Source organism: Cohnella rhizoplanae, assembly GCF_948329515.1.
Classification (GTDB): domain Bacteria; phylum Bacillota; class Bacilli; order Paenibacillales; family Paenibacillaceae; genus Cohnella; species Cohnella rhizoplanae.
Genome location: NZ_CAOJCN010000011.1, coordinates 1 through 115343, shown reverse-complemented (window position 1 = coordinate 115343; position 115343 = coordinate 1). Strand labels below are relative to the sequence as shown.

Here is a 115343-nt window from a genome sequence, read left to right as displayed (position 1 = left end):
CGGAATGCTCATGACGCCGAATTGGGAAGCCAGCTCGGGCTGCTCGTCGACGTTGACCTTGGCGATCGTCGCCGTGCCTTGCAGCTCGGTCGACAGCTCTTCTACGATCGGGAGCTGCATCTTGCAAGGGCCGCACCAAGGCGCCCAGAAATCAAGCAGAGACACGCCATCGCTTACGGTCTCGTTAAAGTTGTCCTTCGTTACGACTACGGCCATCGTAATCCACTCCTTCAAGGGTTGTATGAATCCTGTCTATCGTTCTTCTATGATGATCGGCGCCCGAGCGCGAAGCTCCGGCCCGCTCCATCCTGCGACCGTCCCCGCCGACCGCGCGCGGAGCATACAACGAACCTTACCCGGCGCTAAGTCTTCTGACACGCCTTGATCCGGGACAGCATCTGGCCGATCGTGATCCCCTGGAAGTAGCTCTCGAGCTGCTTCTCGGCGCCGCAGAACACGGAATTCATGACTTCCTGCATATTGGAACCGACCATGCAGTCCATGTCCGGATTGCCGCTGCACCAGTTCGGCGTGATCGCGCCGGCCGCCATCGTCCGGTAGATATCCGCCAGCGTCATATCCGAAGGATCGATGCAAAGCCTGTAGCCGCCGCCCGAGCCTTCGCGCGTCGTCACGTAGCCGTTCTTCCGCAGAAAACCGAGTACCTTGCGCACCCGCGCCGGATGCGTGCAAACATTGGCCGCGATCTCTTCGCTGGAGGCCATGCCGTCAGGCTTGTGCGCGAGCAGGACGAGACTGTGTACGGCAATAATAAATTCGCTGTTCAATGCGGCGCCCCCTTCCCCGGCGGGTTACTGTAATATTAACAGTTACAGTTGAGCCTGTCAAGGGGCAGCCGGGTCCATGCTTTAGCATGCCGCCGGGGCGCCGAGGGTATTCCGCTCAACTCCCTTGGACAAGATCCGGATCCATCCCGAACCGGCGGTCCTCGTTCAGGCCGTCGATCCGCGCCATGTCCGCCGGAGACAGCGCAAAGTCGAACACGTCCGCGTTCTCCCGGATCCGGCCGGCCTGCACGGACTTGGGAATGACGACAATATCCTGCTGCAGGTGCCAGCGGATCACGATCTGCGCCGGCGTCTTGCCGTACGCCTCCGCAAGATCGGCCAGCAGCGGATGGTCGAGCCGCCCTTGCATGAGCGGACGCCACGCCTCGGGCTGAATGCCCTCGCGCCGCAGGAATTCCAGCAGCGGCTTCTGCGTCAGCAACGGGTGCAGCTCCACCTGATTGACCATCGGCTTGATCCGGCAGACGCCCATCAGGTCCTCGAGATGATGGATCTTGAAGTTGCTGACGCCGATGGCGCGCACTTCTCCGTCTTCGTACAGGCGTTCCAACGCCCGATAGGTATCCTTGTACTTGCCGGGCACGGGCCAGTGCACCAGATACAAGTCGACCGGGCCGATGCCGAGCCGTTCCTTGCTCCTGGCGAAGGCGCGCAGCGTCTCGTCGTAGCCCTGCTCGTCGTTCCACACCTTCGAGGTGACGAACAGCTTGTCCCGGGCGATACCGGATGCTCGGATCGCGCGGCCCACGTCCGCCTCGTTGCCGTAGAGGGAGGCGGTATCGATCGCCCGATAGCCCGCCGCGAGCGCCGCCCCGACCGCATTTTCCGTCTCCGCGCCCGACTTTGCCCGCCATACGCCCAGTCCAAGTCGCGGCATGCGCTCTCCGTTCAGCAGTTCTACCGCGGACGCCTTGGTCCATCCCATCCGGCCCCACTCCCTCTCGCTTGTCTTAAGACATGTTACCATGGATGACGGCGGGCCGCACGTTGATCGGGGCCGTCAGTTCTGGCATACTCAAGGTGGCGGAGCCGTCTGCGGCGCGCTGAATATTATCCTACTTTAGACAAGGAGCTTAAGCTCATGCATATCAGCATTTATTCCGACATGGTCTGCCCCTGGTGCAGGATCGGCAAAAAGAACGTCATGGACGCGATCGCCCAGTGGACCGCCGAATCCGGCGAAGAAGTTACCGTCAGCTACCATGCTTTTCTACTCGATCCCTCCGTGCCGGCCGAAGGCCTGCCGTTCCGCGCCTCCATGGCCCACAAGATGGGCGGGGAGCACCGCATCGAGGAAATGCTGCAGCGCGTGACCGAGGCTGGAGCCGCGGTCGGGGTTCCTTTCCGGTTCGACCGGGTGACCCGCATGCCGAATACGGTGCTCGCGCATCGCCTGACCGCGATCCTGCCCGCGGACCGGCGCGAGGCTTGGATCGATGCCGTCATGATGGCGTACTTCGAGTACGGCAGGGATATCGCGAAGCGCGAGGTGCTGCTGGAGATCGCGGCCGACCTGGGCTTCGAGACCTTCCCGCTCGAGTCGGCGCTGGACCATGGACGCGGCGCCGAGGAGGTGCAGGCGGATCTGGACCATGCTACGTCCATGGGCATCTCGGGCGTGCCCTTCTTCGTCCTGAACGACAAATACGGCCTGTCCGGCGCTTATCCGGCAGCCGAGTTCGTCAAGGCGTTCGGGAAGATCGCGGAGCAGAGCGGCGTGTAAAAAGAGGGCGGCAGCGCGATGCGCAGGCCGCCTTTTGTATGCCTTCGCGATGTGTCCTTGGCGGCGCGCGACACTCCCAGGCCCATCGCCTTCACTACGAGAGGCGATCCGCCTCTGCGGCCCGCTCCCAGCTCCATCGCCTTCACTACGAGAGGCGATCCGCCTTTGCGGCCCGCTCCCGGCTCCATCGCCTTCACTACGAGAGGCGATCCGCCTCTGCGGCCCGCTCCCAGGCCCATCGCCTTCACTACGAGAGGCGATCCGCCTCTGCTGCCCGCTCCCAGGCCCATCGCCTTCACTACGAGAGGCGATCCGCCTCTACGGCCCGCTCCCGGCTCCATCGCCTTCACTACGAGAGGCGATCCGCCTCTGCGGCCCGCTCCCGGCGCCATCGCCTTCACTACAGGAGGCGATCCGCCCCTTGCAACACAAACAAGGCTGCCCGCGGCCGCGTTCCCGCGACTTCTCGGACAACCTCGCTCCTCCGACGTCTTTGCGAACATCCAGTCCAACGAATTTTCGAGCAGCCCGTCACTCGTCTTTGCGAATATCCCGTCTAACAACATTCCGTACATCCGTCACCCGACCCGACTTTCCGAACATCCGCCCCCGGACCTTCCGGCACCCCGATAACCGACCGCCGCACGCGCCTTACCCCGCCAGCTGCACGTCCACGTTTACGGTCAGCGTCTGCTGCCCCGTTCCCCGGTACACGCCCTTGACCGGCACGATGTCCAGGTAGTCGCGTCCATGCGCCAGCTTCACATAGCGCCAGTCCACGAGCCCGTTGTTGGTCGGATCGAATCCCACCCAGCCCATACCCGGCACGTACACCTCCACCCAGGCATGCGAGGCCTGTTCGAAGTCCGCGTTGCGCCCCTGCAGGTCGCCGACGAAGTGGTAGCCGCTCACGTATCGCGCGGGTATGCCGCGCATCCTGCAGATCGCGAGCAGCAGATGGGCAAAGTCCTGGCAGACGCCCGAGCCGATGCCGATCATCTCGTCGGCCGTCGTGTGGACCGCCGTTGACAGCGGGTTGTATTCGAAGTCGCCGAAGACGCGCCCCGAAGCGCATTGAACGAAGTCGAACACGCCCGTCTCCCCGGCGCCGCAGACGGCCGCCTCCGCATACCGCGCGACGACTGGATGAAACGTCGCGAACGGCGTAGGCAGCAGGTATTCCGCGTTGGCGTCCCGGAACGCGTCGCTGCGCAGACGTGCCCACGATTCGGAAGGTTCGGTCTCGGGCTTGCGCTTCATCTCGGAATCGCGGGTTACGACCGTGGACTGCGACTTGATGATCAACTCGCGGTGAGGATGGTTCGCCGTGAAGGCATGGACCCGGTTGCCGAAGTAATCCTCGTAGGACATCAAGGAGACGTTGGGCTCGATGACGAGACGATGCTGGTAGCAGGCCTGACGCTCGTCGGTCCGCGGCGCGAGCCGCAACTCATTGACACTGTCCGTCACCGGCGCCGCGTACCGGTAGGTCGTGACGTGCGTAATTTCCAGCTTCATGCCGTGACCTCCCGTCCAGGGAAAAAAAACATCTTCGCCATCGATTCCCCGAGCTGCCTGTTCGTCGCGAGCAGCTGCCGCAGGACGGCATCCAGCGACTCCGCGTTGATCTCCGGACGCTCCAGCCAGCCGAGCTCGGACCGCGCCTTGTCGGCCGTCCGGATGATCCGCTCGACGCCCGACCCCGATCGGCCGGTGCCTTCCCGCAGCGCCTTGACGTGATCGGAAAAGTACGCCAGCGCATAATGGACGGAACGGGGAAACGTCTCCTGAGCCAGCAGAAACGCGGCCACCTCCTCCGTGCTCAACTCCTCGATGCCCAGCCGACGGTACGCCTCGTATCCGCCGACGGACTTAAGCACGGCCATGAGATACGCGTACGAGGAACGGCCCGTCTCCGTCGTATATCGCAGCACCGATTGAAGCAGCCGCACGATATTCTCGGATCGCTCCAGGTAGCGACCGCTCTCCATCATGCTGTACGCGTCGTCGCGCAGCGCGATCGACACCGCGGTTCCCTGAAATGCCGCCAGTCCTTCCTTGATCCGCCGGTAGAACCGGTGCGGCGAGTCGCCCAATACTTCCGCGGTATCGCAGTTTTTGAGCCACAGATAGAAGCCGTTGAGCAGATTCCACAGCTCGGAGGGCAGGCGGTCCCGGATCTTTCGCAGATTGTCGCGCGCCTGGCCGACGCATACGACCAGCGAGTTCGCCTGAGTCGCATCCAGCGTCAGGAAATGGATGACGCTCCGCTCGTCGTATTCGGGATATTTCTCCTCGTAGGCGGACAGGTCGCCGATCGCGCCGACGATGCGGCGCCAGACTTGCTCGTCGGGCCCCTTCTCATCCTCCCGCAGATGATAATACACGTCGATGAGCCGCGCGTGATTCTCCGCCCTCTCCGTATAGCGTCCGATCCAGAACAACGACTCCGCGATGCGGTCCAGCATAGGTTACCCTCCTCGTCAGGATCAAGCTAATACCCATGTATCCTTGCAGCCGCCGCCTTGGGACGAATTGACGACCAGCGAGCCTTCCTTCATGGCGACGCGCGTCAACCCGCCGGGCAGCACGTGTACGTCCTTGCCGTTCATGAGCGCGAACACGCGGAGATCGATATGCCGAGAGACGAGCCGGCCATCCTGGCATACGGGCGCCGTAGACAGCTTAATCGTCGGCTGCGCGATATAGTTGTCGGGGTCTGCGATAATCTTCTGCGCGAAGGCCGCGCGCTCCCCCTCGGTCGACGACGGACCGATCAGCATGCCGTATCCGCCGGAGAGCGACGTTTCCTTGACGACCATCTCATCCAGCCGCTGCAGCACGTATTCCCGTTCCTCGGGGCGGCTCATCAGATAGGTGGGCACGTTGGAGAGGATCGGCGTCTCATTCAAGTAATAGCGGATCATGTCCGGGACGAAGGTGTAGATCGCCTTGTCGTCGGCGACGCCCGTGCCCGGCGCGTTCGCGATCGCGATGTTGCCGAAGCGGTAAGCGTTCATGAGCCCTGCCACGCCCAGCATCGAATCCGGCCTGAACGCGAGCGGGTCCAGGTAATCGTCGTCGATCCTCCTGTACAGGACGTCGATCCTGCGTTTGCCGCGGGAACCGCGCATATAGATCTTATGATCCTCGCAGACGAGGTCGCGTCCCTCCACGAGCTCGATGCCCATCTGCTGCGCGAGAAACGCATGCTCGAAGTAAGCCGAGTTAAAGCTGCCGGGCGTGAGCAGCGCGATCAGCGGATCGCTCTTGTCGGTCTGCGCCATGGCCCGCAAGGAGGAACGGAAGGCGTCCAGCGTGCGGTCGATGCCTCGAATGGCGTGCGAAAAGTACATTTCCGGGAAGTCGTGGGTCATGATCGAGCGGCTCTTAAAAATGTAGGAGAAGCCCGAGGGCGAGCGAAGATTGTCCTCCAGCACGAAGTAGTCGCCCTTCTCGTCGCGGATGAGGTCGATGCCGGATGCCGTCACGTAGGTGCCGCCGGGCACGGAGAGCCGCATCATCTCGCCTCTGAAGTAGCGGTTGCCGAGCACCATGCGGCGGGGAATCAGCCCGTCCTGGAAGATGTGCTGCTCGTGGTACACGTCCTGGAGAAAAGCGTTCAGGGCGCGCACGCGCTGCGAGACGCCGCGCTCGATCGTATCCCACTCGGCGCCGGGAATGATGCGGGGCACGAGATCGAACGGAATCGTGCGCTCGAGCGCCTCCGTCTGACCGGGCTGCGACAAGGTAAAGGTGATTCCCTCTTCCATGAGCCGCTGGTTCATCTGACGCTGTCTGGCCGCTCGTTCGTCGAGGCTGAGGCGGGAGAGGATCGCCTGGACTTTTTCATAATGCGCCCTGACCTGCGTCCCCTCGAACATCTCGTCGTAAAACTTGGAAGCGGGAGGCGACAGCGAGGTGATCGCGTTCCATAATTCCATGCGTGCGGCCCTCTCCGCGCGGGTTCGCGGAGGAGAAGAGCCTTTCCTCCCTTCGGGCGGGAATCCGGGCGGGGGCGATAGACATCCTCTGTCCGGGTCGGCAACCGTTGTTAAATGAATTCTATTCCTCCGCTTCTTTTATGTCAATAATGTTTACATAAAATAAACAAAATTCACGTATAATATGACGTATACATTCCGTTATACGTTATAATTGAGGGCTTTTCTACAAAATCATGGGGTCAGCGGACAGCTGGAGGGGCCAATAGCCGAACAAAGGGTGTATGAATGATCGCGCGTGTTAACCTGATTTTCGAGGTAACTCGGGCTGCGAAGGTTCGTCCAAGGCGAGTTAGCTTGGTTCTCGAGGTAATTCAGGCTTCAGGGGGCTGACGGATCCCGAGTTAGCTTGTTTTTCGAGGTATCTCGGGCTGCGAAGGTTGATCGAAGGCGAGTTAGCTTGTATATCGAGGTAATTCGGGCTTCAGAGGTTGATCGAAGGCGAGTTAGCGTGTTTCTCGAGGTAATTCGGACTGCTGAGATCCGGTCGACGGCGAGTTAGCTTGTTTTTCGAGGTAATTCGCAACCCTCCCCCCTCTCGCCTGCATTAGGTTTCCTCCGCCGCGCTATGTTAAAATATCGGAACAATGCCCGGCAAAAGGAGTTATCCAGTTGACCTCTAAAGGGAATGCAGGGCTGCTGTCCATCTGGATCAGCCTGGTCAGCAATATCGCGCTCACGATCATGAAGATCATCGTGGGCCTTCTCTTCGCGAGTCCCGTGCTCGTGGCGGACGGCATCCACAACGCCGGCGACATCATCGCGACCGTGGCGGCGCTGACGTCCTCCATGGTATCCAAGAAGCCGGCGGACGAAGATCACCCGTACGGCCACGGCAAGGCGGAGGTCGTCGCCTCCGCGCTCGTGGCCATTATCCTGGCGATCGCCGCGCTCTGGATCGGTTACCATGCCGTGCAGACGCTCCGCGAACCGCCGGAGAGCGAGAGCCTGCTGCCGCTGGCCGCCGCCGTCGTGTCGCTCGTCTGGAAGCAGGCGCTGTACGTCTACACGATCCGGGTCGGACGCGCCGTGAACAGCAAGAGCGTGCTCGCCACCGCTTACGATCACCTCGCCGACGTATACGCCTCGTTGGCCGCGGTCATCGGCATCGGGCTCGCCTATATCGGCGAGCGCCTCGACTGGCCCTGGGCCGCATACGGCGATCCCGTCGCAGGCATCATCGTGTCGCTGCTCGTGCTTAAACTCGCCTACGAGATGGGCACCGACGCGATCGACATCTTGATGGAGCGCAATGTCGCCCCAGGCAAGCTCGCGCAGTACGAGAAGGTGATCGCGGGCGAGAACGAGATCAAGCGCATCGACCGCGTCCGCGCCCGCGAGCACGGACACTACATCATCGTCGACGTGCGCGTCGGCATCCCGAGCCACTATACGATCCAGCAAGGGCACGATATCGGCCGCGCGCTCAAGCGCCGCATCATGGACAGCGACCCCGACGTCGTCGAGGTGCTCGTGCATATGAATCCGTGGAACGAGGGCGAGTAGCGAACTCGGCCGGCCAACCCGGCCCTGTCGCTCGCCAACCCGCCGGCAAACAAAAAAAGGTGACCTCCGAAGCGGACAGCCCGCTCCAAAGGTCACCTTTTTAATGCGTCAATGCGATACCATGTTGTACTTCATGATCCAGATGGAGCCGGCGACGATCGTCAGGACGATGACGAGTCCGAGCAGGAGCACCATCAGGTTGTAGCGCGGCTTCTTCTCTTCCTTGAGGTGCATGAAGAAGAACAGCTGGACGACGAACTGCAGGACGGCCGTCACGAGCAGGACGACGTCGGCGGCGTTGCCGGTCACGATATCGTTCAGCACGAGGATCAGCGGGATCGCCGTCAGGACGAGCGAGAGGACGAACCCGAGCACGTAGGACTTCATCGAACCATGGGACTCGTGCGCGTCGCCGCCGTGCGGGGCGTGCGTGTCATGATGCTGCGCCATTTACCTCACCCCCATCATGTACACGATCGTAAAGACAAAGATCCACACGACGTCGAGAAAGTGCCAGTAAAGGCTGATGTTGCTGATCTTGCGCTTGGTCACCGGCGTGATGCCGCGCTTCGCGACCTGAAGCATGAGCGCGACCATCCAGATCAAACCGATGGAGACGTGGAGTCCGTGGGTGCCGACGAGCGTGTAGAAGGCGGACAGGAACGCGCTGGTCGAGATCTTGGCGCCCTCGTCGATCATCTTCAGGAACTCGGTGACTTCGAGCGTAATAAAGGATGCGCCCAGCAGCGCGGTGACGATCAGCCAGCCGATCAGACCCTTCTTGTCGCCCCGGTTCATGGACAGAACGGCGAGGCCGCTCGTGAAGGAGCTGGTCAGCAGGATAAACGTCTCGGCGATGACGCCGGGCATCTCGAACAGGTCGGCGCCCGATGGGCCGCCCGCCGTATTGTTTACGAGGACGGCGTACGTGGCGAACAGCGTGCCGAAGATAATGCAGTCGGTAATGATAAATATCCAGAAGCCCATCATCCGCAGCGCTTCAAGGTCGTGGTGGCCGTCATGGCCGTGACCGTGATCGTGCGAAGATTGGCTGGTCGCGACATGCGCCATTAGACAACCCTCCCCGCTTTGGCTTCGGTCTTCTTAATCTCGTCGACCGTTACGTAATAATCCGTGTCGTAGTTAAACGAATGATACAGCATGGTGCCTGCGATCCCGATCGCGCCCGGTATAATCAGCCACAGCCAGTCGAAGACGAAGCCGAAGCCGAGGATGAACCAGAAGACCGACATGACGATCGGCGTGCCCGAATTCTTAGGCATGTGGATCGGCTCGTACTTGGGCGGCGGATCTTGAATGCCCTGCGCGGCCAGCTCCTTGCGGCGCCACCAGTCGTCTCTGCCTTCGACCTTCGGCGTGATCGCGAAGTTGTAGAACGGCGCCGGCGAAGGGATGGACCACTCGAGCGTGCGGCCGCCCCACGGATCGCCTTTGACCCGCTTCATAAACTTGATGCTGTGCAGAATCTGCCACACTTGGAACAGGAAGCCGATCCCCATCAGGAAGCCGCCGATCGTGGAGACGAAGTTCCAGCTCCACCAGCCGGTGTCCCAGCTGTACGAGCTGACGCGGCGCGTCATGCCCATGAGGCCTAGCACGTACTGCGGCATGAAGCAAACATAGAAGCCGATGTTCCACAGCCAGAACGCCCAGCGTCCGAGCTTCTCGTTGAGCTTGAAGCCGAACACCTTCGGCCACCAGTAGTACAGACCCGCGAAGTAACCGAATACGACGCCGCCGATGAGTACCTGATGGAAGTGCGCGATCAGGAAGTAGCTGTTGTGGAACTGGAAGTCCGCCGGCGCGACCGACAGCATGACGCCGGTCATGCCGCCTACGACGAAGCAAGGAATGAAGGCCATCGTCCAGAGCATCGGAAGCTCGAACGTAATTTTCCCTTTATACATCGTAAACAGCCAGTTAAAAATCTTGACGCCGGTCGGTATCGCGATGATCATCGTCGTGACCGCGAAGAACGCGTTGACGTTGGCGCCCGAGCCCATCGTGAAGAAGTGGTGAGCCCAGGTGAAGAACGAGAATACGCTGATGCTCATCAGCGCGAACACCATGGAGCCGTAGCCGAACAGCCGCTTCTTGGAGAAGGTGGCGACGATCTCCGAGAATATGCCGAATGCCGGCAGTACGACGATATAAACTTCGGGGTGACCCCACATCCAGATGAGGTTGATGTACATCATCGGGTTGCCGCCCATGTCGAGCGTGAAGAAGTGAGCGCCGAAGTATCGGTCGATGAAGAGCAGCGCCAGCGTCACCGTCAGGATCGGGAACGCCAGAATGATCGTCAGACAGCTCGAGAGGACCGACCAGGTGAACATCGGCATCTTCATGAGCTTCATGCCAGGCGCGCGCATCTTCAGAATCGTGACGATAAAGTTAATGCCGGTCATCAGCGAGCCGATACCCGAGATCTGAATCCCCCAGATGTAGAAGTCCTGCCCGACGCCCGGACTGAACATCTTCTCCGAGAGCGGCGGATAAGCCAGCCATCCGGCCTCCGGCGAGCCGCCGATGACGAACGAAACGTTGAACAGCATCGCGCCCATGAAGAACAGCCAGAAGCTGAGGGAGTTGAGCAGCGGAAACGCGACGTCGCGCGCGCCGATCTGCAGCGGCACGACCAGGTTGAACAGGCCGAACATCAGCGGCATCGCCATGAACAAGATCATGATGACGCCGTGCGTGGTGAAAATATCGTTATAGTGATCGGGCTTCAGAAACTCCATGCTGTCGGGCAGCGCCAGCTGCGTCCGCATGAGCAAGGCGTCGACGCCCCCGCGGAACAGCATCAGCAGCGAAGCGATGACGTACATGATGCCGATCCGCTTGTGATCGACGGTCGTCAGCCATTCGCGCCACAGCCAGCCCCAGCGCTTGAACGCCGTGAGCGCAACGACGATGGCGACCATCGTCAGTCCGATCGCGACGTCGGCGCCGTAGATGAGCGGGTCCCCTGTCACGAAGAAATCGGATAGCTTGGTAATCTTCAATCGGGTCCCCTCCTTAATGTTGATGCGCGGCGCCTTGATCGTCCGCGCCGGACATGTCCATATCGCCCATGTCCATCTCGCTCATATCCATATCGCCCATATCGTGGCCTTCGTGATTTTCAGTGACGGAAGTCTCTTCCTTGGATGCATCCGCGTCGCTGCCGCCGTGGTGATGGCCGGATTCGCCTGCCACGACGTACTTGTTCACGATGCCGTCGAACAGACCGTTCGGGAAGGCGGAGAAGGACCGTACCAAGGATGTATCCGGCTTCGCCAGCTCGTCGTAGCCCTCCTTGCTCATCGCGGGGTACGATTGTTTCACGTCCGCTACCCACTTGTCGAAGTCGGCTCGGGACGTCGCCTTGGCGTTAAACGTCATCTTGCCGAAGTATTCGCCGCTGAAGTTCGCGCCCGTGCCGAAGTAATCGCCCGGTTCGTCCGCGATCAGATGCAGCTTCATCGCCATGCCCGACATCGTATAGATCTGGCCGCCGAGCTGCGGGATCCAGAACGAGTTCATCGGCGCGTCTGCGGTCAACTGAAACTGTACCGGCACCTTTTCAGGGAACTGGATGTAATTGACCGTAGCGATGCCTTGCTCCGGATAGAGGAAGAGCCACTTCCAGTCCAGCGCCACGACCTGGATCGTGATCGGCTTCTCGTCGGATGCGATCGCCTTGGACGGCTCCAGCTTGTAGCTGTATTGCACCGTGACGATGGCGATCAGCAGGATGATCAGGATCGGCACGCCCCACCAGATGGCTTCCAGCTTCGTGCTGTGATCCCACTCCGGCTGGTACGCTTCTTTCTTTTTGCTCTTCGCCCGGTATTTCCAAGCGATCCAGAACGTCAAGATCAGGACAGGCACGATAATAATGAGGCAAAGCCCCGTCGTGATATAAATCAGGTCAAGCTGCTGCTTGCCGATCTCTCCTTTGGGATCGAGGACGACTACGTCGCCGCAGCCGGACAGCAGGAACGTCATCAGCGCCAGCGGCAGGAGCGCCGCCGCCCGCATGAACCACCCTTTGTACTTCATTTGCTCACACTCCTTGATTGCGGCTTGGCGCCGTGGCCCGCGGTCCCTCTCGTCAGAGTTCCGCGCTATGTCCTTAACATATCAAATACCGGAGGCCACGGCGCTGCTGTTAACAAATGCGTCAATGTTTGTTTGATATTTAGCAATAAATTGTTCACCAATTCGACCTTTGTTCAAACAATCGCAACAAAAAAACTGCCTAACGCGGAGAAGTCTCTCTGCGCAGGCAGTCTTTGGCTGAATCGGTTGTTCCGGCGGCGCCGGGTTAAGCGAGATCTTCGACCTGGTCCAGGCCTTCGGGCTCGAGATCCGACTTCTTCATCATCAGCGGAGCGGCTACGCCGAACAGCAGGATCTGCAGTCCGCCTACGAGGAAGCCGATGCCGATCATCAGTCCCAAGTTGCCGTCGTTAAATTCGTTCATATTCAAAGCGCTGCAGATTACGCCAAATGCAATAATAACCGCCGCGGTCCATTTCAACGCGATCGTCATGTCTTTTCTCACTTGTGAACAGCTCCCTTCGGTGGAAACGCTATCTGTGAACATTCTATCACAGAATTGTGACAAAATATAGTCCGAATCTGCCTAAACTCCATAGCCGATCCGCGCTGTCCGTGCTCGATTCAACTGTCAAGGCTGCATGTGAGCCCTATTGTTTGTTACCCGGGGTGATCGGCCTCCAAACGAAAGCAAGCCGCGCAAGCGTCCAACTGCTATAATCTTCCTAGACCTAAGGCGGAGACGCATTCCAACCGCCGTCCGTTACCGCAGCTCCCGTCACCGTCCTATAATGAAGCGGCAGGCAAGGAATTATTCAGGCTAAGCCATCGGCATAGAAACGAGGAATGAACATGAACGAGAACAAATCGGCCGGGCCGCTCGCGACCGCGATGCTGGCATTGATCGGCATCGTCGCGATCCCGCTGTGGCTCGCGTTATGGGCTGCGCTGTCAGCCCTGGCGGCGGCCAATGTCGCCCTGATCGCCGCGCCGCTCGCCGTGCTCGCGGACTGGGCGCTCTACGGCTACGGCTACCCGGCCAAGATGTACGCCAGCTTGGCAGCTACCGGCGTCGGCATGCTCGCAGCCCTCGGCACGGTCGCGGCATTCAAGACCGGCATCCGCCTGACGGCCGGCGCATTGGACTGGACGAACCGGATTCGGAAAGGTAGGGCTATATAATATGAAGAAAGTATCTTGGATTACGATCGCAATCGGCCTGATCTTGATCGGTCTCGGCGGCGCGGCTTATTACAAATTCCACTTCGCGGACCCGCTCGAGACGCATTCGCAAGCATGGACGTTCGGCGAGGGAGAGCTGAGGCAACTCACGATTAACGGAGAAGCCAAGAGCTTGAACGTGCGGTTCGTGCCCAGTACGGACGGCCGGAATTCGGTCACGCTGAACGGAAGAGAGGAACAGGAGGTCATCGACCGGCTGTCCGACGTCACGGTGCGCGACGGCAAGCTGGAGCTGAACCTCAACACCAAGTTCAAGTGGTTCAACATGGACCTCGACTTCAGCAGCCGCAAGCAGGAGATCGTCGTCGCGTTGAGCGGCGCCGGACGGCTGGATGCCGTCACGGTGAAGTCGGATTCGGGCTCGGTGAGCGTGGACGGATCCAAGGCGCGGACGGTCGAGATCAGCTCCGACTCGGGGGCGCTGAGGGCGTCGAACATCGAAGCCGGAACGCTCGAGCTCAAGGCCGACTCGGGATCGGTGAGACTGAGCGGCATCGCGGCCGAGCAGGTGACGGTAAAAACGGATTCCGGCAGCGTGCAAGGCGACGGTATGAAGGGGGACGCAAGCGTGTCGACGGACTCGGGCTCGATCAAGCTGGCCGCTCTTACCGGCGCGGCCGCGATCGACTCCGATTCGGGCAGCGTCCGGCTGCAGAAGCAGGATACGTCGTCGTCGAGCGTCAAGACGGACTCCGGCAGCGTGCGCGTCGAGCTGACCGCGGCCTTCGCGGGCCAGTACGACCTCCGGTCGGACTCGGGCTCGATCCACGCGCCGGACTCGCCGGGACAGTCGACCGATGTGCTGAAGGTGCGCACGGACAGCGGCAGTATCCGGGTGGAAACGTCGGAGTAAGCGCTAAAAAGGCCCAATGCCTCTCGTAGAGATGGCGTTGGGCCTTTTTTTGGCGTAAGCGGGGGAATCGCCTCTTGTGGTGAAGGCGATTGGCCTGGGCGCGCGCTCGATGGACGCATCGCCTCTCGTAGTGAAGGCGATGGGCGTCAGCGGGCGCCCGTTGGGCGCAACGCCTCTCGTAGTGAAGGCGATTGGCCTGAGCGGGCGCCCGTTTGGCGCAACGCCTCTCGTAGTGAAGGCCATCGGCCGCCTTCAGGCCGGATACGGCTGCGACGGCGAGGACGCCAGCGCCTCTTCGGTGATCTTGCGGATGTCCACGGGCGACATCGACTCCTCGCTTACCAGGTCCGGCAGGATGCTGTCGAAGAAGTAGTCCACGCACTTGAGCGGGATGCGCCGGATGCTGAGCAGCGCGTGCCTGTACATCGAGACGAACTCTTTTTCCGTATTGCCCCGCTGCAGCTCGGAGAACGCCTCGTACACCTGGTCCAGCTTGTCTGCCGCCTCCAGAATCAGGCCTTCTATCGACTGGTCCTTGCCCTCCCGCAGCTGCTCCTGGAAGATCGCCTTGAACTCGCGCGGGATATGCTCTTCGATAAAGTTATGGATCATGCCCTCCTCGACGCGCTGCAGCAGCGTGCGCAGCTGCATGGAGGAATGCTTGACGGGCGTCTTGATATCGCCAATAAAGATTTCGCCGTAATCGTGGCTGCTCGTGATCCGGTACAGCTTTTTCCAATCGATCGTCGCGCCCTGCTGCTCCTCGATATCCGCGAACGTCTTGGCGTACTGGACGACCTTCCACGAATGCGCGGCGACGCTATGCTCTTCGAACTTGAACTTGCCGGGACAGCGAATGATCCGGTCGAGCACGTCCAGCGACCTGAAGTAGGCGTGTATCCCCATGTCGGGCTCTCCTTTAGATAGCGAATGTCCGGCTGTTCGTAAAAAAGAGCGAGCCGCAGCCCCATTGTAGCTTGCCGATGTAAAGCCAGGATTATCAGAAGGTAAAGCGGCGATCTTATCTGCCCGCGTCCGCCAGTCCGCTGACGAGCGAATCGTACAGCAGCAGCAGGTCCTTGGAGGGGCGGATGCCCAGCTCCCGGTTCAGCAGCTTGACGTAGTCGGTGTACTGGGCGGTGAGCGCCTTCTTATTGCCCTCTCGCGCATACAGCTTCATCAAATGCCGAATCGTCGTCTCGGCGAGCGGATCGCGGGCGTGCAGCTTGAGCAGGAGCTTAGACGCCGTCCCCGTCTCCCCCGTCTCCGCGAGCCTCTCCGCCAGCAGCAGGACGTAGGCGCCGTAGGCCTTGGCGAGCCGTTCCGTCTCATAGGTCGCCCATACATAAGACTTGTTGCCGAAAAGATCCCCCGTGTACAGACGCTCGGCGCCGAGCGCGGCCTCCGCATCGAAGCCGTCCGCCCCGTTCCATGCCGCGATCCGCCGCTCGAACGTCTCGTAATCGACGGAGGCCCCCGGCAGCTCGAGCGCATAGCCGTCGTTCTCCGAGCGTACGGCCTCCCGCAGCCCGATCGGCTCGAGCGACTTGCGCAGCTGGTAGACGGCCGTGTTCAAGTATTTTTCCGCGTTGCCGGGCGTCATGCCGCCGAATATATCCTCGATCAGCCGGGAGCGGGCGATCCTTTTCCCGCGGTTCATGAGCAGGTAGGCGAACAGCTCGGCGCTCTTGTTCGAGATCCACTTGACGCGGCCCAGGTCGCCGCCGACCGAAAAGTCGCCGAGCGTCGTTACGGAGATCGGACGGGCCGTGCGTTCCGCGGCGTCCGGGAGCGCGGCTGCCTTGCCCGCGCCAGCGGTCAGCGCGCGATGAACCGTGCGCTCGAGCCGCTCCTGCGATACCGGCTTCACCAGGTAGTCCACCGCCGACAGCTCGAACGCGCGCAGCGCGAACTCCTTGTGGGACGTCACGAAGACGATCCGGGCCCGGCTGCCGGCATTCTCCATGCGGGCTGCGAACTCGAGCCCGTTCTCGCCCGGCATCGAGATGTCCACGAACGCGAGTCCGATCTCCTCCCCGCCGAGCAGGCAATCCGCCGCCGACTCCGTATCCGTGAACACCCCCGCGATCCGCACCTCGGCAAACTTGGCCAGCATCCTCCGCATGATGAGATGCATGACCGGCTCGTCGTCAACCAATATAACGTTCATGCCCGGTCGCCTCCGTTCCGTCTAGCTCTGCCGTCTCGCCGGCCTCCGCCGCCGCAGGCAGCGTGAATACGAACGTCGTTCCCTTGCCGGGGGCGCTGTCGAACGCAAGACTCCCGCCGTGCAGCCGCAGGAACTCGCGCGTCAGCACCAATCCGAACCGCATCTCTCCGCCCTCCCGGTCGAATCCCCGCGCCTTCACGAACAGCTCCTCCTGGCGGAGCAGCCGGGACGTCTCCTCGTCGATGCCCGCGCCGTCATCCCGGACGCGGACGCGTACCCGATCCCCTGCCCGCTCCGCGAGAACCTCGATCGCGCCGTCCATGCCCGTGAACTTGACCGCGTTGGACAGCAGATTGCGGAAAACGAGGTCGAGCATCTCCTTGTCGGCCAGCACCGAGAGCGCGCCGTCGACGTCGCAGGACAGCGCGATGCGCTTCATGCCCGCTCTCGGACCCGCCGCGGACAGCGCCTGCCGGACGACCTGGCCGAGATTCCAGGCCGTGGGGCGAAACGCGACCTGACCGTTCTGGCTCCGGTACCAGTCGAGCAGATTGTCCACCAGCCGGAACGTGCCGCGCAGCTGCCCCTTGATCTCCCGGTACACGTCGGCATGGGCCGGATCGTCGGCAGCCGGCTCCTCCTCCAGCAGCTCCGTGAGACTGACGAGCAGCGCGATCGGGTCCCGGATGTCATGGGCCATCACGGTGAAAAGCTTATCCTTAAATGCGTTCAGCTCGGACAGCTGGCGGGCGCTCTCGCGCAGCCTCTCCTCGTTCTCCTTGAGCTCGGTGACGTCGCTGAGCATGAGCAGCTTGCCTATGGGCGACATCCCCCGGTCGTAGAGAAAGGACAGGCTGCAAATATAATGCCTCGCGCGGCCGCCTCCGTCCGCATGGACGAGCGGGAAGCGGTCCTCTCTGCCGTCGGCCGCGGCGATGCGGCCCAGCAGCTCGCGGCCATCGGGCCAGATGTCCCGCGCATGGGCCGGAGACCGGCCGGCTCCGCGCAGCGCGGGGAAGATATGCTCGGCCGCCGCGTTGCTGCTGACGATCCGATCCTCGTGGTCCAGCAACACCGCTCCGTCCCGGATCGTATCGAACACCTTGGCGAGCGCGAGCGGCGTCAGCCGCAGCAGGTTGAACTTGAAGATGCCCCAGGCGTAGACGAGGCCTGAGACGGCGAAGCCGAAGGGGGTAAAGTCGAAGCGCACGCCGAAAAAGAACGCCGCGTTGCAAAGCGCCGGAGCGGCCGCGCCTATAATGAGGATGAGGATCTGTCGCCGCGAATCCCGCTGCGAGCGCCAGTACATCGGGAAGAACAAGAGCAGGCCCGCCGCAAGGATACCGTAATTGTACATGGCATGGACGGCGTACCAGGGGCCCTTGACGGTCGAATACGGCGGCAAGCCGCCGTCCGTATTCAAGACATAGGCCTCGTACACCAGACCATGCCAGCCATTGGTGAGATGGAGCAGGAAGGTCGCGACGGGCACGATCATGAGCCAGCCGACGAGCCGTCTCGACACGGCCCCAGCCGTCCCCGTGGACTGGATCGCCAGCAGCAGCCAGCATGCCGTCACGAACGGAATGCCCAGGTACTCGATCTGCAGGGAGAGTTTGACGCCGCGCAGCGTCCCGCTCATCAGCTCGAACGCGTAGCCCGCTGCGTAGAACGATGCCGCGAGCATTGTGCCGATCATCGTGCGCGCGACCTGCAGATGGCGCTTCTGATAGGCGAGACAAGCGATGAGCAGCATGAGCGCCGTCGCGGCGAACAGCAACGCCGGCATCCATTGTCCGACTGCCATGCTTTTGCGCCTCCTTTGCCCGCAGGCGCTTGGTATACCATCCTTTCGACAAAATCGCGCATAATTCCTCTAAAAACAAAAAGAGAACCGCAGCCGCTGAGGCTCGGTTCTCGGTTCGCGACCGAATCAGTTCAATGGAGCGGACTGGTGGCCTTCGCCCCATTCCTTGAGCATCAGGATGACCGGCTCCAGCGTGCGGCCGTACTCGGTGAGACGGTAACCGATCTTCGGCGGGGTCTCCTGATAGACGACGCGCTGCACGAGGCCTTCGCGCTCGAGATCGCGGAGCTGCAGCACCAGCATCCGCTGGGTGATCCCGGGGATCATGCGGCGCAGTTGGTTGAAGCGCGCCTCCTGCTTGATCAGTTGATAGAGAATGACGCCTTTCCACTTGCCTCCGATGACGCTCATCGCCGTTCCGACGGGGTTGCTTGCCGTATCGTTCGCTTCGAATTTGATCGTTTGCAGCATAGGGGGTGCCTCCTTATTTCGGTGCTCGACGATTCGCATATTCTTTCGCATATTCTTTTTATATCATTTGTTACTGAACAAATTCTGAAAAACCCCGGACGGATGCGGAGATTGGCTTTGTTGCATACTATTGACAACGATTCGGACCAAGGGAGGCGGCCGCGCCATGCTCAAAAGGCTCATCCGCGCCTGGATTCTGCGCGCGGCATCCGGGCGCCCTTCGCGACCGTCGTCCCGCGGCTTCGGCGGACCGGCCGCGCCGCGCGACCTAGCCGCCGCTCCGTCGGACGCGCTCGCCAGTATCCGTCAAGCGTTCAAGCACGCGGAGGACCTCGTATGCCAGCCGATCTTGGCGGGCGGAGTCGCGTGCACGCTCGTCTACTTCCAGACGATCGTGGACGAGAAGACGCTGCTCGAGCATCTGATCCGGCCGCTTCAAGACCAGGCAGGCGCCGCAGATCCGCGCGAGCTGCTCGACGGCTTGCTGCAAGGCGGCCTGGTCTCCGTGCAGGCGTCGCGATGCCGGGACGCGGACCAGGCCGTGAGCGCCATATTGGAAGGACAAGCCGCGCTGCTCATCGACGGCGGCCGCCAAGGCATCTGCTTGTTTCCCATCACCAAGTATAGCTCCCGCGCCGTCGTTGAATCGCAGCACGAGACGGTCATCGTCGGTCCGCAGGAAGCGTTTGTAGAAAATATCAAGACCAACCTCTCGCTCGTCCGCCATAAGCTCAAGCATCCGGACTTCAAGGTGGAGAAGCAAACGTTCGGGCGGTTCACCAAGACCGATACCTACTTGATTTATATCGAAGGACTCTGCAATGCGGACGTGCTGCGGGAAATGAAACAAAAGCTAGCCGCCATAGACCCCAGCAGCGTGCTCGGGGCCAGTTATATCGCGGAGCGGATCCAGGGTCCGCCCATCACGCCTTTCCCGAGGATTCAGTATTCGGAGCGCCCCGATACGCTCGTCTCCTCGCTGATGGAAGGAAGGATCGGACTCATGGTCGACGGCACGCCGCAGACGCTGATCGTACCCGTCACCTTTTTCTCGCTCATGCAGTCGGCGGAAGACTATTATCAGAACTATCTAGCGTCGACATGGATTCGCTGGATCCGGCTGTTCTTCGTCGTCATGTCCTTCCTCGTGCCCTCGGTGTACGTGGCAGTCACGACGTTCCATCCGGAGATCGTCCCCGCCAACCTGCTGCAGACCATCACTGCCGCCCGGGAGAATATCCCTTTCCCCGCTCTGGCGGAGGTTCTGATCATGGAACTGATCTTCGAGGGACTGCGGGAAGCCGGCATCCGCATCCCGCGGCCGCTGGGCCAGACCGTGTCGATCATCGGGGCGATCGTCATCGGACAGGCTACCGTAGAGGCCGGGATCGTATCGGCGCCGACCGTCATCGTCGTGTCCGTCACGGGCATCGCATCCTTCGTCATTCCGCACTTCGAGCTCGGGCTGGCGTTTCGGCTGCTCCGGTTCCCGCTGCTCATCCTGGGCGGCCTGCTCGGCATGGCCGGGCTCGTGACCGGATTGTTCATTCTCTTCTGGCATCTGGTATCGCTGTCTTCGTTCGGCGTGCCGTACATGCACCCGGTCGCGCCTTTGTCTCTGCGGGATTGGAAGGACACGTTCATACGGATCAACTGGTCGCGCATGAAGCCGCGTCCCGAAGCTTATCGAGATGAAGAAGCCGCGGAAAGGCTGCCCAGCGGCCATGAATAGAGTCTTCGGGTGGACGGCGGCCGCGCTGCTAGCGCTTCCAGTCTCGGGCTGCTGGTCCAAGCTCGAACTGAACGACCGCAGCTTCATCACGAGCGCATACGTGGATGTGGGCGAACGCCCGGGCGAGGTCACGCTGACGATCGGCTCGCCGCTGCCCAACCGGCTTATATCAACAGGCGGCGGTACGGACTCGTCAGGCAACGAGGGCCAGGCCTTCACCTCGGATACCCAATCCGCTGCCACGATCCCGGAAGCGCTGGCGGAAATCCAGAAGGACCTGACGCGCAAGCTCACCTGGGGACAGATCCGCGCCGTCATCGTAAGCGAGGAATATGCGAGCCAAAACGGCTTGCAGGAGGTGCTGGAATGGATCTCGCGGAACCCGTCCTTTCCGCTGCGGACGTATTTCTTCGTGTCCGAAGGGCAGGCTAGGAAGATCATGGAACTGACGCCTGTGTACGAGAGGAGCCCCTCCGAGGTGCTGCGCAAATTCGGCAACCGCAGGTTCATCCCGCCGGTCACGGTCAAAGACCTCGCGGTGGTCAGCGCTGCCGGTGTCGGCATCGCCGTTCCGGTGCTCCGAACCGGCAAAAAGCCGCTTGTCAGCGAAAAAGGCAAGGAAAGCAACTGGGTCGGCATTTCGGGCGGAGCCATGATTCAGGACATGCGCATGAAGGGCCGGCTTGAAATGCGAGAAAGCAAGGTGGTCGGTTGGACGAAAGGCCGAATCAATGAACCGATGTACGACTTGCTGTCCGAAACCGGGAAGTTTCATTTCAGGTTAAATCACCTCAAGGCAAAGATATCGCCCAGCATCTTATCCCACGGCGACATCGTATGCCGGGTGCAGCTCCGCGCCGAAGCCACGCTGGAATACGCGATGAGCGACGAGGACATCTCCAGGTCCGCCGAACTGCATAAGCTGGAACGCGAAATGAACGCTTCAATCGTCTCCGACCTGAAGAGCGCGCTGGATAAATCCCAGTCGATCGGAGCGGATATTCTGGCGCTCGGCCGGCAGCTGGAATGGAGGTATCCCCGCCAGTGGGCGCGCATGAAGGATAAATGGCCGCAAGCATACGGCGATGAGGTCCGCTTCAAGGTGCAAGCCAACGTTCGCGTGACCCATATGGACGCGGAACACAAACCGATGTGGTCGATTCAGGAGGCGGGGGCGCCGTGAAGACCGCGTGGCTGATCATGGCCGGCGTCGCGGCCATCGAACTGTACAGACTCCGCCAAGGCAACAAACGCACCCGCTACATGGCGCTTACGGTATGGCTGCTGTGCATCGGATATGTGGGGATCGCGGCCTTCGGGGAGTGGCTTCCGCTGCCGGTCTTGATCATACGCGGCTTGCTGGGCTGGACCCACCCGCTCTTCCGGTCAAGCTGAGCAGATGCCGCGCCCTCCGGTCTAGGCAAGGAGAATAAGAACGATGAAACCTCTTAAATTCGCTCACCTGCGGCGGATGTTCGCACTGCAGCTGATCGCGGCGCCGCTCGTATTCCTGCTCAGCCCGCTGTACGCGCAGGGGGGATACTTAGGTTGGCTTGCCCTTCCCTGCGGCGGCCTCCTCAGTCTGGGCGTCGCCTACTTCTCCGTCCGCGTGGCCTATGCCTTCAAGGGCCGCGAGTGGGCCGAATACGGCGCGGGCATCGTGGGGCGGTGGCCTCACTATGCTTTTACGGCGTTCATGCTGGTGTATTGCCTGCAGATCGCTACGATGTGCGCCAGCACGTATGCCGAACTGTTCATCTCGGTCTATCTGGAGGGAACCCCCACGCCGGTCATCCTGGGGTGCTTCCTATTGTGCGCGGGGTTGGCCGCCCGCTCCGGCATCCGTTCGATCGCGCTGCTCAGCGACGGCTTTTTCCTGTCCGTGTTCGGCACACTCCTGCCCGTGCTGTACGTGCTGCTCAGCAAGATGGATTACGGCATGACGATCGCGCTCTTCACCCACTGGTCGGCATCCAAGCTGGCCATGTCTTCGTTTTTTACAGCCGGCTGGCTGAACGATATGTCTATATTTTTTTTGCTCGCGCCCTTTTTTGAATCAGAGCCCAAGCCCATGCGCAAGATGGCATCCGTGCAAGCGCTCGTCGTCGCCGTCTTGATCGCCTATTGGCTGGCCAGCCTGCTGTTATTCGGACCGAAGCTCGCCGGAAATATGTACTACCCGCTGCTCCAGGCCGTCCGCTTCATCTCCTTTGGCGAGGTGTTGGAGAATCTCGATCCGTTCCTGGTCGGGATCTGGTCCGCGACGCTGCTCATTAAGACGGCCGTCCTGCTGTTCGTAGCTAGCCGGATCGTTATGCGCCTTACCGGCATGCGTACGCATAGGCCGTTGACATTCGCCGTCGCGGCGGTGGTCTTTGCCTGCGCTTACCAGATCAGCCGTTTTCCGACCGAGTTCCTCGAACTCGTGATGCTGCCGTCGTTCCAGATCTTCACCTGGTTCGTCTTCCTCACGCCCGCCATTTATTGGACAGTCGCGAAGATCAGGCGCATGAAGGGCGTATGAAATCGGTCGGGCGCCTGATGCCGCGGGACGGAAAATAAGCCCTTGCTGCCGTCGTGAAGAGGCATGCAAGGGCTTATCCACTTTTCGGCCGGCTCGCGTTATTCCCGCTCCAGCCCGAGCTTGCCGAGCGCCTCGGCCGCGCGCGCCCGGGCTTCGAGCACGGAGTCCGCGGCGGCGAGCGCTACGGCCATGCGCCGTCCCGGCTTGGTCACCGGCTTGCCGAAGACGCGCAGCTGCGTATCCGGCACCGCGAGCGCCTCGGCGGCGCCGGAGAGACGGTAGTCGTTCCATTCCTCGATCGCCTTGAGCGGACGGCTCGCGCCCGGGGACACGAGCTTGATCTCCGGCACCGGCAGGCCGAGGATGGCCCGCACGTGGAGCGCGAACTCCGACAGGTTCTGGCTGACCAGCGTGACGAGGCCCGTATCGTGAGGACGCGGGGATACTTCGCTGAAGTACACCTTGTCTTCGGCGAGGAACAGCTCGACGCCGAACAGTCCTACGCCGCCGAGCGAATCCGTGATTGCGAGCGCGATGCGCCGCGACTCCTCGAGCTGCGCGGCGGTCATCTCGTGCGGCTGCCACGACTCGATGTAGTCGCCGCTCTGCTGGATATGGCCGATCGGCGGGCAGAACTGCGTGCCCTGCGCGGTCCGGACGGTCAGCAGCGTGATCTCCGATTCGAACCGGATGAATTCTTCGACGATGACCCGGCCCTGCTGAACCCGACCGCCCTCCATGGCGATCCGCCAGCTCTGCGACAGCTCGTCCTCCGAGCGGCAGACGCTCTGGCCCTTGCCCGAGGAGCTCATGAGCGGCTTGACGACGCAGGGGAAGCCCATCGCCCGGGCGGCCTCGGCGAACTCGTCGTACGTGTCGGCAAACCGGTACTGCGCCGTCGGCAGGCCGAGCGTCTCCGCGGCCAGGCGGCGGATGCCCTCGCGGTCCATCGTCAGCTGCGCGGCGCGGGCGGTCGGGATGACCGTGAAGCCTTCTTCCTCGAGCTTGACGAGCTCCGCCGTCGCGATCGCCTCGATCTCCGGCACGATCAGGTCGGGACGCTCGCGCAGGATCAGCTCGCGGAGCGCCTGCCTGTCCAGCATGTCGATCACATAGCTGCGGTCGGCCACGTGCATGGCGGGCGCGCCCTCGTACCGGTCGACGGCGACGGTCTCCACGCCCAGGCGCTGCGCCTCCAAAATGACCTCCTTGCCCAGTTCGCCCGAACCGAGCATCAGCAGCTTTTTCGTATGGAACATGTTCTTCATCCAGCTCCTCGCACCCTCAGATGTGCCCATTATACAACAAATCCGGAGGCAGGATAACGCGTGCGGGTCAGGTTGCGGGAGGTCTCAGGCTTCCTCGAACTTGCGCAGCACGATGACCGCGTTGTGGCCGCCGAAGCCGAAGGAGTTCGACAGGCCGATCCGCAGCGCCTGGCCCCGGCGCGCCTCGTTCGGCACGTAGTCCAGATCGCACGCGGGGTCCTGCCGCTCGAGATTGATCGTCGGCGGGATGATGCCCTCGCGCAGCGTCTGCACGAGCGCGATCGCCTGCGCGCCCCCGGAGGCGCCCAGCATGTGGCCGGTCATCGACTTGTTGGCCGTCACCGGAACCCGGGAGGCGCCATCGCCGAATACTTGCTTGATCGCCAGCGTCTCCGTGGCGTCTCCGAGCTCGGTGCTCGTGGCGTGCGCGCTGACGACGTCCACGTCCGCCGGCGCGATGCCGGCGCTGCGCAGCGCGGCGCGCATCGCCTGGATCGCCCCCCGTCCCTCGGGGTGGGTGGCGACCTGGTGGTAGGCGTCCGAGCTCGCGCCGTAGCCGATCACCTCGGCCAGCGGCCGCGCGCCGCGCGCCAGGGCGTGCTCGAGCGACTCGAGCACGACGATGCCCGCGCCCTCGGCGAGCACGAACCCGTCGCGGTCCGCGTCGAACGGACGGCTCGCGCGGGCCGGCGCCTCGTTGCGGCGGGACAGCGCAGTCGCGTTGGCGAAGCTCGCGATCGAGATCTCGGTCACGGCGGCTTCGGCGCCGCCCGCGATGACGACGTCCGCCTCGCCGTCGCGGATGAGCCGGAACGCCTCGCCGATCGCCGTGTTGCCGATCGAGCAGGCGGTCACGGGCGACATCGTCGGGCCGTACGTGCCGTAGCGGATGCTGATCTGCGCGGCCGCCATGTTCGAGATCATCATCGGCACGAGCAGCGGGCTGACCCGGTCGGGTCCCCGTTCGCGCAGCAGCGTCTCGTTGTCGCTAAGCGTTCTTAGTCCGCCGGTGCCCGAGCCTACGTATACCGCAACCCGCTCGCGGTCCGTCTTTTCCATGTCCAATCCAGCCTGGCTGACGGCCTGATCCGCCGCCGCGATCGCGAATTGGGTGAAGCGGTCCATCCGCCTCGCCTCCTTGCGCCCGAACATCGTCTCCGCGTCGAAGTCCTGCACGAGCCCCGCGATTCGCGTCTTGTGCCCGGATACGTCCATATGCTCGATCGCCCGGACCCCCGAGCGCCCTTCGACCAGCCCATTCCAAAAAGAAGTCACGTCCGCGCCAAGCGGCGATACGACGCCCATTCCCGTGATGACCGCTCTTGCCATGCCGATCTCCCCCATCCTGTGTGCGTTGCGATAGACCTATCATTCCACAGATGGATATCCTAGTACAAGTTATAGGTTATACTGGTATAAAGAGCACTAGAATAGGACTTGGCGGGGCTGAGACGGGCTGAGACGGGCTGAGACGGGCTGAGACGGGCTGAGACGGGCTGAGATAGGCTGAGATAGGCTGAGATAGGCTGAGACGGGCTCAGGCCGGCTGGGACGGGGCTGTTAGGCAAGGTTAAGGCAAGTAGGCGAGGCTGGAACAAAGAATGACAGGGAGGACACAACAGGATGAATAAGCAGACGCGATTGCAGGCGTTGTCCGTATTCCTGAAAGCGCAGCGGGCGAAGCTGTCGCCGGGGGAAGTCGGGCTGCCGGAGATCGGCAGGCGGCGGACGCCGGGGCTGCGGCGGGAAGAGGTGGCGCAGCTGGCGGGGGTGAGCAGCACTTGGTACACCTGGCTGGAGCAGGGCCGCGACATCCAGGCGTCGCATGCCGTGCTCGAGTGCGTAGCCGAGGCGCTGCGGCTGACGGCCGACGAGCGCAGGTACTTCTACTCGCTGGCCGAAGGCAGCGGGAATTCGGCCGGCACGGCCGATTACTGCCGCGAAGCCGCGCCGGTCATGACGCCCTCGCTGTCGCGGATCGTGGACGAGCTGCGCCAGTGCCCGACGATCGTGTCGGACAGGCGCTGCCAGATCGTGGGCTGGAACGAGGCTGCCGCCCGCGTCTTCGCGGATTTTGGCCGGATCGCGCCGGAGGACCGCAACATGATACGGCTCGTGTTCACGCGCAAGGAGTTCCGCAGGCTCGCCGTCAATTGGGAGTCGTTCGCCAGCGGCTTCCTCGCGATCTTCCGGGCGTATTACGGGCAGTACGTGGAGGACGAGTGGTACGAGGCGTTTCTGGCGGAAATGAAGGGCGCCCATCCCGACTTCGAGCGCCTCTGGAACGACAGCCGCGTCAGCAGCGCGCCCGAGGTCGCCCTCGAATTCAGGCATGCCAAAGCGGGCAAGATGCTGTTCCACCTCACCTCGCTCCAGGCGCACGGCAGCGCCGATCTTCGCTTGAGCGTCTACGCGCCGGCCGCCGACTCGCGTACCGAGGAGAAGCTGCGGAAGCTGCTGGACGCGTAGCGGCTCACCGTGAATGGCGGCAGCCGCTGACCGCATCCCTCGAACAAGCAAGAAGGCTGTAAGCGCAAATTCCGCGCCTACAGCCTCCGCACACGCGCCTCGCGCCACCGCAAGCGCAAATTCTGCGCCTACAGCCTCCGCACACGCGCCTCGCACCGCTGCAAGCGCACATTCTGCGCCTACAGCCTTCACGCACGCGCCTCGCGCCACCGCAAGCGCATATTCCGCGCTTACAGCCTCCACGCACGCGCCTTGCGCCACTGCAAGCGCATATTCTGCGCCTACAGCCTCCACGCACGCATCTCGCGCCACTGTAAGCGCATATTCTGCGCCTACAGCCTCCACGCACGCATCTCGCGCCACCGCAAGCGCATATTCTGCGCCTGCAGCCTTCACGCACGCGCCTCGCGCCGCTGCAAGCGCACATTCTGCGCCTACAGCCTACACGCACGCGCCTCGCGCCGCCGCAAGCGCATATTCTGCGCCTGCAGCCTCACGCATGCCGCTTCACCTTAGCCGATCGTGTACATCCGGCTCGTCTCTTCCCAGATCTCGCCGGGCGACAGGGCTAAGAGTCCCGCCTGCTCCTTCTCCTCCGGCGACAGCTCGATGTTGGGCGCGTTGACCAGGTTGACCTGAGGCTCCGGGCAGAAGTAGCCGCCCTTGGCGCCGTCGTTCCAGATCATCCATTGCTTGTAGCCCGTGCCGACGTCGTAGACGAGTTTGACGCCCGCGCGCGCGTCGGTGAGCTCCATGCGGTTGCGTCCGTTCTGCGGCACGGCGGTATAGTGATGGTCCAGCGACTCGAAAAACGGCGATTGCGTGCCGTCGCGCATCCGCGCCTCGGCTTCCGTAAGCGGCAGCTTGCGCTTGGTCGGCAGCATCCTGCCGTCCGCGCCCATCTCCCAGCGTTCGCCGACCGTCAGCTTGAACGTACAGTCGGCCGGCGTGCTGCCCGGCACGAACGGCGCGTTGACCGCCGTATGGAAGGCCAGCAGGCACGGCATCGTGCCCTTGCCGTCGTTGCGCACGCTGACGCGCTGATGCAATCCGTCGCCGCCGAGCGTATATTCCAGGCGGACGGTAAACGCGAACGGAAACCGCGCGTACACCTCGTCGCCTTCGGACACCGTCACGCTGAAGATCGCGCGTGCGCCGAGCGCATCGGCGCTGAAGCCCTCGACCTTCCAAGGAATGTTATAGAGGAAGCCGTGCAGATGGTTGTTGCGGTCGGTCTCGTTGACGGGCAGCTCAAGCACGCGGCCCTCCCACGGGAACTTGCCGTCCTCGAAGCGGTTCGGCGGGAAAAGCACCGGAATGCCGTGAACCATAGGGCTCTTCGTGAACGCTTGCATCTCATCGGCTGCAGGCTCGCGGAGGAAGGCATAGCCCCTCTCCGTGTCGCGGAACGCGATCAGATTCGCGCCGATCTCCGGCAGCACCGCCGCCTCGTATGGACCCGCTTTTAACCAGACCGCCTTCAAACCCTCGTACTGACCTTCGTAAGCTTGCGCATTCGCTGCCATCGTATCCTCCTAGGCTTCTCTCATGACTTGTACGTACATTTGCCTCTAGCATATCATACACCCCGCAGCGTGGAACAGACGCAGGAAATTGAACCATGGGCGACGCCAGGCTGACTTCCGTATAGCGAGGGCACCCCGTTTTATGGTCTTAGCCGATTGCTGCCTTACCCCTCGGCGGCCATTTTCTTTTCCGACTGCGATTCGTTATGATTTTTAGAGAAGGACGATTCCGACAGGAGGTATGGAAGAATGGAATATACAGAACTTGGACGCACCGGCCTGGAGGTGTCCCGGCTGTGCCTGGGATGCATGAGCTACGGCGAGTCCGGCCGAGGGACGCACCCTTGGACGCTCGACGAGGAGCGCAGCCGTCCCTTTATCCGCAAGGCGCTGGAGCTCGGCATCAACTTCTTCGATACGGCCAACGTGTATTCGGACGGGACGAGCGAGGAGATTGTAGGCCGGGCGCTCAAGGCGCTTGCGCGGCGGGACGAGGTCGTCATCGCGACCAAGGTGCACGGCCGGATGCGCCCCGGACCGAACGGAGCGGGCCTCTCGCGCAAGGCGATCCTGAGCGAGGTCGACCACAGCCTGCGCAGACTGGGCACCGACTATATCGATCTGTACCAGATTCATCGCTGGGATCCGCATACGCCGATCGAAGAGACGATGGAGGCGCTGCACGACGTCGTTAAAGCGGGCAAGGCTCGTTATATCGGCGCTTCCTCTATGTATGCGTGGCAGTTTCTTCAGGCGCAGCATACTGCGGAGCGAGGGGGCTGGACGAAGTTCGTCAGCATGCAGAATCACGTGAACCTGCTGTACCGCGAGGAGGAGCGGGAGATGCTGCCGTTGTGCGAGGCGCTGGGCGTCGGCGTCATCCCGTGGAGTCCGCTGGCGCGGGGCCGGCTGACGCGCGATTGGGACGAGACGAGCGAGCGGTCCGAGTCGGATGCCTTCGGCAAGACGCTGTACCGGTCGTCGGTCGAGTCGGACCGGGCGATCGTGGCGCGCGTGGCGGAGATCGCGGCCGCACGCGGCGTGCCGCGGGCGCAGGTCGCGCTGGCCTGGGTGGCGCAGAAGAACGTCGTGACGGCGCCGATCGTCGGCGCCACCAAGCCGCATCACCTGGACGACGCAGTCGCCGCGCTGTCGCTTGGTCTGACGGCGGAGGAGATCGGGTCGCTGGAGGCGCCTTACGTGCCGCATCCGGTGCAGGGATTCTAAGCTCTCGCTAAAGCTCTCGAACCTTTGCAGGCAGGCGCCGCCCGCCATCGGCGATAGGAACGCAAGCTCCGATCGCCGAGGCTGGCCGCGCCTCTTACAATTGGGCCTGGACGGCCTGCTGCACCGCCAACTGTCGATCTAGGTCCACACTTCAACCGCAGACAGCCGGCAGCGCCGCCAATTGTTGACCTACGTTCACACTTCGGTCCTGGACCGCGGGCTGCGCCGCCAACTGTGGATCTAGGTTCACGCTTCAACGCAGACAGCCGGCAGCGCCGCCAATTGTTGACCTACGTTCACACTTCGGCCCCGAACCGCTGGCTGCGCCGCCAACTGTGGATCTAGGTTCACGCTTCAACCGCAGACAGCTGGCAGCGCCGCCAGTGCGGCGGCACTTTACCGCCGCTGCCTGGCCGCGACCGTTCCGATGGCGTTCTTCATCGCCGTGCCCGCGCGGTCCCACGTCAGCCGGGCCGCGTCCAGACGTGCCTGGCGCCCTTTTTGCCGGCACAGTCCCGGATTCAGATAAGCCTTGCGCATCTGCCTGATCAGACTCGCCTCGTCCGCCTCCGCCCACCTTTGTCCCCGTCCGTTGAACAAAGCCCGGAACGGGCGGGCGATGGCGGAAGGTCTGTTCATTCCCTCGGCTGGATGCCTTAACCGATATCCGACCTTAAACGCGTTGCGCTCCGTCAAAAAGTCCATATGGCCGCCCCATCCCGTCGCGATCACGGGCGTGCCGCTCGCCATCGATTCCAAAAAAGGCAGTCCGACGCCTTCTCCTCTCGTGGGCAAAACGAAAACATCACCTAGCGTATATATGCCCCGCAAACTGTATTCGTCCATTCGATGCGCCAGCACCGTGACCGGCGGCGTGCTTTTTCGCAGTCCCAGCTTCTGTCTTAACCTGCGAATCCGGGCTTCGATCCATGGTTTGTTTTCATATGGCGCATAGCCGTTGGTCTTGAGGACGAGATGAACTTTGTCGCCAGCCGAAAATGCCTTCCAGTAGGCCTTCAGCAGCGTTTCCGGATTTTTGCGGTGCTGAAACCCGAATACGGACACAAAAACGAATTTCCCGGCCGTACCTTTCACCTTCAAGGGGCGATTGCCTGGTCGGAAGAAGGACGTATTCACCCCATGCGGAACGATAAAAATCGGCGACGTCACGCCGCTGGCCCGAAAAGCTTCCTTATTCTGCCTCGAGGGCACCATTATCGCGTCGAATCGATTGATATCCCGCATCCAGCTGCGGGGGATCCGGGTCGTCTCCCAGACGGCGTTCAGGATGACGCGATCATAGCGCCGCTTCTCCTGGGACAACCGGATTCGGTCGGGAGGATAATGCCAAACGAGGACCCGCAAACCGGCGCCTGCGCGCATACCGTCATGATCGACCGATACTCGCACCCCCTGCCTCCTCAAGGCGCGGACATAATTCCTGCTCGCGATCCCAAGACCGCTGCCGCGCCGAACCGGCCCCTTCCAGACGACACTGTACGCTCCCATCCTCACCCCTCCTGTTCTCAGCCTCTCGCGTGATGAAGAGCTATTTTATTCCCGCCGTTTCTTCAAGGCTACTCCGCCTTTCCATATGATCAAGCTGCACAAGCCCGATTTCCATTTGGAACCTCGGGGACGAGCCTTTATAATGAAAGACGCGATGTTAAAAACGGATTCGCGACCCGCTCCGGTGGACGCAACCGCTTTTATCGGAAGACGGTTCTGCGCAGCCGCGGGCACGTCCGCCCTGGCGAACCGGCAACTCATAGCCTTTAGGAGGAGAATTAGCCATGGAATTCCGCATTGAACGCGACACGATGGGCGAGATCAAGGTACCTTCGGATGCCATGTGGGGCGCGCAGACCGAGCGCAGCCGCCAGCACTTCAAGATCGGCACGGAACGGATGCCCAAGGAACTGATCACGGCGTTCGCCCAGCTCAAGAAGGCGGCGGCGCAGGTCAACCACAAGCTGGGCAAGCTCGACGCCGATAAGAAGGACGCCATCGTCGCCGCGGCCGACGAGATCGTGGCCGGCGAATGGGATGCAGAGTTCCCGCTCGTCGTGTGGCAGACGGGTAGCGGCACGCAGTCCAACATGAACGTCAACGAAGTCATCGCGCGGCGCGCCAACCAGCTGCTCGAGGCGAAGGGCGTCGACAAGCGCGTCCACCCGAACGACGACGTCAACAAGTCCCAGAGCTCCAACGACACGTTCCCGACCGCGATGCACGTCGCGAGCCTGGTCGCCGTCGAGGAGGTTCTGCTGCCGGCCCTCGGCGAGCTGAAGGCGACGCTTGCGGCCAAGGCCGAAGCATTCATGGACATCGTCAAGATCGGCCGCACGCATCTGCAGGACGCGACGCCGATCACGCTCGGCCAGGAGATCAGCGGCTGGCACGCCATGCTGGAGAAGACCGAGCAGATGATCAAGAGCAGCTCGCAGACGCTGACGGAGCTCGCGATCGGCGGCACGGCGGTCGGCACCGGCATCAACGCGCACCCGGCGTTCGGCGACAGCGTCGCCCAGGCGCTGAGCGAGGCTACCGGGGGCAAAGGCTTCGTGAGCGCGCCGAACAAGTTCCACGCGCTGACGAGCCACGATCAGACCGTCTTCGCGCACGGCGCGCTGAAGGCGCTCGCCGCCGATCTGATGAAGATCGCCAACGACGTGCGCTGGCTCGCGAGCGGTCCGCGCAGCGGCATCGGCGAGATCACGATTCCGGAAAACGAGCCGGGCAGCTCCATCATGCCGGGCAAGGTCAACCCGACCCAGGCCGAAGCGATCACGATGATCGCCTGCCAGGTCATGGGCAACGACGCGACGATCGGCTTCGCCGCCTCCCAGGGCAACTTCGAGCTGAACGTGTTCAAGCCGGTCATCCTGAACGCGTTCCTCCAGTCGGTCCGCCTGCTCGCGGACGGCATGCGCTCCTTCAACGAGCACTGCGCCGTGGGCATCGAGCCGAACCGCGAAGTGCTGAGCCGCAACCTGGAGCAGTCGCTCATGCTCGTCACCGCGCTCAACCCGTACATCGGCTACGAGAACGCGGCCAAGATCGCCAAGCTGGCGCACAAGGAAGGCCTCACGCTTCGCGAAGCCGCCCTCCAGACCGGCCTGCTGACGGACGAGCAGTTCACCGAGTACGTGAAGCCGGAAGACATGATTCACCCGAAGGAATAGCACAGGCACAGCCGCTCCCGGCCGTCATCGACGGTCAGGAGCGGCTTTTTAATTTGCCTAAAGACTCATGCACAATTCCTGCGCACCATCGCGCCATGACCGCACTCTTCTCGTCCAGCTGCGGACAGCGCATCCGTTATTTCCGTTTTATCGGCGGAATATAGACGGTCCGCGGACACAGAATCCTCTCTTACTCCGAAACTGGCGATTAAAGCGGCGATTTAGCGGAATAACGGAACCGAGGTCCCTCCCCTCCTCCAATCAGCTTTTTTGCGAAATAGCGGATTTAAAGTCCGAATCGCGGATCAGGTCCCGCCTTGGCACCCGCCCATACAGACGAAAAAGAAGCCCCGTCGCCGGAGCTTCTTTTTCACGCATAGGCGCGCATCAGCGCAACAGCCGCTCAGCAGCCTCACTCACGCCTCGTGAGTCGCCCGGCCATCGGCTGGCGCGCCGCCGACGGCGGTCGGCGACCGCCGTCCCATGAACGGCCACCAGTTGGCCTCGCCGAAGGTGCGCACCATGACCGGCACGAACAGCGGCAGCAGGATGACCGCGTACAGGAACAGTCCGCACAGCACCATCGTCGCGATCTGCAGCAGTGACATGACGCCCGACGGCAGCATCGCCGCGAACGTGCCGCCCAGGATGAGCGCGGCGGACAGGATAACGGTGCCCATATTCCGCATCGCCTTCAGGATCGCTTCCTGCGGCGGCAGGTCCCGGTACTCGCGGAACCGGTCCATCAGGAAGATGCTGTAGTCGACCCCGAGCGCGATCAGCAGCACGAAGCCGAAGAACGGCACGGTCCAGCTCGTGCCCGAATGTCCGAGCATGCGCACGAAGATCAACTCGGTGATCGCGAGCGAGGTGTAGTACGTCCCGAGCAGCGAGATCACCAGATAGATGGGGATCACGATCGACCGGAACATGAAGATCAGAATGAGTCCGATGCCGATCAGCATGAGCACGACGGTGCGCGAGTAGTCCGCCGACGAGATCTCGTTCAGATCGTTGTTCCCGCTGGTGACGCCGCCGATCTCATGCCTCGAGCCGGCATCGTAATCCGCGCCCTTCAGCCCGCGGTCGGTCGCCTGCTGGAGCGGCTCGATCAGCTTCATCGTCTCGAGCTCGTACGGGTTGCCCGAGAAAATAACGTCGAACGTGACGATCTTGCGGTCCTTCGACGCGTACACGTCCAGCGCCTGCTGGAAGTCCGCGCTCCGGATCGCGTCAGCCGGGATGAACCAGCCGCTCAGGTCGCTGTCGGCCGCCGAGGACAGCTCGCCGATGTAATCCTGCGCGGACTTAAGCCCTCCGGTCACCTGGTCCAGCCCGCTCACGCTCTTGTCCAGACCGCTGGTCAACTCGCCCAACTGGTCGTTCAGCTGCGCGAAGCCCTGGCCCAGCTGCTGCTGGCCGTCCGCCAGCTTGTCGAGACCGCCGGCCACGCCCGGCAGCCGACCGATGATCTGCCCCTGCCCGTCGGCTGCCCGATCGAGGCCGCTCTGCAGCGAGGCGATGCCGGACGCCAGCTTCGCCAGCCCTGCCGACAGCTGCGCCTGGCCGTCCGCCGCTTGCGACAACCCCGCGTTCGCTTGCTTCAATCCCGCGGTCGCGCCGTCCAGCTTGGCGTTCAGCTGCGCCAGCCTGCCCGCCAGCTGCGACGCGTTCGACCGCAGCTCGCCGACCGACGCTACCGCGCGCTGATAATCCGCGTCGGACGCCAGCTCCGGATACTTGTCGCCGAGGCCGCCCAGGCCCGCGCCAAGATCGGAGAGACCGTCCGCCAGCGCCTTCTGCTTGGCGGCGATGTCGCCGTATCCCGCGCCGAGCTGGTCGAGCCCGCCGGCCAGCTGCTTGTAGCTCGCTTCCAGCTTGCGGCTCGCGGCCAGCAGCTGATCCGCGCTTCGCTTCGCCTGCGCCGCGCCCTGCCGCAGCTCGCCCGCGCCCGCCGTGCCGCTCCGCAGCCCCCGCTGCACGGCCGCAAGCCCGCTCTCCAGCTGCGCGATGCCGCTCCTCAGCGACGCCGTGCCGTCCGCGAGCTCGTCTGCGCCGGCCGCGGCTCCGCTCAGCTTGGCGGCATTCTCGCTAAGCGCCTTGCTGGCGTCGGCCAGCCCCTTGGACACCTGGCCGATGCCCTCGGCCCCCTGGTCCAGTCCGCTGCCGAGCGTATCGACCTGCTGTGTCACACGGAAGTCCCGCGGCGCCTCGCCCGTCGGCCGGGTCGCGCTCCGCACCGCCTTCACGCCTTCTACGCCGGCCAGCTCGCGGCTGACCCGCTCGATCATCGCGAGCCCTTCCGACGTGTCGATCGCCTTGTCGGTCTTGAGCACGACGGTCGTCGTCAGCGACTCGCCCGGCCCGAAGCTGTCGGCAATCAGGTTGAAGCCTTTGACCGACTCGTACCGGTCGCCGATCTCGTCGAGCGAGTTGAAGGAGATCGAGCCTTTGTAAATCGACAGGAACGGCGCGAGCACGATCGCCAGCAAGAGCAGCGACCAGAGCGGCCGCTTCAGCGAGAAGCTGCCCATCGCGCCCCAGAAGCCGCTAGGCTTGTGCTCGAGCGAGCCCCGCGTCGGCCAGAAGATCGACTTGCCGAGGACGGCCATGAAGAACGGCACCAGCGTTACCAGCGCGATGAGCAGCACGGCGACGCCCACGGCGACCGCGACGGCCGACTGGTACAGGCTGAACGCGGAGAAGCCGATGCAGGCAAAGCCGACGAGCACGGCAAGGCCGGCGTACATGACCGTTTTCCCCGCCGTCCGGTACGTCGTCAATATGGCCCCGACCTTATCCCCGCCGTTGTGCGCGAGCTCTTCCTTGAACCGGCTGATGAGCAGGATGCAGTAGTCGGTGCCGATGCCGAACATGACCGCGACCATGAAGATCTGCGTGAAGTTCGACAGCGGAAAATCGAGATATTCGACCAAATAAGAAACGACCGATTGCGCCGCGATATAGCTGATCCCGACGGTCACGAGCGGAATGAACGGCGCGATGGCCGACCGGAACACGAGGAACAGGATCGCCAGAATGAAGATGACGGTGATGTATTCCGTCTTGTGAAGCCCCTCTTGAGAGCTCACGACGACATCCTCCTGAATGATCCAGTTGCCCGTGTAATAGTGGTCGACCTTGACGTCCGCGATCGCGTCCGCGAGACCTTCCCGGACTTCGGACAACTCCCGGCCGCCGGTATTCACCGAGAGCAGCGCCAGCACGGTCTTGCCGTCCTCGGACACCATCTGATCCTTGAGTTCCGCGGTATCGAAGTGCGTCGTGACCGAGGCGATGCCGAGCCGTTCCTTCTCGGCCTTCAGGTTGTCGATGCCCGCTTTGATCTCCGACATCTGCGAGTCGGTCAGCGCGGCGTCGCTATGGAACACGAGCACCGTGGAGCTGCCGCTGCCGCCTTCTCCGTCGCCCGCGCGCTGCGCGTCCCGCTCGTACAGCAGTTCGCTCGCCTTCGAGGACGTGTTCCCGTCCGGCACGGTGATCTGTCCCTTCTCGCGCACCAGGTCCGCCATGTTCGGCGCGGTGAGCACGAGGCCGGCCACGACGGCGAGCCAGAGGACGAGTACCGCCCACCTGAATTTAACGATGGTCTTCATGAATCATTGCCGCTCCTCTCCTCGGAAGCCTGGCCGCCTTGCACGATGACGCGCGCCAGCTTCTCGTAGGTCTCTATGAATTGATCCGCTTCCCCTTCGTCGAACGCCGACACGTACGCGCCGAGCAGCGACCCGATCCGTCCGTCCAGCTCGGCGACGACGCGCCTGCCTTCCTCCGTGAGCCGCAGATAGGTCACCCGCCGGTCCTTGTCGTCCGGGCTGCGCTCGATCAGCCGCTTGTCGACCAGCCGCGACACGATCGCCGTGATCGAGCTCTTGCCCACGCAGAAGACGTCGGCCAGCTCCGTCGACGTGCAATGGTCGCGCGTCCCGACGTATTCGATGACGGTGAACTGGTCCAGCGTCAGATCGCCGGGCATCTCGTCCCGCAGCAGCGCCGTCATTTTCCGGTTCACGGTGAACATGGCGGCCTTGTAGCGCTCGATGAGGCCGTTAAGCTTCGGTCCGTCCAGCAGTGGTATCACCCCTCTAATGATTTGATTATCGAATTGTTCTATTATCGAACTATATCAAAAGCGTCCTTCCATCGTCAACAACGTTCGATTCTATTATCGTCGTCCTTATCCGGCTGCCGTTCGACCGCGAATTACCAAATTGTTTTTCGTTACGGAAGAGGAAGTTTCATCTAAAATATTCTCTATGGCGACGAATAGGCTAAAAGTATTATTTATTAAATCGTTTATTGTACATATGGTCTAATGTAACTTTTATTTCGACAATCTTAAGTATAAATAGCCATTTTTTCATCAATATTTAACGCAAGTTTGTTAGAATATGTCGAATGTCATAAAGATGAGTCCGAATGCCGTCGCAAACACGGGGCACGCGTGGTAATGATTGAAAGAAACCCTGCGACTCATAGTGTCAGGACAGGAGCGATGCGGCGAAATGAACATTCGATTCATCGCGATCTTCGGCTTATGCGCGGCGATCCTGGCCGGATGCGGACAAGGCGGAGGCGCGGCGCCGGCTGCAGGAGGACCGGAGGACGGCTCTAACAGCCCCTTCCCGCACAACCGGTACGGCGCCTCCGCGGCTTACGCCGAAGAGCGTGCCGCGCTAGAGGACTTCATCGCGCGCCGCATGACGGGACGGAACGGCGTCTATACGAATCTGATCGATACCGCGCAGGACGGCAACGCCGCGAGCGGCCACGAAGTCCTGAGCGAATCGGCCGGGCTCATGATGCGGTACGACGCGCTGAGCGGACGAGCCGCGCATTTCGCGGAGACATGGGGGCGGGCCAAGGCCGCGTTCGATATGACCGCGGCGTTCAGTTACCGCTACAGCCCGCTGTCGGACCGGCGCTATCCCGTCAACGCGGCCGTCGACGATCTGCGCCTGATCCGCGCCTTGTACGAGGCGGGAGCGGCATTCAAGGACGCCGCCTACACGTCGGAGGCCGACCGGTACGGACAGCGATTCTATGCCCATAACGCGAAGGACGGACGGCTCTACGATTTTTACGACGAGACCTACAAGACGACCAACGATTTTCTCACCCTGTGCTATATCGATCTCAAGACGCTCGGCATGCTGAAGCTGCCCGGCGACGAGCAAGAGCGGCTGCTCGAAAGCGTCCGGCGCACGGCCGAAGGCGGCTATCTCGGCGACGCGTTCCCTTTTTACGAGACGCGCTACGACTACGGCACGGGCGCGTACGCGTCTCCCCAGGGCATCCGGACCGTGGAATCGCTCGTGACGATCCTGCACCTGGCCGAGGTCGGGCTGGAGCGTCCCGCGAGCGTCGCGTACATCAAAAAGCAGGTGAAAGCCGGGACGCTGTACGGAACCTACAGCCCTGCCGGGGAGCCGAAGGACGATGTCCGCTCGACCGCGATCTACGCGCTGGCCGCGATGATCGGTTCCGCCGCGGACGATCGGGAGCTGTATGAACAGGCGATCGCGCGCATGAACGAATGGCGGACGACGGGGACCGGCGGACCGCTGGACGGCGGCTTCGGAGACCCCGCGACGGGCCAGGCTTACTCGTTCGACAATCTGACGGCCCTGCTGGCTTACGCCTATTAAGAGAACGGATGCCCCCGCAGCCGGAAGGAAGGAGACGCGCACATGAGCCACCCGGATATCGCCGGCAGACAGGGCTTTGCCGCATGGTTGCATAGAGCCCTCGGCAGGGCGTCCCGCTACGCCTCTCCCTCGCTCCTTGCCGCCGCGGCGGTGCTGGCCATATCGGCGGCCGCTTTGTTTGTCGAGCCCTACATCGGCATGGCCGACAACGGCGACTACTTCCGCATCCTTTACAGCAACGGCATTTACTTCAATGCGCCAGACTACGCAGGCCAGTACTTCGGTTATTTCGTCAAGCACTACGGCATTTTTCAGTATTACAACGAGAACGGCGCGACGCTCTCTTCGTCTCAATCGCTGTTCGTCCGCTTGGCGCTGCGGCTTAACGTCTGGTTTGCGGACGCCCGCACGTTCGACATCCGCTTCCAAGCCGCCATCTACTTGGCCCTCTATACGGCCGCGGTCTATTTGCTGGTCGAGGCGCTGACCTGGAAGGCGCCCGCCAAGCGCGGTTACGCCATCGCGGGGCTCTCGGTATTCATCTTCGGGGACACGGCCTATACGGCGTACTTCAACTCCTTTTACAGCGAAGCCTTGATGCTGATCATGTCGACGTTCGTGCTGGCCTCCGGCCTGCTGATCTACCGCCGGCGGTTCAACGATTATGCCATGCTCGCCGTATTCGTGGCGGGTTCGCTCCTGCTCGTCACGAGCAAGCAGCAGAACGCGCCGCTCGGCATTCTCATCGCCCTGTTCGGCATCGGCGTGCTGCTGGCGCGAAAGGACCGTCCGTACAGGCTCAGCGCGACCGGCGGCTTGGCGATGCTGCTCCTGGTCAGCATCGCCTCGTACGCGCTCATCCCGCAGGAGTTCGTCAACATCAACAAATACCATGCGGTGACCCGGGGCGTGCTGCCGGATGCGAGCGATCCCGAACAGTCGCTCGAGAGCATGGGCATCGACGGACAATACGCCCTGCTCAGCGGCACGATCTACTACGAGCCGTACACGACGATCGACGTCAATTCCGACAAGATGCTGACCGAGTTCTACGGCAAATTCGGCTTCGGCAAGGTGCTGGCCTATTACGCGGCGCATCCGGACCAGGCGGGGCGGATGCTGAACCTCGCCGCCAAGGACGCGTTCACGACGCGGCCGGAGGCGATGGGCAACTACGAAAAGCGGGAGGGCCGGGCCTTCGGCGCGCAGACGCAGTTCTTCTCCCTGTACAGCACGCTCAAGAAAATGCTGACGCCGAAAACGTTCGGGTTTATCTTCCTGTGGACGATCATCGTCCTCGGTCTTTATACGCCCTCGTTCGTCTCCGCCATCCGGACCAAGAACCCGAGGCAGGCGGTCAGGCTGCCCCTGCTGCTCATGATGATCCTCCTCGGCCTCGCCGGGATCGCCGTCTCGATCGTCGGCGCGGGGGACGCCGACTTGGCCAAGCATGAGTTCATGTTCACGGTCGTCTTCGACCTCGTGACCTTCATGACGGTATCCGACGCCATGCTGGGACGCCTCTGGCGCAATGTGCCGCTGCGCGCGGACTCCGCTTCTGCGGCGGCGACCGCCGCCTAAGCCACCAACCAAGCGAGGAGGAAGGCCTATGCGAAAAAGATTCGGCACGCTTGGCGCCGCGACGATGATCGTCCTGGCGTTTATGCTGGCGTGCTCGCCCGTCTCCGTCCGGCCTGTCTCCGCCGCGGCCGCTCCCGCTCCGACCGGCGATACGGTACTGCTGCTCTACGACAGCCTGGCGTTATCGACGGAGCGGGAAGGCAACGTCGAGACGCTGGAGCGGCTGCTGGCCGCCTACGGCGTCCCGGTCGCCGCGTTGTCCTTCGACCGTTATGCCGAGGGGATGCTGAAGTCTTACCGTCGCGTCGCCGTCGTGCGCAACGCGCCCGACCTCTCCATCGCGAACGCCGCGCTTGTATCGGATCTGGCGTCCTACGGCGGAGACTACCTGCAGGTCGGCGGCCGGGAGCTCCCTGACCGCGTGCGGGCCAGGCTCAATCTGACGCTGGATGCCGCCCCGCTGGACACGGTACGTCTCGAGGCCGGGGATTACGGCCAGACCCTGTCGGCCGTCGCCGACCTGGACGAGATCGCCGGGGCTTCGGGCGATGCCAAGACCTACGGCACGCTGACGTTCGAGAGCGACGGAACCCGCTCGCCCTATGCCGTATCCGCGGGGGGATACGCCTACGCGTCCTATCTGTCCGGCGGCAGCCTCGCCGAGCTGGCGCTCGCGTACGTTCTGAAGGACTGGCTGCGCATCACGGGCGACTTCAACGCCTACGTGCTGATCAAGGAGATCTATCCTTTCTCCGATCTCGAGTTGCTCAAGACGCTCGCCGACCGGCTGTACGAGGCCGGCGTCCCCTTCGCGGCCAGCGTGAAGCCCGTCTTCTACAACACGGACTACCCGGCGATGCAGCGCTATATACAGGCCTTGCAGTACTTGCAGGCCCGCAACGGCAGCATCCTGGTCGACGCGCCGGCCGTCGCCGCCACCTCGACGGTCGGCGACGGCTCGCTTCGCGGCAAGATGAGCGGCTTTATCGAGCTGCTCGCCGCCAGCGGCATCGCGCCGCTCGGCATGGGCGCCGGCCTGTTCTGGACGTACGACGAGGTTTACGTCTCGCAGGGCATGTCCTTTTTCGATACGGTTTTCCTCGGGCCTAACGCGGACGGGCAGCGCGTCCGGCGGACCGGGGCATCGGCGACCTTCGCCTTCTCGCCTTACGTCATGCCGTTCGCGCAGCTCCAAGACTTCGAACGGCGCGGCGTCGCCCCGAGGACGCCGCTACCGCTGAACCTCGCGTTCTCCTTCGACCTGTTCCCCGACGCAGCCGCGCTGGAGGACGCCGTCGGCGCGATCTCCCGCAGCTGGATCCCCTTCGCCGATCTGAAAAACGGGACGCACGCGGTACATACGGACCGGCTGACCATCGAATCTTCGGGCGGCGGACTCGTGATCGACGGCCAGCCCCTGGATATCGGCAAACAGGAACGGGCGGTAGAAGAGGACTATGCCTACACCGCGGAGGCAAGGACCAGTTTTACCAAGCTGTTCGGCATTCAGAACCAGATTCTGATGGTGATCATCGGGACGTCCCTTGCCGTGTTCGGCCTGTTCCTGTTCATCGGTTACCGCCGTTACAAACGAAAATACATCTATCCGGGAGGCCGCCATGACGCCCTTTGACATCCTCATGCTCATCTCGGTCATCTGCATCTGGTCGCTGCTGCTCGTCAACGTCGCGCTGATCGTCGCCGGCTATCTCTTTTATCTGGAGACCGACCGCCAGCCCGTGCCCGCGCTGCCGGATCTGCCACCGTTCGTCTCGATCATGGTGCCGGCCCACAACGAGGGCATGGTCATCGTCAAAACGGTGGAATCGCTGCTCGCGCTGAATTATCCGCAAGACCGGTACGAGATCATCGTCATCAACGACAACTCCTCGGACAACAGCAGCGAGCTGCTCTCCGGCCTGCAGCGCCGGTACGCGGGCAGGAACCTGATCGTCATCAACACCGACAAGGTGACGGGCGGCAAGGGGAAATCCAATGCGCTCAACATCGGATTCGCGCAGAGCAAGGGCGAGCTGATCGCGATCTACGACGCGGACAATACGCCCGAGAAGACCGCGCTGACCTATCTCGTCGCCGAGCTGATGGCGGATGCCAAGCTCGGGGCGGTCATCGGCAAGTTCCGCACCCGCAACCGGGACGCGAGCCTGCTCACGCGCTTCATCAACATCGAGACGCTCTCGTTTCAGTGGATGGCCCAGGCGGGCAGGTGGAAGCTGTTCAAGCTCTGCACGATTCCGGGTACCAACTTTATTATGCGGAGGCATATCGTCGAGGAGATCGGAGGCTGGGACGTCAAGGCGATCGCCGAGGACACGGAGATCAGCTTCCGGATCTACATGATGGGCTACCGGATCAAGTTCCAACCCAAGTCGGTCACCTGGGAGCAGGAGCCCCAGACGGTCAAGGTATGGTTCAAGCAGCGGTCGCGTTGGGCGAAAGGCAACGTGTACGTCATCGTGAAAAACTTCCCGCTGCTTTTCAACCGTTCGGCGGCCCGGATTCGTTTCGACCTTCTATACTTCGTCGCCATCTACTTTTTGCTGGTCACATCGCTCATCGTATCCGACCTGCTGCTCGTCCTGCACGCGCTCGGCTACGTGAAGACGACCATCGCCGGGTTCAGTTCGTTTCTGTGGATGCTGGCGATCACGCTCTTCGTCGTCGGCACGTACATTACGCTGATCACGGAGAAGGGCGAAATGAAGTTATCGAATCTGTGGCTCATCATGCTGATGTACGTCACTTATTGCCAGATGTGGATGGTCGTCGCCGCGTACGGTCTCTACAACTACTTCAAGGATCAGATCTTCAAGCGCGAGGTGAAATGGTACAAAACCGAAAGATTCTAAGCGAGGGGGAAGCCGTGTGAAAAAATGCCTCATGCTCTTCATGCTGCTGTGCCTCGCCGCCGCTGCCGTCGCTCCCTATGCGGCCCGCGCAGCGGAGCCAAGCTCGAATCCGGGCGCTACGTCGTACGTGACGCCGATCTCCGATACGGACACGACGCTGGACGGCAGCGTTTCCTACAAGCAGCAGTTTTTCCAGGTGCCCGCCTATTGGAAGGTCGGACAGGTCAAGGTCGCCCTGGACTATAAAGCCTCGCCGCTGGCGCAGGACAAGCTCTCCAGCGTCACGGTCAGCGTCAACGGGACCGCGGTCACGTCGTTCCGCCCGGTCGCGAGCGAGAGCGCCAGGCAGCGGATGGTCGTGGAGGTCCCCGTCTCGGCATTGATCGAAGGAACCAATACGCTCGCGATCCAGGGTCATATCGTGTCCGGGGACGAGCAGGTACAGATCTGCACGCCCGAGTACTACGCGGACAAGTGGTTTCAGATCTACAAGAGCTCCAGCATCATCGTCGGCTATACGCCGAAGCCGCTCGCGAGCGCCATCGCCGACTTCGCCGCGCGGTTCGCGGGATTGGACACGGCGGCCGAGCAGGACCGCGCGATCGCCGTCCCCCGAGATGCCGATCCTCGGGAGCTCGAAGCGGCCGTCTATGCGCTGTCGGGATTCGCCAAATCCAGCGGTACCGGGGGGAAGGGCATTCCCCTGCTGGCCTACGGGCTGGATGACGGCGACATCGCGGGCAAGAAGCTGGTCGTTGCCGTCGCCCTGCGCGACCGGCTCCCCGCCGCCCTCCGAAGTCTCGTGCCGGATGCCGGGCTCGGCGACAAAGCCGTCATCCGTCTGGTCGACGCGAACGGACAGCCGACGCTCGTCGTCACCTCCGACAATGCCGGGCTGCTCATCAAGGCAGGCAGGCTGATCGGCAACGCCGCCTTGCTCGAGCAGCTCTCCGGCCCCGTCAAGGAAGTGACGGAGCGCACGGAAGTGGCCTCGCCCGTCCCGGATGTGACCAAGATCGTGAAGCTGACCGACGTCGGCGATCAAATCACCGGCGCCTACCATCGGACCAAGGATTACTTCGTCACGCTGCCGGCCAACCGGTCGGTCGCCGAGGCCAGCAAGCTTAGCCTGCGGTTCCGTTACGCCAAGAACCTGGACTTCGACCGGTCCCTGATCACCGTCCTCGTAGGCGGCAAGCCGATCGGCAGCAAGAAGCTGACCGAAGCGCTCGCGGACGGGGACAGCATCAACCTGACCATTCCGAAAAACCTGAATCTGTCGGGCAACTTCACCGTTACCGCAGCGTTCGACCTCGAGTTGAAAAACGCCTCCTGCATGCTGCCGCAGGATCAGATGCCGTGGGCGTTTATCGACGCCGATACGGTTCTGCAGCTAAATACGAAGGACCGCACCGAGCTGCTGTTCAACAACTATCCGTACCCGTTCCTCCGGGACGGCATCTACAACCAGGTCGGCGTCGTGCTGCCCGAGGCGCGCGATGCCGATACGTACCGGACGATCGGCAACTTGTTCAATCTGCTCGGTCAATACGCGGCGGGCAACGCGGGCGAAGTCCGCTTCTTCGGACCGGACGCCTCCGCGGACGCGCTCAAGGACCGCAATGTCATCGCGATCGGCTCCTATGCGGACAATCCGGTCATCCGCAAGGCGAACGACAGCCTGTACTTCAAGTACGATGCCGAGGGCACCGGATTCGTATCGAACGAAAAGATGAGCATCGACGAGGATTACGGCAAACGGATCGGCTCGCTCCAGCTGATCGCGTCTCCCTACGAGCCGGGCCACGGACTGCTGGCGGTCACCGGCGCCGATTCCCGTTACGCCTATCTGGCATCCAAGCTCATCGCGGATGAGTCGACGATGTGGAAGGTGTACGGCGACGGCGCCGTGACGGATATGGACGGCAATATCCACGCCTATCGCTTCAAGCTGGAAGCTGCGCCGGACCAGCCGTCCGCCGTCGAGGACATCCTGGAACGCGAGGACGTGCTCGCCTTCACGGCGGCGGCCGTATCGGTCCTGCTGCTCGTCCTGCTGTCCCTGATTCTGTTGATCCGCAAGCACCGCCGGAAAAGGAGAGATGAAAAATGAGACGCAGCCAGAGCAGCCTCATATCGGACGGCGCCTATTTGCTTCTGTTTATCTTCTCCTTCGTAGCCATCGTCTACATGGCGGGAGATCCGGACCGCTATATGTACAACATCATTTTCCTGAACGCCGCCTTCTTGATCGCGATCATCACCTACTTCACGAACGTTACGGCGGGTTTGATCCTGAACATCCTGTTCATCTTCGGATACGGCACCTTTACGCTGTACAGGACGGTCGTCGAGGGCGCCGCGGTCAGCGCGCAGAATTATGTCTGGCTGGTGCTGACCCCGCTGCTGACGCTCATCACCTGGATGATCACGATGGCCAACAAGCGGCTGCAGGAGGACAACGAGCGGCTGCGGCAGCTCAACCAGTCGCTCGCGACCGTGGACGAGCATACCGACCTGAAGAACAATCTGTCGTTCCAGAAGGACGCGACGGTGTTCATGGCCCTCTCCCAACGCTATAAGATGCCGCTCACTCTGCTGATCGTCAGCGTAAAATATTGGGACGAGATCAAGCGGATGATCAGCCGGGATCAGATGACCCAGACGATCTATACCGTAAGCCAGCTCAGCCAGACCAGCATCCGGACCAACGATTCGCTGTACATGCTGAACGCCGACAATCCGACCTGGGGCATGCTGCTGTTCACGGACCGCGAAGGCGCGAACGTCGTGGTCGACCGGCTCCGCCAGCGCGCCCGGGAGTTGAACGAGACGGAGGGCGGCTCCCGGTTCAAGGTGGAGCTGATCCTGAAGATCGGCGCCGTCGAATACAGTCCGGAGGAGACGCCTACGCCGCTCGAGTTCATCGTCCAGGCGCGCAAGCAGCTCGAGTACGACGTCTAGGCTTCCTGCGAGGAAGGCAGGCGGACGGTCTCGGGGCCCAGATTGCGCGCGAGGAAGGCGAGCACCTCTCCCTTGTACGCCTCGGGATCCGTCGTATACGCGGTCCCGTGCTGCGCGCCGGGTACGATCAGCAGCGGCTTGTCCACAGGCGCCGCGGCTTCGTGCAGCTCGTGGACCATCGCCGTCGGCACGAAGCTGTCGCTCCCCCCGTGGATGAACAGGATCGGCTTCTCCGCCTTGGATACCTGCCGCAGAACGGAGCCTTCGCCGAAGAAGTAGCCCGCTCTGATGCGGCAGACGAGACTCGTCAGGGGCACCAGCGGCCACGGCGGCAGCTTGTACATCCGCTTCAGCTGATAGGTCAGAATGTCCTTCACCGAGCTGTACGCGCAATCGGACACGATGCATTTCACTTGGGGAGGCAGCGGCTCCCCGCTCGTCATGAGCACGGTCGCGCCGCCCATCGAGATGCCGTGCAGCACGATCTGCGCGTCGGGACCGACCCGGCGCACGAGCTCGTCGATCCAGCGCGCGTAGTCCTTGCGTTCGTGCCAGCCGAAGCCGATATAACGCCCTTCGCTGTGGCCGTGGCCGCGGGCGTCGGGCATGAGGACGTGGTATCCCGCCGCATGGTACTCGCGGGCGAAGGCGGCCATGTCCTCTCCCTGACCGGAGTAACCGTGCGCCAGGACGACGGCGCGGTGCGTCGGCACGTCCGCCTGCAGATAATGCCCGCGCAGCTTAAGCCCGTCGAAGGACGCGATCTGGACCAGCTCGAACGGCTGGCTGCCATACCAGGCAGCCGCCGAATGCCAGCTGGACGTTTCGTTCTCGGGCAGGCTGGGGTCTGCGCCGAGGAAGGCTTTGCTGTTGCGCGCGATGGCCACCCTGTATAGATACAGGCAGACGGACACCAGCGCCAGCGCCAGCAGGATCAGGACGGCGGCGACGACGGACCATAGGACGACGGCATTCATCGGGCACAGGCCTCATTTCCGGTTAGGATTAGTCTGGATGGATTAGAAAAAGCCTCGCGCTCCGGGGAGACGAGGCAACGTGGAATCGTTGGCGGCCCGCGCGGTCGCAGGCCGATCCGGCCGCAACGGCCGCATCATGCGGATCATAGCTATAAATTGCGCCGCGGCGGGCGGAATCATGCATGGTATATTGATCGTTCACGATCGATTAGGAATGATTAGGAATCGATCAGGACTTGATCAGGACTCGATCCAGCGCGTCTTGTCCGCGCCGGAGACCCGGTTCGCGGCCGGCGGCGTCATGTCGGGATAACCGATATATATGAATCCCACGATCTCTTCCGCGTGCGCCAAGTCGAATGCCTTGACCATCTCCGTGTGGCCCAGGCCGTCGCCCGTGCGCCATACGGCGGCCAATCCCGCGCCATGCGCGGCCAGCAGCAGATTCTGCACGGCGGCGTGCGCTGCCGCACGCTCTTCCCACAGCACCGCGCGCGGGTGATCCGCGGCCGGCGAGCTGATCGCCGCGATGACCACCGGCGCGCGCAGCGCCTTGGCCTCCTCGCGGGAGAGCCTGTCCGCGCGGTCCTGCTCGGCCATATCGCCCAGCGTCGGCTCCGTCATCGCGGCGTATGCGCGGCCCAGCGCGCGCCGGCCCTCGCCGGTCATGACGACGAACCGCCACGGCTCCGTCTTGTGATGGCTCGGCGCCCAGACCGCCGCTTCGATCAGTTGCTCGATCAGCTCGCGCGCGACCGGCTCGTCCTTTACTTTGCCGATGCTTCGGCGCCCTTTAATCGCTTCCAGCAGTTCCATATCGGTTCAAGCGCTCCTTTGCATGCGTGCGTTTTTTGTCCAACTACGATCATAACCCGCGTAGCCCTTGGCTTTCAAATCCGATCGGGAATCGGAGCCGTCTCGCAGCCGCTTCAATTACAAATAACGGAAAAGAGTTCCGCTATCGCCCCCGCACTATATCCGGCGCAATAGCGGAAAAAAGTTCTCTTATTGCCGCAGCACGGCCGCTTCGGCCTATCATAACGGAAAAATGTTCCTCTATCGCCTCCGGTCGGCCTCTTCCGTCTCGCCTAACGGAAAAAAGTTCCGCTATTGGTCTTCCAGGCGCCTCGAACGCCATCTCCTTATCTACCGATCTCCCTCAGCGGGAGCCTGTAATCGAGTGGCCGGCGGCAGTCTAATAAGTGTACCGAGCAGCGCCCGTCCTTTTATTGTAAAATGAGTGAAGACCCGTGGAGTACGTAACGATCGGAGCGGAGTCGGGAGGCTGGAAATATGACCATACCGAATCAACCGTCCGCGCTGTCCAAGGAAGAGCTGGAGGGCCTGCTCGGCGCGGGCCCCAAGCATACGGACGGCGCTCATCATCCTACTAGAGCCAATCAGGGAGCGCACGCTCCGAATCCGCGGCAAACGACCGACTCGGAAGTGAAGGCCGCTGCCGGCGAAGAAGATACCGCCGAAGCCAGCCAGGCGACGGCGACCGGACAAGCCTCCGCGGCAGCCGGCCAGCAGGCCGACGACCTGCAGATGGTGCTCGGGCATTGGGAGCGCACGGTCGGGAGCTTGCAGCAGGAGCTGATCGAGCTGCGAAGCCGCGTCGCGCGCCTGGAGCAGCAGCTCGACGAAGCGCCCGCTCATCAGGCGGCTTCGCGCGCCGCGACTGCGGGCAAGCCCGCTCCAGCGGCCGCTCCCGCCCAGCCGGACGAGGAGCCGCCCGTACTGTCGCGCGTGCGCACCTACCGCTCCAAGCGCGGTTGGTTCTAGAACGGTCGCGCCGCGGCACCCTTTACGTCGCCGTCAGCGCGCTCCTCGCCGCCAGGATATACTTGGCCTGGTCCAGCGGATTCACGCCGGACCGCCGGCGCTCGGCCTGCACGCCCTCCGGCGCCTCCTGGTACCCGGCGAACGCGGCCGACAGCACGCCCCGTCCCTTGGTCATCGAGCCCAGTCTCGCCGGGAAGTCCAGCGAGTCGGCCACGGGCAAGAGCCCTTGGATCTCCATCCGCTCCCCCGCGGGCTCAGGCGCGACGAATACAGCCCGCATCAGCATGAGCTCATTCATCAGCTTGCCTGCGAACGCCTCCGGCACCGACAGCCTGAACCGGAGCACCGGCTCGAGCAGCCGCGTCCCGACGCGCGCCAGCCCGTCCATGATGCCCATCGGCGTCGCGATGACGAAGTCGAGCGGGTGCGTATGCCATACATGATGTTCTCCCTCGACCAGCGTGACCTTGATATCCGTGACCTCCCAGCCCAGCAAGCCCTGACGCAGCGCCTCCGGCACGCGCCGGGCCACCTCGTTCTGATAGCTGTCGAGCAGACGCTCGCCGCGCACTTTCGATTCATAGACGACCCCGCTCCCCCGGGGAAGCGGCTCCAGCAGGAAACGCAGGATCGCCCAGCAAGGCTTGGGCGCCAAGTACGCCACGTATCCCTCGCCCGCGGCCGCAGGCGTTTCCTTATAAATAACCGACGGCGGCCCAAAATCGACCGTCAGGCCAAAGCGGCTCTGCAGCACGCTGGCCAGCACCTCCGTCTGAATCGGCCCCATCACCTTCAGATGCAGCTCGCGCTCGTCCTGCATCCATTGGAGCGCGAGCGCCGGATCCTCGTCCGCCAGCTCCTGACAGGCGGCGACCACGGCCGGATACTGGGCCTCGTCGCGCCAGAACGCCTGCACCGTCAGCAGCGGCACGGCCAGCTGCGGCCCGCCAGGCACGCCGGACGGAGAGCCAACGATATCCCCGATCCGGGCGCGGCTCCACCCGCACACCGCCGCGATATCTCCGGCCTCGAGCAGGCCGACGTCCTCCCAGCGCTTGCCGTCCGCCTTGCGAATCTGCGTAATCTTGTCGCCGGTTCCCTCCGCCCCGCCAGGGATGACGTCGCGGTTCGCGATCTTCCCGCCGTAGAGCCGCACATAAGCGATGCGCCCCATGACGGGATCGCGCTCGAGCTTGAACACGATCCCGGAGACTTCACCCGCGGGATCGCCGGCAGGGGCCGGCAGCAGATCGACGATGGCGTCCATCAGCTCGCGCACGCCGATGCCCCGGGCGGAAGCCCCGAACAGCACCGGGAACAGCTCTCCCCCAAGCGCGCCGCGAACGATCTCCGCCTTCACCTCGTCCGCAGGGAGACTTCCCTCCTCCAGATAACGCAGCAGCAGCGTTTCGTCCCGGTCCGCCGCGGCCTCGGACGCCATCTGCCCGAAGGCCGAGGCCCATTCGGAGGCTTCCCTGTCCGGCGTGTCCGCGCTCAGCAGATCGACCGTGCCCTCGTACCCGTCCTCCGCCCCGACCGGCGCCTGCACGGGGACCGCCGCCGGCGAGAGCAGCCGCTTGATCTGGCCGAGGACGCCTAACGGGTCCGCGCCGACGCGGTCCATCTTGTTGACGTACAGGACCGTCGGAATATTCAATTCTCGCAGCGCCTGCCACACCACCTCGGTCTGCGCCTGGACGCCCTCCGCGGCCGACACGATCAGGATCGCGCCGTCCATCGCCCGCAGCGAGCGCTCCACCTCCGCCAGGAAATCGACGTGCCCCGGGGTATCGACCAGATTCACGCTCGCGCCGCGCCATTCGAACCGCGTCACGGCCGCGCGTACCGAGATGCCCCGCGCCCGCTCGATGTCCAGCGAATCGGTCTGCGCGGTCCCCTCGTCCACGCTGCCCGCCGTCCGTATGCGGCCGCTCGCGTACAGCATCTGTTCGGTCGTCGTGGTCTTGCCCGCGTCGACATGCGCGAATATGCCGACATTGCGGCGGCCGGGAACCTGCGTCTGTATAGCTGTTGCTGTCATGTCGTGCATCTCCTCCGCCTGTCTCTTCTCCCTCCATTGTAACGCATGCGCCAAGCGCGCGGCCTAACAAGGATGGAATCCGCCATGGAAGGGCAATATTAGTACACATTTCCCGCGAAGGAGCCTGCGCGCATGAAGTCCGTGTTGTCCATCTATCTTCGCGACCTGCGCCGCGTCATCGCGAATCCCGCCGCAGCCGTCATCGTCGCGGGACTCGTCTTTCTCCCCTCTCTCTACGCCTGGTTCAACATCGAAGCATCGTGGGACCCCTATGCCCAGACGGGCGGGATCGCCATCGCGGTTGCCAACGACGACAAAGGGACGACGATCCGCGGCAAGCCGGTCAATATCGGCAAAGAGATCTCGGCGAGCCTGGCCGCGAGCCGCAGCGTCGGATGGACCTTCGTTAACCGCGACGAGGCGATGCGGGGCGTGAAGCACGGCGATTACTACGCGGCGATCGTCATCCCGGACAACTTCTCGGCGAGCCTGGCCACGATCTTGGAGGCCGATCCCTCGCCGGCGACGCTGGATTATTACGTGAACGAGAAAATCAACGCGATCGCGCCCAAGATCACCTCCAAAGGCGCCAGCGGCGTCGTACAGGAGGTGAGCCGGAGCTTCGTGGAGACCGCGAGCGGGATCGTATTCGGCATCTTTAACGAGGTGGGGAGCGAGCTCGCGGCCAGCCTGCCATCCATCGAAAGGGTAAAGTCGCTTATCTTCCGGCTGGAGACGGCCTTCCCCGAGATCGAGGCGGCGGTGGATACGGCGCAGCGCGACGTCGGCACGGCGAGCGGCATCGTAGCCAAGGCGCAGCAGCGGCTGCCGGACGTGGCGGCGCTCGCGAAGGACGGTCAGGCGCTGGCGGAGAAAACGGGCGGCCTGCTGGAGCGGGGCCGCGCGTCGCTGGCCGGGATGGGGCCGCAGATCAAGCAGGACCTGCTGAATCTGCGGCAGGTCGCCGGAGCGGCTCGCTCGGCGACCGCGCTGCTGCAGGCGGCCGACCCCGATAGGGGCGCCGTCCGCGCCGCGGCCGCAGGAGCGGCGTCCCGCTTAAGGGCAGGCGCCGAGGTCGCCGGGCGGCTGGCCGATCTGTTCGCGCGCCTCGACGCGGTCGCGGGGACGACGAGGCTCGCGCCGCAGGCGGAACGCGCCGATAAGGCGCAGTCCAACCTGCGGGAGCAGGCGAAGCTGCTCGACGGCATCGCGGAGGCGGCATCGCGGGGCGAGCAGCCGGCAGAGGACGCGGTCGCGAGGCTGAATCAGCTAGCGGGCGACGCAGAGCGCGCGCTGGGCGACCTGCTCGCCCGCTACGACGGCGAGATCGCGCCCGGCATCGACGCTGCGCTCGCCAAGGCGGCCAACGCGGCAGAGACGGCGCAAAGCGCGCTCGCCGCCGCCTCTGCGGACCTGCCCGACGTGAAGCGCATCTTGACGGACGCGGCGGCGGGGCTAGGCACCGGAGGCCGCGAGCTGGCCAAGGCGAAGGCCGAGCTGCCGGCGGCGAAGCGCAAGATCGGGGAGATCGCGGGCCAGATTCGGGCGTTCGAGCGGGAGAACAACCTGGCGGAGATCATCCGGCTCCTGCGCCATGACGCGCAAAAAGAGAGCGCCTTTTTCGCCGCGCCCGTCGTATTGAAGGAAAATAAGCTGTACCCGATCCCGAATTACGGGTCGGCGATGTCTCCTTTTTTCACCACCCTGTCGCTCTGGGTCGGCGCCGTTCTGCTCGTGTCGGTCCTGTCCGTGGAAGTGGACGAGCCGGGCCTGTCGTACCGCAGCTGGCAGGTTTACTTCGGGAGGTACTTGACGCTCGGGACGCTCGCCGTGCTGCAATCGCTGTGCGTCACGCTCGGCGACATCCATCTGCTCGGCGCCTACGTCGCGCGGCCGGGATGGTTCGTGCTGTTCGGCATGCTGCTGTCGGCGGTGTTCATGCTGATCGTCTACACGCTCGTCTCCGTATTCGGCAACGTCGGGAAGGCGATGGCGATCGTCATGCTCGTGCTGCAGCTCGGCGGGGCGGGCGGGACGTTTCCCGTGCAGATGGCGCCGGCCTTTTTCCAGAAAATCCATCCGTATCTGCCGTTCACCTATGCGATCTCCATGATGCGCGAAGCCGTGGGCGGGATTCTGTGGGACATCGTGCGGATCTCGTCCATGTACATGATCGTGTACGCCGGGGCGGCGCTCGCGCTCGGGCTCGCCCTGAAGCGGCCGATCAACCGCCTGACCGCCGGGTCCGTGCGCAAGGCCAAGGAGAGCAGGCTCATCCACTGAGCCTGTTCAGCTTCGCCGTCTGCCGGTGAACAGCAGCAGCAAGAAGGACAGGCCGATCACGGCGGCGGTCCAGGCCCAAGCCATCTTGGCGTGTCCGGTATCCACGGCCACGTAGATCGCGGTAGGCAACGTTTGCGTGCGGCCGGGGATGTTGCCCGCGATCATCAGGGTCGCGCCGAACTCCCCGACTCCCCGCGCGAACGCCAGCACGAACGCGGTCAGAAAAGAATGGGCCGCGAGCGGCAGCGTCACGTACGCGAACACCTGCAGCTCGCCGGCCCCTGCCGCGCGCGCCGCTTCCTCGACCTCGCGGTCGACGGAGGCGAATCCCGCCTTCATCGTCTGGTAGACGAGCGGAAAAGCGACGACGGCCGCCGCGATCACCGCGGCCCACCAGGAGAAGATCACCGGCGCGCCGGCGATCCATTCGATGACCCGGCCGGCGTAGCTGCGCCGGCCGAGCGCGACCAGCAGGAGGAAGCCGACGACCGTCGGCGGCAGCACGAGCGGCAGGAGGAACGCCGTCTCGGCCAGCAGCCTGCCTCGGAACGCCCGCCGGGATACGACCCGCGCCGCCCAGGTGCCGAGCGCCAACGCCAGGACGCTCGCCAGCAGGGCGACTTGCAGCGATAGGCGGATCGGCGGCCAGAACGCTTGCCAGTCCATGCGATCCGCCCCCTATTCGGCCGCGGCGGCCGTAAAGCCGTACTTGGCGAACACGGCCATCGCCTCGGGGGAGCGCAGATAACCGTAGAAGTCCCGAGCTGCTTCGGCGTGCTCGGTTGCCTTGACGATGGCCGCGGGATAGATGATCGGCTCGTACAGCGCCGGGTCCACCGCGAACGCCACGGTGGACTTATCGGACGTCAGCGCGTCCGATTGGTACACGAAGCCCGCGTCGGCATTGGCGGTCTCGACGTACTGCAGCACCTGGCGGACGTCCTTGCCCTGCACCAGCTTGGCCTGAAGACCGTCCCACAGGCCGGAGGCCGTCAGCGCCTCCTTGGCATAGCCGCCCGCCGGCACGCTCTCGGGAATGCCGATGCCGATCTTCTTGATCTTCGCGTTCGACAGATCCGCGAGATCCGCCACCTCCGCCGGATGCTGCCTATCGTCCGTCTCATCCGGCTTGGGCACGACCACGACCAGCTCGTTTCTGAGCAGGTCGCTTTGCTCCAGGAGCAGGCCTTTATCCGCGAGGGCCTTCATATTCTTGGCGGCGGCGGACAGGAACAAGTCGACGGGCGCGCCCTGCTCGATCTGCTGCTGCAGCGCGCCGGACGCGCCGAAGTTGAAGCTGAGCTTCGCCCCGGGATGCGCGCGCTCATACGCATGGCCGAGCTCGCCCAGCGCGTCGGTCAGGCTGGCCGCAGCGGAGATCGTGAGCTCTGAGGCGGCATGATTGTTCGCGCCTCCGCATGCCGACAGCAAGAGCGAGACGGCCAGACTGCCGAACAATACGGCATTCCATCTGACGATTCTGATCGTATGGATCATAGCAAGACGCCACTCCCGTGCATTCTATTTATATCTATTTATAATTAAATATCATTATATGGAACGATCGGCTGGCTGTAAATTCATTCTCGAGACTCGCTGCGGCGCCCTTATGCTACAATAGTAGTCAATTATGGACCTTCGCATGAGGAGCTTGCCCGGATATGACCGACAGTATCTCGTACACGACCGAGGAGATCGCCCGTCTGCTCAAGATATCCAAGCTGACCGTCTACGATCTCATCAAAAAGGGCGAGCTGCCGTCCTACCGCGTGGGCAAGCAGATGCGCGTCGACGCGGCCGACCTGGAGGCCTACAAGCTGCGGATGCGCTCGCCCGCCGCGCCTTCCGCAGCCGGCTCCCTGGTCATCACGGGCCAGGACATCAGCCTGGAACTGCTCGCCAAGCACCTGGAGGGAGCGCCCGGCGCCGGCGGGTTGCGGCCGCTGCGGGCGTACGCGGGGAGCCTGGACAGCCTCGTCGCGATGTACCGGGGCGAGGCGGACATCGTCAGCACCCATCTCTACGACGGCGATTCCGGCCGATACAACCTCCCCTACATCCGGCGGATTCTGATCGGCGCGCCCTATATGGTCATCCATCTGCTCGGACGGATGGCCGGCCTGTACGTTCGGGAGGGCAATCCGCTCGGGCTCTCGGGCTGGTGCGATCTCGGGCGTCCGGGACTACGGCTCGCGAACCGCGAGCGAGGCGCCGGCGCGCGCGTGTTGCTCGAGGAGCAGCTGCGGGTACGGGGCATCCGCGCGGGCGCGATCGCCGGATATGACGAGACGCTGACCAGCCATATGGCCGTAGCCGCGCGGATCGCGGCCGGGGATGCGGACTTCGGCGTCGGCATCGAGAAGGCGGCCGCGCTGGTCGGACGCATTGAGTTTATCCCGCTTATTCAGGAGAGCTACGACCTCGTCGTGCTCAAGACGCCGGCCAACCTCTCCTGGATCGAGGCGCTGCTCGGCACGCTGCGCTCCGAACCTTTCAAGCGGGAGCTTGCCGCCCTCTCCGGCTACGATCTGTCGCGCACGGGCGAGATTATTCACGACGCGTGAGCTTGAATGCGGTGCAAAAAAGGAGCAGCGATCCATGGAGCGCACGAGGAACGTGGCGGTATTGATCTACGAGGGCGTCGATACGCTCGATATGGCCGGCCCGTATGACGTATTTGCGGTCTCGAGCCGCTGGGGACGAGACTTGAACGTCTACACGGTCGCCGAATATGCCAATGCAGTCACGACGGTAAGCGGCGTATCGGTGCGGCCCCGCCACGCGGCAGCCGACTGTCCCGCGCCGGATATCCTCGTCGTGCCCGGCGGCCTGGGCGCCCGGAAGGAGATCCATAACGAAGCGCTCGTCCGCTGGATACGCGATACGGCCGAGACGGCCGAGCTCGTCCTGTCCGTCTGCACGGGCGCGCTGTTGCTGGCCAAGGCAGGCCTGCTAGAAGGGCTGCGGATCACGACGAACCGGCGGGCCATGGACCTGCTCGAGGAGATTGCGCCTGCGAGCGCGGAGATCGCGAGGGACGTCCGCTACGTCGACAACGGAAAATTCGTCCTGTCCGGCGGCGTCACGACGGGAATGGACGCGGCGCTGCACATCGTATCGCGCTTATTCGGAGAGGAGAGAGCGCGGGAGTCCGCTTCCATGCTGGAATACGCGTGGCAGCCGGAAGGATCGCAAGGGGAGAATGCCGGGGGCGAGCATGCGGCTCGTCACGCCGGGGCGACAACTTGGCAGGACAACCTTATAATAAGACGCGCTACCATTGAGGATGTCCCTGAGCTGCAAAAGCTTTACGCCGAAGCCGCGGAGTGGATCCGAGATCGCAAGGGGTTCCGGCAGTGGAGCCCGGATGCGTTCACGCCAGCTTGGATCGAGGCGTTCATGCGCGAGCAGGAAGTCTATGCGGCCGATCTGGACGGCCAATTGGCCGGGGGCTTCTCCATCAACTGGCATCCCGAGGCGTTCTGGGAACAACGGCATCGGGAGGACGCCGCTTACGTGCACAAGCTCGCCGTTTCCAGGGAGTTCGGCGGACGCGGCATAGGCAGCCTGCTGCTTCGCGAGGCGGAGCGGATCCTTGCCCGGAGAGACAAGTCTTGGTTGAGGCTCGATTGCATGGCCGATAATCCACCGTTGAACGCCTACTATATGCGTCTTGGCATGCGCTATTGCGGCCGTTATGACGGGCAAGGCTGGAGCGCCAGCCTCTACGAGCGGCAAATTCGATTGGAGCGCTGATCTTTTTACATTTCCCTCCGTGAATCTCCTCCTTCTGCGCCATCCCCGAACACCCGGCTCTGCGCCGATCGTTTATATAGCTGCCCGTTTTCCGAATTCCATTAAAAAAAGAACCCGCGTCGCCGCGGGTCCAGGTTCTTGCTATGTCAAAGGGGGGGTTGAGACCATCATATCCCCTTCGGCTTAACTTCTCATGAGCGCAAGCTGAAGCTCCGCTTAAAAAACGCGCGCCGAAAACAAAGGTCAGCTCTTCTTGCGGACCTTCAGGCCCTCGTACAGGCTCAACGTCATGTCGGACGCCTGAATTTGCAGCTCGTCGAGCCTGCGCCCCATCTCCCCGTACACGCGGTACACCTCGTCGTGCTTGCCGCTTCCCGCGTACCCTTTCATGAGGATGCGGTATGCCTCCTCGTTGTAAGGCGAGTGCTGCAGCAGCCTGCGTCCCGCGGCGATCATGCGCCCGAAGTCGCCCTCGCCCTCGTACAGCTGGGCCAGTCTCAGCAGCTGCGCTTCGATCGCCGTCTCGGTATGGCGGATCTCGTCGTCCGCCCATTGATAATCCTCGCTGCGGAACAGGCGGCCGCTATACAGGTTCACGGTTCGCTCCAGCCGCTCCGCGTTGACGCTGCCGGGCGGCAGGAGTCCCGCCGCGGCCTCGACGAATTCACGGTAGTCCGAACGTTCCAGCGGCGCGCTGAGCGAGTACTTCTCGTCCTCGTAGACGACGGCGTCCTCCAAGCCGAGATGGCGCAGGTCCCGGCGCAGGTAGCTCACGCATGTGTGCAGGTATACCTTGGCCTTCTGGTAGTGCTCGTCGGGCCACAGCTCGTCCAGCAGCACGTCGCGGTGGATCCGGCTGCCGTAGTGGACGGCCAGATACGCGAACAGCTCCTTCTCCTTGGAGGTCCGCCACTTGAGCCGCCCCCTTCCCTCTACGGACACCTGCACCTCGCCGAGCAGCTGGACCTGCGGCTCCGCGGACGTCTCGCTCGCGGCCGCCGTCCGGACGACCGCCGCCTCCCGGTCCTCGGTCCGCCGGTGCGCGACCGCGCGCTTGACGCGCCCGACGGTACGGTTGAGCCGATCGACCTCCAGCGGCTTCAGCAGGTAATCCAGCGCGTCGTTCTCGAACGCGGACACGGCATACCGGTCGTACGCCGTCACGAATACGATCTGCGTAGCGGATACCGAAGAGCCCAGTCGCTCGGCCACCTCCAGCCCGTTCATGCCCGGCATCTCGATATCCAGGAACGCCACGTCCGGCTTCAGCAGCCCGACCTGCTCGAGCGCGTCGATGCCGTTGCCGCAGCGCCCGATGACCTTCACTTCGCCGGTCTGGTGAAGCAGCAGCTCCAATAGACTGAGCGCATGCTCTTCATCGTCGGCCAGCAGTGCGGTAATCATCGTCATTTCCTCCTTTCTTTATTTTGGTTTTCTATAAAATCGCGCTATAATCGCTCACTATGATTGCTCTCTATCGTCATGAATCGGCATCCGGATCGTAATCCGCGTCCCTACGCCCGGCGTACTCTCGATCAGCGGCGAGCTGCCGTTGAGATGAGCGAGGCGCTTGGCGATGTTGGCGAAGCCGACGCCGTCCGACGCGCCGTCCGCGTTATCCATCAGATCGCGCACCTGCCGCTCGGCCATGCCGACGCCGTTGTCTTCTACGACGATCTCGACCTCGGCGCCTCGCCGCTGCACGGACAGCAGCACCCGGCCTCCGCTGAGCTTCTTGGCGACGCCGTGACGAATCGCGTTCTCTACGAGCGGTTGGATCGTCAGCGGCATCACCTTGAACGACATCAGCCGCTCGTCCACGTCCATGTCGACGGCGAGCCGGTTGCCGAATCTCTCCTTCTCGATATCCACGTAAGCCCGGACGAGCTCGATCTCCCGATACAGCAGGACGCTTTCTTCTTTGTGATCCTCGTGGAAAATAATGCGCAAGTATTTGCTCAGCACGGCCAGCAGCTCGCCGGCGCGCGGACCGTCGGTGTAGCAGAGCGACATGATCGTCCCGAGCGCGTTGTACAGGAAGTGCGGCTTGATCTGCGACTGCAAGAAGGCCATCTCGCTCGCCGTCGCTTCCTTCGCGAGCCGCTTCATCGCCAGCTGAGTCCGGATCCGCACCCGGACCTCCGAGGCGTCGAGCGGCTTGGATATGAAGTCGTTGCCGCCGGCGGCCAATCCGGCCTCCACGTCCGCCGGCGTCGTGCGCGCCGTCACGAACAGCAGCGGAAGCTCGATCGGCGTGAACTTCTTGCGGATGTTCCGGCTGATCTCGTAGCTGCCGCCCCCGTGCAGCAGCACGTCCAGCAGGACGATATCCGGCCGGCTGCCGTCCTCCAGCCGCTCCATCGCTTCTTCGCCGGAACGGGCGGTCAGCACGCGGTAGCCCTCGCTGATCAGCAGGTTCACCATGAGCTCCAGGTGAAGCGGTTCTTCTTCCACGACGAGCACCGAGTAGACGCCGCTCCCCGGCCCGCCGGCCCCTGGTCCCGGCTGCGTGCGCTCCTCGATCTCCCGCAGGATGAAGCCGTTCCTGTCGACATTGGGAGCCTTGGACATCGGCAGGGCGATCTCGAAAACGACGCTGCCGCGCTCCTGCTCGCCGGGCAGCACGCGCATCTCGCCCCCCATGAGACGCGTGAGCTCGACCGCGGCCGTCAGATTGGCGCCGTACAGGCCGGGCTGGCGCGACTTGGAGTCCGCCATGATGCCGGCTCCCCAGACGATCGCCTCGACCCGGAGCACCGACATGTCGTCCCGCCGGTGTCCCGTCACGTGAATGGCCGTCAGATCGTCGAACTTCATGCTGTAATCGAGCAGATTGGCCAGCACTTGCATGAGCCGGTTCTCGTCGGCCGTCGCGTAGCGGCTCTCCGGATCGAGACGGTGCTCGAGCCGCACCGACTTCTCTCTGGCGAGAAATCCGTTGACCTCGAAGGCGATCGCCACGCAGGCGACGAGATCCACCGGCTGCAGCGCGACCTCCAGGTGGCCGTCCTTGATCCGGGTGAGGTCGATGATGTCGTTGACCAGATTGGACATCCGGTACGCGGTATTGCGGATGATCTGGAGTTTCTCCCGGCTGCCGACGCGCCTGTCCCGCTGCAGCTGTGCGGAGCTGTCGAGCAGCGATTGGGACAGGTTCATGATCCCTTGCAGCGGCGTATTGAGCTCGTAGGACGTACGCAGCAGGAACTCGTCCTTGAGCTGGTTGGCAGCCTGCAGCTCCGCCGTGAGCTTGACCATCGATTGATACGTCGAGAAATAATTCTGGGCGAGCATCGCCACGATAAAAATGACGAAGGCAAGGCCGAGCGCGTCGGAGAGAATCGAAGGCAGGAACGTGCCGTCGCCCTGGTTCAAGAAGGCGGAGCTGATCAACATCAGCAGCAGCGACACCAGCGCCAGCAGGTACATTTGGATATCCCGCTTGGAATTGCCCTGCGCTTCCGGCCTGAGATAACGCGCCAGCATGAACACGACCAGCGCCGCCAGCAGCAGCATGAACACGAGCATCACCGGCTCGAGCGCCGGGACGTACATACGGTAAGGAACCCCGACGACAATCAGGCAGAATAAGACGATCGCGCCGGCCGGGTAGAGCAGCACGCGCCTGGCAAGCCCCGTGGCGTAGGTGAACGCGGTGAAGACGTACAGAAACGGAATGGCGAGCAATATCGACAGGTCTTTGATTTTCCACATGACCTCGAAGGGCATGCCGGACAGCAGCTGAAACAGCATACGCTGTCCGTTCATCACGATCAGCACGGCAAAGCAGAGGAAGAACAAGCCGAACGACAGGAACGGAAGATGACGCTGGAAAAAGAAATAAAGCGCGAGCGAGAAGATGCCGAACAAGAGCATGATGATCGCGCCCGACCATTCGAACATCGTCTGGCCCGCGCGGGACAGCTGGATGTCGTCGGAGAGACCGAAGCGCAGCGGCAGCGCGATGCCCCCGGTCGGATAATCGTAATTCGCCACCTGGATCAGCAGCTCGACCCGGTCGCCCGGGTCTACGAACGAGACGGTATACGGGAAGTTGCCCGGCTCGTAACCGGCCGCCCGGGACGTGCCGGGCGAACCCGAGGATGCCAGCTCCCGGCCGTTGACGAACAAGCGGTCCGAGAACCGGATGACCTGCTTGTGGATCGCCAGCGTCATCTCCGTCGGCTGAATCCGGATCGACAAGCGGTAGGTCGCATACCCGTATCCCTTCATGTCCTCCCCGTTCCAGACCGACGGGACGCGGATATAGCGCTTGCCCGCCGGCTGCTTGCCGCCCGCGAAGTCCGCAGGCGTCAGCAGCCGGCCGGGGTAGAACTCCCACTCGCCGTTCAATCTGACCGTACCGTCGGATCGGAGATCCCAGGCGGATAGATCGAGCGTACCGCGCTCCGCCTGCGGCCCCGCCCGACCCGTTTGTTTCATCCAGAACATCGCCGCGCCCAGGAGGAGGATGCCTACCGCCAGGCCGATGAGAAACCGGTCGAGCCCGCCCTTTTTATTCTTGATGTCTAGCTCTGCCACGTATCTCACCGCGCCTGCCCGGAATTTAATCACTTGTTTAACACTATGATCATTGTCGAATTATAATCTATTGTAATTCCGATCGACTATTATAGGTAGCCCCCCTTGTAGAGACCTCTGCCGCCCCCGGGGCCCTCCGGGAACGCGCATACGCCGTCCTACCTCTACTATTGTGCACCATGGCGCTTAACACCCGCTTAACCGTTCCGGCTGCACACAAAAAGGACGAAGCCGCGTAACGCCGCTTCGTCCTTCGATGTCGATGCAAGACCTCTTACAGGCCCTCGCCGTTCCAATACGTAATCTCTTCGAGCGGCAGGCGCGCCGTCGGCCTGCTCGGCCCTGCGGCACGGCCGATCGCGATGAGCATGACCGGCACGAGATGGTCCGGGATGCCGAACTCTTCGACCAGCCGCGCGGCGTCGAATCCGCCCATCGGGACCGTATCGAAGCCGCGCGACTTGGCCGACAGCATGATTTGCATGCTGACGAGACCTCCGTCGACGAGCGCGATCTGCGTCTGTTTTTCCTGACTCAGGCCGCCGTAGATCTTCACGGTACGCTCTGCATATTGATCGGCAAAGTCGCGCGGCATCAGGCCTTTTTCAACCGCTATATCATTGATTCGTCCGATGCGCTTGAAGCCCTCGCGATCCGCCAGCACCGCGACGACCGCGGAGGCATCCACGACCTGCTGCTGGTTGTTCGCGATCGGCAGCAGCTTTTTGCGAAGCTCCTTGTCGTGGAACACGAAGAAGCGCCAGGATTGCGTGTTGCTGCTCGACGGCGCCAGCGAAGCTTCCGCCAGAATCTCCTTCAGCTCGGCTTCGGAGATCGTCCAGTTCGGATCGTACTGCCGCACGGAATGGCGTTCCCGGACGACGCTGGCATAGTCGGTGATGCGCGCGATGGTTTCGCTCATGGAATTTCCCTCCAAATATATATGATCTATGTCTATTGTCAGCACAGTTAACGTCGCGAGTCGGTCAGTTCGGTGTCGGGACGGCCTATAACTGTGCTCGTTCAGTCACAGTATACGTTCGCCAGGCCCGAACTGTCAACATGCGAATTACAGTTCGCCTTTTCAGCGATTGGCCGGGCCGGCCCCCACATCGTCCACCATCACTTTGCCGGGACCGCCGTCCATCACGAAAACGATCCGCTTGATCGCGCCGGGATCGAACGACGGATTCGCCCGGCTCCAGGCGTCCAAGGGCAGACGGTAGGTTTGGAAGACCGGCTCGTATGCTTCCTTGTACTTGCCGTCGTCGACGAGAGGCTCCAGACGTCCGAGTCGGGTGACAGAGGCGCGGAATAGAGGCTTCGGCGATGCGAAATCGGAAAGCGGCAGCTCGGCATAGACGCCGCGTGCGTCCGAGAGACCGATGCGGATGCCCCCTGCGGCCGAGTCCCCGTCCCATCCGGGCAGATCCCGCGACAGATCGGCCAGCGCAAAAGAGAGCACCGTTGGATTTTCGGCGGAAGCGCCCGTCGCCGCGGCACGATCCCAAGTCATCGCATACTTGCCTTCGGACGCCCACTGCAAGACAAGCCCCTGCGTACCCTTGCCGTGCCGCTGGCGGTCCTGCGCCTCCTCGACGCCGGCGGACACGGCCTGCGCATCACCGGTCAAGCCTGCCCCGGGATTCGCTGCGCCGGCGCCCTCTTCGTCGAACCGGGTCCATGCACGGAAGGCGTCGCCCTCGTAGCGGCTGACGTATTGCGTATTCGGGAGATAAGGGCTAGCGGCACGATAATCCTCGAACAGCGGACGATAGGCGGCGTCGCCGCGGAGCGTTGCCTCCATGAACGCGGTCAGGTAGCCTTTGGCGATCCGCCGCTGCGCTTCCCCGGCGAGCGGCGGCTTGCGGAGGAACAACCCGGCCGGCAGCGAGCTGTCGCGCTGACCCCAGCTCGCGTTAAATTGCCCGTGGTTGGCGCCCTCTATGTAGAGGGACGCCTTGAACGCCGCATCGGCTTGCCCGCTCCCGCTCGCGGCGAACGTCGTCCTCGCATACTGCCGGTCTCCGAAAAAGTCGTTGATATCCGCGTCGGACGCGCCTTGAAGCGTCAGATACGAGATGCCGCGCAGCCTGGCTTGCTTGCCGTCCACGACCGTGTCGGTCGGCGCGATCGCGGCGACCGATACGATCCGGTAATCGGACTGCGCCGGCAGGGTGCCGTCTTCCGCGAACCACTCGTCCCGGTCCGCCGCCATGGCCACCGCCTGCCCGCCCCTGGAGTGGCCGACGAGCGAGATGTTGCGCAGGTCCGCCTTGCCGTAGAGCGGGGAGTCCGGATCGTCCGCGAACTCCCGCAGCTGGCCGATATGCCGGAGCAGGATCCACGCTCTCAGCAACATGTCCCGATCCGGAATGCCGGACCAGACCGAATAGTTGAGGAAGTTCTCGTCCACCGATACCGTAAGGAAGCCGCGGCTCGCCAGCTGCTCGCCGAGGTAAGCGTAGCCCGCGTCCGAATAATCCTCCATCGCATGATTGCCGTGAACGATGAGCACCAGGGGAAAAGGACCGTCGCCGCGGGGCATCCATACGCGCCCGTTTAACGGGAGCGCCTTCGCGCCGAAGCCCCAATACCATTTACGCAGAAGAGGCAAGTCTTTTAAGTAGGCGGAGGCGTCGGCTGGCTGCGATAGGAGCCGCGCGTCCTTGCCGAACTCGGGGCGCCGGTCCGCGCCGCTGCCGTACGTGAAGGCGTCAAAGGCATAGCGGCCGGGCTCGGCCGGGTCGCCGGCGGTGAACGGACGGTACGATGCCGCGCGGGCGTCATGCGGAGCGAGGCCGCCGTCTGCGTCAGCGTCGACGGCGGCAGGGCCGGCATCGTCGTCGGAGGCATGGCGCGGCCAGTCCGGTACCGGGATCGAGGGGCCGGCCGCCCAGATGCCGGCGATGCCGCACAGCGCCAGCGCGAGCAACGACGCGGTGCGTAGGCGGCGGCTCGTCCGGCGGGAGCATGCGGCGGCGATCAGCCCGCCTGCCGCGCCGGCGGCGAGCGTATAGGCGCATGCCAACAGCAGCGACACGGAGACGCCCATATCGCTGAAAAAAAGCAAAAAAAAGACGAGCGCGCCCGTGTACAAAAGGCCGCCCACCGTGCCGAGGGGGCCGGCAATCCGCGGAATGAACGTCAACGCCCACGCCGCCAGAAGCGCGCAGATCCCGAACGCCGCCGTATGCGCGGACAAGGCCATGACGAGGTCGACCGGCGTGCCGAAGCCCGTGGGCGCGCCGAGCATGCCCGTCGCCGCGGCGGATCCGCCCGCTGCCCACAGGCCCGCAAGCGCGCCGAGCCACGGCCCGGTGTCTCCCGCGAGGGCGCGGTTCAGCCGGGCGCCGCGCGGCTGCAGACCGGGCAGATCGGGCAGGTTGGGCAGACCTTGCGCGGGAGCCAACCCCGCCTTTTCGTCGCTCATGCCTCCGCCCCCTCTCTGAGTCTATCAATGAATCTATTATAACGCCCGCCGACGCAGCGAACCTATGACCAAGATCAGGAACGGCGAGATGACGCGCAGCTAACGCCGCTTATAGGCCTGCGCCTATCCACCAGCGGCTGGCCCCGCCCGCCCTCGCCAGCCTGTCAGCCGCCGTGGCCGATCAGTCCCAGCCATCTCCAATACGGCACGCAGGCGACGGTCAGCAGGATCACGGCGAGGCCGTAGCCCAGCGCAGTCAGCTGACCTTGGCGGTGGGTGAACGAGCGGCCTTCCGCGCTGTAGTAGCCGGTCAGATAGGTCGGAGATTGATAGGCGAAGAAGAACGGGTCGGTCGACAGCAAAATGACGAAAACGAGCACCCACGGGTGAATGCCTGCCTGAGTCGCCAGCCCGGCGGTCGATACGACGAGCAAGATGACCGCGGCATCGTCCCGAACGACGAGCGTCACGAGGAACGACAGCAGCGCGACCGCGACGAGGAACAGGGTCGGCGAGCCGGAGAACGCCGCCATGCGCTCCCCGAGCACGTTCGACATCGCGTCGACTACGCCGACCCGCTCGGCCACCTCCGCGAAGCTGAACGCGACGCCGATGAACAGCAGGAACGGCCAATCGATGCCCAGCTTCAGCGCCTGCCCGTCGAGCACGCCGAACACGACCAGCGCCGCGAACCCGAGCAGCATGACCCATGCGTAGTCGAGTCCGTGAAGCGGCTGCAGGATCAGCAGCGCGATCGAGCCGAGCGCGGCTCCGGCCGTCACCCGCTCGCTCCGGGTCCAGCTGCCGATGAGCTTGAGTTGGTCGTCCAGCACCTCGGCGCGGACGGGACGCCCCGTCTCCCGCCCGCGGAAGGCCCAGGCCATATAGGCCGTCATCGCCCCGCCGAAGACGAGGAAAGCGGGCAGCGCGTAGATCAGCCATTGGAACCAGCTCACGCCCTCCGTTCCTCCGGCCATGCCGAGCGCCATGACGTTCGTATACGAGCCGGTCAGCACGAACGGCGCGGTGAAGCCATAGAAGACCATCGCCGTCAGCGACAGCCCGGCCATCCCGCGCGAGCGGTCCGCGTAGCCCATCGCCTCCGAGAGCGTGCGGGCGATCGGCACGCCGAGCCCGACTTTCGCCGAGGAGGAGGGAATGAGCGGATTCAGCAGCGCCCCGCTCGCGACGATGCCCCAGAACTGCCCGCGGTAGCTGGCGGGGAACAGCTTCAGCGCCAGCAGGGAAAAGCGGTACAGCAAGCCCGACTTGGTGATGGCCGCGCCGAGCGCGAGAATGAACAGCATGTAGAGCCAGCTGGGCGAAGCGAAGCCGGACAGCGCGACTGAAGGCTCGGCGACGCCGCCGGCGACCCATAGCATGGCCATGAACAAGGCGACGAGGTAGTCCGGAACGACGCGCACGATCCACATGACGACCGCGGCGATGCCGATGCCGACGAAGTCCATGCCCTGCCTGGACAGACCGGCGACCGGAGCTGCGAAGTGGAAATAAAGCAAGCCGGCCAGCGCCAGCAGGAGGCCGGCATACAGCGGGAGTCGGCCCCGGCCCAGCAGCGCGCCCGCCTGCTCGACGAGCCGCCTGTTCTGCTCGTCGCGCAGCTTTTGCCTGGCCATCCGCAGGCCGCGCTCCGCGCCCTCGGACTCGGTGCCGGGCAGCGACTCGGCCAGCCGCACGTACTCGAGCGCCTTGTGCGGACGGTCCGCCCGCCTGCACCACTCCGCGCCCCAGGCATACAGGGCCGCGGTGTCCGCCGGCGCGAACCGGCCGGACGCGGTCTCGAGCGCAGCCTCGAAGCGGACGTACCCTTCTTCGCGGCCGAGCGCCAGGCAATCGTCCAGGTACGCGGCGAACAGCCGCGGACGGCCGAAGAGCAGCTCGTCCGGACAGCGGGCCAGCAGGTCCGCGAGCGGCAGATTCCGGACGGACGGCCGCGCTTCGTGCGAACGTGGTCTGACCATGCGAGGGTCGCGCGCTTGTCGGGCATCGCGAGCTCCGGCAGCCTCGGCCGACGCGGCGACTTCCCCATGCGCCTCAATCTCGGGCGCCCAGGGGCTTGACGGCGGCGCGTCCGCGACTGCCGCGGCCGCAGCGGCGGGCGCCTCCGCTTCGAGCAGCGCGACCAGCTCCGCCCACGCGCCGCCGTCGGCCAGCACCGCGCCCGCGGCCGCGACATCTCCGGCCGCCGCATAATAATCCGCGGCCTCGCGCGTCCACCGCGCGCGGACGGCGTGCCCGCGCCGCTCGACGTACAGCTCCGACAATACGGCGCGCGCCGACGGCAGGATCGATACGCGCGCGGCGCGGTGGGGATCCTGCCGGATCAACGCCGGAATGTCCGCATGCGAAGCGAGCGCGGCATCCCACGAGACGAGCCCGGTCGCGCGCTCGAGCAGCGGCTTGTCCGCGAACGGCAGCGCCGCCGCCGCGAGCATCGCGTCCGCGACCTCGGCGGGCCACCGGTCCGCCTGCTGCCGGATGCGCGCCGTCTCCGCTTCGCGCGTCTCCGCGAGCCGCGCGTTGGTCTGCGTCAGCCGGCCCGACAGCAGCCGGATAAAATAGGCCGACAGCGCGGCATGCTCCTCGATCAGCTGACGGAACGTCTCCTCGCCGATCTCGAAGAGCTCGGCGTCGACGGCCGCTATCGCCGTCGCGCTGCGGGGCTCGCCGGTCAGCAGAGCCATCTCGCCGAGCATATCCCCTTCGCGCAGGACCGTGAGCGCCCGGCGCGCGCCCTCCTCCGTCTCCACGTAGAGCGCCACCTGGCCGCGCAGCACGATATACATGCCATCGCCGGGATCGCCCGCGCGGAACAACACTTCGTCCGCCGTCAGCGTCCGCCTCTCCAGCCGCCCGAGCACCTTGGCCAGCTCCACGTTGGACAACCCTTTAAACAGCGCGATATCCGCAATATTCACATGCATACCTCGACTTAGAAGTAAAATAATTTCACACCGACACTTGCGGAAAAACTTCCGCTACTCGCCCTGCACCAGGCGCTTTCAAGTGCATAGCGAAAAAAAATTACGCTATTCGCCCCGCACCGGGCGCTTTCAAGCACATAGAGGAATAAACTTCCGCTATTCGCCCCGCACTGGGCGCTTTCAAGCACATAGCGGAATATACTTCCGCTATGCGCCCCGCGCCGGGCGCTTTCAAGCACATAGCGGAATAAACTTCCGCTATTCGCCCCGCGCCGGGCGCTTTCAGGCACTAGCGGAATAAACTTCCGCTATTCGCCCAAACTCCCGCTATTCGCCCGCACCGGCACCAACAAGCGCCATAGCGGAATAATTCCCGCTACAGCCCCGCCCCCAAGCACTCGCCCACTCATGCGCTTCATCCTAAACCCGCAGGCAAGCTCCGTCCATTGCCGAAAGTTAACGCCGCCTCAATGCCCCGCGCGCGGACGGCCGCGCATGCGGGCCAGCACCTGCTCGATGTCCTCGGGATGCAGCAGCTCGATCGGGGACATGCCCTTCTCGAACTGCAAGCCGTCCGCCTCGATCAGCAGCACGTATTTGCCGTTCATGCGGGCGATATGGATGGCATCGCCGTAATCGCTCATCTTGGCCCGGACGGAGATGTCGTCGGCCTTGAACTTCAGCTCCAGGTCCGGCTGATACTCGACGATATGGGCGGTCGCGCCCATCACGTCTTCGTGCGTCCACTTCTCCTGCAGCTGCCGCTTGTCGCCGGCCGCCCACATCTCGAACTCGCGTGCCTCCTGCGCCCAGCCGCCGCTGCCGCGCGCGGCCCGCGACACGCCCCCGCCGCCTTGGCCTCCGCCCTGCTGGCCACCACCGCCGAACCCGCCGCCATGTCCGCCTCCGCCGTAGCCGCCCGAGCCCTGCCCGGCGTCGTCGTAGCCCGCCGCGCCGTAGCCCATGTCCGCCGCCGAGGGATCGCGCTCGCGGATCGCCTCATACGCGCCGTACCCTCCGGCGGCATCCGGGCCGGCGCCGTAATCCGCGGGCAATCCGGCATCCGGCCCGGCCGCCAAGCCCGCCAACGCTCCCGCGCCGCCGTCCGCCGCATAGCCGCTCTCGCCGTCCGCGCCGTCTCCCGACCACTTGCGCTCCATATATTCCTGCACCAGGCCCATGACCTGATCGTTCACGATCTCCGGCTTCGACTTCTCGTACGAGACGTACTTCAGGAAGTCCTCGAAGTACCGCGCGTGCGACGCCTGATGGATCTTGAGCTCGTTCGGCTCGAGCATCCCCTCCTCCGGCATGTGGGGATACTGGATCGACTTGATGTTGCGCGCGCTGATCGCCATGTCGACCTTCGAGATCAGGCTGCGCTCGTCCGAGATGCGGGCGATCTTCGACTCGAAGTCGCACTTCAGCACGAACACGAACGGCTCGTCGAACAGCTCGTTGATCTTGGCCGCCGCCACGATAAACGCGCCGCCCCGCACCGCGCTCGTGTCCATGTAGCTCCGCAGGATGTCGTCGCACGCATAGTGGAACTGCTCCTTGGTCGTCGCCACGCGCAGCCGCTGGAACAGATTGTAGTTCGGATTGCTCTCGGGCTCCTGCCCCGGCTCGATAATAAAGCGGCCGATCTTGGTCGGCGCCGCCGAGGTATCCGGGTTTACGTCGGCCTTGCGCTTGCCGATCCGCGTGAACTCCTCGTCGAGAAACGACTTGATCTCGCTGTCCTCGTAATCGTAGTGGTCCAGCGTCTTATAGTGCTTGTACCGCTTGTTCGTGTCCGTCTCCTTAGGGCTCTCCGACTGGATAACGAAGAAAGACAGGTATTGTATAGAGAATCTCATATGATTTAGTCTCCCTGCTTAGCTCAGATCTGCACTGCCCGGCATCTCGCCGTTATTAGCCAAGTTTACCGATCGCGGCTCCGGATTGTCCAGCCCGTCCCGCGGATCGCGGCGGCGCCGCTGACATACAGTCGTCAACATGGATCTTGTAACATGGAATAAAACCCCCGAGGAGGCACGGCCATGCCAGAAAAAATCGAGTATAAGAAGCATGAGAAGCAGCTGTATCTGCCCAAAGGCGAGCCGGCCGTCATCGACGTGCCCGCCATGTCCTTCGCCGCGATCGACGGCGAGGGCGATCCGAACAGACCCGCGTTCGCGCAGGAGACGGAGGCGCTGTACGCCGTGAGCTACGCCGTCAAAATGTCCTACAAGGGCAGCGACGCGCCGGAAGGCTACTACGATTATACGGTTTATCCGCTCGAAGGCATATGGAGCCTGGTCGACATCGCGAAGCCCTCGACGGACAAGGACAACTTCAAATATACGCTGATGATCCGCCAGCCCCGGTTCCTGACGCCCGAGGGATTCCGCCACTTCGCGGACAAGGCCGCGGCCAAGAAGGCGAATCCGCTGATCGGGAATGTGGCCTTCGTCGCCATGAAGGAAGGTCTAAGTTGTCAGATGATGCATACGGGCAGCTACGACGACGAGCCGGCGAGCTTCGCCAGGATGGAGGCATATTGCGAGGCTGCGGGCTATGCGCGCACGTCCCTTACGCACCGAGAGATCTACCTGTCGGACCCGCGCAGGACGGCGCCGGAGAAGCTGAAGACGGTCCTCCGGTTCTCGGTGGCCAAGCTATAGTCCGGGCAGTTATGGCGAATCGTCCGGATGAGGGCCCTCACGTGGAAGACATTCCGGTAGGCCCGCGGCGTCAGGCCCTCCCGGTCGCGGAAGCACGACGTGAAGCAGGCGGCCTGCCGGAAGCCCGTCTCGCGGGCGATCTGCAGGACCGGCAGGTCCGTCTGGAGCAGCAGCCGCTTGGCTTGTTCCAGCCTGTAGCGAGCTGACTTTTTGCTATGTAGCCAGTGTAAGCATTCCTGCGCCGAACCCGCAAGCGCGGCGACCCGGACGCCGGCTACAGATCGATGTTGCACTCGCATACCGGCGCCGGTCATAGCGGAAATTAGATCCGCTATCGCGCCTCAACACCTCATACAAGCGCCCATACCGGCAGCCGCTTTGCGCGCCGATAAGGTTGTCACGCTCCGCTGCTGCGTATGCCTCGATTGCCCCCGGCATTAGCTGCCGCGATTGGGGCATAATGGTACGGTTGCCCAATGAGCATAGAAGGAGGTTATAGCCGCCATGCATCAACGCAATCGCAAGCCGGCCGCCGGCACAAGCCGCGCCGGATCCCGATTGGCCTTTATCGTCTTGGCCGCGCTGCTGGCCGTCGCCGCTTGGACGGGCCCGGCGATTCGCGCCGCGCACGCGGCCGCCCCCGCGGATACGACTTATCACAAGTGGAGCCTCATCGCGATCGAGGAGACCAAGCAGAAGTACCCGAAGGCGGCGCTGGTCGATTATCTGCATATCGGCAGGACGCAGCTTGGCGGCGGCCTCAGCGAGGAGCGCTTCAAGCTCTGGCTCCGCGAAGACCGGCGGGAGTTCGGCGTATACGTGAACGTCCGTTTCCGCGACGCGGAGAATCGGCTGATCTCGGTCGCCATGAGGGAGACCGGCGTTTGAGCCGAGACAGCTAATCCCCGGACTTCCCGACTATGCAAGTAGTCCCGATTTTTGCCGAAATGTGACATGGACGGTTTGATTCTGCGCTCTGGCGTTTAATAATGGAGTAATCCAAGCCAGTTTGGACCGAAAGACCCGGCTAGCCCGTACAAGGGCTAATCGGTCAACATGATGCCTACATCGAGCCGCGCCGATTCATAAACGGCGCAATTGCCGCCTGCGGGAGACGAACCCTACACACAGCACACACCCGCATAGCCGTCCTGCCCGGGGGCAGGCTCCGGCCCGACACCCAGCCGTTCGTCTTCGCTGCGCCGGCAGCCGCGACGATGTGCCCGGCGGCCAAGCCGCCTACGCGCCAAGGCCGCCGGCCGCATTCCCGTCGCAAACCCAAACAAGCGCCCACCGCTACGAAGCGGTGGGCGCTTGTTTTCTAATGAAGACGACTACTCCAGCACGACCTCATCCACGTATACGGTCATCGAAGCCGCGCCTGCCGGGGCGTAGATCTGCAGGCCGATCGTCTTGATCGCCGTCTTGTCGATACCGCCCGCATTCAGATCGAGCGCGATCCACTGGTACGCGTCGGTCAGCGTCGCCTCGCCGGCGTCCGCCCAGCTCCAATTGCCGTGCTTGATGAACAGCTTGCCCGTGGCCGTACCGGCAGCGAGCCTGACCTTAGCCTTGAGCACGGCGCCATTGCTCAGATCCTTGTCGGAGACGGCGCCGAGCTCGAGATGCTTGGCCGCGTCGCCGCTCGCGGGGAAGTCCGTCGCCAGGACCGTCAAGCCGCCGTCCGTCGTCTGCCGGACGTTGGTCGCGCCCAGCGAATTTTCCGCGTCGTTCAACGCCCAGCCCTGGAGGCCACCGTCGAAGCCGTACAGCGTGCCCGTCGGCAGGCCGCCGCCCGCGCTGCCGCTGGGCACCGTGCCGGCCGCAGGATCCTGGATCGCCCGAATGTCGTCGAAGTACATCGACGACGTCAGCTTGGTGCCGTCCGGCTTCGCGTTCGTATAGATGGAAAAGGCGTTGACCTTGGCCAGGTTCAGCTTCGTGAGCGTGCCCGTCGCGCCGTTGGCCGGCTTGAAGGCGCTGAACGGCGCCGTCACGAACTGCGCTTCCTCCGTCGTCGTGTCCGGGTAATACTCGTACGTCTTGCCGTCCGCGTTGATCTGCATGACCAGCTTCTGGCCCTTGCCGTCCGGCTTGTACCAGAACTGCAGCGCGTTGTAGCCCGACCAGTCCACGCCGCCTAACGCCTTGGTGATACCCGCGTAGCCGCTGTTGCCCAGCGTGTAGGTGTACTTCAGCCCGTAGCTGCCGCCGTGCTTGCTGCCCGCGTCGAGCGCGGCCGCGGTATCGTCGCCGCCGGCATGGACGATCTTCGCGCCGAGCGCTTCATTGCTGCCGAGATAGCCCTCGAAGTCGTCGACCGACGCCGGATCGGCGGCGGCATCCTGATACGTGCTGTAGAGGCGGATATTGTCTACGTACACCGGGTACGCGCCGCCGTCGTTGTTTAGGCCGCTGCCGACGAGCGACAGCGCCAGATCGTCCGCCGCCGCGAGCGCCTCTTCGTCCGTCAGATCGATCGCGGCCGCATAATGAACGTACGGCTCGCCGTCGATCTCGACCTGATCCAGCTTGTCGAAGGCGACCTGCGTCGTATCCATGCCGTACTTGGTCTCCCAGTCGGGCGGCAGCATGACGACGCTGCGCAACGTAGCCGCGCCGCTCTTCGCGCCTGCCGCGACCGGCACCCATGCCTCGTACTTGATGCGCTTCACGCCGGAGAGCGTATCCGCGCCCGCGACGGCCTTGGCATTTTTAAGCTCCAGCTTGAGCTCCTGCCAATCCTGCGTATACGTCGTGCTAGTGACGCTGAGCTTGAGCTTGCCGTCGCCGTTCAGAACGGCGTGGGAGAGACCCTCGATGTCGGCTTGCCAGCCGCCGTTGCTCTGAACGCCATCGATTCCGTTGTTGAACGTATACGCGCCGATCAGCACCTCGGGAATCTTTACGAATACGGTGTTGGCCTGCTCCTGCAGTACCTTGCCGTCCGCGTCGTACGCCTTAACGGTGACCGTCGCGGATTTGCCGTTCTGACCGGCCGTCGGCGACCAGTCCGCGACGTAGAAGCCCGTGGCGGCGTCGAGCGTCAGCGCATGCTCGGAGGCGTCGGCGTCGGTCGTATAGACGACGCGGGCCGGCGTCTCGTTCAGGATGCGGGCACGGATCTGCGTCGCGTTCGTCTTCACCGTGCTCTGGTCGGTCGGCGAAGCGATGTGCATGAACGGCCGCTCGCTCTCCGTCGCCACGCTGCGGTCGTAGGCATGCGATACTTCCTTGTTAAACAGCGAGTAGGGCTCCTGGAAATACTTGACGAAGTCGGGCAGCATCTGATGCGCCGGCTGTCCTTCGCCCGTAGGATACGGCACGTAGGCCGTAGGCCCGAAGTTCGCCCAAGTGAGCATGTAGGCCATCTTCCTCGCGTCCGGATCGGACTGCAGCGTCTCCGAGAGCTTCGTGTAAAATTCCGGCGTCGTATTGCCGCTCGCCTTCATCTGCTGATAGCCGAATTCGGTCAACGCCGCGACCTTGTCATGGCTGTCCGCGACGCGCGATACGAGCGCCGCCTCGGTCTTGACGCCGTCGAACCAGGTCTGGCCTTCGCCGTTGTAGTAGCTGTCGAAGCCGAGGATGTCGACGTAGTCGTCGCCCGGGTACGTCTCCATGTACCGCTCCTCGCTCGTGCCGAAGCCGCCGCCCGGCGAGTACGCGTACAAGAAGTTGCTCACGCCCTTGATGTCCCGGAGATACTCGACCGTGTAGCGATAGATCTCGCGGTATTCGTCCTTGGTCGTGAACGCGGCGCCCCACCAGAACCAGCTGCCGCTCTGCTCGTGGAACGGACGGTAGATGACCGGAATCGGGTTGCCGTCGCCGTCCTTCAGGCGATTGGCGAAGTCCGCGATGTTGTCGAGGAACGCGTTGTACTCGGCATGCTTGTCGCCGCCCGGGAGAATATGCGAGACGACGTTGCCCTTGAGGTCGTAGAAGTCGCCGCCCGTCACGAAGTTCGGCAGGTGCGAGCTGAGCGTCAGCACGCCACCGTAATCGTAAGCCTTGCGCATGACGTCGATCAGGTTGTCGCGGCTCTGCTCGAAGCTGCCGGATACGCCGGGCTTCTCTTTGCCTTCGAGCGTGAGCGTGTCCCAGCCGAACATCGCCGGGTATTCGCCTACAACGTTGTAAGCGTCGGATTCGGTGCCGTCCCGCTTGCCGATGGACAAGCCTTCGGTCGTCGCATGCTGCTGGCCGAACAGGATGCCGGTGCCGCGGATCTCGTTCAGATAAACGAACAGGGACTTGGTCGCGGCGGATGCTTCGGGATCGACGAGGTCGACCGTAACCGCCGGACTGCCCGGCGCCGGCGCCACCGGCGCATTCGTCGGGGGGACCGCCGCGGACGACGCGGCGACGCCGTTCGCGATGCGGAAGGTGCCGGCTTCGACCGCCTTCCCGTCTACGGTGACGCCCTTGGCTTCGATGACCGCGGCGCCTACGTTGCCTTTGCCGGCGATCGTCGTGCCGTCCGCTCCCGTATTCACGCGCAGCGCTCCGATCGACGCTCCCTCGGCCAACTCCAACGCTACCGGACCTTCGAATGTCGCATTTTCCACCTGAACGCCCTGGCCCAGCTCGAGCTTCGAGCCGCTCTCCACCGCGATGCGCGCGATCCGCGTCGCTCCGGTCGCCTGCACGCGAACCTGGCCCTCCTTGCGGTCTACGACGACCTCGCCCAGCGTCGCATCGTTCAAAATGATCGTGTTCGGACCTCCGCCCGCGATGAACGTCTTGCCTTTAACCGTGACGCCGTCCAGCTTCACCTCGCCGTCCCCGATGCCGGCGGTTAAGTACAGATTGCCGTTCACGACGGCGTTCTTAAGCGTCACGCCGTCATGATTGACGACGACGTTGCCCGCGATCTCCCCGGGGTCCACGCTGCCCGCCGCGGCGTAGTAGCCGGTCACGAGCTTGTTGATCAGCGTCACGACCTCGGCGCGCGTGATCCCGCTCTCCGGACGGAACGTCCCGTCCGGGTAGCCGCTGAGCAGGCCGGACAGCGCATCCACGGCGGCTTGGGCGTACGCCCGGATCTGCGCGCCGTCGCTGAAGACCGGCGCCTTGGAAGCGCCATCGGACGCTGCGATCGAAAAGACTCTGGCCAGCAGCGTCACCGCGTCCTGGCGGCTGATCGCATCGGACGCATGCGCTTGGTTGCCCGGGAAGCCCTCGTAATATCCGGCCTGACGCGCGATCGACAGCGCGTCCGCATACCAGCTCGCGTCCCGAACGTCGGAGAACGCGTCGTTCGACTTGGCGTAGAACCCGAATACGCGGTTCAGGATTGTCACGAATTCGGCGCGCGTGATTCGCTGGTTCGGGTGGAACGTATCGTCCGGATAGCCGCCGATCACGCCGCTCGCCGCCCACTTGGCGATGCTATCCTTCGCCCAGTGCTGCAGCGTGTCCGACAAAGCCGGTCCCGCAGCTTGAGCGGATGCCGCCGACGGCGTTGCGGCCGCGGACGGCCCGGCCGCCGATACCGGCAGGGGCGATGCGATACCGGTCAGCACGGCGGATGCCGCGAGCGCCGTCGTCAGCGCGCCGGATATGATTTTTCTAGATGCCTTCATTCCTGAGTACCTCCTTCATCGTTGTGAGCATAAGAGTAATAAAAATTAGCACTAACAGTTACATAACATTAATCAAACCTTGCTTTTAACTGGATACGTGTCAGATTATAAAGCGCTTTCTATTTATAAAACAGGTGTCAAATTTGTTTTTATATAACGATCTTTCTTTAATTATCTAACAAATTATAATAATAAACAAATATTAGGATGATTTATTGTCGAAAGAGTAATATGCAGGTTAGGCCACGCCTATGCGGCGCGATAGCGGATCTTTTTCCGCTATCCGCTGAGAATGCCGGCTATGTGGCGCGATAGCGGATCTTTTTTCCGCTATCCGCCGAGAATGCCGGCTATGCGACGCGATAGCGGATCTTTTTTCCGCTATGCGCCGAGAATGCCGGCTATGCGGCGCGATAGCGGATCGTTTTTCCGCTATACGCCGAGGGTGCCGGCTATGCGGCGCGATAGCGGATCTTTTTTCCGCTATGCGCCGAGAATGCCGGCTATGCGGCGCGATAGCGGATCTTTTTTCCGCTATACGCCGAGGGTGCCGGCTGCGGCGCGCGATAGCGGATCTTTTTTCCGCTATGCGCAGAGAATGCCGGCTTCGACGCGCAATAGCGGATCTTTTTTCCGCTATGCGACAAAAATAAGCCTCCCGCTGCAGTCTTCGCTGTGTCGGGAGGCTTAACCTTGCTATACGGTTCAGAAGAACGCCGGCAGATAAGGACGGTTCTTCTCGAGCATCTCGCTCAGCAGCGTCTTGGCCACGCCGACGGAGGGCACCAGCGGATGGGACGCCATCGCCTGAAGCGCGAGGTCCCGGTCGCCCTCGACAGCGGCGCGGATCGTCAGCCGCTCATAGGTCTTCACGGCATGTATGAGCCCCTTCGCCTGCTCGGGCACCCGGGTCACCGGGAGGGCAATCGGCCCCTGCCCCGTCACGACGCAGTTCACCTCGATACAGGCGTCCGCCGGGAGAAAATCGAGCGTGCTTCCGTTCGGCACGTTTAACGTCTGGATATCGCGCTTGTCGCCGTAGAGGGACTCCATCAGGTTGACCGCGGCCTCGGAATAATAGGCGCCGCCGCGCTTCTCCAGCTGCTTGGGCTTCTCCTGCAGCTCCGGATCTTTATACAGCTCGAACAGCTCGTCTTCGACTTTCTTCACGACCTCGGCGCGCGTGCCGCCGCTCTTGAGCGACGCGAGCTGCTCCGCCAGCATGACGTCCGTCATGTAGAAGTACTTGAGATAGTACGAGGGCAGTCCGCCCAGCGACCGGAGGAAGTCCGGGTCCCATTCGCTCGGAGGCACGTTCTTGCCCGCATATTCCTCGCGCTTGTCCAGCAGCTCCGGGAGCCGGTCCACGCCCTCGACCTCGACGCGCGTGACCCAGTGCAGATGGTTAAGACCGACGAATTCGGTATAAATGCGGGAAGGCGTCGTATCGTATTTGGCGCTGAGCCACTTCGTGAGGCCGATCGGCGCGTTGCACAAGCCGATGCTGCGCACCTTGGAGTAGCGGCGGATCGCCTCGGTCACCATACCGGCTGGGTTGGTGAAATTAAGCAGCCAGGCATTCGGCGCCAGCTCCTCGATATCGCGGCAGATGTCGAGCAGCGCGGGGATCGTGCGCAGCGCCTTCATCATGCCGCCGGGACCGGTCGTCTCCTGGCCGATGACGCCGTGCATATTCGGGATGTGCTCGTCCCACTTGCGGGCCTCGAGCAAGCCCACGCGCATCTGCGTCGAAACGAAGTCCGCGCCTTCGATCGCCTCGCGCCGGTTCAGCGTCAGGCGCACCGCGATCGGCAGGCCCGATTTCTCGACCATACGCCTGGCGAGCGCACCGACGATCTCCAGCTTGTGCCGCCCCGCCTCGATGTCGACGAGCCACAGCTCCCGGATGGGGAGCGTGTCGTACCTGTTGATGAAGCCTTCGACGATCTCGGGCGTATACGAGGATCCGCCGCCGATGACGGCGACCTTCAGTCCTTGGTCCATGCTTGTCACCCTCCTGGTATCTAAGTCAGATCGCGTCGAACTCTGCCGCGTCCTTCAACGTCTCGCGCGCCGGCTCCGGCAGCGGGCCGTCCGCCTCGAACGCCATCCATAGCGCGCCCACGACCGGCTCGACCGCCAGCTTCGCAACCGACGCGGCCGGCGCCGCCGCAGCGACGGCCCGGCGGATCTCCGAATGCACGAAGTCCCCCTTCCCGCGCGTCAGAATGCTGCCGGCCAGGACCACGTCGAACGTCTCGTCGGCCATGCCGAGCCTGCGGATGATGGCCGAAGCCTGCTTGCCCAGCTCCTCGCCCTGCCGCCGCAGGATCGCCCGCGCCGCCGCGTCCCCGCCCTCGGCCGCCTCGAATAGCAGCTTCGCCAGGCTCAGCGGCGGCTGCCGGTCGCGGTCCAGGCAGTCGTGGAACATCTCCTCGACGCCGGCATAGCCCATCTCCTCCAGCACAAGCGGCGTGAGCGCCGTCTCCTCCTCGCGGCCGTCCCAGGCGCGGATGACCGTGCGGAAGGCCTCCACGGCCAGCGCCGCGCCTCCACCGAAGTCGCCCGTCGCGTAGGTGAATCCGCCGACCTGCAGGCTCTCGCCGGCGGGATTGCGGCCCGCGCCGTTGGTGCCGCTGCCGCAGATGAGCACGACGCCGTACGGCCTGCTCGTGCCGGCCCGCATCGCGATGATCGTGTCGCAGTGAATGTCGTGTCTCGCGAAGCCCAGCTCCGCGATCATCGGCCGCAGGATCCGATAGTCCGCTTCGCGGTCCGCGCCGGCCAGTCCGAAGCAGGCATACGCGACCTGCTCCCGCGAGATTCCCGCCGCCGCAAGCGCCATGTCCGTCGCCTCGCGGACACTGCGCCTCGCGGTTTCCCGGTCGATCTGATGATTGCCGTTGCCGCTGCGCCCTTTTCCGACGACCCGGCCCCGCTCGTCCGCGACGAGCGCGTAGGTCTTGCTCCCCCCGCCGTCCACGCCCAGATAATACTTCATTGCGTCCGCCCCTCTCTCTATCCGTTAACGTTGCCGCCGGGGGCCGCCGTCGAGTCTCTGACGATCAGCTCCGGGTCGATCTGTATCTTGACGTGCCGCCGGGATTCGCCGCCGATCGCCGAGAGCAGCAGCTCCACGCCCCGGTGGGCGATCTTGTCGGCCGGCTGGCGGACCGTCGTCAGCGCAGGGCGCATCGCCGTTGCGAGGAACTGGTCGTCGAACCCGACGACCGACAGGTCCCGCGGCACGCGAAGGCCCGCGTTCTTGCAGGCGTCGACGACGCCGAGCGCGATATGGTCGTCCGCGGCGAACACGGCGCCCGGCAGCTTCCCGGCCGCGATCCAGGCGGACGCGATCCGGTAGCCCGTCTCGATGTCGAACGCGCCGGGCTCGATGGCCCAAGGCGCAAGTCCGGCCTCGCCGAGCGCCTGCAGGAATCCCCGCTCCCGGTCCTGGCTGCTGAGATACGCTCCCGGTCCGGCGATATGCGCGATCTCGCGGTGCCCGAGACCGATCAGGTGCCGGGCGGCCTCGTAACCGCCCTTGAAGTTGTTCACGACGACCGACGGCGCCGAAGGGGAAGGCTGCTGGTTATCCAGCAGGATATATGGAATCCGCTTCCGCAGCAGCTCCAGCTCGTAGCCGTCCTCCTGCATCGGGGACAGCACGATGACGCCGTCCACGCGATCTTCCTCGAAGATCAGCCTGCCTGCGCCTCCGCCCGCGCCCGTCTCGACGGACAGCGCGAGGAAGTAGCCCTGCTCGGCCAGCCGATCGCTGATCTCCTTGACGACCGCATCGAAAAAAGAATCCTGCAGCGTCGCCAGCGTCAGGCCGATGACGCCTGTACGCCCTCTGGCCAGGCTGCGCGCTGCGGCGCTCGGATGGTAGCCAAGTTCCCGCATCGCCCGGAGGACCTTCTCACGGTTGCCCGGCCTCACCGACGGCGCGTTGTTGATGACGCGGGATACGGTGACCACGGACAAGCCCGATTTTTTTGCCACGTCAAAAATGCTGATTTTCATGCCCGCGCGCTCCTTCATCCTCGGCGGCATCTCCGAAAGTTTAACCGCTTTAACTTTTCCAGAACCATTCTACCCGACATCGCGTATTCGAATCAACCCCGGATGTTTAAGCGCTTAAATCTTTTAGCATGCACAGCTCGCATATATTTGCGCCTGCGCGTTGCAGGATTATGACGCGAAGCAAAGAATTTTATAATGTTGTCTCTACGTCTTCCGCGCAGCATCTTCAGATCGACGACATCAAGTCCAGTCCCCACTACATTAGGAGGCTTCCCGCCTTGTCCATAAAGCTTAAGCTCACGTTATTCCTGTCCATACTCGTCGCCGCGATCCTCATGCTGAATCTGTCGATTACCTACTTTTGGTCCAAGTCGGGCATGCAGGAGGACGTGACCGGCCGCATGGAGATCATCTCCAAGCAGATCGGCGAGTCGATCAAGTCTTACGAGGACGCGCTCGGCCGGCTCGAGAGGGCCCAGGAGGAAAAGCTGCTCGCCGCGTCCATCGCGATCCAGAGCTCGCTCGATCCCGACATCGACAACGTCACCAACGAAGAGCTCGTCGCGCTGACCGAGAAGCTGCAGCTCGAAGGCATATCGCTGTGGATCAAGACCCCGAACGACATCGTCGTCAAAAAGTCTTCGGAGCCCGGCGAGATCAATCTCGGCTCCAACACGATGGATTATTGGTACAGGGCGTTCCAGCAATTGTTCGCCCGGGTTCCCGTGAACGTCGGCTTCGGCCGGGCGATGCCGAACTTCTGGTCCGGCCCGTTCAACTTCGCCACCTCGGATCCCGATCTGATCTTGAAGTGGGGCGACTATTACGACGGCACGACGAACTATATGATCAACCCCTTCATGCGGGGGGACGTCTTCGTCAACTTCAAGGATTCGATCGGCACGGAGAAGCTGATCAAGCAGTTGCTGCACGACAATCCCGATATCGTCGAGATTACCGGCATCGATCCCGCCTTCTTCGGCAAGGCGCCCATCATCAAGATCAAGAAGGGCAAGCCCGTCTACAATCTGGACGTCCGGGATATCGTGTTCGGCACCTATTCTTACAAGGACGACGCCGACGTCGAGTACGTGAATACGGCCATCACGACGGGGAAGACCGTCACGGCGACCAGCAATTCCGGCGGCAAAAGCCTGCTGAAGAACTACATCCCCATTCACGGGGACAGAGACTATATCGTCACCGTGAGCTTCGACCGCTCGGCGATCAGCGGCGAGTTGAACCGTCAATTGCTGCTCAACGTCGTCATCGGGCTCGTCCTGCTCGGCGCCACCGTCCTGACCAGCTACTGGCTCTCCGGCCTGATGATCCGTCCCGTGCAGCAGATTCTGCATAAGGTCAACGCGGTCGCCGAAGGCAGCTTCGACGAACCGCTCCCCGTCGTCAGCAACGACGAGCTGGGGCTGCTCTCGGATCGCGTCAATACGATGGCGAGCAATCTCAGCACCTATACCAACCGGCTGAGAGACACGGCCGAGGAGCTGCGGAGCACCAAGCAGTATCTGGAGTCGTTCGTGCATCACAGCTCGGACGCCATCCACGTCGCCGATCCGGGCGGGAATCTAATGCAGCTGAATGCCGCATTCGAAAAAATGTACGGCTGGAGCGCCGCCGAGGCGCTGGGCCGCAGCCTGCCCGAGGTGCCGACGGAGCATCGGGCGGAGTTCGACCGCATCCTGCGCAAGGTCGTGAAGGGCGGCGCCGTCGCGGACTATGAGACGACCCGCTATCGCAAGGACGGCTCCCAGATCGACGTCAGCATTACGATCTCCCCGGTGCGCAACGAGCGCGGGGAGGTCGTCGGCATCGCCTCGATCTCGCGCAACATTACCGAGCGCAAGCATACCGAAGAGATGCTGCGCCGCTCGGAGAAGCTGTCGATGGTCGGCCAGCTCGCCGCGGGCGTGGCGCACGAGATTCGCAACCCGCTCACGACGCTGCGCGGCTTCGTGCAGCTCCAGCAGCAGTCGGGAAGCATCTCGCCGGTCCACCTGGATACGATGCTGTCCGAGCTGGACCGCATCAACTTCATCGTGGGCGAGTTCCTCGTGCTGTCCAAGCCCCAAGCCGTCCGCTATCAGCTCGTCGACATCCGGTCCATCATGCGGGAGACCGTATCGCTCCTCGAAGCGCAGGCGATCATGAACAACGTGCAGCTCGAGCTGCGCCAGGCTCAAGATCTGCCCCTGCTGAACGGCGAGCCCAACCAGCTCAAGCAGGTTTTCCTCAACGTGCTCAAGAACGGGATGGAGGCGATGCCGGACGGCGGCACCGTGCGCATCGGCATCGCGACGGAGCCGGACGACGCCTCGGAATCGGATGCGGCAAAGGGCGGTTCCGGGATGCTCGAGGCCGCGGCGACGCGGGAACCGCCGGAGGACGGGGAGCTCGAGGATGACCGTAACGGCGAATACGAACGGTCGAGACAGTCGGAAAAAGGAAGCATCCTCATCGTCATCGAGGACGAGGGCTTCGGCATCTCGGAGAACGAGCTGAAGCATCTGGGCGAACCGTTTTACTCCAACAAAGCTTCGGGGCACGGCCTGGGTCTCATGGTCAGCCAGCAGATTATCGCGGGTCACAGAGGCTCCATCCGGTACAAGAGCGCGCTCGGCCGAGGCACGCGCGTCGAGATTCGACTCCCGCTCTAGCGCGCCGCATACGCCCGTTCACTACAGGCAAAGAAGCAGCTCTCTCCCCCCGAGAATGCTGCTTCTTTGCTTATCGCATTTTATTTCCTTACAGCAATTGAATATTTCTTTCCTTGCACTCCCTCAAAATATCCTCGTTCCATACCGAAGCCTGCACTTCCCCGATATGCGCTTTTTTCAAAATGAACATGCACAATCTGGATTGCCCGATTCCCCCTCCGATGGAGAAAGGCAGGGATTCATCCAGAATCGATCGATGAAACGCAAGCGACGTCCGATCCTCGGCACCCGATTGTTTGAGCTGTTCCAGGAGACTGTTCTTATCCACGCGAATCCCCATAGAAGAGACTTCAAAGGCCCGCTCGAGAACGGGGTACCACAGTATAATATCCCCGTTCAGATTCCAGTCGTCATAATCCGGAGCCCGGCCGTCGTGCTTCTCTCCCGAGAGCAGGCGGCTTCCGATTTTCATGATAAACACGGCACCGTATTGTTTGGCTATACGGTCCTCTCTTTCCTTCGGCGGAAGCTCGGGATATAGGTTTTCCAGTTCCTGCGAGGTTATAAAGTGAATGTTCTCGGGCAGTACGGGCTCGAGCTCAGGATAGGCTTGATGAATGATGGCTTCGGTGGACTTGATCGCCTTGTAAATGCTGCGCGCCTCGTCTTTTAATTTCTGCAAGGTACGCTGATCGTACGCAATGACCTTTTCCCAATCCCATTGATCTACATAGATCGAATGCAAGTTATCCTGCTTCTCGTCTCTTCTTATCGCATTCATATTGGCGTACAGGCCTTCATCCTGCTTAAAGCCGAATCTCGCGAGCGCCATGCGTTTCCACTTCGCCAACGATTGAACGATCTCAAGCTGGGCATCGTCCGCGTCCAACGCATCGAACGTGACGATCCGTTCAACGCCGTTCAAATCATCGTTGATGCCGTTCCCGTTTTTTACGATCAGAGGCGCAGATACTTCCATCAGATGAAGGGACTCGCTCAGCTCGCGTTTGAACACGGCCTTCACCGCTTTGATCGCTTTCTCGGTTTCAATTAAATTCAACTTCGTCTCGTAACTGCTTGGGATAACGCCTGTCGTCATAAAAATGTTGTCCTCCAATTAAACGTGAATGTAGGCACCGGCCCCGTTGTTGCCCCTGTATCTTATGAGCCTACGTTCAGTTAGTTACCCCATTGGAGCGAGCGTTCTTAATTCCAATAAAGCACGAATGCCTTGAACGGCAAAGTAAGCCCCGAATCCGACTAGAGAGGCACCTGAAAGGATCGAAATCCCGCGAAGGAATCGCTCGTTTAAATACCGCCTCAACCCTGTCGTGAGCAAAGCCACGCAAATATCCCACATCGCCAGTCCCAGAAAGATCATGCTGCTGTAGATGAGCAGATGGCCCGTTCCAAAGGCGGAAGCCGTTTTGGCCAGGATAGAGCCGTAGATCCCGATCCAGAACAGAATGGATAACGGACTGGTAAGCGACATTGTAAATCCGACCATGAAGCTGCGCATCAAAGACTCTTTTTTTCGCATCTGTCCATGAAGTTTGATATCCAATTTATGCGACGTGAAAATTCCTTCCACGCCCGAGTAAATAAGCACGAATGCGCCGAAAAGCCATAGAAAGGTTTGGAATACGGGTATTTTCAAAAACTCTACCAGCCCCAAATAAATAAGCAGCATAAAGATGCCGTCCGCGATCATGGACCCGACGCCGACGATCCATGCGTGCCAGAAACCGTTCTTGATTCCCTTGTCCAATCTTGCGGAGTTCACGGGACCGATCGGCGCGGCTAAAGTTAAACCCAAAATTAAGTAACTGATTAACATTTGGATACTCAAGGTGTAAGCTCACTCCCTTGCTACAGCTTGTTTATATAACCGGGGCATTCATATCGTATGATCGAAAATGGGCTTGTACGACGTATAGGAAATAAAAATTGCGGCACCGGGGCCCGATCGCGACGACGTTATGCGACGCCGCCGCGCAACGCGCGCCTCGGGAACCGGGTTATTACGTTATTTTCTCGCGCATCCTTACTGACAGACTGCTGTCAGAGAGCATGCGTTATTATTGGGATATAAACGAGGCCGAGAGAGCCTCGGCGGGAGGAACGATTCGCATGGATGCCCATCCGACGGACCCTACAACCATTCAAACCGGCCGCTCGCGGTCGACGGCCGCCCCCCTGCTCGGCCGACGCGCGCTCAATCGTGCGCTGCTTGCGAGGCAGATGCTGCTAAGACGCCAGCCCGCGAGCGCGCTGGAGGCGATCGAGCGTCTGTGCGGCCTGCAGGCGCAGGCGCCCGGCGCGCCCTACTACGCCCTGTGGTCGCGGCTCGACCGCTTCGATCCGGCGGCGCTCGGCGAGCTTCTCGTCGGCCGCCGGGCGGTGCGCATCGCCTTGATGCGGGCGACGCTGCACCTCGTCTCGGCCCGGGATGCCCTGGCGCTGCGGCCGCTGCTCCAGCCCGTGCAGGAGCGTGGCCTGGCCGGCGCCTTCGGCAAGCGGCTCGCCGGCGCGGATGCCGACGCGATCGCGGCCTTGGGGCGCGAATGGACGGCCGAGCGGCCGCTGAGCTTCGCCGAGCTGGGCGCGCGCCTGGCCGAGCGCTGGCCGGATCGCGATCCCGAGGCGCTCGCCGCCGCGGTCCGCGCCCGCGTGCCGCTCGCGCAAGTGCCTCCCCGCGGCCTATGGGGCCTGAGCGGGCAGGCCTTGCACGCGCCTCTCGATGCCTGGACCGGCCTGCCGGAGGAGCCGGGCTGCACGGCAGAGGCGCTCGTCGTGCGCTACCTGGCCGCCTTCGGCCCTGCCTCGGTCAAGGACATGCAGGCCTGGTCCGGCCTCACCAAGCTGCAGGACGCCGTCCGGCGGCTCGGCCCCGCTCTCGTCCGCTTCCGCGACGAGCGGGGCGCCGAGCTGTTCGACTTGCCCGACGCGCCCCGTCCCGATGCGGATATGCCATGCCCTGCGCGTTTTCTCGGCGAATTCGATCAGATGCTGCTCGCCTACGCGGACCGGAGCCGTATCTTGTCCGATGCGCACAAGCAGCGGGTCTTCACCGCCAACGGACTCGTGCGACCGGTCTTCCTGCTGGACGGCTTCGTCGCCGGCAAATGGGAGATCCGGCGTCAGCGGGACGACGCGACGCTGGTCGTGGAGCCGTTCGCCCCGCTGTCGGCCGAAGGCCGCGAAGCGCTCGGCGAGGAAGGCGCCCGCCTGCTCGCGTTCGCGGCGGAGGGCTGCCGGCACGAGATCCGGTTTGAAGCTTGAGCGCCTGCGGCCCCATGACGCACTCTTTGCGCCTACATGGTCGCCGGTCCAGCCCATCCGCGCTGCAGGCTCATTTTTTGCGCCTATTAGCGCCTAACCACGGTCCAGGCAACCCGCCCCATTGCTTCCACCCCATCGCCAGTCCCATCGCTCAGCCCCGGAAGAATGCAAAAAAAGCCCCGCCATCATGGCGGAGCCTCGGGGCTTGTTCAATCATGGCAGGGCGCATTCGCGCCCGATCCGGTTTACGGCCAAACGGCCGAATCGTGCAAGCGTGTCTAGAAAGCGCGCTTCCGCGCCTTTTTCGACACCTGGTTGATGACCTCCGAGAACACGAGGCCGACCGCGATCGCGCCCGAGAGCATGAACGCCTTGGCCCCCAGCTGCATGGCCGTCGGATAGTCGTTCTGCACGACGTTCAGCATCGCGTCGTAGGCCATGCCGCCCGGCACGAGCGGGATGATGCCCGAGACGCTGAACACGGTGACCGGCACCTTGAAGCGGATCGCCAGATAGTGCGCGATGAGGCCGATCAGCACCGCAGAGGCCCAGGTCGCGGCGATCGGATCCGCGTCGGCCTTGATCAGGCCGTAGTATACGATCCAGCCGACCATGCCCGCCAGGCCGCAATGGACGAGGCTGCGCTTCGGGATCTGGAAGATAACGCCGAAGCATGCCGTGCCCACGAAGCTCGCGATGGATTGAGATAAGTATTCTGCGATCATGCCGCCCGCGCCCCCCTATGCATTGAACGTCAGCGCGATTCCGATGCCCGCCCCGATGGCGAACGCGGTCAGAAACGCCTCCGCCCCCTTCGAGATGCCCGATACGAGATGCCCCGCCATCAGGTCCCGGACCGCGTTGGTTATGAGCAGCCCGGGCACGAGCGGCATGACCGACGCGATCATGATCGTGCTGTGCTGCTGTCCGACGCCGAGCCGCACCGCCAGATAGGACAGCAGCCCGACGGCAAGCGCCGCGATCAACTCGCCGAACAGCCGGATCGAGCTCAGACGCGTCATCCATCCGAGCAGCCAGAACCCCGTCCCTCCGCACAGCATGGCCGCCGGCATGTCGGACCACGTCCCCTCGTACAAAATGAGGAAGCATCCGCTGGCTAACGCCGCCAATAGGAGCTGGATCCGCAGCGGATAGACGGGCTCGCCGCACTCCACGCCTTTGAGCAGCGCGCGCGCCTCCGCCGGCTGCAGATGTCCGCCCGCGATGCGCCGCGAGATATCGTTCACCTCGGTCACCTTGCTCAGGTTGGTCGACCGCCGCGAGATGCGGACGAGCCGCGTCGCGCTCTCCGTGCCCTCGATCGCGAACATGATGCCGGTCGGCATGACGAAGCTCTGCGGTCCTTCCGCGCCGTAGGCGGTGGCGATCCGCATCATCGTGTCCTCGACGCGGTAGGTCTCGCCGCCGTTTTCCAGCATGATTTTGCCGGCCAGCACGCAGATCTCCACGATCTCCTTGCAGCGTACGCTCGATTGTTCCATCTGCCGAATCCCTCGATCTCCGTCCCCTCGCGACCGGGAGCTCCCCGTGAGGCCCATCGCTTGGAGAATTGGGTACTTGTAAAGTAGTATGGGGTTAGAATAAGATGCAAACGGGGTGAGCGTCAAATGGCAGTCTTACGCATGTCGGGCAATCCGGTCGTGACCGTCGGTCACGTCAAGCCTTCCCGCCCGGATCTGCAGGTGGTCGGCGCCTTCAATGCCGGCGTCGCCGAGCTCGGCGGCGAAGTCATCCTTCTGCTGCGCGTAGCCGAGATGCCGCTGCAGCCCGAGTCCGGCGCCGTGCTGGTGCCGATGCTGGACGAGCAGGGCAAGCGGCTGGAGCTCGTCCGTCTGTCGGCGGACGATCCGAACTACGACTTCGGCGATTCGCGCGTCATTAAGGGGCGCGACGGTTCCTATGCCTATCTGACGTCGATGTCGCACCTTCGCGTCGCCCGCAGCCGGGACGGCGAGCGCTTCGTCGTGGACGAGTCGCCCGCGCTGTTCCCGGAGGGAGAGGCCGAAGCCTGGGGGATCGAGGATCCGCGCATTACGCAGATGGGCGACACCTACTATATTACCTACAGCGCGGTCAGCTCCCGAGGCGTCGGCGTCGGACTCGCGACGACCCGGGACTTCGTCTCCTACGAGCGGCTCGGCATGATCCTGCCGCCGGAGAACAAGGACGCGATGTTTTTCCCCGAGCGCATCGGCGGCAAATATTATATGCTTCATCGTCCCGTGCCGCGGTCGATCGGCGCCCCCGAGATGTGGGTGGCGGAGTCGCCCGACCTGCTGCACTGGGGCGGACACCGCTACCTGATGGGCCTGCGGCCCGGCCACTGGGACGGCGGCCGCATCGGCGGCGGCGCCGTGCCGCTCCGTACCGAGCGCGGCTGGCTCGTGCTCTATCACGGCGCCGACGCGGACAGCCGGTACTGCATGGGCGCCGCGCTGCTGGACCTTGAGGACCCGGGCATCGTGCTGGCCCGCTCGCGCGTGCCGATCCTGGCACCCGAAGCGGATTACGAGGTGAACGGGTTCTTCGGCAAAGTCGTTTTCTCCTGCGGGGTGATCCTGGCGGGCGACACGGTCCGCATGTACTACGGAGCCGCCGACGAAGTCATGGCCCGGGCGGACATTCCGCTCGCGGATATCTGGGCGAGCTTCTGACCGGCCGGCGCGCGCCTGACCTGCGCCCTGTCTTATCTTACGCAATCAAGCAAGGAAAGGATGTCTGCTCTCTTGCCCGCTAAAATTCTCGTCATCTTCACCGGCGGCACCATCGGAAGCCGCCGCGGCGCGCACGGCATCGACGTCGACGCGTTCGGCTCCTACTTCCTCATGGAGCAGTATGCCCAAATTCCGGAAACCGTCGAGGTCTCGTTCGAGACGGCGCAGCCGATCAACCTGCTCAGCGAGAATCTCGTGCCAGGCGATTGGGCGAAGCTCGCCGCGCCTGTGCGCGCGGCCTACGATGGCGGGTATGCGGGCGTCATCGTCACGCACGGCTCGGACACGCTCTCGTTCTCGTCGGCGATGCTGTCCTACCTGTGCTGCGACGCGCCGATCCCGATCGTGCTCACGGCCGCCAACTATCCGCTGGACGACCCCAGGAGCAACGGCCTCGCCAACTTCTCGGCCTCGGTCGAATTCATCGCGAATGCCGGCCTGCCCGGGGTGTTCACCCTGTTCGGCAACGCGCTAGGCGAGTCGGTCGTCTACCTGGGGACGCGCATCACGCAGGCGGTCCCGTTCACCGACCAGTTCGAAGCCCTTTACGGCGAGCCGTTCGGGCATATGCGGGACGGGCGCTTCGCGCCTAACGCGCATCCCGTCAACCCGACCGCGGAGCAGCTCGCCCGCCGCGCGGAAACGCCGCACGCGCAGGCCGGCCAGGCCTCGCGGATGCCGCCTCCGGCACCGCCCGCTCTGGACGGCGAGTGGCCGCCGGTGCTGTATATCAAGCCTTATCCCGGCCTCGATTACCGCATCTTCGACTTCACGCGCCGCGCGCCGCGGGCCGTCCTGCACGACACGTACCACTCGGGCACCGCCAACGCGCGGGAAGGCGAGGCCAGCCGTTCGCTCGCGTCGTTCGTCTCGTACTGCAAAGAGCGCGGGGTCGATGTCTACCTCGTGCCGATGCGCAGTCCCGAGGGCGACATGTATGCTTCCGCCTCGCTGCTGACCGAGGCCGGCGGCATCCCGCTGGAGGACATCTCGGCAGAGGCCGCGCTGACGAAGCTGCTGCTCGCCTGCGCCTCCTCCGGCGACCCGCGGGAGGTCGAGCGCTTCATGCGGAGGCCGCTGTTTTTCGAATATCTGCGATCGTCTCGCTAAAAAAGGAGGAGCGGCTTTCACGAAGCCGCTCCTCCTTTTTCGAATCGCCGAGCCCTATCGTTCCTTGAACTATACGGTCACTCCGACCTCGCCGCCCTGACGCGTCGCGTTGCGGCCGAGACGCTTGGCCTCGTACAAGCCGGCGTCCGCGCGCGAGTAGAGCGACTCGAACGAACGGTCCTCGGGCAACAAGGTGGCCGTGCCGATGCTGGCCGTAATGCCGAAGGCGCCTCCGCGCCCGTCTTGTATCGACACGCGGCAGACGGCCTGACGGATGCGCTCCGCGCAAGCGAAGGCCTCGTCCTCGGCCATCCCGGGCAGCGCCAGCGCGAACTCCTCGCCGCCGATCCGGCCGAACGGCCCGGCAGCGCCCGCGGACGCCGCGACCGCCTCCACGAAGCTGCGGATCGTCCGGTCCCCGGTGAGATGTCCGAACCGGTCGTTCACGCTCTTGAAGCTGTCGATGTCGAGGACGAGCAGCGACAGCGCCCTCTCCCGCTCTCGCGCGGCTTCGATCTCCCGCGTCATCTCCGCGATGAAGCCGTTGCGGTTGAGAATGCCCGTCAGTCCGTCCGTGACGGCGGCGAGCCGGAGGGCCTGCTCCCGGCGGTGCTCCTCGGTCCGGTCCGTCAGCACCGACAGGGAGCCGAGCAAGGTACGGTTCCGGTAGAGGATCGGCGTGATCTTCGCCGTGAGCAGCCTCGCCTCTACGCCTTCTCCCAGCGTGACGTCGAACGAGGCCGTCTCGCCCCGAGCCCGATGCGCGGCGAGCCAACGCTCGGCGGGCAGCGGCGTATCTCCGACGCCGCGGCCGAGCCAGCCCGACCCCTCCAGCGACAGCATCCGGCGCGCCGCCCCGTTGAGATCCTGAATCCGCGCGTCGCGGTCGAGCACGAGGATGCCCTCGTTCATCATCTCGAACAGCCGGTTGCGGGGAAAGGGGACCGAGTGGAACATCTGATAGCGCAGCACGCCCCATCCGACGATGAGCAGCCCAGGCAAGTACGTGATGCCGATGGAGGAAGCGTAGCCGCTCATCTCGATCACGCCCGCGCTGCGCAGGATCGCGATGATCGAGGGCAGGCACATGCCCGCGATCAGGTAGAGCAGCTGCTGGCGCTGGGCGCCGCGCGTATAGAATACGCTGCGGATCAGAATGTACAGGCCGACAAGCGAGACCATCGTGGTAAAGCCGTATACCGCTTGATTAAGCAGCGTGCGCTGCATGACGAGCATGCCCGCGTCGTCCAGCCCCACTTGCGCGCGCATGAGGTGATGGAAGGTGTCCGTATAGACGAGGATGAGGCTCGCGGTCGGAATCGTCAGAACGAGCGCCAGCGTATGCCGGGTAAATCTGGTGCCCTCGCGCGTGTAGGCCATGGCAAGCCAGAGGAACGCGAGCGGCGCGTACAGGTAGCCGATCTGCTGCAGGTTGCGCCATTGCAGCTTGGCCTCGAGTCCCGGGACCAGCGCTTCCCGACCCGAGGCGAACATAATAAGCCCGGTCAAGGCGAACAACGCGAGCAGCGGCAACGCCCCGGGCGTTTTGCGCAGCGTATATGCGTATGCGACTCCCGTCAGCGAGAGCAATCCGCCGAACATAAACAACCAGGCCGTCATCGGGGCCGCACCTCCGTTCAGGCCTTCATTATACCACCTGTTTGGTCGGCCCCATGGGATTTATCGACAACTTCCGTGCAGAAATGATACCACTTTCCGCGCTGCCGCGAAGCGGCTTTTCGCAGACGGGGCGTGCAGCAGTGGGAGACGAAGCGCGTTTCCAGATATTGATGTTCTTTTCCTTGGCGCCGAAGTGGAACATTTGCCGCTCCGGTTCCGTCAAGAAAGACAAATCAACTCGGAAACGGTGGGGAGCCTCCTTGTCTATTAAATTGCTCGGACCCGTACTGCTCGCGGCGGTGCTGCTGTCGGGCATCGCGCTATTGAACGGTCCGCTGACGCCTTCGTTCGCCTTGTCTCCGTCTGAACATATCGTGCCGCTGCCGCCATTGCGCCTGGACCTCCACGAGCACGGACAAGGAGACGGCGCGGGCGCTCCCGCCGCCGCTCACGGCGACGCCGCCCGCCTGCTGGGCCTCATGACCGCGGCGGATGCCGTCGTGACGGGCACCGTCATCGCCGAGGCGCATGCGCTGGACGGCGGCGCGGCCGTAACGACGCTCGAGGTGCGGGATTGGCTGAAGGGCGGCACCTCGCATTATATCCGCGTCGTCCAATCGGCCGGCGCCGGCGGCGCCCTGCTGCGCTCGGGCGAGAGCTACCTGCTCCTGCTGCGCGAGGATCAGGCGCAGGCGCCCGATATGTACCGCATCGCCGGCGCAGCGGGCGAAGGCAGGTTCGCGCAGCAGGACGGCGGCTGGGTCAACGACGATCCGCAGCTGACGACCGCGCTGCAGTTCTGGTCCCGGAAGCAGCCGGCCGCCCTGGCGAAGAAGCTCGCTGCTTGATGCCGGATTCCCGCGGAGCAGACGGTTACTCCGCAGGCCAAGCTACCGACGAAGCGTATCGGCTCGGAGACATGCCCTCCGTTTTCTTGAACAGCTTGCTGAAATAATACAGGTCTGCGATGCCCACGCGCGCGCCCACCTCCTCCACCGACAGTCGGCGCTGCGCGAGGAGATGCTTGGCCCGCTCCATGCGCAGCCGGAGCAGGTAGGCGGACACCGTGACGCCCGTCGCCTGCCTGAACAGCGTGCCGAAATACTTGGGCGTGAATCCCGCCCTTCCCGCGAGCAGCGGCGCGTCTATGCGTTCCGCGTAATGCGCCTCCATGTACTGAATCGCCTCGAGCACCGTGTCCGCGTGCGGATGGCCGATCCGCACGCCTTCGCGCGTCATCAGCTCCTCGTACACGAGACCGAGCAGACGCAGCATGGCCGACTTCAGCTGCAGCGCCGCGCCGATGCCGGAGCGGGCGAAGCATGCGTTCAATTCCTTAAACGTCTCGTAAAAGCCCTTCACGTCGCCGGCGGCGATCGCTTCCGGAACGTCAAGCCCGAGCGGCTCCACGGCCGGCCGATCCCTCAATCGTCCCGCTCCCTCCTGCGTCCCCTGCTCCAGATACACCGCGTACGGCGAGAACTCATGCCCTTCTCCCAGGTACAAATAATCGAAGTGAACGGCGAAGCAGTCCATCGGCTGCGTGCCGGTCACCTCCATCGCATTGCTCAGATGCGGCCGGACGTAGAAGAGATCTCCTCCCTTCATCGCATGCACGCGCTCGCCGAGCCGCAGCCGGCCTTCGCCCCGCACGACGAATATAAACTCGTAATCGAAAATATGCCGGTCGGCCATGCGGCTGCCCGCGGGCATCTCGATCCGGTGAACGTAGCGAACGTAAGGCGACACCAAGCGGTAGTCTATCCTTTGCGAGGCTTCCATATGAGCGCTCCTTCGGTTCCGACTTTTTTACAAATTGTACGGAATTGTATCCATCCCCGATCTTCCTCCCATCTATTATGCTTGAAATACAGCAGATCACAAGGAGGATGGCGCACAATGACGATTCAGACTTCCGTACAAACGCCGATCACGCAAGCGCATATCGATTTCTATCGGGAAAACGGGTTCGTGCAGGTGGACGACATGATTACGCCCGGGGAGCTGGCCGAGCTCCGCGAATATCTGGAGGAGGCCATGAAGAGCGACGGCGACCGCGCGGTCCATACGGATAAGCAGGGCGGCTTGTATTACAGGGTGCTGAATCAGAAGGTAAACGTGTGGCGGGATCACGCCGGCATGGGCCGCTACACCTCGCATCCGCGCTTCGCGGAATCGGCGAGACTGCTCGCCGGCGCGTCCGGTATGCGCTTGTTCCACGACCACGGCCTCTGGAAAATGCCCGGGGACTCCAAGGCGACGCCCTGGCATCAAGATACCCCCTACTGGCCGGTGAACGAAAAGAACCCCCGCATGATGTCGCTCTGGCTGACGCTCGACGACGTGGACGAACGCAACGGCTGCATGGCCTTCGTGCCGAAGTCCAACCGGCTGGGAAAACTGAAAGGCATCGACCTCGCCGACCCGCAAAATATATTCGACTACGTCGAGGGCGGCCAGGCGGACGCGCAAAAACCGGTCGTCGTGCCGCTCAAGGCGGGGAGCTGCACGTTCCATGACGGGCTGACCTTCCACTACGCGCACGCGAATGCGACGGACCGCCCGCGGCGCGTGCTGGCCATTATCTATATGCCGGACGGCGTCACCTACAACGGCGATGCGCACGTCGTCACGGACGACGCGGGGCTGGAAAAAGACCGGCCGATCGCCGGTCCCCGGTTCCCGCTGCTCGCCAGAGAGGACTGATCCGATGTACAGGACCTCGGGACGGAACGCAAGGACGAAGCCGGGAACGGCGATATCGAATCGGAGGTCGGACCCTAAATGAGGGATATGCGCAAAAACGGCATCCGGGGAGCGGCGGATTACGCGCCGATCTCCGGATGGGCGAAGCTGCCCGGCGACGTCGCGCTCGGGTACACGCACGGCATCGCCGAGGATGCGGCAGGCCGGATCTATGTGTTGAACATGAGCCGCCATGCGGTCGCGTTATTCAAGCCGGACGGCGAATATATCGGCTCTTGGGGCGAAGAATACGAATCGGGCGCTCACGGTCTCTGCCTCGACCGCGAGGCGGACGGCACGGAGTATTTATACGTGACGGATATCGGCAGGCATCGCGTGGCCAAGCACGCGCTGGACGGGCGGGAGCTGCTGTCGCTGGAGGTCCCGCCCCTGCCCGAGGCGTATCCGACGCCAGACAGGTATCGTCCGACCGACGTGGGCGTCGCGGAGAGCGGCGATATCTACGTCGCGGACGGCTACGGGGAATATCTGATCCACCGCTACGACAAGGACGGCCGTTGGCTGCAGAGCTGGGGCGGACGCGGAGACGGTGACGCGCATCTGCACGAGCCGCACGGATTATGGGTTGATTCGGATGCATCCGGAGAGACGAACGTCTATGTAGCGGACCGCAGACATCGGCGCTTCATGCAATATTCTGCGGAAGGAGAGCTGCTGCGCGTCTACGGCGGGGACTACCTGCTGCCCTGCGACCTCGTCGGCGCAGGCGATTATTACTGCATCCCCGATCTTAACGGGCGCGTCGCGGTCGCGGATCGCGCGTTTAACGTCATCGCCCTGCTCGGCGAACCGAATTCGCTCTGGCGGGATGCCCGGTGGCCCGCCATTCCGCCCGCCGAGTGGCCGGCGCGCGGGTTCGTATCTCCGCACGCGGCGCACGTGGACGGGGTTGGCGCCATTTACGTCGTGGAGTGGGTACCTCAAGGACGCATCACGAAGTGGGTGCCCCAGGATTAACGCAGAGAAGCTGCCACCCGCGTCGCAGAACGCGGGGACAGCTTCTTTTCGCTTTTCTCCGGCTTTAGTTGAAGCCGCCGTTCGCGCGGATCGTCTGTCCCGTGATCCAATGGGCGCGATCGCCGACGAGCAGTTCGACCGCGCCCGCGATATCATCGGGCTCGCCGAGCCGCCCGAAAGCGTTCATCTTGCTAAATGCCTCGATCTGCTCCTGCGTCTTGCCCGTCGTAAACAGCTCGGTCCGTACCTGCCCCGGGGCGATCGCGTTGATCGTGATGCCCTTCGGCCCGAATTCCTTGGCCAGCTGCCGAGTGATCTGCTCGACGGCGCCCTTGGCGGCGGCATAGACGCTGTAGCTCGGCATCATCGCGCCCAGCACGGAGGTCGAGAAGTTGACGATCCGCCCGCCTTCGCCCATATGCTTCATCGCCTGTTGGCATGCGAAGTAGGTTCCCTTGACATTGATCGCGAACAAACGGTCGAAGTCGGCTTCGGTGACCTCCCCGATCAGCCGGTTGGTCATGGCGCCGGCATTATTGACGAGTATATCGACCTTCCCGAGTCGTTCGATCGTCTCGGCGAACAGCCGCTCGATGTCCTCGACCTTGGCGACGTCCGCCTGGATGGCGATCGCCTGTCCGCCGGCTGCTGCGATCTCGGCGACGACTTCGTCCGCCGTCTCCCGGCTGGCCGCATAGTTGACGACGACCTGCGCGCCCAAGGCGGCCAGTCGCTCCGCGATCTGTCTTCCGATGCCGCGCGACGCTCCGGTCACGATCGCCGTTTTTCCCTGCAAGCTGCTCATCCCTGCATCCCTCTTCCTTTTTCATGAGATCGGCGCTCGTCTATAGCATGCGCCATGAAGCATGACTTCATTGTAAAGAATCCGTCGCCCGGCCGGGTAGTCAGATCGTCGCGGATCATTGCCTATTCCTATTCGGGTTGATATGATACACGCATCAGAGCAGCGCCAGGGAGGAAGAACGCCGTGGAAAATGGGAGCTTGGAACAAGAGAATGCCGCGCCTCGCGACCCGCATCGGGAGCTCCTGTCGATCGTCGGACGTCACGCGCGGAAGACCGGTCCGCAGGATACGGCCATCCCGCGGTTGCGGGTGATCCGGGAGACCGGTCCGACGGACATTGTGCACACGATCTACAAGCCCGCGCTGTGTATCGTCCTGCAGGGCGCCAAGACGGTCGCGCTGGCCGGCGAGCGCTATCGCTACGACCGGAGCTCGTATCTGGTCGCCTCCGTGCATATCCCCGTGGCGGGCAGCGTCGTGCAGGCGTCGCCCGAGGAGCCGTATGTCAGCCTTCAGCTGCAGTTCGGCGCCGAGGAGATCCTGGACCTGATCCAGGCCCCCGCCGCCGAGGCGGATCCGGAAGCCGACGCTGGGCGCGGTATCTGGGTGAATCCGGTCAAGCCGGACTTGCTGGACGCGCTGCTTCGCCTGGTCCGCCTCCTGGACGCGCCCGCCGACATCCCGGTCCTGGCGCCGCTGTTCATCCGCGAGACGCTGTACCGCGTGCTGCAGGACGAACGCAACGAGCGGCTGAAGCAGTTCGCCGTCATCGGCAGCCATGCGGCCGGCATCGTCAAGGCGATCCGCCTGATCGGGCGGGATATCGCCAGGCCGCTGCGCGTCGAGGAGCTGGCGCACGAGGCCAACATGAGCGCGTCGGCGCTGCACAAGCACTTCAAACGGGTGACGGCCATGAGCCCGCTTCAATATCAGAAGGCCATCCGGCTGCAGGAGGCCCGGCGCCTGCTCATCGCCGAGGAGCGGAACGCCGCGGACGCCGCCTTCGAGGTGGGCTATGAGAGTCCCTCCCAATTCAGCCGGGAATATGCGCGCATGTTCGGGCTGCCGCCGGCGAGCGACGCGAAGCAGCATCGGGGAGAACTGCACGTCTAACGTCGCATGCGCGATTGACCCTGGGGCTTGGTCCGGGGATCGCGGATCTGAAGGACGACGCGAATGATGATGTGAATGACGTGAATAACGACGTGAATAATTACGCGAAAAATAACCGCCGGGGAGGTTCCCAGGCGGTTATTGGCGTGTGGCGGAGATGAGCTCTGCTGAGGAGAGCGGCGGAAGAAGGCGATGGTCTCACAGCGACGGGCGGAGGGCGACGGCCCCACAGCGGCGGGACATCGCCGGATCAATGATGCAGACCTATACGTATCGCCGATCAGCCGCTTAGCCGACGATGCGCCCCTCCGCTACTCCTCCAACGGCTTGACCGGGATGCCCGCGGCGACGAACTCGTCCAGATCGCGGTTGGCCTTGGTCTGGTTGCACAGGTTGCAGGCGCATACGCAGTTGTCGGGCGTCGTGTGGCCGCCCTTGGAGCGCGGGAGCAGATGGTCGATGGTGTCGCCGTATTCGCCGCAGAAGTAGCAGGTGTACTTGTCCCGATTCAGGATCATCATCCGGAAATCGCGGTTGCTGAGCAGCCTGCGGATCGTATGGCGGTTGACGACGACGGCGGCGCGCTCCCGGACCAGGGTAACGGCCATCTCCAGGTCGATCTCCTGGTACCAGCCGCGTCCCTTGTCGGTACGCCCGCGCATGCGGACGTACCCCTCGCGCGTCGCCTGCAGCAGCGACGCGTCGTGCGGGTCGATGCCGCGCGCGGCGCCGCCCGGCGCTGCCTGCCGGGCCCGGGCCGAGCCGCGGGCCTGCGGGCGCGCGGCCGGCTCGCCGGCCATGGCGGCCGGACGCGGGGCCGGTTGCGGCGGCCTTGCGGCGACGACGGCGGCGGCGGCCGGCAATGGCTGAGGCGCAGCCTGCCGCGCGCTCGGCGCAGGCGCCGCCGGCAGCGCCGCGGCTTCGCGCGCCTGCGGCGCGGCGGCCGCACCTGCGGCTGCGCCACGCCGCTTGCGCCGGCCGCGGCGCTTGCGCTTGGGCGCGCCGGGCGACGCGAGCGGAGCTGCGGGCGCCTCCGCCTGCGGCGGCTCGGCCGCGGCCGGCTGTTGCTGCGCCGGCGGCGCGGCGACCGCCGCGGACACCGCGGCTGCGCCTGCAGCGGCCCCGCGACTGCGCCGGCCGCGGCGCTTGCGCTTGGGCGCGCCGGCCTCCGCCAGCGGCGCAGCCGGCGCCTCAGGCGCAGCGAGCGCTGCCGCGGGCTCCGGCTGCGTCGCCTCCGGGGCCGGCTGCCCGCCCCGCCTGCGGCGGCGCTTGCGCGCCGGGCGCGGCGCCTCCTCGGGCGCGGCCGTCAGCGCCGCGGCCTCGTCCAGCGCCGCCTCGGGCGCAGCCGCGGGCAAGCCCCGCCTGCGCCGGCCGCGCTTGCCGCCGGGCGCCGGGCCATCGGCGAAGCCGCCGGCGGGCAGGCCCGCATCGGCAGGCTGCGCGGCGACGGCAGGCGTGTCGTCGCGATCCGCGCCGCCGGATTCGGCAGGCAGCAGCGCCGCCCTGCACTGCCGGCAGATGCCCCTGCGCGCGTTCGCTCCCGCCCTGCGTCCCGACCTGCGGCGGAACTCCGATAGCGGTTTTAGCTCGAAGCAGCTCACGCACTGCTTCAGGTCCGCGGATGCCGCTTGGCCGTCCGGTGTCGATGTCGTCGGCTTGCTCAACGCTGTCAGCTCCGTATCTCGTTAGTAGTGTTACGACTATTATACTTGATTTGCCATCGTTTGGCTCGGCCCGTGACTGGCCCCTGCGCGCGGCAGCCTCTTCCGCCCATGACCTCGGGCGCTTCCCCCGCGCCTCGTCCCCTACGACATGCGTCATTCATCCGCATTACATTTCGCATGACCCCGGTAACTTACCAATTACGTTATCGCCATGCCATAATATGCCATAGTCGAACCCGCCCTGACGGCGTTCGAGACGAACGAAGAGGAGAGATTCCCCCATGATGTTGAAGAAAAACGCGCTGCGCCTGTCCTTGGCGGCCGCCTTGGCCGTAGCGATCGTCGCGCCCGGCGCGGCCCAAGCGGCGGAAGCGGCCATCAAAGCCGACAGCGAGAAGGGCTTCGCGGCCCTGCAGGTCGGCAATCGCGTATTCGTGCACGACGGCGAGAAGCAGCTGTTCCAGACGAACGGCAAATATCACGACGGCAAGCTGATCGACCTGTTCACGCTGCCCTACGGCCCCGCGACGGTTCCCTTGATCCTCGTCTACAACGACAAGGCCGGACTGACGGTGTTCACCGATCTGTGGCCCGAGTTCGCCAAGGGCAAGGAGAAGAATACGACCGAAGAGTATATGAGCGGCCATATCTCCTTCAAGCCCATGAAGAAGGCCGCCAATCGGACGAACCACAACTATGCCGAGCAAGTCGGGGATACCGTGCACGTCTATACGGCCAACGACTTCGACGATCTGAAGAAGGGTTACCACGAATCCTATGCGGTCAAAGGCACGCTGCGCGGACTGATCCTGTACGATTGCTGTCCGTACGCGGTGCTCGAGAGCCCGGATGGCGGACTCGACGTCTATCACGCGGGCGAAGAAGGCCCGATGAAGGCCGGTCATATCAATCTCTGAAAAACCTGATCCGCAGCCCGGGCGTAGAGCTCCGCTGCGGATTTTTGCCGCCTACCTGGCCGGTCCTCCGCCGTCCGCACCCCATTCCTCGGGCAGGAGCCGCCGGTATGGCGCGCGTCTGTAGCGGTCGTCGAAGAGCACGAGCACGCCGCTGTCGGTCTCGGTCCGGATGAGCCGCCCCCCGGCCTGGAGCACCTTGTTCATGCCCGGATACACGTACGCGTAGTCGAACCCCGGCAGACCGGCGGCTTCGTAATGCGCCCGCATGAGATCCCGCTCGTAGCTCGGCTGCGGCATGCCCACGCCGACGATCGCGACGCCCTGCAGCCGGTCGCCGGCCAGGTCGATCCCCTCCGAGAAGACGCCGCCCAGCACCGCGAAGCCGATCAGCGCCTCCCGGTCGTCCGCTTCGAACGCGGCTAGATAGCGGCCCCGCTCGTCCTCGGTCATCTCCGGACGCTGCAGCATCGTGCGCAGGGCGTCTCCTCCCTGCGCCAGAAAAGTCTCGTACACGGCGTTCATATAGGCGTAGGACGGGAAAAAGAATAGATAGCGTCCGGGGCGGCCGCGGGCCAGCGCCAGCATCCGGGCCGCGATCCGCTCGCGGCTCGTCTCGCGGTCCGCATAGCGCGTGGACAAGGGTACGATCTCCGTGTCCCACTGCTCCGCCCGGAAGGGCGACGGCACCGATACCGAATAATCCGTCTCCTCCGCGCCGAGCAGATCCATATAATAGCCCAAGGGGAACAGCGTCGCGGAAAAGCAGATCTGCGAACGGTAACCCTTGCGCATCTGGCGCAGCAGGCGGGACGGATCCATGCAGAACACCTTGATCCGCAGGTCGGCGCGCTGCCGCTCGGCATAGACGACATGACGTTCGGGGTCGTAGAGCTTGACGATCCGCATCCAGGCGAGCGCCGCAAAGTAGGCTTCGAGCAGCATATCGCGCGGATTCGCGGGCGTATCGGTATCGGCACCGTCTTCTGCGTCTTGGCCGACGCGTCCAAAGTCCCCGTCGCCGCTGCGCTCCCCCTTAACCAGCGCGCCTTCCGCCGCCTCCGCGAACGTCTCGACCGCATCGCTCAGCGCCTCGGGCACCCCCTCGGGCAGCGTATACGCGCCCTGCCCGTCCTCCCGCTTGCGAACGGCGAGCAGCGCCGCGTCGACGGCCTTGGCCGCAGCATGCACCGCTGCGTCCTTGCCCTTGAAGGCGCGGACGAGATTCAGGAAGTCCCGTTTGAAGAGCTCCGCCGAATACATCTCCCGGGCGCGGTCGGGCAGATTGTGCGCCTCGTCGACGAGCAGCGCGCAGGCGGCCTTCCACTCGGACGCGACGCGCTTCAGCGAGATGCGCGGATCGAATATGTAGTTGTAGTCGCAGATGACGACATCCGCGATATAGGCCGCCTCCAGCGACATCTCGAACGGGCACACCCGGTGCTTTCCCGCATAGCGCAGCAGTTCGTCCTTGCGCATCAGCGTCTCGTTGGACAGCAGGTCCAGCACGGCGCCGTTGATGCGGTCGTAATACCCCTCCGCGTACATGCAAACGCCTCCGGCGCAGCCTGGCCCCCCGGTCTGCGCGGACGCCGCCGCGCACAGCTTGTCCTTGGCGGTGATCGTCACCGCGTGCAGCCGCAGCCCGCCGTCCTGCATGCGGCGCAGCGCGTCCTCGGCGGACGCCCGCGTCGTCGTGCGCGCCGTGAGATAGAACAGCCGTGCGAGTCGTCCTTCGCCGATCGACTTCACGGCCGGATAGAGCGTCGATATCGTCTTGCCGATGCCGGTCGGCGCGCGCGCGAACAACTGATGGCCCGCCTCGATGCTCCGGTACACCGCGCCAGCCAGCTTGCGTTGACCGGCGCGGTAGGCCGGGTACGGAAAGGCCAGGCCCGCGATGCTCTCGTCCCGCGATGCGCGATGCCGCAGTTGAAGCTCCGCGAACGGCGCGTAGCGCTCGACGTAGTCCAAGACGCGCCGCTCCAGCTCCTCGTAGTCGGCCGTCCGCTCGAAGGACCTCCGGACGCCTCCGTCCCCCCGCGTCTCCACGTAAGTCATTCTCACCCGGATACGATCGATGCCCTCGGCCTTCGCGTGCATGTAGGCATAGCAGTACGCCTGCGCCCAGTGAACCTCCGGCGTCTCCGCCTCGGACGCGGGCAGCTCTCCGCCCGTGGACTTGATCTCGTCGATCGTCACCCAGCCGTCCCCGCCCGTCAGGAGACCGTCGCATCGTCCCTCGACGACGAACAGCAAGTCCCCGCGCGCGATCTCGGTCCGCAGGTGCACCTCCCGCCGGTCCAGCTCTCCGTACGATTCCTGCACCTGCTGATGCGCCTTGACGCCCTCGGCCAGCGCCGACGTCTGACGGAACCCGCTCTCCAGATCGCCGCTCCGCAGCGCGTATTCGACCAGCGGCCTGACCGCGATCGTGACCGTACCCCGCATACCGTCCGTCCCCCATCTAGCCTGCGTCCCGACGCCGGAACATTTGTTCTCTCATTGTATCACGCGCGAACCCGCGGGGGAAATAACGCCAAAAACGACCCGCCCTGCGCGCGGTGCGCGGGTTAGGTCGCCGGGATTGCAGGATGGAACGATGCCGCGATCGTCTCGCAGTATGCCATAACTCGCCGGATGCGAGGCGATTACTGCTCTCTCTGGGATATTCTCTCCTGCGCCATCCGTATCATCTCGCGCACCATCGAGCCGCCGATTCTGCCGCCGACATGTCCCGCTTCCTCCGTCGTCAGGTGACCGTTGTCACCGGGCGTCAGCGGCACGCCGAGCGACTTGGCCACCTCGTACTTCACGTCGTCCGGGTGCGCGGGATCGACCGCATAGCCCTCCTTGCGCATGACCTCGGCTTTAAACGCGTTGACGCCCTGCTCCGCGCCCGGGACGGCGAGCCGTCTCGATCTTCTTCTGGACATTCGCGGCACCACCCTTCCGTTTGATGAAGCTAGCTTGCGCTGCTGGCGGTTTGCTATTCTAAAAAAGAAAAGGGCCCGGCAGCAGATGCTGCCAGACCACTATATCGCGTATGCGGAATATTACTTGCTAAGCAGTTCGACTACGTCCTGCAGCTGCCACTGAATCGCGGCGGCGCTGAAGTCGTTCCAGTGCCCGCTGTCTACCAGGTACACCTGGTTTTTCTGAACGGCCGGGATGTTTTTCCAAGCCGTTTCCTTGAGCGCGTTGTAGGTGTCGATGTCCGGTTGTCCGTCCACCATGATGAACAGTCGGTCCGCGTCGGCTACGTTCTCCGGCACCTTCTCTTGGGTAACCTCGGTCGTCGCGGTCAACGTCTTCACGTGCTCGGTCGGCAGGAAGCCCAGATCTTCGTACAGCGGCGTGAACACCTTGGTCGGATGCTCGTAAATCTTTTTGCTCCAGAATTGGAGGATGCCGACCTTCTCGCCCTCGGCGATCTTGCCCTTGAGCTTCTCCTTGGCGTCAGTCGCCTTGGCCTTGTAGCCGTCGAGGAACGCCTGCTTCCGGTCCTCGACGTTCAGCAGCGCGGCCAGATCGTCGAGCTGCTCGTACGGCGTCTTGCCGAACGTCGTCGCATAGGTAGGCGCGATCTTCTGCAGCGCATCCACCACTTCGGGCTTGAAGTAGTTGCTCACGATGATCAGGTCGGGCGTCGCAGCCACGACCTTCTCGTTGTCGGCTTCCTGATCGCCTACGCTCTCGATGCCGGCGACGGCTTCGGGCTCGTCCTTGTACTTATCCAGGTAGTAATTAATCGTGCCGACCGGCTTAACGCCAAGCGCCAGCAAATCGCCGAAGTTGTTGAGCGCGACGACGCGCTCCGCCTTCGCGGGCACCTCGACTTCGCGGCCCATGCCGTCGGTGACCTTCTTCGTCGTCGCGCCCGCTTCGGACGATGCGGATGCGGACGGCGAGGCCGAGGGGCTGGCGCTGGCTGACGCCGAGGCGCTCGCGGACGGGGAGGCGCCGGAGGAGGCGTTGTTATTGTTTTTGCTGCCGCAGGCGGTGACGACGCTGACGAGCAGCAGGATGAATGTGAGGAGCAAGCCGGATTTGCGGAACTTAGACATGTACGTATTCTCTCCTTGGAGGGTTTGTATGGTGCAAGCGTACCGTTAAAACGAAATCGATTAGACGATAACGATTCTCAATATCACTCGGACTATCTTACCGAATATACGGCGATTTGGCAAGAACTTGCGCGAGCATTGGATACGATATGAATTTATATGAGGACATGTTATGTAGACACGCGCAAGACGCAGAGGGCCAATAACGATGTGCGGTATCGTTATTCGGCGGCGGAAGGCCTCAGCAGGCAAATAACGATGTGCGATATCGTTATCTTGTCGCCGACAGCCCGCAAAGAGAAAATAACGATGTGCGATATCGTTATTCTGTCGCGGACGGGAAGTGTAGAGATAATAAGGATGTGTCGCATCCTTATATCTTCAGCGCAAGTGCAGCCATGGCCAATAACGATGTGCCACGTCCTTATTCTGGCCGATGCCCTCTCCTTCATGCGGACAAAAAAACCGCCCCGGCCGAAGCCGGGGCGGAGCGTGCAGAATAGTCCTATTCTAATACCGCGAACAGACCCTTGATGTGCGTCAGATAGCGGATGTTGCTCATTTCCTTCATCAGCGTCGCAGGGAAGCCCTTGAAGCGGGTGCCGCTCGCGCCGACGGTGCCGACCGCGTCCTTGCGGCCGAGGCTGCCCAGCGTACCGGAGAATACCGGCTGGAACGTGTCCTGCACGCCGCCCTTGATCACGGCTGCCAGGTTGTGGCCGATGAGCTCGCCCATCTGCCAAGCCAGCTGTGCCGTAGGCGGATATGGACGCGCGCCTTCGCCCGGAATGACGACCGCGCAGTCGCCCGCGAGGTAAACCTCAGGGTGCGATGTCGATTGAAGCGTATCGGTAACCGATGCGCGTCCGCGGTTAACCTCGATGCCGCAGTTCGCGACGATCTCGTGACCTTGTACGCCGCCGGTCCAGATGATGGTGTTGGACTTCAGCGTGCGTCCGTCCTTCAGGGAGACGGTATCCTTGGTCGCCTCGGTGATGGCTACGCTGATGATGAACTCGACGCCGCGCTTCTCGAGGCTCGCTTGGGCGCGGGCGATGAGCTCCGGCGGGAAGATCGGCAGGATCGCCGGTCCGGCTTCGACGACGTACAGCTTGATGTCGGCCGGGTCGATGCCCTTGGCGCGTGCGACTTCAGGCAGCTTGTCGGCGAATTCGCCGACGAGCTCGATGCCCGTCAGGCCGCCGCCGCCGACGACGATCGTCGCGTCGGCCGGATCCTTGGACGCCTTGTATGCGTCAAGACGCGCATGAACGTGCTCGCGGATCTTGTTGGCGTCGTTGACGGACTTCAGCACGAAGCTGTTCTCCTGCAGCCCCGGGATGCCAAAGTAAGCCGTCTCGGAGCCGAGGGCGATGACGAGGTTGTCGTACGTGTACGTACCGCCGCCAGCCGTCGTGACCTTCTTGTCGTCAGGCTTGATCTCCTTGACGGTATCGATGATCAGGTTGATGCCTTGGTTCTTCAGCAGCTTGGCGAGCGGGAGCGCGACAGCCGGTTCGCTGATCGTGCCTGCAGCCAGACGGTGCAGCTCGGTGATGATCTGGTGGGTCGGATAACGGTTGATGACCGTAATCGCCGCTTCGTGGACGCTCAGGTGCTGACGAGCCGTCAGCGCGCTCAGCAATCCGCCGTAACCGCCGCCCAGGATCAAGATTTGTTTAGCCATGGTCCATCCTCCGTTCAAGAGTCAGTGGTTTGGGGATTAGCGTTGCTGCTGGCGCTCCGCCAGTACGTTCAGGAATGCTTGGGTGTAGCGCAGCGTCTTCTGCACTTGCGGATCCTTCAGCATCTTGAGCAGGCCGAAAAGACCGACGGCTTGCGTGTCGGCTTCTGCGCGATCGCCAGCTTCGATCGCCGCGGATGCGAGACCCTTGGCCTTGTCGACGACGGGCGTGAAGAACTCGACGAGGCCGGCCTTCGTGTCGTTGATGAAAACTTGGTCCTTGGCGAGGCCGGACGCGAAGTCGTACGCCGCGGTCAGCGTCGTCACCATCTCGGTCAGCTTGGGAAGGTTGTCCACCAGCGTGGTGAGCGATTGTTGAACTTCCGGCTTCATCAGTTGATCCAGCACATCTTGAGCCTTTTGCGCGTCGACGGCTTGCTCGGCGCCTTGCGTTTGCGGTGTGGTAGTCATGAGACAAAGTCCTCCTTTACAGTAAGGTCATGCGGTCTCTTGCGAATCTCCGTCTCGAAGGACGAAGGGGCACGGGAGGCGGGCGACGTTTGTACCATTTTTCACATAAAAAGGCGTGCCGCTATTCCTTTTGGCTTCTTCGTATTCGAACCGGAAGGTCGAAATGAACCCTTGCCCATATTTTACACCCGTTTGCGTCCCAGATGTAAAAAAATTAAAAAGCTAATATGTGTCTATTTTGTGTCGGCGTTTGTCGGATCGGCGGATACGGGCGCGGACGATGACGACACATAGGCGGCTCGGCTCGAGCCGAGCCCGAATACGAGCGTCAGCGCCACCACTCCTAGCATTACGCCGAGCGGCGCCTGCCACCCGCCCGTGCGGTCATGCACGAAGCCGATAAACGCAGGGCCGACCGCGGCTACGAGATAACCAACGGACTGAGCCATGCCGGACAGCTCGGTCGCCTCCGCCGCCGTGCGGGTGCGCAGCGCGAATAAAACGAGGCATAGGCTGAAGCTCGCGCCGGCCCCGATCCCGATCAGGATGACCCACAGCGCGGTCAGAGGCCCGGCCGCGGTGTCGAAGAACAAGCCCGCATAGCCGACCAGCAGCATCGCGATGACGACGGCCATGATGCCGCGTTGGCTCGGACGACGGGCGGCCAGTACGGGCGCCAGGAAGTTGGCGGGCAATCCGATGATCTGCATCAGGGAGAGCATCCATCCTGCCGTGCCGGCACTCATGCCGCGATCCTGCAGGAGTTCGGGGAGCCAGGTCACGTTGACGTAGAAGATAATGGACTGGAAGCCCATGTAGAACGTGACCTGCCAAGCCAATGGCGAGCGCCACAAGCGGATCGCCGGCGACTGCTGCCGGCGGTCCGCGCGCTCTCGCCGTCCGCGGCTAACTTGCGGCAGCCAGGCGATCATGGCCAGCGCCGACGCGATGCCCCATACGCCGAGCGCGCCTCTCCATCCGAAGCCGGGCGTATCCGCGATCGGGATGCTCACGCCGGACGCGATGCCGGCGACCAGCGTCAGCGCGACGGAGTAAATGCCCGTCATGGAGCCCGCGCGGCTGGCGAAGTCCCGCTTGATGAGGGCGGGCACGAGCACGTTGCCTACGCCGATGCCCAGGCCGATGAGAGCGGTGCCGACGAACAGCAGCGCCGAGTTGGGAGCGGCCCGCACGATGACGCCGGCCGTGATCAGGGCCATGCCGGCCAGCAGCACGTTCTCGGCGCCGAAGCGGCGGGACAGCTTGGGGGCGACGGGCGCGATCACCGCGAAGGCGATCAGGCCCAGCGTCGTGAGCATGCCGGCGCCTGCCCCGGACAGGCCAAGGTCGTCCTTGATGCGGCCGACGACCGGCCCCACCGTGGTGAGAGCGCCCCGCAGATTCGCCGCGATCAGCACGATGCCGACGGCCAGCCACAAGAGCCGTCCGCGCTTCGCCTTCTCCGCCCTGTCGCGCTCCTGCGCGAGCTCGAGGGCCAAGTCGCGATCGAATTCCGCTTGCTCTTCCTGCCGGTTCCCGAGCTGCGGCGATACGCTTTTGACAGTCGCCTTATCTTGATGATCCTTTGATTTTCCCATGGTCGTTAACCTCCGCGCATCTCCTTCAGCATGCGCCAAATCTGCTGCGCGAATGCCGATCGGCCCCGGTAACTTCTACCCCGGTCAATTCCCGAATTGTAACATACTATGTCAAGTCCGGCACGGACAGGACCGCATAATTAGGCGCGGCGCACGGGAAGCTATAAAGGCAATCGTAACGATGCCTGGGAGGGTGATATCGATATGTCCGGACGCAACAACAAGCCCGAGAACGGCGGACCTGCGGGCCATCCCGGCAGACTGGACCAGTTCGGGGACAAGCTGGGCTCGCGCAACGAGGAAGAATTCCAAGCGGCGGCGGATGCCGCGTGCAGTACGGAAACGAAGGGCAAGCGCCGCGGATAATCGCGGATGCCGCGCAGCGCCAGCCGGCCGGAGCGGCGCCGAAGCGAGCCCGCTCCGGGCCAGAACCGAACGAGAGGAGGCGCGCGAGCGATGAATGGCGATACGCACGAATTCGTCGAGCAGGTCCATGAGCGCCAGCGCAAGGATAAGCGCAACAAGGCGCATCAGGGTCAAGGCACCCAGGGACAAAAGGTGTCTTCGAGGCAGCACAGCACGAATAAATAAAAGCGGCGCGCCTCAAGCATGCATGAGGCGCGCCGTTTTCCTATGGCTAAGGTCGAAGCTCTATATATTCTATTCCGTCACCACACCGGCCTGAACTTCGTGGCGCCTTCGCCGAAGGTTCGCACGATATCGCGCATCGTCTGCGTGAGCCGCTCCGCCTCGCGCTCCCCGAGCCGATCCCGCCACCTTCGCTCCATGGCCCCGAATTGCGCTTCGGTCGCCCGGATGCAGGCCCACCCTCTCTCCGTGAGCACGACCAGCTTGCCGCGCCCGTCGCTCGGATGCGGACGCCGCTCGACGTAGCCGCGGCCCTCGAGGTAGTCGATCATCTGCGTGGCGGCTTGCTTGGTAATCTCCAGATGTTCCGCGAGCTCGATTCCGGTCGCTCCTCCGAACGAGAGCTTCTGGAAGGCGTAGCCGTGCGAGGGCCGCACGTCGTCGAACCCTTGCGCGGCCAGCTCCCTATGCAGCTCGTCGACCGCCGCGCGGAAGGCGGTCGCGAACAAAAAAGTCAACTCGTAGCTCCAGGCGCCCCCCTCGGACATGGCGCTTCCCTCCCGAACTTAACGTCCTGCTTGTCGCAGTCCATTGTATCACAAGAGGCGCGCGCCGGCGGAAAGACCGCGGGGCGCATCGGCGCCAGCCGTCCCTTCGTTCCCTCCTAAGCGCGTCCCTCCGTGCGGTCTACGCGGCAGGCAGGCTGCTCGTTCAGCTCCGCCCCGATCTGGCGCAGCAACGAAGCGGTATCGAATAACGCCCAATGCTCGGCGATCCGGCCGTCCGCGACGCGGTACTCCCGGTATAACTTGGCGTCGATCGGCAGTCCCGTCGCCGCTTGGCCCCTGAAGCTGCCTAAGTGGGTGCCCGTCATCCGAAGCCGGACGACGACGCGATCGCGCTCGGCCGTGACGCTCTCGACCGCCGATCTCTGATCGGGAAAAGCCGCCCGCAGCCTTTCCGCCATGCCGAGCAGCCCTTCGGCATTGCCCGGTTCGTAGGCATGGTCGTGGTAATCGTCCGCCAGCCAGCGCCCGAGGCATCCCCTTGGTTCCAGAAGCGTTCGATGAAGGCGAGCGCGACGTCCGCGGCCGCCGACTGCCCCGGGGAGACCGTATCTTCCGATTGTTCGCCCGGCAGGATATTACCCTCGTATTCATTGATTGGACTTGAAGCTTGAGATGGGTTCATCGTTTGTGCCTCCTCCGCATTATAGTCAACTAAGTTGACTAATTATAAGTTAACACACATCATCCATATAGTAAAGTTAATTGACTAAATGAACAAACGGCGGAATCAATGGCTATATCTATGGACGCTCACGGGGATGCACGCTCGTTAACCGGATGATATAATCACAGTTAACAATTCATGGCGCAAGGAGGGAATATCTATGACAATCAAGCTACGCGGGCATCATCTGCTCTGCCTGCTAGGGTACAGAGGGAAAGGGTATTCGGCCGGCTTCTGCGCGAACATGACGCGCGTATACGAGCGGCTGCGGGCGGAGCCGGAGACGGAGATCGAGCTGGTCCTCGGGCCGGACGACATCTGCGCAGCGTTTCCCACGGACCAGGAGCCGCATTGCGAGAACGCCAGCGTGTACCGCAAGGACGAGGAGATCGCGCGGCGGATCGGCATCGCGGTCGGCGAGCGGCGGACATGGGCGGACGTGACGGCCGCCGTGGCGGTACGCGTGCAGCCGCACGACATCGGCTCCCTCTGCAGAGACTGCAGATGGGAGCCGTATGGTCTGTGCCGCGAAGGCGTGGCGCATATTCGGTTAACGCCTCAGCTGCGGGAGCTGCCCCCCGCCTGACGCGGCGTCAGACGGAGGTGCGGCGCAGCAGCGCATAGGAGATCGCCATGCACAGGAGCGTGAGCGGCGCGGTGCCGCCGGCGAGCTCGAGCATCGTGCGGTCCGTCAGCCAATGGCCGAGATCGATCCACCAGCCTTGCTGCGTCATGACGTAGCTCCAGACCGTTCCGATCGCGAGGATGGCGATGGAGAGGATGAACATCCCGTTTTTGCCGAAACGCTTGGCGACGCAGGCGATCAAGAATCCGAGGTAGAACAAGAAGACGATCAGCAGGAAGTAGATTAGGAACTGAACGGGCGCGGAGCCTTCGCTGACAAAGGGCAGGTGAAAGAAGTAGAGTCCGATTCCCCAGCCCTCGGTCCACTCGCTCTCGACGTACGACAGCAAGGTCAAGCCGGCCGCGCAGATGGCGCCTACCAGGCCGATCGCGCCCCCCGTGCCCCAGAAGTAATCGGACCTGCGGACGCTGAAGCCGAGCAAGAAGGGCAGGGTGCTGGACACCGACATGATCCCGGCCGCGAGCATATAGATGTACAAGGACGCGACGCCGCCCGTCGTAATGTCTTCCTTGGCGAAGTAAGCGGTGATGAGATTCACGACGAAGCTCGAACCGGATATGATCCAGGGCAGCAGGAACCAGCTGAATTTGTCCTTCAGAATCGTGGACGTGACCGCCTTCATTCTTCCGCGTTGGGCGATATTCATGACGAGATCGCCTCCTTTTCCCCTAATTTGCCGCCCGTTAAATGCACGATCAGCTGCTGCAGCGACACCGGCGCGAATTCCAGACCGCGTTCCGCGGCTTCCCTGCGCACCTGCGCGCCCGCCTCTCCCATGACCGTCGCCGAAGCGATCGCGCCCATCGTCTCTCGCGCCAGCACCTTTTTACCGGCGACGAACGCATCGAGCTTGGCCGCCGAGCCTACGACGCTGTAGGCCATTCCCGACAGCCGCTCCACGTCCTGATCCAGCAGCAGCTTGCCCTGATCGATCAGCAGCACGTGCTCCAGCAGGCGGCTCACCTCGTCGATCAAGTGCGTCGACAGAATGACGGTCCGCGGATGCTCCGCATAATCTTCCAGCAGCCGGTCGTAGAAAATACTCCGGGCGACCGCGTCCAACCCGAGATACGGCTCATCGAAGATCGTCAGCGGCGCCCGGCTCGCCAGACCGACGACGACGCCGACGGCGGACAGCATGCCGCGCGAGAGCTTCTGCACCTTGCGCTTCATCGGCAGCCCGAACGCCCCGGCCAGATCTGCCGCGTACGCCGCGTCCCAGTTCGGATGCAGCATGGCGGATACCTCCAGCACGTCCTTCACGGTGAACATCGGCGGATACTTCTGACTCTCCTTGATGAAGCAGAGGCGGCTCAGTACGGACTCGTTCTCGAACGGCGCTTCGCCGAATACTGCGATGTCCCCGCTCGATGCGAATTGCTGCGCCGTCAGCATGTGCATGATGGTCGTCTTGCCGGCGCCGTTGCGTCCGAGGAGGCCGTAGATCTTGTTCTCCTCCAGCTCGAAGCTCACGCCTTGGACCGCCGCCGTACCGCCGTAGGTCTTGGTCAGGTTCGTTACCTTCACGATCGCGCTCATGACTTGCTCCCTCCCTTGCGAACCATGTCCGCCAGCTGGTCCTGCGTGATGCCGATCTTTTCCGCTTCCCGCATCATCGTCACCACATACTGCTCGAAGAACTGCTCCTTGCGCTTCTCGACCAGGCTCGCCTTCGCCCCCGCCGCCACGAACATGCCGATCCCTCTCTTCTTGTAAAGAATGCCTTGCTCCGTCAACAGGTTGACGCCCTTGGCCGCCGTCGCCGGATTGATCTGGTAGAATGCCGCGAATTGATTGGTCGACGGTACTTGGGACTCCTCCGGCAGCGCGCCTTCGATAATGTCGTTCTCGATGCGCTCGGCGATCTGCACGAATATCGGACGGCTGTCGTCGATCAGAAAGCTCATCGTTAAACCTCACCACCCAACTGGTTAATTACTTATGTAACTAACCATACAACATGCCGAATATCGCGTCAAGCGGGCGAGAGCCTATTTTTAAAAAGTATCTTGCGAATGTGAGCAATCGACGAGAAATCAAGACGGCGCGGACGTGCTACAATGAGGATCGAAGCATGGCAGTCCGCAGCATGACGAGCTTCGAGCGAATCGGCGCGAGCCACGGAGGAGAACACCATGACCAAAGAATTGTGGATCAATCTGCCCAGCAAAGACCTGGAGCGCACGAGACGGTTCTATCGCGATATCGGCTTCTCGTCTAATCCGAACTTCCCCGGCGGCGATTCGGCCGTCAGCCTGCTCGTCGGCAACCCGCAGATCGTCGTGATGCTGTTCCCGGAGGAGACGTTCGGCGGCTTCGCGGGCAGTCCGGTATCGGATGCCGGCGCGGCGGCAGAGGTGCTGCTGTCGATCGGGGCGGAGTCCCGCGAGGAAGTGGACGCGCTCGCAGCCAAGGCGGCCGCGGCCGGCGGCGAGCTCTACGCGAAGCCCGGGGAGAGCCAAGGGTGGATGTACGCGTGCGGATTCGCGGATCCGGACGGGCATCGGTGGAACGTGCTCTATATGGATACGGATAAAATGCCCGGGAGATGACCGGGGCGAGCGGTCGCTGCGGCGAACCCGCAAGACGCCAAAAAACCGTCCAGGCTGCGCGCCCGGACGGTTTTTTCCCGTTCTTCGTTTCCGCATCGTCGCTCGCTTATTCCCCCCGCATGCGGGAGACGAACAGCTCGACGTACGCGGCATCCCATTGCGTGCCGCGCCCCTCTTCGAGGATGGCCAGCGCCTTGTGAACCGGCATCCCCCTGCGATACGGCCGGTCCGACGTCATCGCGTCAAAAGCATCCGCTACCGCGATGATGCGCCCTGTCGCCGGTATGTCTTCGCCTCGCAGCCCGTCCGGATACCCGCCTCCGTCGTAACGCTCATGGTGCGAGCGCACGCCGGGCAGCAGTGGCGCCAGCGCTTCGCGGGGCTCGACCTGCAGCAGGATGCCTTCCCCCAGCACCGGATGCTGCTTGATCTGCTCGAACTCCTCCTCCGTCAACTTCCCGTCCTTGAGCAGCACGCTGTCGCGAACGCCGATCTTGCCGATGTCGTGAAGCAGCGCCGACTTGTTCAATACGTCGAGCTCGTCGGCGGAGAGGCCCGCGGCTCTGCCGATGACCGCGCTGTATTCGGCGACCCGCTGCGAATGCCCCGCCGTGTACGCGTCCCGCGCGTCCAGCGCCGCCGCCAGCGTGGCGTAGTAGCTCTGCAGCAGCTGCGCGTTCGTCCGCTCCCGCGACCGCAGTCCGTCGACCATGCCGTTGAAGCCCGCCGTCAGCTGCGCGAATTCGTCGGAATACAGGTCGGACGCAGAAGTCTGAAGCCTACCCGCCTGCACCTCCGACATCGCCTCGTACAGCTCGCGGATCGGCTGCTGCACGTCCCGTCCGAGCAGCCAGGCGCCCAGCGAGGAGAAGCCGACGCCCGTCACGAGAATGAGACCCGCCCAGCTCCAATAGTCGTAGCCGAGATCGCGCGACCAACCGTTCAGGCGGATCTGCGTCGCCAAGCTGAACAGGATCACGGGGAACGTCCCGATCAGAAACGCGCTCAGCTGGAACTTGCGCTGGATCGAGACGAGGACGCGCCCGTGCAGGGAGATATCCGCGCCGTACATCCCGCGTCCGAGCGCTCTGAGGTGTACGAGCAGCGGGCGAATGGCCTGCGCCGTGAGGAAAAACTCGATTAAAGCGTGCATGCAGGCGACAAGCACGGCGCCCGCGGCCGCCAATCCGATATAGTAGTACGGCAGATCGGCCCAGCCCAGCCGGATCGCCAGCAGCGCCATAGCGCTCGCGGGCAGCGACAGCCCCACCAGATGCGGGCCGAGCGTGCGGGCGACGGCCAGCGACGGCAGCCGATGCGCTCTCAGGTAAGCCGCCTCGATCTGCGCAAGCGCGGGCCGCGCCGAACGGAACAGGTCGCGGATAGGCGCCATATGTCTGCGGAAGGCGAAGTATTCGGCGGTGAACATCGTGATGAGGGAGAGCAGCAGGATCGCCTGCAAATGGAGCAGCTCGCCCCGAGGCACGCTGAGGCTGCCCGATAGGATGGCGCCGCCCACGCCGAGCACGGCGACGACCGAGCCGAAGATGTAATTGCTTACGAGCCGGGCCACAAAGGATCTGTACGGCGACTGCGCCATGCTGGGAATGCCTCCTCTATCTGTCTCTCTCACTATGAGGGAGGGCCGTTCGCGCGTAAAGGCCTAACTTGCGGCTTGCGGCGCGCCGCGCAAGGGCCGAGAGGGGAGGCTCCGCCGCGTCGGCGGCAGCCGGCGCTTTGTTTTCCCGGGCCGGCCATTTGGGTTATGATGAGGACATACGCCGCTTAGCGCAACAGCGAGCGCTAACTTGAGGAGGTGCCTGCCGTGAAGCAGGAATTAATCGACCGGTTCGTCAAATACGTGCAAGTGGATACCCAATCGGACGACAACAGCCCGTCGTGTCCGTCCACGCCGGGGCAATGGACCTTGCTCCGCATGCTCGAGGAAGAGCTGAGGAGCATCGGCATGGAGGAGGTATCGGTGGACGCCAACGGCTACCTGATGGCCACCCTGCCGTCCAATACGGACGCGGACGTGCCGACGATCGGCTTTCTGGCGCATGTCGACACCGCCACCGACTTCACCGGCGCGAACGTCAAGCCTCAGTTCGTCTATAACTACGCCGGCGGGGACATCGTGCTGAACTCGGCGCTGAAAATCGTTCTTTCTCCCGAGCGTTTCCCCGATCTCGCCCGTTATGTCGGCCACACGCTCATCACGACCGACGGCACGACGCTGCTCGGCGCGGACGACAAGGCCGGCATCGCCGAGATCGTGACCGCGATGTCCTACCTGATCCGCCACCCGGAGATCAAGCACGGCCGCATCCGCGTCGCCTTCACGCCCGACGAGGAGATCGGCCGGGGCCCGCACCGGTTCGACGTGGCCGCGTTCGGCGCGAAGTATGCGTATACGATGGACGGAGGGCCGCTCGGCGAGCTGGAGTACGAGAACTTTAATGCGGCGGGAGCCGTCGTGACCGTGAAGGGAACCAACGTGCATCCCGGCAGCGCCAAGGGGAAGATGGTCAATTCCGCCAAGATCGCGATGGCCTTCCACGCCCGGCTGCCGGAGGCGGAGGCGCCCGAGTTCACGGAAGGGTACGAGGGGTTCTATCATCTGCACGCGATCGAGGGCGAAGTGGAGCGGACGACGCTGCACTACCTGGTGCGCGACCATGACCGGAACCAGTTCGAACGCCGCAAGAACGTGCTGGAGAACATCGCGGAGGAGTTCCGCCAGACGTACGGCGAGGACAGCATCGAGCTGACGATCAAGGACAGGTACTACAACATGCGGGAGAAAATCGAGCCCGTCATGCACATCGTCGACATCGCCCGGGAAGCGATGGAGAGTCTCGGCATCGCGCCGGTCATCAAGCCGATCCGCGGCGGCACGGACGGCTCCCAGCTGTCCTATATGGGCCTGCCTACGCCCAATATCTTCACCGGCGGGGAGAACTATCATGGCAAGTACGAATTCGCGTCCGTCGACAATATGGCGCAGGCCGTCAAGGTCATCGTGGAAATCGCGCAGCGCTACGAGCAGAGAGCGCGTGGATAACGCGCGGAGCCCGGCGGGGAGCTGGGAGGGCGGAGGCTTGGCAGGGGTCCGGGAAGGCGGAGGCTTGGCGGAGGTCCGGGAGGGCGGAGGCT

Annotated in this window: 95 protein-coding genes and 1 pseudogene (1 of these 96 running past the window's edge); 37 read left to right on the top strand and 59 right to left on the bottom strand. The window is 63.4% G+C overall.

Annotated elements, in window-relative coordinates:
• From trxA to PQG80_RS17105, 3 genes are all read right to left on the bottom strand, one after another.
• Positions 1-216 carry the 5' portion of a thioredoxin gene (gene trxA / locus PQG80_RS17115; protein WP_271752644.1) on the bottom strand. The gene continues 96 nt to the left of window position 1, outside the view, so the window shows 216 of its 312 coding nt (coding positions 1-216); its start codon is at positions 214-216; the stop codon falls past the left edge of the window.
• Positions 217-362: 146 nt separating this feature from the next.
• A complete protein-coding gene (locus PQG80_RS17110; RefSeq protein ID WP_090116127.1) occupies positions 363-788 on the bottom strand; it encodes an RrF2 family transcriptional regulator in 426 nt (141 codons plus the stop codon).
• Between the two features lie 115 nt (positions 789-903).
• Positions 904-1734, bottom strand: a complete 831-nt coding sequence (locus tag PQG80_RS17105) for an aldo/keto reductase (protein WP_271752641.1) — start codon at positions 1732-1734, stop codon at positions 904-906.
• Positions 1735-1890: 156 nt separating this feature from the next.
• On the opposite strand from PQG80_RS17105, the gene PQG80_RS17100 reads away from it, so the two are divergent.
• Positions 1891-2532 (top strand): DsbA family oxidoreductase, encoded by a 642-nt coding sequence (locus PQG80_RS17100; RefSeq protein WP_271752640.1) that lies wholly within the window; start codon positions 1891-1893, stop codon positions 2530-2532.
• On the opposite strand, the gene PQG80_RS17095 is transcribed toward PQG80_RS17100, so the two are convergent.
• The 4 genes from PQG80_RS17095 to PQG80_RS17080 all read right to left on the bottom strand — a co-directional run bounded on the left by PQG80_RS17095 (position 2472) and on the right by PQG80_RS17080 (position 6476).
• A complete protein-coding gene (locus PQG80_RS17095) occupies positions 2472-2933 on the bottom strand; it encodes a hypothetical protein (RefSeq protein ID WP_271752639.1) in 462 nt (153 codons plus the stop codon). The genes PQG80_RS17100 and PQG80_RS17095 overlap by 61 nt on opposite strands.
• 250 nt (positions 2934-3183) lie before the next feature.
• On the bottom strand, positions 3184-4050 hold the full coding sequence (locus PQG80_RS17090) for a transglutaminase family protein (protein WP_271752638.1): 867 nt from the start codon (positions 4048-4050) through the stop codon (positions 3184-3186).
• A complete protein-coding gene (locus PQG80_RS17085; RefSeq protein ID WP_271752637.1) occupies positions 4047-5000 on the bottom strand; it encodes an alpha-E domain-containing protein in 954 nt (317 codons plus the stop codon). The genes PQG80_RS17090 and PQG80_RS17085 overlap by 4 nt, the downstream gene beginning before the upstream one ends.
• 21 nt (positions 5001-5021) lie before the next feature.
• Complete coding sequence (locus PQG80_RS17080; RefSeq protein ID WP_271752636.1) at positions 5022-6476, bottom strand: circularly permuted type 2 ATP-grasp protein; 1455 nt, start codon at positions 6474-6476, stop codon at positions 5022-5024.
• Positions 6477-7148: 672 nt separating this feature from the next.
• Between PQG80_RS17080 and PQG80_RS17075 the strand changes: the two genes are divergently transcribed.
• Positions 7149-8042: a cation diffusion facilitator family transporter gene (locus PQG80_RS17075; protein WP_334219826.1), complete on the top strand. Its 894-nt coding sequence runs from the start codon at positions 7149-7151 to the stop codon at positions 8040-8042.
• A 108-nt stretch (positions 8043-8150) separates the two neighbouring features.
• On the opposite strand, the gene cyoD is transcribed toward PQG80_RS17075, so the two are convergent.
• The 5 genes from cyoD to PQG80_RS17050 all read right to left on the bottom strand — a co-directional run bounded on the left by cyoD (position 8151) and on the right by PQG80_RS17050 (position 12615).
• Positions 8151-8492 (bottom strand): cytochrome o ubiquinol oxidase subunit IV, encoded by a 342-nt coding sequence (gene cyoD / locus PQG80_RS17070; protein ID WP_271752635.1) that lies wholly within the window; start codon positions 8490-8492, stop codon positions 8151-8153.
• Positions 8493-9113, bottom strand: a complete 621-nt coding sequence (gene cyoC / locus PQG80_RS17065; RefSeq protein WP_271752634.1) for a cytochrome o ubiquinol oxidase subunit III — start codon at positions 9111-9113, stop codon at positions 8493-8495. It abuts the gene before it with no gap.
• Entirely contained in the window at positions 9113-11071 is a 1959-nt protein-coding gene (locus PQG80_RS17060) for a cbb3-type cytochrome c oxidase subunit I (RefSeq protein WP_271752633.1), read from the bottom strand. The genes cyoC and PQG80_RS17060 overlap by 1 nt, the downstream gene beginning before the upstream one ends.
• A gap of 13 nt (positions 11072-11084) precedes the next feature.
• Positions 11085-12110, bottom strand: a complete 1026-nt coding sequence (gene cyoA, locus PQG80_RS17055; RefSeq protein ID WP_271752632.1) for a ubiquinol oxidase subunit II — start codon at positions 12108-12110, stop codon at positions 11085-11087.
• A 265-nt stretch (positions 12111-12375) separates the two neighbouring features.
• Positions 12376-12615: a hypothetical protein gene (locus PQG80_RS17050; protein WP_271752630.1), complete on the bottom strand. Its 240-nt coding sequence runs from the start codon at positions 12613-12615 to the stop codon at positions 12376-12378.
• Between the two features lie 347 nt (positions 12616-12962).
• Here PQG80_RS17050 and PQG80_RS17045 point away from each other — a divergent pair, with 347 nt between their 5' ends.
• Positions 12963-13292 (top strand): HAAS domain-containing protein, encoded by a 330-nt coding sequence (locus PQG80_RS17045; RefSeq protein WP_271752629.1) that lies wholly within the window; start codon positions 12963-12965, stop codon positions 13290-13292.
• 1 nt (position 13293) lies between these two features.
• The gene (locus PQG80_RS17040) at positions 13294-14205 is read left to right on the top strand and encodes a DUF4097 family beta strand repeat-containing protein (RefSeq protein WP_271752628.1); all 912 of its coding nucleotides are present in this window, start codon (positions 13294-13296) and stop codon (positions 14203-14205) included.
• 252 nt (positions 14206-14457) lie between these two features.
• On the opposite strand, the gene PQG80_RS17035 is transcribed toward PQG80_RS17040, so the two are convergent.
• From PQG80_RS17035 to PQG80_RS17020, 4 genes are all read right to left on the bottom strand, one after another.
• Entirely contained in the window at positions 14458-15111 is a 654-nt protein-coding gene (locus PQG80_RS17035) for a YfbR-like 5'-deoxynucleotidase (RefSeq protein ID WP_271752627.1), read from the bottom strand.
• A 115-nt stretch (positions 15112-15226) separates the two neighbouring features.
• Positions 15227-16375, bottom strand: coding sequence for a response regulator (locus PQG80_RS17030; protein ID WP_271752626.1), 1149 nt, complete (start codon positions 16373-16375; stop codon positions 15227-15229).
• Positions 16356-18182 carry a sensor histidine kinase gene (locus tag PQG80_RS17025; protein WP_271752625.1) on the bottom strand — a complete coding sequence of 609 codons (1827 nt, stop codon included), beginning with the start codon at positions 18180-18182 and terminating at the stop codon, positions 16356-16358. The genes PQG80_RS17030 and PQG80_RS17025 overlap by 20 nt, the downstream gene beginning before the upstream one ends.
• A 126-nt stretch (positions 18183-18308) precedes the next feature.
• Complete coding sequence (locus PQG80_RS17020; RefSeq protein ID WP_271752624.1) at positions 18309-18653, bottom strand: winged helix-turn-helix transcriptional regulator; 345 nt, start codon at positions 18651-18653, stop codon at positions 18309-18311.
• A gap of 166 nt (positions 18654-18819) precedes the next feature.
• Between PQG80_RS17020 and PQG80_RS17015 the strand changes: the two genes are divergently transcribed.
• Genes PQG80_RS17015 through PQG80_RS17000 form a run of 4 tightly spaced genes read left to right on the top strand, consistent with a single transcriptional unit; the run spans position 18820 to position 22909 of the window.
• Entirely contained in the window at positions 18820-20385 is a 1566-nt protein-coding gene (locus tag PQG80_RS17015; RefSeq protein WP_271752623.1) for a spore germination protein, read from the top strand.
• Positions 20378-21568 (top strand): Ger(x)C family spore germination protein, encoded by a 1191-nt coding sequence (locus PQG80_RS17010; protein WP_271752622.1) that lies wholly within the window; start codon positions 20378-20380, stop codon positions 21566-21568. The genes PQG80_RS17015 and PQG80_RS17010 overlap by 8 nt, the downstream gene beginning before the upstream one ends.
• Positions 21565-21780 carry a hypothetical protein gene (locus PQG80_RS17005; protein ID WP_271752621.1) on the top strand — a complete coding sequence of 72 codons (216 nt, stop codon included), beginning with the start codon at positions 21565-21567 and terminating at the stop codon, positions 21778-21780. The genes PQG80_RS17010 and PQG80_RS17005 overlap by 4 nt, the downstream gene beginning before the upstream one ends.
• A gap of 43 nt (positions 21781-21823) precedes the next feature.
• A complete protein-coding gene (locus tag PQG80_RS17000) occupies positions 21824-22909 on the top strand; it encodes a GerAB/ArcD/ProY family transporter (protein WP_271752620.1) in 1086 nt (361 codons plus the stop codon).
• A gap of 98 nt (positions 22910-23007) precedes the next feature.
• Here the strand turns inward: PQG80_RS17000 and purT are convergent, their stop codons facing one another.
• Positions 23008-24168, bottom strand: coding sequence for a formate-dependent phosphoribosylglycinamide formyltransferase (gene purT / locus PQG80_RS16995; protein ID WP_271752619.1), 1161 nt, complete (start codon positions 24166-24168; stop codon positions 23008-23010).
• Between the two features lie 93 nt (positions 24169-24261).
• The gene (gene fabF / locus PQG80_RS16990; RefSeq protein WP_271752618.1) at positions 24262-25506 is read right to left on the bottom strand and encodes a beta-ketoacyl-ACP synthase II; all 1245 of its coding nucleotides are present in this window, start codon (positions 25504-25506) and stop codon (positions 24262-24264) included.
• Between the two features lie 294 nt (positions 25507-25800).
• Between fabF and PQG80_RS16985 the strand changes: the two genes are divergently transcribed.
• On the top strand, positions 25801-26646 hold the full coding sequence (locus PQG80_RS16985) for a helix-turn-helix transcriptional regulator (protein WP_271752617.1): 846 nt from the start codon (positions 25801-25803) through the stop codon (positions 26644-26646).
• A 512-nt stretch (positions 26647-27158) separates the two neighbouring features.
• On the opposite strand, the gene PQG80_RS16980 is transcribed toward PQG80_RS16985, so the two are convergent.
• Positions 27159-28172: an aldose 1-epimerase gene (locus PQG80_RS16980; RefSeq protein ID WP_271752615.1), complete on the bottom strand. Its 1014-nt coding sequence runs from the start codon at positions 28170-28172 to the stop codon at positions 27159-27161.
• 249 nt (positions 28173-28421) lie between these two features.
• On the opposite strand from PQG80_RS16980, the gene PQG80_RS16975 reads away from it, so the two are divergent.
• A complete protein-coding gene (locus tag PQG80_RS16975) occupies positions 28422-29399 on the top strand; it encodes an aldo/keto reductase (protein ID WP_271752614.1) in 978 nt (325 codons plus the stop codon).
• A gap of 396 nt (positions 29400-29795) precedes the next feature.
• Here the strand turns inward: PQG80_RS16975 and PQG80_RS16970 are convergent, their stop codons facing one another.
• A complete protein-coding gene (locus PQG80_RS16970) occupies positions 29796-30908 on the bottom strand; it encodes a glycosyltransferase family 4 protein (protein ID WP_271752613.1) in 1113 nt (370 codons plus the stop codon).
• 284 nt (positions 30909-31192) lie between these two features.
• Between PQG80_RS16970 and fumC the strand changes: the two genes are divergently transcribed.
• Positions 31193-32584: a class II fumarate hydratase gene (gene fumC, locus PQG80_RS16965; protein WP_271752612.1), complete on the top strand. Its 1392-nt coding sequence runs from the start codon at positions 31193-31195 to the stop codon at positions 32582-32584.
• Positions 32585-33000: 416 nt separating this feature from the next.
• On the opposite strand, the gene PQG80_RS16960 is transcribed toward fumC, so the two are convergent.
• Together PQG80_RS16960 and PQG80_RS16955 are read right to left on the bottom strand one after the other, a co-directional pair.
• Complete coding sequence (locus PQG80_RS16960) at positions 33001-36201, bottom strand: MMPL family transporter (protein WP_271752611.1); 3201 nt, start codon at positions 36199-36201, stop codon at positions 33001-33003.
• A complete protein-coding gene (locus tag PQG80_RS16955; RefSeq protein ID WP_271752610.1) occupies positions 36198-36686 on the bottom strand; it encodes a MarR family winged helix-turn-helix transcriptional regulator in 489 nt (162 codons plus the stop codon). Before PQG80_RS16955 ends, PQG80_RS16960 begins: the two co-directional genes overlap by 4 nt.
• A 424-nt stretch (positions 36687-37110) precedes the next feature.
• Here PQG80_RS16955 and PQG80_RS16950 point away from each other — a divergent pair, with 424 nt between their 5' ends.
• Genes PQG80_RS16950 through PQG80_RS16925 form a run of 6 tightly spaced genes read left to right on the top strand, consistent with a single transcriptional unit; the run spans position 37111 to position 45668 of the window.
• Positions 37111-38253: a hypothetical protein gene (locus PQG80_RS16950; protein WP_271752609.1), complete on the top strand. Its 1143-nt coding sequence runs from the start codon at positions 37111-37113 to the stop codon at positions 38251-38253.
• 42 nt (positions 38254-38295) lie between these two features.
• On the top strand, positions 38296-39834 hold the full coding sequence (gene wsfD / locus PQG80_RS16945) for a glycan biosynthesis hexose transferase WsfD (protein WP_271752608.1): 1539 nt from the start codon (positions 38296-38298) through the stop codon (positions 39832-39834).
• Positions 39835-39862: 28 nt separating this feature from the next.
• Positions 39863-41467, top strand: a complete 1605-nt coding sequence (locus tag PQG80_RS16940) for a hypothetical protein (protein WP_271752607.1) — start codon at positions 39863-39865, stop codon at positions 41465-41467.
• Entirely contained in the window at positions 41454-42704 is a 1251-nt protein-coding gene (locus tag PQG80_RS16935; protein ID WP_271752605.1) for a glycosyltransferase family 2 protein, read from the top strand. Before PQG80_RS16940 ends, PQG80_RS16935 begins: the two co-directional genes overlap by 14 nt.
• A 16-nt stretch (positions 42705-42720) precedes the next feature.
• Positions 42721-44817 (top strand): cellulose biosynthesis cyclic di-GMP-binding regulatory protein BcsB, encoded by a 2097-nt coding sequence (locus PQG80_RS16930; RefSeq protein WP_271752604.1) that lies wholly within the window; start codon positions 42721-42723, stop codon positions 44815-44817.
• Entirely contained in the window at positions 44814-45668 is an 855-nt protein-coding gene (locus tag PQG80_RS16925) for a diguanylate cyclase domain-containing protein (protein ID WP_271752602.1), read from the top strand. Before PQG80_RS16930 ends, PQG80_RS16925 begins: the two co-directional genes overlap by 4 nt.
• Here PQG80_RS16925 and PQG80_RS16920 read toward each other — a convergent pair.
• Both PQG80_RS16920 and PQG80_RS16915 read right to left on the bottom strand, forming a co-directional pair.
• Positions 45665-46645, bottom strand: coding sequence for an alpha/beta hydrolase (locus tag PQG80_RS16920; RefSeq protein WP_271752601.1), 981 nt, complete (start codon positions 46643-46645; stop codon positions 45665-45667). The genes PQG80_RS16925 and PQG80_RS16920 overlap by 4 nt on opposite strands.
• A 240-nt stretch (positions 46646-46885) precedes the next feature.
• Positions 46886-47461, bottom strand: a complete 576-nt coding sequence (locus tag PQG80_RS16915) for a nitroreductase family protein (protein ID WP_271752600.1) — start codon at positions 47459-47461, stop codon at positions 46886-46888.
• Between the two features lie 477 nt (positions 47462-47938).
• Between PQG80_RS16915 and PQG80_RS16910 the strand changes: the two genes are divergently transcribed.
• Complete coding sequence (locus PQG80_RS16910; protein WP_271752599.1) at positions 47939-48430, top strand: hypothetical protein; 492 nt, start codon at positions 47939-47941, stop codon at positions 48428-48430.
• 22 nt (positions 48431-48452) lie between these two features.
• Here PQG80_RS16910 and PQG80_RS16905 read toward each other — a convergent pair whose 3' ends face one another.
• On the bottom strand, positions 48453-50471 hold the full coding sequence (locus PQG80_RS16905) for an elongation factor G (RefSeq protein WP_271752598.1): 2019 nt from the start codon (positions 50469-50471) through the stop codon (positions 48453-48455).
• A 132-nt stretch (positions 50472-50603) separates the two neighbouring features.
• On the opposite strand from PQG80_RS16905, the gene PQG80_RS16900 reads away from it, so the two are divergent.
• A complete protein-coding gene (locus PQG80_RS16900) occupies positions 50604-52754 on the top strand; it encodes a YhgE/Pip domain-containing protein (protein WP_271752597.1) in 2151 nt (716 codons plus the stop codon).
• A gap of 6 nt (positions 52755-52760) precedes the next feature.
• On the opposite strand, the gene modB is transcribed toward PQG80_RS16900, so the two are convergent.
• Entirely contained in the window at positions 52761-53420 is a 660-nt protein-coding gene (modB, locus tag PQG80_RS16895) for a molybdate ABC transporter permease subunit (protein ID WP_271752596.1), read from the bottom strand.
• Positions 53421-53432: 12 nt separating this feature from the next.
• Positions 53433-54251 (bottom strand): molybdate ABC transporter substrate-binding protein, encoded by an 819-nt coding sequence (gene modA, locus PQG80_RS16890; RefSeq protein WP_271752595.1) that lies wholly within the window; start codon positions 54249-54251, stop codon positions 53433-53435.
• 164 nt (positions 54252-54415) lie between these two features.
• On the opposite strand from modA, the gene PQG80_RS16885 reads away from it, so the two are divergent.
• Positions 54416-55318, top strand: coding sequence for a substrate-binding domain-containing protein (locus tag PQG80_RS16885; RefSeq protein WP_271752594.1), 903 nt, complete (start codon positions 54416-54418; stop codon positions 55316-55318).
• 34 nt (positions 55319-55352) lie between these two features.
• On the top strand, positions 55353-56510 hold the full coding sequence (locus tag PQG80_RS16880; protein ID WP_271752593.1) for a GNAT family N-acetyltransferase: 1158 nt from the start codon (positions 55353-55355) through the stop codon (positions 56508-56510).
• A 243-nt stretch (positions 56511-56753) separates the two neighbouring features.
• On the opposite strand, the gene PQG80_RS16875 is transcribed toward PQG80_RS16880, so the two are convergent.
• The 7 genes and pseudogenes from PQG80_RS16875 to PQG80_RS16845 form a co-directional block, all read right to left on the bottom strand.
• Positions 56754-57914 (bottom strand): response regulator, encoded by a 1161-nt coding sequence (locus PQG80_RS16875; protein WP_271752592.1) that lies wholly within the window; start codon positions 57912-57914, stop codon positions 56754-56756.
• A gap of 57 nt (positions 57915-57971) precedes the next feature.
• Entirely contained in the window at positions 57972-61052 is a 3081-nt protein-coding gene (locus PQG80_RS16870) for a histidine kinase (RefSeq protein WP_271752591.1), read from the bottom strand.
• A gap of 274 nt (positions 61053-61326) precedes the next feature.
• Positions 61327-61974 (bottom strand): nitroreductase family protein, encoded by a 648-nt coding sequence (locus PQG80_RS16865; RefSeq protein ID WP_271752590.1) that lies wholly within the window; start codon positions 61972-61974, stop codon positions 61327-61329.
• A 162-nt stretch (positions 61975-62136) separates the two neighbouring features.
• A complete protein-coding gene (locus PQG80_RS16860; protein ID WP_271752589.1) occupies positions 62137-64485 on the bottom strand; it encodes an alpha/beta hydrolase family protein in 2349 nt (782 codons plus the stop codon).
• A gap of 164 nt (positions 64486-64649) precedes the next feature.
• Positions 64650-67424 (bottom strand): SLC13 family permease, encoded by a 2775-nt coding sequence (locus PQG80_RS16855; RefSeq protein ID WP_271752588.1) that lies wholly within the window; start codon positions 67422-67424, stop codon positions 64650-64652.
• 473 nt (positions 67425-67897) lie between these two features.
• The gene (locus PQG80_RS28965; RefSeq protein WP_490036334.1) at positions 67898-68395 is read right to left on the bottom strand and encodes a DUF3900 domain-containing protein; all 498 of its coding nucleotides are present in this window, start codon (positions 68393-68395) and stop codon (positions 67898-67900) included.
• 180 nt (positions 68396-68575) lie between these two features.
• Positions 68576-69289, bottom strand: a pseudogene (locus tag PQG80_RS16845) (DUF3900 domain-containing protein); the annotation flags it as partial.
• Positions 69290-69472: 183 nt separating this feature from the next.
• Between PQG80_RS16845 and PQG80_RS16840 the strand changes: the two are divergent.
• The gene (locus PQG80_RS16840) at positions 69473-70096 is read left to right on the top strand and encodes a GyrI-like domain-containing protein (protein ID WP_271752587.1); all 624 of its coding nucleotides are present in this window, start codon (positions 69473-69475) and stop codon (positions 70094-70096) included.
• Here PQG80_RS16840 and PQG80_RS28860 read toward each other — a convergent pair.
• On the bottom strand, positions 70021-70389 hold the full coding sequence (locus tag PQG80_RS28860) for a helix-turn-helix domain-containing protein (protein WP_334219825.1): 369 nt from the start codon (positions 70387-70389) through the stop codon (positions 70021-70023). The genes PQG80_RS16840 and PQG80_RS28860 overlap by 76 nt on opposite strands.
• Positions 70390-70600: 211 nt before the next feature.
• On the opposite strand from PQG80_RS28860, the gene PQG80_RS16830 reads away from it, so the two are divergent.
• Positions 70601-70984: a DUF3889 domain-containing protein gene (locus tag PQG80_RS16830; protein ID WP_271752586.1), complete on the top strand. Its 384-nt coding sequence runs from the start codon at positions 70601-70603 to the stop codon at positions 70982-70984.
• A 446-nt stretch (positions 70985-71430) separates the two neighbouring features.
• Here the strand turns inward: PQG80_RS16830 and PQG80_RS16825 are convergent, their stop codons facing one another.
• The 4 genes from PQG80_RS16825 to PQG80_RS16810 form a co-directional block, all read right to left on the bottom strand.
• Complete coding sequence (locus PQG80_RS16825) at positions 71431-75684, bottom strand: CIA30 family protein (protein WP_271752585.1); 4254 nt, start codon at positions 75682-75684, stop codon at positions 71431-71433.
• Between the two features lie 705 nt (positions 75685-76389).
• Positions 76390-77688, bottom strand: a complete 1299-nt coding sequence (locus PQG80_RS16820; protein WP_271752584.1) for a 6-phospho-beta-glucosidase — start codon at positions 77686-77688, stop codon at positions 76390-76392.
• Between the two features lie 25 nt (positions 77689-77713).
• Positions 77714-78685, bottom strand: a complete 972-nt coding sequence (locus PQG80_RS16815; protein ID WP_271752582.1) for an N-acetylglucosamine kinase — start codon at positions 78683-78685, stop codon at positions 77714-77716.
• Between the two features lie 17 nt (positions 78686-78702).
• Positions 78703-79710, bottom strand: a complete 1008-nt coding sequence (locus tag PQG80_RS16810) for a LacI family DNA-binding transcriptional regulator (RefSeq protein ID WP_271752580.1) — start codon at positions 79708-79710, stop codon at positions 78703-78705.
• A 278-nt stretch (positions 79711-79988) separates the two neighbouring features.
• On the opposite strand from PQG80_RS16810, the gene PQG80_RS16805 reads away from it, so the two are divergent.
• A complete protein-coding gene (locus tag PQG80_RS16805) occupies positions 79989-82382 on the top strand; it encodes a PAS domain S-box protein (RefSeq protein WP_271752578.1) in 2394 nt (797 codons plus the stop codon).
• An 88-nt stretch (positions 82383-82470) separates the two neighbouring features.
• On the opposite strand, the gene asnA is transcribed toward PQG80_RS16805, so the two are convergent.
• Both asnA and PQG80_RS16795 read right to left on the bottom strand, forming a co-directional pair.
• Entirely contained in the window at positions 82471-83481 is a 1011-nt protein-coding gene (asnA, locus tag PQG80_RS16800) for an aspartate--ammonia ligase (protein ID WP_271752577.1), read from the bottom strand.
• Between the two features lie 84 nt (positions 83482-83565).
• Positions 83566-84231, bottom strand: coding sequence for a LysE family transporter (locus tag PQG80_RS16795; RefSeq protein ID WP_271752576.1), 666 nt, complete (start codon positions 84229-84231; stop codon positions 83566-83568).
• Between the two features lie 221 nt (positions 84232-84452).
• On the opposite strand from PQG80_RS16795, the gene PQG80_RS16790 reads away from it, so the two are divergent.
• Positions 84453-85664, top strand: a complete 1212-nt coding sequence (locus PQG80_RS16790) for a winged helix DNA-binding domain-containing protein (protein ID WP_271752575.1) — start codon at positions 84453-84455, stop codon at positions 85662-85664.
• A 278-nt stretch (positions 85665-85942) separates the two neighbouring features.
• Here PQG80_RS16790 and PQG80_RS16785 read toward each other — a convergent pair whose 3' ends face one another.
• The gene (locus PQG80_RS16785; RefSeq protein WP_271752574.1) at positions 85943-86389 is read right to left on the bottom strand and encodes a threonine/serine exporter family protein; all 447 of its coding nucleotides are present in this window, start codon (positions 86387-86389) and stop codon (positions 85943-85945) included.
• 15 nt (positions 86390-86404) lie between these two features.
• Positions 86405-87166, bottom strand: coding sequence for a threonine/serine exporter family protein (locus tag PQG80_RS16780; RefSeq protein ID WP_271752573.1), 762 nt, complete (start codon positions 87164-87166; stop codon positions 86405-86407).
• Between the two features lie 126 nt (positions 87167-87292).
• On the opposite strand from PQG80_RS16780, the gene PQG80_RS16775 reads away from it, so the two are divergent.
• Positions 87293-88339: a glycoside hydrolase family 130 protein gene (locus PQG80_RS16775; protein ID WP_271752572.1), complete on the top strand. Its 1047-nt coding sequence runs from the start codon at positions 87293-87295 to the stop codon at positions 88337-88339.
• Positions 88340-88411: 72 nt separating this feature from the next.
• Complete coding sequence (locus PQG80_RS16770; RefSeq protein ID WP_271752571.1) at positions 88412-89509, top strand: asparaginase; 1098 nt, start codon at positions 88412-88414, stop codon at positions 89507-89509.
• Between the two features lie 69 nt (positions 89510-89578).
• Here PQG80_RS16770 and PQG80_RS16765 read toward each other — a convergent pair whose 3' ends face one another.
• Positions 89579-91129, bottom strand: a complete 1551-nt coding sequence (locus tag PQG80_RS16765; RefSeq protein ID WP_271752570.1) for a histidine kinase N-terminal 7TM domain-containing diguanylate cyclase — start codon at positions 91127-91129, stop codon at positions 89579-89581.
• Positions 91130-91389: 260 nt separating this feature from the next.
• Between PQG80_RS16765 and PQG80_RS16760 the strand changes: the two genes are divergently transcribed.
• A complete protein-coding gene (locus PQG80_RS16760) occupies positions 91390-91977 on the top strand; it encodes a hypothetical protein (protein ID WP_271752569.1) in 588 nt (195 codons plus the stop codon).
• Positions 91978-92002: 25 nt separating this feature from the next.
• Here the strand turns inward: PQG80_RS16760 and PQG80_RS16755 are convergent, their stop codons facing one another.
• Positions 92003-92911 carry an AraC family transcriptional regulator gene (locus PQG80_RS16755; RefSeq protein ID WP_271752568.1) on the bottom strand — a complete coding sequence of 303 codons (909 nt, stop codon included), beginning with the start codon at positions 92909-92911 and terminating at the stop codon, positions 92003-92005.
• Positions 92912-93028: 117 nt separating this feature from the next.
• Here PQG80_RS16755 and PQG80_RS16750 point away from each other — a divergent pair, with 117 nt between their 5' ends.
• Both PQG80_RS16750 and PQG80_RS16745 read left to right on the top strand, forming a co-directional pair.
• Positions 93029-93835, top strand: a complete 807-nt coding sequence (locus PQG80_RS16750) for a phytanoyl-CoA dioxygenase family protein (RefSeq protein WP_271752567.1) — start codon at positions 93029-93031, stop codon at positions 93833-93835.
• Between the two features lie 78 nt (positions 93836-93913).
• Positions 93914-94852, top strand: a complete 939-nt coding sequence (locus PQG80_RS16745) for an NHL repeat-containing protein (RefSeq protein WP_271752566.1) — start codon at positions 93914-93916, stop codon at positions 94850-94852.
• A gap of 64 nt (positions 94853-94916) precedes the next feature.
• Here the strand turns inward: PQG80_RS16745 and PQG80_RS16740 are convergent, their stop codons facing one another.
• Entirely contained in the window at positions 94917-95657 is a 741-nt protein-coding gene (locus PQG80_RS16740) for a glucose 1-dehydrogenase (protein ID WP_271752565.1), read from the bottom strand.
• Positions 95658-95840: 183 nt separating this feature from the next.
• Here PQG80_RS16740 and PQG80_RS16735 point away from each other — a divergent pair, with 183 nt between their 5' ends.
• Entirely contained in the window at positions 95841-96770 is a 930-nt protein-coding gene (locus PQG80_RS16735; RefSeq protein ID WP_271752564.1) for an AraC family transcriptional regulator, read from the top strand.
• 311 nt (positions 96771-97081) lie between these two features.
• Here the strand turns inward: PQG80_RS16735 and PQG80_RS28895 are convergent, their stop codons facing one another.
• Positions 97082-98434, bottom strand: a complete 1353-nt coding sequence (locus PQG80_RS28895; RefSeq protein ID WP_432432763.1) for an HNH endonuclease — start codon at positions 98432-98434, stop codon at positions 97082-97084.
• A 281-nt stretch (positions 98435-98715) separates the two neighbouring features.
• Here PQG80_RS28895 and PQG80_RS16725 point away from each other — a divergent pair, with 281 nt between their 5' ends.
• The gene (locus tag PQG80_RS16725; RefSeq protein ID WP_271752563.1) at positions 98716-99351 is read left to right on the top strand and encodes a hypothetical protein; all 636 of its coding nucleotides are present in this window, start codon (positions 98716-98718) and stop codon (positions 99349-99351) included.
• Positions 99352-99402: 51 nt separating this feature from the next.
• Here the strand turns inward: PQG80_RS16725 and PQG80_RS16720 are convergent, their stop codons facing one another.
• From PQG80_RS16720 to PQG80_RS16695, 6 genes are all read right to left on the bottom strand, one after another.
• Positions 99403-101799 carry an ATP-dependent DNA helicase gene (locus tag PQG80_RS16720; RefSeq protein ID WP_271752562.1) on the bottom strand — a complete coding sequence of 799 codons (2397 nt, stop codon included), beginning with the start codon at positions 101797-101799 and terminating at the stop codon, positions 99403-99405.
• 200 nt (positions 101800-101999) lie between these two features.
• The gene (locus PQG80_RS16715; RefSeq protein WP_271752561.1) at positions 102000-102284 is read right to left on the bottom strand and encodes an alpha/beta-type small acid-soluble spore protein; all 285 of its coding nucleotides are present in this window, start codon (positions 102282-102284) and stop codon (positions 102000-102002) included.
• Positions 102285-102404: 120 nt separating this feature from the next.
• Positions 102405-103415: an ABC transporter substrate-binding protein gene (locus PQG80_RS16710; RefSeq protein WP_271752560.1), complete on the bottom strand. Its 1011-nt coding sequence runs from the start codon at positions 103413-103415 to the stop codon at positions 102405-102407.
• 505 nt (positions 103416-103920) lie between these two features.
• The gene (locus PQG80_RS16705; protein ID WP_271752559.1) at positions 103921-105102 is read right to left on the bottom strand and encodes an NAD(P)/FAD-dependent oxidoreductase; all 1182 of its coding nucleotides are present in this window, start codon (positions 105100-105102) and stop codon (positions 103921-103923) included.
• A gap of 36 nt (positions 105103-105138) precedes the next feature.
• Complete coding sequence (locus PQG80_RS16700) at positions 105139-105570, bottom strand: DUF1641 domain-containing protein (protein WP_271752558.1); 432 nt, start codon at positions 105568-105570, stop codon at positions 105139-105141.
• A gap of 233 nt (positions 105571-105803) precedes the next feature.
• A complete protein-coding gene (locus PQG80_RS16695) occupies positions 105804-107168 on the bottom strand; it encodes a CynX/NimT family MFS transporter (RefSeq protein ID WP_271752557.1) in 1365 nt (454 codons plus the stop codon).
• 204 nt (positions 107169-107372) lie between these two features.
• On the opposite strand from PQG80_RS16695, the gene PQG80_RS16690 reads away from it, so the two are divergent.
• A complete protein-coding gene (locus PQG80_RS16690) occupies positions 107373-107534 on the top strand; it encodes a hypothetical protein (protein WP_271752555.1) in 162 nt (53 codons plus the stop codon).
• A 90-nt stretch (positions 107535-107624) separates the two neighbouring features.
• Positions 107625-107759: a DUF4023 family protein gene (locus PQG80_RS16685; RefSeq protein WP_271752554.1), complete on the top strand. Its 135-nt coding sequence runs from the start codon at positions 107625-107627 to the stop codon at positions 107757-107759.
• 77 nt (positions 107760-107836) lie between these two features.
• Here the strand turns inward: PQG80_RS16685 and PQG80_RS16680 are convergent, their stop codons facing one another.
• Positions 107837-108304 carry a MarR family winged helix-turn-helix transcriptional regulator gene (locus tag PQG80_RS16680; protein WP_271752553.1) on the bottom strand — a complete coding sequence of 156 codons (468 nt, stop codon included), beginning with the start codon at positions 108302-108304 and terminating at the stop codon, positions 107837-107839.
• A gap of 116 nt (positions 108305-108420) precedes the next feature.
• Positions 108421-108783, bottom strand: coding sequence for an ester cyclase (locus PQG80_RS16675; protein ID WP_432432765.1), 363 nt, complete (start codon positions 108781-108783; stop codon positions 108421-108423).
• Positions 108784-109149: 366 nt separating this feature from the next.
• On the opposite strand from PQG80_RS16675, the gene PQG80_RS16670 reads away from it, so the two are divergent.
• Complete coding sequence (locus PQG80_RS16670) at positions 109150-109575, top strand: DUF1284 domain-containing protein (RefSeq protein ID WP_271752552.1); 426 nt, start codon at positions 109150-109152, stop codon at positions 109573-109575.
• Between the two features lie 7 nt (positions 109576-109582).
• On the opposite strand, the gene PQG80_RS16665 is transcribed toward PQG80_RS16670, so the two are convergent.
• The 3 genes from PQG80_RS16665 to PQG80_RS16655 are packed head-to-tail and all read right to left on the bottom strand — an operon-like array spanning position 109583 to position 111542.
• The gene (locus tag PQG80_RS16665; RefSeq protein WP_271752551.1) at positions 109583-110281 is read right to left on the bottom strand and encodes a hypothetical protein; all 699 of its coding nucleotides are present in this window, start codon (positions 110279-110281) and stop codon (positions 109583-109585) included.
• Complete coding sequence (locus tag PQG80_RS16660) at positions 110278-111174, bottom strand: ABC transporter ATP-binding protein (RefSeq protein WP_271752550.1); 897 nt, start codon at positions 111172-111174, stop codon at positions 110278-110280. Before PQG80_RS16660 ends, PQG80_RS16665 begins: the two co-directional genes overlap by 4 nt.
• Positions 111171-111542 carry a GntR family transcriptional regulator gene (locus tag PQG80_RS16655; RefSeq protein ID WP_271752549.1) on the bottom strand — a complete coding sequence of 124 codons (372 nt, stop codon included), beginning with the start codon at positions 111540-111542 and terminating at the stop codon, positions 111171-111173. The genes PQG80_RS16660 and PQG80_RS16655 overlap by 4 nt, the downstream gene beginning before the upstream one ends.
• A gap of 228 nt (positions 111543-111770) precedes the next feature.
• On the opposite strand from PQG80_RS16655, the gene PQG80_RS16650 reads away from it, so the two are divergent.
• Positions 111771-112187, top strand: a complete 417-nt coding sequence (locus PQG80_RS16650) for a VOC family protein (protein WP_271752547.1) — start codon at positions 111771-111773, stop codon at positions 112185-112187.
• Between the two features lie 106 nt (positions 112188-112293).
• On the opposite strand, the gene PQG80_RS16645 is transcribed toward PQG80_RS16650, so the two are convergent.
• The gene (locus PQG80_RS16645; protein ID WP_271752546.1) at positions 112294-113787 is read right to left on the bottom strand and encodes an HD domain-containing phosphohydrolase; all 1494 of its coding nucleotides are present in this window, start codon (positions 113785-113787) and stop codon (positions 112294-112296) included.
• Positions 113788-114012: 225 nt separating this feature from the next.
• On the opposite strand from PQG80_RS16645, the gene pepT reads away from it, so the two are divergent.
• The gene (gene pepT / locus PQG80_RS16640) at positions 114013-115251 is read left to right on the top strand and encodes a peptidase T (protein WP_271752544.1); all 1239 of its coding nucleotides are present in this window, start codon (positions 114013-114015) and stop codon (positions 115249-115251) included.
• Positions 115252-115343: the final 92 nt, after the last annotated feature.

What these genes read in the sequence shown, in the direction of transcription:
- PQG80_RS17105 (WP_271752641.1), bottom strand. Translation starts at nt 1,734, where the DNA reads ATGGGATGGACCAAGGCGTCCGCGGTAGAACTGCTGAACGGAGAGCGC.
- PQG80_RS17100 (WP_271752640.1), top strand. Translation starts at nt 1,891, where the DNA reads ATGCATATCAGCATTTATTCCGACATGGTCTGCCCCTGGTGCAGGATC.
- PQG80_RS17090 (WP_271752638.1), bottom strand. Translation starts at nt 4,050, where the DNA reads ATGAAGCTGGAAATTACGCACGTCACGACCTACCGGTACGCGGCGCCG.
- PQG80_RS17085 (WP_271752637.1), bottom strand. Translation starts at nt 5,000, where the DNA reads ATGCTGGACCGCATCGCGGAGTCGTTGTTCTGGATCGGACGCTATACG.
- PQG80_RS17080 (WP_271752636.1), bottom strand. Translation starts at nt 6,476, where the DNA reads ATGGAATTATGGAACGCGATCACCTCGCTGTCGCCTCCCGCTTCCAAG.
- cyoD (WP_271752635.1), bottom strand. Translation starts at nt 8,492, where the DNA reads ATGGCGCAGCATCATGACACGCACGCCCCGCACGGCGGCGACGCGCAC.
- cyoC (WP_271752634.1), bottom strand. Translation starts at nt 9,113, where the DNA reads ATGGCGCATGTCGCGACCAGCCAATCTTCGCACGATCACGGTCACGGC.
- cyoA (WP_271752632.1), bottom strand. Translation starts at nt 12,110, where the DNA reads ATGAAGTACAAAGGGTGGTTCATGCGGGCGGCGGCGCTCCTGCCGCTG.
- PQG80_RS17045 (WP_271752629.1), top strand. Translation starts at nt 12,963, where the DNA reads ATGAACGAGAACAAATCGGCCGGGCCGCTCGCGACCGCGATGCTGGCA.
- PQG80_RS17040 (WP_271752628.1), top strand. Translation starts at nt 13,294, where the DNA reads ATGAAGAAAGTATCTTGGATTACGATCGCAATCGGCCTGATCTTGATC.
- PQG80_RS17035 (WP_271752627.1), bottom strand. Translation starts at nt 15,111, where the DNA reads ATGGGGATACACGCCTACTTCAGGTCGCTGGACGTGCTCGACCGGATC.
- PQG80_RS17030 (WP_271752626.1), bottom strand. Translation starts at nt 16,375, where the DNA reads ATGAACGTTATATTGGTTGACGACGAGCCGGTCATGCATCTCATCATG.
- PQG80_RS17025 (WP_271752625.1), bottom strand. Translation starts at nt 18,182, where the DNA reads ATGGCAGTCGGACAATGGATGCCGGCGTTGCTGTTCGCCGCGACGGCG.
- PQG80_RS17020 (WP_271752624.1), bottom strand. Translation starts at nt 18,653, where the DNA reads ATGCTGCAAACGATCAAATTCGAAGCGAACGATACGGCAAGCAACCCC.
- PQG80_RS17015 (WP_271752623.1), top strand. Translation starts at nt 18,820, where the DNA reads ATGCTCAAAAGGCTCATCCGCGCCTGGATTCTGCGCGCGGCATCCGGG.
- PQG80_RS17010 (WP_271752622.1), top strand. Translation starts at nt 20,378, where the DNA reads ATGAATAGAGTCTTCGGGTGGACGGCGGCCGCGCTGCTAGCGCTTCCA.
- PQG80_RS17000 (WP_271752620.1), top strand. Translation starts at nt 21,824, where the DNA reads ATGAAACCTCTTAAATTCGCTCACCTGCGGCGGATGTTCGCACTGCAG.
- purT (WP_271752619.1), bottom strand. Translation starts at nt 24,168, where the DNA reads ATGTTCCATACGAAAAAGCTGCTGATGCTCGGTTCGGGCGAACTGGGC.
- fabF (WP_271752618.1), bottom strand. Translation starts at nt 25,506, where the DNA reads ATGGCAAGAGCGGTCATCACGGGAATGGGCGTCGTATCGCCGCTTGGC.
- PQG80_RS16985 (WP_271752617.1), top strand. Translation starts at nt 25,801, where the DNA reads ATGAATAAGCAGACGCGATTGCAGGCGTTGTCCGTATTCCTGAAAGCG.
- PQG80_RS16980 (WP_271752615.1), bottom strand. Translation starts at nt 28,172, where the DNA reads ATGGCAGCGAATGCGCAAGCTTACGAAGGTCAGTACGAGGGTTTGAAG.
- PQG80_RS16975 (WP_271752614.1), top strand. Translation starts at nt 28,422, where the DNA reads ATGGAATATACAGAACTTGGACGCACCGGCCTGGAGGTGTCCCGGCTG.
- PQG80_RS16970 (WP_271752613.1), bottom strand. Translation starts at nt 30,908, where the DNA reads ATGGGAGCGTACAGTGTCGTCTGGAAGGGGCCGGTTCGGCGCGGCAGC.
- fumC (WP_271752612.1), top strand. Translation starts at nt 31,193, where the DNA reads ATGGAATTCCGCATTGAACGCGACACGATGGGCGAGATCAAGGTACCT.
- PQG80_RS16960 (WP_271752611.1), bottom strand. Translation starts at nt 36,201, where the DNA reads ATGAAGACCATCGTTAAATTCAGGTGGGCGGTACTCGTCCTCTGGCTC.
- PQG80_RS16950 (WP_271752609.1), top strand. Translation starts at nt 37,111, where the DNA reads ATGAACATTCGATTCATCGCGATCTTCGGCTTATGCGCGGCGATCCTG.
- wsfD (WP_271752608.1), top strand. Translation starts at nt 38,296, where the DNA reads ATGAGCCACCCGGATATCGCCGGCAGACAGGGCTTTGCCGCATGGTTG.
- PQG80_RS16940 (WP_271752607.1), top strand. Translation starts at nt 39,863, where the DNA reads ATGCGAAAAAGATTCGGCACGCTTGGCGCCGCGACGATGATCGTCCTG.
- PQG80_RS16935 (WP_271752605.1), top strand. Translation starts at nt 41,454, where the DNA reads ATGACGCCCTTTGACATCCTCATGCTCATCTCGGTCATCTGCATCTGG.
- PQG80_RS16925 (WP_271752602.1), top strand. Translation starts at nt 44,814, where the DNA reads ATGAGACGCAGCCAGAGCAGCCTCATATCGGACGGCGCCTATTTGCTT.
- PQG80_RS16920 (WP_271752601.1), bottom strand. Translation starts at nt 46,645, where the DNA reads ATGAATGCCGTCGTCCTATGGTCCGTCGTCGCCGCCGTCCTGATCCTG.
- PQG80_RS16915 (WP_271752600.1), bottom strand. Translation starts at nt 47,461, where the DNA reads ATGGAACTGCTGGAAGCGATTAAAGGGCGCCGAAGCATCGGCAAAGTA.
- PQG80_RS16910 (WP_271752599.1), top strand. Translation starts at nt 47,939, where the DNA reads ATGACCATACCGAATCAACCGTCCGCGCTGTCCAAGGAAGAGCTGGAG.
- PQG80_RS16905 (WP_271752598.1), bottom strand. Translation starts at nt 50,471, where the DNA reads ATGACAGCAACAGCTATACAGACGCAGGTTCCCGGCCGCCGCAATGTC.
- PQG80_RS16900 (WP_271752597.1), top strand. Translation starts at nt 50,604, where the DNA reads ATGAAGTCCGTGTTGTCCATCTATCTTCGCGACCTGCGCCGCGTCATC.
- modB (WP_271752596.1), bottom strand. Translation starts at nt 53,420, where the DNA reads ATGGACTGGCAAGCGTTCTGGCCGCCGATCCGCCTATCGCTGCAAGTC.
- modA (WP_271752595.1), bottom strand. Translation starts at nt 54,251, where the DNA reads ATGATCCATACGATCAGAATCGTCAGATGGAATGCCGTATTGTTCGGC.
- PQG80_RS16885 (WP_271752594.1), top strand. Translation starts at nt 54,416, where the DNA reads ATGACCGACAGTATCTCGTACACGACCGAGGAGATCGCCCGTCTGCTC.
- PQG80_RS16880 (WP_271752593.1), top strand. Translation starts at nt 55,353, where the DNA reads ATGGAGCGCACGAGGAACGTGGCGGTATTGATCTACGAGGGCGTCGAT.
- PQG80_RS16875 (WP_271752592.1), bottom strand. Translation starts at nt 57,914, where the DNA reads ATGATTACCGCACTGCTGGCCGACGATGAAGAGCATGCGCTCAGTCTA.
- PQG80_RS16865 (WP_271752590.1), bottom strand. Translation starts at nt 61,974, where the DNA reads ATGAGCGAAACCATCGCGCGCATCACCGACTATGCCAGCGTCGTCCGG.
- PQG80_RS16860 (WP_271752589.1), bottom strand. Translation starts at nt 64,485, where the DNA reads ATGAGCGACGAAAAGGCGGGGTTGGCTCCCGCGCAAGGTCTGCCCAAC.
- PQG80_RS28965 (WP_490036334.1), bottom strand. Translation starts at nt 68,395, where the DNA reads ATGGGCTACGGCGCGGCGGGCTACGACGACGCCGGGCAGGGCTCGGGC.
- PQG80_RS16840 (WP_271752587.1), top strand. Translation starts at nt 69,473, where the DNA reads ATGCCAGAAAAAATCGAGTATAAGAAGCATGAGAAGCAGCTGTATCTG.
- PQG80_RS16830 (WP_271752586.1), top strand. Translation starts at nt 70,601, where the DNA reads ATGCATCAACGCAATCGCAAGCCGGCCGCCGGCACAAGCCGCGCCGGA.
- PQG80_RS16825 (WP_271752585.1), bottom strand. Translation starts at nt 75,684, where the DNA reads ATGAAGGCATCTAGAAAAATCATATCCGGCGCGCTGACGACGGCGCTC.
- PQG80_RS16820 (WP_271752584.1), bottom strand. Translation starts at nt 77,688, where the DNA reads ATGGACCAAGGACTGAAGGTCGCCGTCATCGGCGGCGGATCCTCGTAT.
- PQG80_RS16815 (WP_271752582.1), bottom strand. Translation starts at nt 78,685, where the DNA reads ATGAAGTATTATCTGGGCGTGGACGGCGGGGGGAGCAAGACCTACGCG.
- PQG80_RS16810 (WP_271752580.1), bottom strand. Translation starts at nt 79,710, where the DNA reads ATGAAAATCAGCATTTTTGACGTGGCAAAAAAATCGGGCTTGTCCGTG.
- asnA (WP_271752577.1), bottom strand. Translation starts at nt 83,481, where the DNA reads ATGACGACAGGCGTTATCCCAAGCAGTTACGAGACGAAGTTGAATTTA.
- PQG80_RS16790 (WP_271752575.1), top strand. Translation starts at nt 84,453, where the DNA reads ATGCGTTATTATTGGGATATAAACGAGGCCGAGAGAGCCTCGGCGGGA.
- PQG80_RS16785 (WP_271752574.1), bottom strand. Translation starts at nt 86,389, where the DNA reads ATGATCGCAGAATACTTATCTCAATCCATCGCGAGCTTCGTGGGCACG.
- PQG80_RS16780 (WP_271752573.1), bottom strand. Translation starts at nt 87,166, where the DNA reads ATGGAACAATCGAGCGTACGCTGCAAGGAGATCGTGGAGATCTGCGTG.
- PQG80_RS16775 (WP_271752572.1), top strand. Translation starts at nt 87,293, where the DNA reads ATGGCAGTCTTACGCATGTCGGGCAATCCGGTCGTGACCGTCGGTCAC.
- PQG80_RS16765 (WP_271752570.1), bottom strand. Translation starts at nt 91,129, where the DNA reads ATGACGGCCTGGTTGTTTATGTTCGGCGGATTGCTCTCGCTGACGGGA.
- PQG80_RS16755 (WP_271752568.1), bottom strand. Translation starts at nt 92,911, where the DNA reads ATGGAAGCCTCGCAAAGGATAGACTACCGCTTGGTGTCGCCTTACGTT.
- PQG80_RS16750 (WP_271752567.1), top strand. Translation starts at nt 93,029, where the DNA reads ATGACGATTCAGACTTCCGTACAAACGCCGATCACGCAAGCGCATATC.
- PQG80_RS16745 (WP_271752566.1), top strand. Translation starts at nt 93,914, where the DNA reads ATGAGGGATATGCGCAAAAACGGCATCCGGGGAGCGGCGGATTACGCG.
- PQG80_RS16740 (WP_271752565.1), bottom strand. Translation starts at nt 95,657, where the DNA reads ATGAGCAGCTTGCAGGGAAAAACGGCGATCGTGACCGGAGCGTCGCGC.
- PQG80_RS16725 (WP_271752563.1), top strand. Translation starts at nt 98,716, where the DNA reads ATGATGTTGAAGAAAAACGCGCTGCGCCTGTCCTTGGCGGCCGCCTTG.
- PQG80_RS16720 (WP_271752562.1), bottom strand. Translation starts at nt 101,799, where the DNA reads ATGCGGGGTACGGTCACGATCGCGGTCAGGCCGCTGGTCGAATACGCG.
- PQG80_RS16715 (WP_271752561.1), bottom strand. Translation starts at nt 102,284, where the DNA reads ATGTCCAGAAGAAGATCGAGACGGCTCGCCGTCCCGGGCGCGGAGCAG.
- PQG80_RS16710 (WP_271752560.1), bottom strand. Translation starts at nt 103,415, where the DNA reads ATGTCTAAGTTCCGCAAATCCGGCTTGCTCCTCACATTCATCCTGCTG.
- PQG80_RS16705 (WP_271752559.1), bottom strand. Translation starts at nt 105,102, where the DNA reads ATGGCTAAACAAATCTTGATCCTGGGCGGCGGTTACGGCGGATTGCTG.
- PQG80_RS16700 (WP_271752558.1), bottom strand. Translation starts at nt 105,570, where the DNA reads ATGACTACCACACCGCAAACGCAAGGCGCCGAGCAAGCCGTCGACGCG.
- PQG80_RS16695 (WP_271752557.1), bottom strand. Translation starts at nt 107,168, where the DNA reads ATGGGAAAATCAAAGGATCATCAAGATAAGGCGACTGTCAAAAGCGTA.
- PQG80_RS16690 (WP_271752555.1), top strand. Translation starts at nt 107,373, where the DNA reads ATGTCCGGACGCAACAACAAGCCCGAGAACGGCGGACCTGCGGGCCAT.
- PQG80_RS16685 (WP_271752554.1), top strand. Translation starts at nt 107,625, where the DNA reads ATGAATGGCGATACGCACGAATTCGTCGAGCAGGTCCATGAGCGCCAG.
- PQG80_RS16680 (WP_271752553.1), bottom strand. Translation starts at nt 108,304, where the DNA reads ATGTCCGAGGGGGGCGCCTGGAGCTACGAGTTGACTTTTTTGTTCGCG.
- PQG80_RS16670 (WP_271752552.1), top strand. Translation starts at nt 109,150, where the DNA reads ATGACAATCAAGCTACGCGGGCATCATCTGCTCTGCCTGCTAGGGTAC.
- PQG80_RS16665 (WP_271752551.1), bottom strand. Translation starts at nt 110,281, where the DNA reads ATGAATATCGCCCAACGCGGAAGAATGAAGGCGGTCACGTCCACGATT.
- PQG80_RS16660 (WP_271752550.1), bottom strand. Translation starts at nt 111,174, where the DNA reads ATGAGCGCGATCGTGAAGGTAACGAACCTGACCAAGACCTACGGCGGT.
- PQG80_RS16655 (WP_271752549.1), bottom strand. Translation starts at nt 111,542, where the DNA reads ATGAGCTTTCTGATCGACGACAGCCGTCCGATATTCGTGCAGATCGCC.
- PQG80_RS16650 (WP_271752547.1), top strand. Translation starts at nt 111,771, where the DNA reads ATGACCAAAGAATTGTGGATCAATCTGCCCAGCAAAGACCTGGAGCGC.
- PQG80_RS16645 (WP_271752546.1), bottom strand. Translation starts at nt 113,787, where the DNA reads ATGGCGCAGTCGCCGTACAGATCCTTTGTGGCCCGGCTCGTAAGCAAT.